This window comes from Pyxidicoccus sp. M15 (assembly GCF_056858435.1).
In genome coordinates this window covers 402,314-517,383 of record NZ_CM166495.1, presented here as the reverse complement: position 1 = coordinate 517,383, position 115,070 = coordinate 402,314, and the positions used below count along the sequence as shown (strand labels likewise).

Below are 115,070 nucleotides of genomic sequence, written 5' to 3'. Positions count from 1 at the left end.
CCGCCCATCACCCACACCAGCCACACCGTGGTGGCCAGCAGCGCGAAGCCCAGCACCTGCTTGAAGCGCTCCATCCACGCGCCCGGCTTCGGCAGCTTCTTCGCCAGCCCCGGCACCAGCACCAGCACGCAGAAGGGCAGCGCCAGGCCCAGCCCCAGCGCGGTGAAGACGGCCAGCACCGTGAGCGGCCCCGCCGCGAAGGCGAAGCCCACCGCCGTGCCCAACAGCGGCGCCGAGCAGGGCGTGGCCAGCACCACCGCGAGCACACCCTCACCCGCGCTGTGCATCAGCCCGTGGCTGCTGTCCACCTTGCCCGCGAGCGCCGTGCCGTCCATGCCCACGTTGAAGACGCCGAAGAGGTTGAGCGCGAAGGCCACCAGCACCGCGCTCACCGCCGCGACGAACAGCGGCTCCTGGAACTGGAAGCCCCAGCCCACGCTGGTGCCGCCCGCGCGCACCGCGAGCACCGCGCCGGCCAAGAGCAGCATGCTGCCAATGATGCCGCCCGCGTACGCCGCCGCGTGCGAGGCCACGCGCCCCTGCTCCTGCTGCACCATGCGCGTGAAGCCGTACGCCTTGAGCGCCAGCACCGGGAACACGCACGGCATCAGGTTGAGCAGCGCGCCTCCGAGGAACGCGAACAGCAGCGCCAGCCCCAGGCCCACCGGGGAATCCGCCGCGGCGGCGGCCGGCGACACCGCGGCCACCGGCTGCACGGCGGCGATGCTGTCCTTCACGGAGGGCAGCCTCGCGACGCCAGGCGCGGCGGGCACGGCCCCGGCGGCGGCCACCATGGGCGCCATCGGCACGTCCACCGCGAGCGGCTGGTAGCCCGACGCCGCCGTGCCCAGGCGCAGCACGCCCGTGAGGCGCGGCTCGGCGGCCGGCGCGTCCGGCTCCGCCTTGCCCTTCAGCGTGAAGCGGCCCGCGCCCGCCGGGGTGAGCGTCACGCTCGCCACGCCGCCGATGCGCTCGGGGGTGAAGAAGTCCGCTTCCGTCGCGGGCAGGGGCGCGCCGCCCGGGCCCGTCACGGTGAGGGTGCCGGTGAAGTCCTGCCCGGCGGTGAGCTGCTTCGCGTCCAGCGCGAGCTGCACGGTGTGGCCGGTGTCCGCCGTCGGGCGGGGCACCTTCGCCTGCGCCGCGTCGAAGGCGCGCATGGCCTCCGCGTCGCGCACCGTCTCGGGGCCCAGGGGCACGCTGCGCGTCAGCATCAGCTCGGCGGGGATGCAGTGCACCTCGCACACCAGCGCGTTGGCGGCGGCGGACAGCTGGAGCTGACCCGTGGCGTCCTGCGCGGCGCGCGCCTCGGCGAAGAGGAGCACCTCGCCGTCATAGCCGTGCGTGGTGATGAAGCCGTCCGGCGTGCGGAAGGTGTGCGGGTAGGGCCACCGCAGCGGCCCCACCGTGGAGCCCGGCGTGTCCCAGGAGACTTCCGTCTCCAGGCCCGAGTCGCCCGGGTTCTTCCAGTAGATGTGCCAGCCCGGGTCCATGCGGAAGCGCACGCCCACGCGGAACGTGTCGCCCGGCTTCACCTGGGTGGAGTCCACCAGCAGCGTCGCCTCGACGCGCGGGTCGCCCTCGTCGGGCGCCCCCGTGCCCACGGCGGACGCGGGCACTTGTGCCCATGCGGCCGCCGCCATGAGGAGCACTCCGACAACCCCGGCCCGGCCGAGCCTCTTCGACTGCTGACGCTTCATGCGCCTCCCGTTAACCCACCGGAGGCCGGGCCGCCAGCGAAGGGCACGGGTCTCCAACGTGAATGAACCATCCGGGCAGGCGGGCATTCCCCGCCGCCTCCCCGCCCGCCCTTCTTCTACGGGCTGGAAGTCCGGGCGGTTACAGGCGGGTGACGCCTAGTCCTCTGATTTCCAGGGGACCAGCGCCGGGGCGGGCAGCGCCGGGCCCACGCGGCTCATGGTGATGCGGGAGACCTCGGAGTGGGCGCGGCGCATCACCAGCGCGGGCACCTGCTGGTTGGCGCGGCGCTCCAGGAACCGGCGCAGGTCCGCCAGCCGCTCCATGTGGCGCTGCGCGGGCACCTCGGGGGCACCCAGGCGGGCGAGCTTGTAGAGGGCCATGTCGGCGGCCTCGAGCGCGCGCTCGGCCGAGTCCTGGTGGCGACGGCCCAGGGCCTTCCACGCGGCGGACTCGGCGGCCACCAGCTCCAGCTCCGCGGACACCGCGCGCACGTAGCGGCCCTGGTCGCTGTCCGGGAGGATGCGCGTCACCGGCACGGTGACGCGGCGCGTGTCGCCGTGCTCGGTGAAGGACGAGGACACGCCCACGTTCCACTCCGCGCTGCCCAGCAGGCCGGAGAAGAGGACGCGGCGGGGGAAGGCCTGGGACACCGCGCCCAGGGTGGCGCTCATGGCGTCGCCCTCCACGCGCGCGGGGTAGCGGTGGCGGCAGCGCAGGTCGGCGAAGCCCGTGGGCAGCACGTACACGCGCGCGTCGGACACCACCTCGCCGAACAGCTCCGCGCCCAGCTGGCCCACCGCCATGGGCAGGCCCTCCGGGTCGTCCACGTGGACGAAGCCGGTGCCGGACGGGCTGGTGAGGGCCTCGAGGATGTCGGGCAGGTAGTGCCGGCCCAGGCCCAGCGCGTGGAGCATGACGCCGGACTCGGCGACGCGGGCGCCCAGCGTCTTGAACTCGGGGAGCTGCGAGGGGCCCACGGACGGCTCGCCGTCGGTGAGCATCAGCACCTGGGGCCGGGCGCCGGGGACGAGCACGCGGCGGGCGGCCTCGGCGGCGCGCTCCACGGCCTCGTGCAGGGCGGTGCCCTCGCCGGACTCCAGGCGCGAGAGCACCTTGAGGAAGATGGCCTTCGCGTTGGGCTCCATGGCGCGCATGGGGAGCACCTGCTCCGGCTCGGCGTCGAAGGTGAGCAGGCCCAGGTAGTCGCGCGGGCTGGCGCGCTCCACCAGCGTCTGCGCGGCCTGCACGGCGGCCAGCAGCGGCACGCCACGCATGGACGCGCTGCGGTCCAGGGCGAGGTTGATGGCCACCGGCGCGCGCGGCGCGTCGGAGTCCGCTTCCAGCGTCACGAGCAGGAGCACCTCACGGCCGTGCTCGGCGTCGCGCTCCACTGCCCAGGCCGTCTGCTTCATCCGAACTCCCCCGTGGTCTCACGAGGCATTGTGCCGCGAATCACTCTGCGAGGAACGACGACCCTCGCTGCCGGAAGTCTCATGGGCCACAACGCCCGGGAGCGGGGGCTCCCGCGGGAAGGCTTCAGGGCACGAGAATGTCGGGAGTCAGGCTTTCGGGCAAGGGGGGCGCCTCGACCCCAGACCTCGGGTTCCGGGGAAACGGACTGCACGTCCTTGTCCTGGAAACGATGACGGCCCGGAGGCCGCTTCAGGCCCGGGAGCTCACCGTGGAGGGAGCCGCCGCTCGGGCTTCGCGCTGCTCAGTCACAGGTACAACAGGAATGCCCCCGCGCATCCGTGGGCCGCGGGGGCTCCGAGCTACTCCGCCGCGTGCCAACCGCCCCACGCTTCCTCGCCGTAACCCCACCGGCCTCCCGCCGAGCCGTCCGCCTGAGGCACACCCTCGGACTCGCCCTCGTCCTTGCGGTCCGCGTAGGGCAGCCCCTCATCGTCCATGTACGTGGTGTCGTCGTGCTGAACCATGCCCGGCTCCTTCGGACGCTCCGCCTGGGTGGAGATGGTCGGCCTCGCGGCTCGCCTCTCCTCGGGCGCCCTTCCATTCGGTCGACTCGGGCCCACCCCATGCGGTACCCGACCGTTCAAGCGTTGACCGATTTACCGGTCAGATTGAACATGTCGCTCCGCGTTGTAAAGCCCTTGGGCCCTCAAAGTTCTCGGCTTGTCGGCCACCCCACGCCTGCCTGCCTGCCCAGCGCCAAGCAGGCATGTGAATCCGAGCACTTGCGTCATCATCAGCCGTCGGACATCGGGGCCGTCTATCGTACAGGGGATGACATACGCTTCACCGGGGGAGCCCCTACAGGATTGACGGCGCTCCCATTTTCAAGCGCGCTTCCGGAACGGGTGAACCGCTGTAAATGCGCGCAGCGGCTGGTTCCCCACCAGCGGGCCTCATCCGCGTGCTTCACTGGCGGACACGCGCCACCGCACGGCGCTTGATTCGCGAATCACCCCTGTTAGGGTTGAGCAGCACTCGAGATTTGCCGCGCCGCGGCATCCGGGCCTTCTCAAGCCGCGCGCGACCCCAGAGGTCCTCAAGAGTCCCATGAGCCCCATCATCACCGGCCTATTGCTCGCCGTCGCCGTTCCCATCTTCGTGATGACCATGTCTGGTCGCGTGGGCGTGCTGCTCGCGATGAAGAAGGAGAACCGGCTCGACAACATCCCCCTGCGCATCAAGCGGCTCGTGCTCTTCGGCCTCGGCCAGAAGCGCATGGTGGACCCGGAGGAGTTCACCCCGGGCCTGATGCACGTCTTCATCTACGCCGCCTTCATGGTGCTGGCGCTGCGCACCGTGATGCTCTTCGCCATGGGCTTCTCGTCCACGGCGCTGGAGGTGCTGACGGACCTGGGCCACCCCTTCTGGGCGGACGCGGGCCCGCTGCTCTTCCTCTACAAGGTCTACCTGCTGGCCAAGGACGTGGTGGCCGCGCTCGCACTGCTGGGCTGCGCCTACTTCGTCTGGACGCGCTGGAAGGTGAAGCCGGACCGCATGACGGTCTCCTGGGAGGCGTACCTCATCCTGGGCTTCATCTCCGGGCTGATGATTACGGAGTTCCTCTTCGGCGGCAGCCACATGGTGGCCGCGCACGCCGCGCAGGCGCAGATGGGCGCCACGCAGGTGCCCCAGACGGCGGCCTCGCTCGTGTGGTGGGAGCCCGTCACCAGCCTGGTGGGTCTGGCGATGATTCCCATGGGCGAGGTGCCCGCGCACGTGCTGGGCGTGGCCGGGTTCTGGACCCACCTCGTCATCATCCTCACGTTCCTGAACTTCCTGCCGCTCGGGAAGCACTTCCACATCATCACCGGCCTGCCCAACGTCTTCTTCCAGCGCACCCACTCCACCGGCAAGCTCCCCACGCCGAATCTGGAAAAGGAGGAGTTCGGCACCGCGACGGTGAAGGACCTCACCTGGAAGCAGGGCCTGGACCTCTACTCCTGCACCGAGTGCGGCCGCTGCCAGACGCACTGCCCCACGTACATCACCGGCAAGCCGCTCACGCACAAGGGCGTCAACCAGGACCTGAAGCATTGGATCTGGGAGCACGAGCAGTGGACGGAAGAGGGCTACGGCCCCAACAAGGTGAAGGAGCCGCTGCCCGAAATCGTCGGCTCGGCGCTGAAGGCGGAGACGGTGTGGGCGTGCACGAGCTGCGGCTGGTGCGAGCAGGCCTGCCCGGTGTTCATCGAGAACGTCCCGCGCCTCATCGACATGCGCCGCTACCAGGTGCAGGTGAAGGCGGAGTTCCCCCCCGAAATCCAGCGCGTGTTCGAGGGCATCGAGCGCCAGGGCAACCCCTGGGGCCTGGGCCAGGACCGGCGCGACGAGTGGGCCGAGGACCTGGCGCTGCCCACCTGGGGTGACGGCGGCGGCCCGTACGAGTACCTCTTCTTCGTGGGCTGCGCGGGCAGCTACGACGACAAGCAGAAGAAGGTCAGCCGCTCGCTGGTGAAGATCATGCGCGAGGCGGGCGTGTCCTTCGCCACGCTGTCGAAGCAGGAGATGTGCAACGGCGACTCCGCGCGCCGCATGGGCAACGAGTACCTGTTCCAGACGATGGCGAAGACGAACGTCGAGACGTGGAACTCGATGGGCGTGAAGGCCGTCATCACCCAGTGCCCGCACTGCTTCAACACCATCAAGAACGAGTACCCGGAGTTCGGCGGTGAGTACCGCGTCATCAACCACACGCAGCTCATCAACGAGCTGCTGAACGAGAAGCGCATCCGGCTCTCGGCGGTGATGAACACGAAGCTCACGTACCACGACCCCTGCTACCTGGGCCGGCACAACGGCGTGTACGACGCGCCCCGCGAGGTGCTCAACGCCATCCCCGGGCTCGAGGTCGTGGAGATGCAGCGCAGCAAGCGCGAGGGCTTCTGCTGCGGCGCCGGCGGCGGGCGCATGTGGATGGAGGAGCACATCGGCACGCGCATCAACCACAACCGCCTGAACGAGGCGGCGCTGACGCTGAAGCACGCCGAGGACCCGTCCACGCCGTACCCCGATGCCGCGGACAAGAAGAAGCCGGGCATGGTGGGCGACTACAAGGAGAAGGGCGGCACCGGCGTGGTGGCCGTGGCGTGCCCGTTCTGCTCGACGATGCTCAACGACGCGGTCAACGACACCGAGCGCGGCGAGAACATCAAGATCAAGGACATCACCGAGCTGGTGGCGGACGCGCTCGTCCAGACCAAGGGCGGCGCGGGCACCGTGACGCCCGGCGCGGTGGTGAGCGCCAAGCCGGAGTGAGGGAGGCCGGCTGACGGGCCCGCAAGCGCCCGTCACCGCGAGCGAGGGCCCGGAGGCTTCCACCGCGAAGCCCCGGGCCTTCGTCGTTCAGGGCGTGCTCACTCCTTCCACTCCACCAGGAAGGTGCACGCGGGGGCCTCCTGCCGGAGCACCGACACGCGCGGCTGGGACGCCCCCATCACCGCGAGCGCTCCCTCCAGGAGGCCCAGGTAGTAGGAGGGCCGGCCCGCGATGTCGTTGATCCACAGCTCGCAGGCCGTGGGCGACCGCTCCGTCACGCGCGAGGCCTGGAAGTTGTTCGACGCCCGGAAGCCTCGGTCCAGCTGACCGAGGGCCCGCCGTGGCCCCAGGGCCCGCGCGGCCGTCGCCATCACCCGGCCGAGCATCGTCGACAGCAGGCCCTCGAGGGCGGTGTGCCCCAGCCGCCGCTGGGCCTCTTCTCGCGACAGCCCCGGCCACACGTCCCGCAGCACGATGTCCTGCCACCGCAGCCACGAGGCAAAGGGGTAGGCCGGCAGCAGGTCCTCGTCCAGCTCCAGCCCCTCCGAGCGCAGCGACTCGCGCGCGGCGGCGGACAGGCGTCCGCGCAGGGCGATGAGGAACAGCCCCTGCACGGTGCCGCTGTAGATGAGGCGCGTGTCCGGCGTCTCCATGTCACGGCTCCGCGACGAACTCAAAAGCGCGCCAGCCCTGGCACCTCCCCCTGGCCCCCCTGCTGACACACGTCGGCCAGCCCGTCTCGAGCGGGGAGGCCATCCGTGAAATGCTGAAGAAACCCTGTTACTGACGTAACAGGGGATGCCCCGCGGTGCAGGAGTGTCCGGGAGCCGACGAAGGCTCAGCGCTTGCGGGTCTTCTCCGCGCGCAGGGCCCGCTCCAGCCGCTTCGTGGGGCCGTCATCCCCCAGCTTGCCGGCCACGTACGCGCCCGCGGAGGCGAGCCTGCGGTCCATCTTGTCCGGCTCGGGGATGGACGGCTCGGAGCGCAGGTCCGTGATTCCCACGCCGGACAGCAGCGTGCGCGCCAGGTCCCGCTCGTCGTCCTTCGCGTGCGGCAGCAGCAGCTTGCAGGCCTCCACGTGGCCATGGGCGGCGGCCATGATGAGCGCCGTTTCGCCGATGCTGTCCGTCAATTCGGGGTCCGCGCCCGCCTCCAGGAGCAGGCGCACGAGGTCGGCCCGGCCCGCGCGCGCGGCGGCCATCAGCGGCGTGCGGCCCTCGGCGTCGAACGGGTTGGGGTCCGCCCTGGCGGCGAGCTGGGACTTCACGGCCTCACGGTCGCCCGCGAGCACTGCATCGAACAGGGACATCACCCACCTCCAAGCCCCGGCAGCATCGCGCCTCGCGGCCCTGGACGCCAGCCGCCCCCGGCGCGAGTCAGTCCACCGGTGGCAGCGCGGCCAGCCGAAGCGTCACCTCCCCGGCCACCGAGGCAGCGGGGGCTGTCGCGTCACCCTGCTGGAGGCAGCGCGGCCAGCCAGGCGAGCACGGCGTCCCGCTCGGCGGGCTCCACCAGGAGCCACTCGTGTCCCCGTCCGGGCACCACGCGCGCCTGGAGCGGCACGCGCGCCGCGCTCCAGGTCTCCAGCGCCCGGCGCCACAGGGCGGGCCCGTCACCGTCCCCCTCCCCCACCAGGGACAGCAGGGGCACGCGCGTGTACGCGGCCCCGGTGGGCGGAGCGGACTCATTCCCGCGCGAGAAGCGCGGCGCCCCGGCCAGGAGCACCAGCCCGCCGAAGGCGTCTGGCCGCGCGGACCACAGCTCCAGCGCCATCTGCGCGCCCGCGCTGAAGCCCAGCAGCACCGGCCGCCGCGCCTCCACGCCCGGCACCCGCGCCGCGTCCGGCACCACGTTCAGCATCACCCGGTTGGCCTCCGCGCCCCGCCAGCCGGAGAAGTCCTTCCGGGACAGCGTCAGCAGCGCGAAGCCCCGCCTGGCGAAGTCCGCCGCGAGCGGCTCCACCAGCCCGAGGCCGGCGCCTCCCGAGGGATGCAGCCACACCAGGAGCCGGTGCGGGCGCGCGGCGGTGGCCTCCTCCGAGACGAAGAGGCGGTACGGCAGCCCTCCCTCCGGCGCACCGGTGTGCAGGCGCATTCCGGCGGGCGGCTGCGCGAGCATGGGGGGCTCTGACATCGGCCGCCCCGCTCCGCCCGGCCCGGACGCACACGCGGCGCACAGGGCCAGCGCGAGGAGGGCGATACGTACGCAAGCCACGCGTCTACAGCGGCCCGTACGACGGCTCCGCCGCGCTGGGAACCGCGAGCGACACCGAGCTCGGCGACCCCGTGCCCGTCGTCGCGCGGTAGATGCCCGGGTCACCGCCGCTGGCGTCGACGAAGAGGAACCCGAGCTGGTTGGCGCGCGTCCAGCTCGGCCAGGTCTCCTGCACGCTCGCGGCGGTGAGGTCCGTCACCCGCTGCGCGGCGCTCACCCCCGAGGCCCCGAGCGAGGCCACGTAGATGCGCACGCTGCCGGAGGACAGCCGCCCGTCGAAGGCCACCTGCGAGCCGTTGGGCGACACCGCCACGCGGTTCTCCACCGCGAGCACCTCGTTGCCCAACGTGTTGATGATGGGGCTGGAGCCGTCGAGCGGCACGCGCGCAATCTGGTTGAGCTGGCCCAGCCCGCTGCCCGCGGGCGCAATCACCGCGCTCCCGTTGGGCAGGAAGGACGGCGCTCCGTAGGCGATGGTGGTGTTCGGCGTGAGCTCCACGAAGCCGCTGCCGTCCGTGTTCACCCGGCCCAGCGACGTGAGGGAGCTATTGCCCGGGGTGAAGACGAAGACGACGCTGCGCCCGTCCGGGCTGAAGGTGGGCGTGCGGAAGTTGGTGCAGCCGCGCGTACACGCGGCGTCCCCCGCGCTGAACAGCGTGGCCGTGGCGCCACCCGCGGTGGGCACCGTCCGCAGCGAGGTGGCATTGCCGGTGCGCTGGACGAACACGATGCTGCGCCCGTCGCGCGACACGGAGGGCCAGTACACCCCGCCCGTCGTCGTCAGCTTCTGCGGGCTGTTGGGGTCGCCGTCGTCGTCCACCACGTAGACGTTGCGGTCGTCCTCGCGCACGAAGGCGAAGCCCTGGGTGAAGAGGACGTCGCCGGTGGTGCCGCCACCGCCCTCGTCGATGGGCTCGCACGCCCCCAGCAATCCAACCGCCAGCACTCCGCCGATGAAACGCCGCATGCCCGTCATCGCAGTCACTCCGCTTTCCGGCCGCTTCCGAGTGCCCCGTACTACAGGGCGCACCGGGACGGACGTCAACGCGGCACGGGAGATTCAACGGCCTCCCGTGGATTGTCAGCGGTTGAGCTTCTGCAGCTCGTTGCGACACATGTTGCACAGCGACAACTGCTTGCGGTCGCAGTCCTGGGGCGTCTGGGCGAAGAACATCACGCACCGGGGGTCCTCGCAGTAGGACAGCCCCAGCAGGTGCCCGGCCTGGTGCACCACCTCCCCCTGGATGCGGCGGCGCAGCGGGTCGCCGTCCGCGCCCTGGCGCAGGCGGAAGAGGCTCACCACCGCCGTGCGGGACTCGCGGTCCGCCTCGCCGAAGACGAAGGGCGAGTCGGGGACGAAGAGGTCCACGTCGGTGATGCCCATGACGGCGGCCTGACCGGGCTCCAGCATCGGCGAGAGCCGCCGCATGATGGCGTTGCAGTGGTACTGCGCCCGGTCCTTGTTGAAGGCGTAGGCCGGAGAGGGAAGCGCCGTCTTCGCCACCACCGCCTGGACGCCCATGTGCGTCGCCAGCGGGTCCTGCAAGTCCCTCAACAGGGAGGCCGGTGGGCTACCCACGGAGACCAGCAGGAGCGTCTTCTGCGGCATCGGGCCACCGTCCTTCATGCACGCGGACGGACGCGCTTGCTACCGCGTCCCCCCGGAGCGGAGTGGCTGGGGCGCAAGGATTCGAACCTTGATAATCAGAGTCAAAGTCTGATGTCCTGCCATTAGACGACGCCCCAGCAGGTTCGCACGTGTGAGTCTGGTGCCCGATTCTACGGCACTTCGACGGGCTCGGGAACCCATCCTGACATGGTTCCCGGCCGTGTCCGCCATCTGACCCGACCGGGGCAGCGGCGCCAATGAGGATCTGCCGGGAGCCCTAGAATCCGGGCCCGGCGTCACTGCCCGCCTGGACTTCGAGTGAAGCCGAGCGCCCCCAGGGCCGCCTGGCCCCCGGGCGGGGGGCCCCTTGTCCGAGCCGGGGTGCCCGGGCCCGGGGCGCATGGGACGGCCCGGGCCTGGAGCGACGCGTCGCCGCGGGCCGTGGGCTCAGCCCTTGAGGACGGCCAGGGGCGTCAGGCGCAGGAGGGGGGTGACGAGGTCGGCCTCGTCCTCCAGCACCTCGGTGATGTCGCGGTAGGCGGCGGGGGCCTCCTCGACGAGGGCGGCGGCGCGCCCCCGGTCGTACACCACCCGACGCAGCGCGTGCTCCAGCGCGGCCGGGCGGATGCGGGCGCGGGCCTCGGTCCGGGTGAGGACGCGGCCGGCCCCGTGCGAGCAGGAGCGGAAGGCGCGCGGCTCGCCCCGGCCCTCCACCACGTAGGAGGCCGTGCCCATGGAGCCGGGGATGAGCCCCCGCTGCCCGGCCTCCAGCCCCACCGCGCCCTTGCGGTGGATGAGCAGCACGCGGCCCCCGTGCTCCTCCGCGGCGACGTGGTTGTGGTGCACGTCCACGGTGGACTCCGCGTCGGGGGACACGCCGAGCGCCTCGGCCACCAAGGGCACCGCGCGCGCGGCGATGGCGTCCCGGTTGGCGCGGGCGAAGAGGCAGGCTTGTTGGGTGTCCGCGAGGCACGCGACGCCCTCGGGGATGTGCGTGTCCAGCGCGGGCAGGGCGCCCTGGCCGAGCGCCCGCGCCACGCGCAGGTGGTGGTCGGCAATGGCGGCCCCCACGCCTCGCGAGCCGGTGTGCAGCAGCAGCCACACGTCCCCGTCCGCGTCCCGGTCCAGCTCGAGGAAGTGGTTGCCTCCGCCGAGCGTGCCCAGGTGTCGCGGCGCCAGCCGCTCCCACGCGTGCCGCAGCTTCTGGGTGGACAGCGGCGGGGACTCCAGCTCGGGCGGCAGCGCCACGCCGCGGCCCCGGTGGACGGCGTCGCCCACCGGGACCTCGCGGGCCAGCCGGGCCAGGAGCGGCTCCAGCACGTCACGGCCCGGGAGTAAGGCGGGCTGGGGGAAGCGCCAGGCACTCACGCCGCAGCCCAGGTCTCCGCCCAGCGCGCCGGGCACGACGTGGCGCTCGGTGGCGAAGACGGTGCCCACGGCCACCCCCGAGGCCACGTGGATGTCGGGCATGGCGGCGACGTGGTCGACGACGTAGGGCTGGGCGGCGATGTGGCGGAGCTGCTTCTGTGCTCCCGGTGGCAACGCGCGGGCCCAGACGAGGATGGGCACGGCGCCGGGCTCCGCGGGGAGGACGCGGGGCATCATGGCTCACCTCCCTCATCGTCGGAGTCAGCGTCCGGGGGGTGCATCCCGGACCGACGCTCGGGTTCCAGTGCCTCGGAGTCGGCGAGGGAGTCGGGGGGCGCCGGTTCATCGGTGCCGGGAGGAAGGCCCGGCGCGGACTCACGCGCCGGGCGGTCCGCGACGCCGATGTAGATGAAGCGCAGCTGCGGCACCCGCTTCATGTCGAGGTGGAGCGCGAGCTGCGAGCGCACGTAGCCGCTCGCGCGCTCGAGCGCCTCCTGCACGGCGCGGGTGCCGGAGGCCGCGGACCCGGGCGTCAGGGTGTAGCCGATGCGGACGAGGCGGCCATCCGGGGACAGCTCGAACGACGACAGCGAGACACCTTCGAGCCGTGGGTCGGACAGGCCGCCACGGAAGAGGAGTGACACCTCCTGGGACAGGGTGGACTGCACGCGCAGGTGGCGCGCGGACGGGTTTTCGGACGGTGACTGCGAGAACGACGACAGCGAAGAGCCCTCGCGTCGGCGAGACGCGCGGGGACGGCGATTCCTGGAAGAAGACATGAGTGGACGAACGGTTCCCAGCGGGCCGCGCGTGCGCCTCGCGCCTTCCGGGCTTCACGCCACGGAGGACACGGCAGGGCACACGTCGGCCGGTTGCACGGCGGTTACAGCTCCGCGCGCAGGCGTCCTGGGAGGGCGGAAGCCCGCTCCATCCAGCTCAGCACTTCGGCTCAGCGGGGGAGGAGGTCAGACCCGGACAGGCACGCACAGCGAGGAGCGACCCGAGACACCGTTCAATGCAGTCCCCATGGCACACCTCCCGCCGCGCTCTCGCTTCCGGCACGGCCTGACCTTTGTTCCGGAGCAAGGCGCCTTGCGCCCCCGGGAAATCGGCCATGGACGCGCTGCCCACAGGTTCCTGACATCCGTCGCGCAACCCAGAAACAGAAGAGGCGCTGCCCCATACAGGAGCAGCGCCTCGAAGAATCACCAGCTAGGGTCTTAACTCCTGCGCTTAGAAGGTAACCTTGCAAGACCAGAGCGGCCACGTGTCCGACTTGTGGCGGTTGTTCTCCCATTGGAGCGGCTGCAGATTGCTCAGCCTGTCCGTACCGCCCTTCGCAACGGGCACTTCGTGATCAATCTCCCAGCCGAACCTCGTGGTCTTCCCGTAGTCGGTACGGAAAATCCATGCTCCGCATGAGTCCTTCCGCACGGAACGGGGGTCGACGCCGAGAATCTTCTGGGCCTTTTCCCAGACGGCATCAACGACCGCTTCATTGAAGCTACCTTCCAACAACGTCACTCCGAACTTCCGCTGCACGTCCTACCTCCTGCGGCAAAGCCGCGGTAATCCCCCCTCCCCCAGAGACGCAAAACCGCCGTCATTTCTGACATCGCGAGAAGGCGGTTCCAGGACCTGTCACGTGGAGCCGCCTGCATCTCCGGCCCTGAATGGGTGGCTTGGGCAAAGCCCCCATGCCGCCCGAAGCCCAGGAGCAGGTGTCATCTGGCTACCAGCCACTCCTTCCACAATCCGACGGCAGACCGTTGCTGGATTGGCCTTCCTGCCCGCTCCGCATAGGCCGTACCGCACACGGGGTGCATGCATATGGCGGAAGCCTTTGACGTGGTGGTGATTGGCGCGGGGCCCACGGGTGAGAACGCGGGTGCACGCGCCGCGGCGGCGGGGCTGTCGGTGGCGCTGGTGGAGCACGAGCTGCTCGGCGGCGAGTGCTCGTACTGGGCCTGCGTCCCCAGCAAGGCGCTGCTGCGACCGGCGGAGGCCTTGTGGCTGGCGAAGCACGCGCCCGGCGCTCGCGAGGCCATCAAGGGCCCGCTCGTGGCGAGCGCGGTGCTGGAGCACCGCGACTCCATGGTGGGCAACTACAACGACGACTCGCAGGTGAAGTGGGCGGAGGGCGCGAAGCTGACGGTGGTGCGCGGCAACGGCAAGCTCACCGGCCCGCGCAAGGTGCGCGTGGAAGGCAAGGACGGCTCGGTGCGCGAACTGGAGGCCCGGCGCGCGGTGGTGCTGGCCACGGGCAGCCGGCCGCGCCTGCCGGACATCCCGGGGCTGAAGGAGGCGAAGCCGTGGGACAACCGCGAAGGCACCGGGGCGAAGGAGGTGCCGAAGCGGCTCGTGGTGCTGGGCGGCGGCGCGGTGGCAGTGGAATTGGCGCAGGCGTGGCGCTCGCTGGGCTCGGAGGTGACGCTGGCCCAGCGCGGAAAGAGCCTGCTGTCGCGCTTCGAGCCCTTCGTCGGTGAGCAGGTCGCCGAGGGGCTGCGCGAGTCGGGCGTGCGGGTGCTGCTGGGCACCACGGCAGCGCGCGTGCAGCGCACCGGGGAGAAGGGCGAGGTGACGGTGACGCTCACGAACGGCGAGGAGGTCCGAGCGGACGCGCTGCTGGCGGCGATGGGGCGCGTGGCGCGCACGGAGGGAATCGGGCTGGAGACGGTGGGCCTCCAGGCCGGGAAGTCCGTGGAGGTGGACGACCAGCTCCGCGCGAAGGGCGTGGAGGGCGGGTGGCTCTACGCGTGCGGCGACGTGAATGGCCGCAACCTGCTCACGCACATGGGCAAGTACCAGGCGCGGCTGGTGGGAGACATCATCGCGGGGAAGAAGGCGCAGGCGTGGGCGGACGCGAAGGCGACGCCGCAGGTCATCTTCACGCACCCACAGGCGGCGAGTGTGGGCCTCACCGAGGCGAAGGCGCGGGAGGCGAAGTTGCCGGTGCGCACGGTGCAGTACGAGATGCAGAACGTGACCGGCACGGGGCTCTTCGGCAAGGGGCTCAAGGGCACCGCGAAGCTGGTGGTGGACGAGAAGCGCCGCATCATCCTCGGCGCCACCTTCACCGGGCCGGAGGTGGGCGAGATGCTCCATGCCGCGACGATTGCCGTGGCCGGCGAGGTGCCACTCGACACGCTCTGGCACGCGGTGCCGTCGTTCCCCACCATGAGCGAGGTGTGGCTGCGACTGCTGGAGGCCTACGGCCTGTAGCGGACGAGAACGCGGTGGCTCACGTCAGGGCCATGTAGGGCTGATGGAACCGGCGCACCATCTGCCGGGCAATCATGGCGTGCAACTGGGCATCGTGCGGCAGCTCGCGCACGACCATGGCCAACGCCTCATCCAGCCGATGGAGTGCCTGGGCCGCGCGAAGCACGTCCACGAACCCATGGGGTGGAGCGTTGAACCGCAGCTCCAGCCCGGAGGCCAGACGCCTGACGTAGTCCCCGCGCTCCTCCGCGAAGCTCGAGTCCAGGTACTCCCCCAGCACCTGCACTTCCGAGTCGGCCGGGAGGCCCACGGCGCGGAGCCCGATGAGGAGCACGTCCGTGCGCTCTCGGCCCAGCTCGGCCACGACGCGGCGGCAGACCGCCTGCCCGGACTTGAGTATCGACTCGGGAGTGCCGGTAAAGAGCCGGGCCAGCTCCGCGCGCAGCAGGCCCTCCTCCGGGACACTCACCAGAGGAGTCTGGATGACCTCGAGGAGGGCCGCCATATGGGAGATGACATCCCCCCTCCTGAGCGAGAGCTCTGCCGCCTCGGTCAGCCGGGCATGGGCCTTCTCCAGACTCCGCTCTGAAAGCCGCAGCCGACCTCCGAGGAGCAGGAGCTGCAGCAGCACTCGAGTATCCCGAGCACGCCGGGCCCTCGGGATGGCCTCTTCCAGCAGGTCCTCCGCTTCATCGAGGCGTTCCACCAAGGAAAGCGCCTCCACCTCCAGAGGATGGAGCGGGCTGCCATCGGAGCGCTCCTTCCGCTCACGGAGCAGGGCCATGCAGAACTCCACCACACTGTTGCGCCCGTGTTCCCCATTGTCCGGGCCAGGCAGCGTCACCCGCGCGACCTCACGGTGCAGCCTCGCCGAAAGCGTTCCAGGATATCCCAACAGGACCAGCCGGAAGCGCTCCCGCGCGGGACTGGTGACCATCCGCTGCGCCAGGTTCTCGATGAACGCCTCGACGCCGGGGGGCAGCGGAGACCCGTCGAATCCATCGAACACCAACCACCAACAGTCGTGAGAGCCCACGTCATGTTCCAGGACCCACGTCGCGAGCTCTTGTGCCCACCGATACATCGGAGCCCGCAGGACAGGCATGGGCCCGGGAGGAGGGCGCCCCATCATGAGGGACAGTTCCTGTGCCAGCTTGGAGGCGTTCAGGAAGTCACCCGGGCCCTCACATTGGACAGCCGCCAGCTTGAAGGCGTGATGTTTTTCCGCGAGCCGCCGGATGAGGCCTTGCGTGTACGAGCGACCGCTTTTTGGGGGGCCATCCACCACGAGAATGGCGGGCCCGCTCTGGGTGAGCATCCGGCTCAGCTCCGCGCTCACGCGGATCCGCGCCGCAATGGCCTCACCATCGGGCGTTCCCTGCTCCAGCGTCTTGCGAACCGTTTCGGCGGTGAGCCGCTCCCACGACTCGAGGTCCGCGCGACCTCGGACGTCATCCGGCAGGAAGATGCCGAGCCGAGCCGCGAGGAACGCCTGACTGGACGGAGGCATCTCCTGAAGAGAGCCGGAGAGGAACTCGCCCACCCCGTCCATCCACCGCTCGTCCAGGACAGAGGACGCCGCCTCCATCATCAGCCGGTGATACAGCTCCTCCGCACGGTTCTCGACGCCAGGAAGCCGCGCATAGAAGGTCACGGCCGCACGGTGGATTTCCTCCACCTGGGCCGGCCGGTCCCGCATGAGCAGGTCCAGCATCACCGCGCGCACGTCCGGCCGGTGCTTCACCTGCTCCGGCCCGGCGCTGCTGACCAGTGAGACCTCCTTCCGCAGCTCCTCGAACAGCACCCGCTCCGAATCATCCTCCAGGAGCTGGATGTCACACGGACCCGCCAGCACCTCGCGGATGAGCGCGGGGGTCACCTGCCGCAGCACGAGCCCGGGATGCGCCAGCTTGCGCACGTCCGGGTCGTGGATGTGCCCCAGGATGCGTTGGTAGAGCTGGCCCTGGACGACGGTCTCCTTCGCGGTGAAGAACAGGAGGTGTCGCGTCTTGAGGTCGCGGATGGGCCCCTTCTGGAGCCCCTCCTGCCTCGCCACCGTCGCGGCCAGCTTCAGGCTCAACGGATTGCAGCCCACCTGCTTCATCAGCGCCGTGCCCAGCTCCGGACTCTCCACGCCATGTGAGCGGAGCAGTCCCAGCGCCGCGGGCTCGTCCAGCTCCGTCAGCGCCAGACTTCTTCCAGCACGGCCATTCACCTTCAAGGATGGAAGCGGTGCGCGCCCGGAGATGACCACGCGAACGTCGGGATGCGTTGACCACAAGCCCTTCAGGAAGGCTCCAACCCGGAAGAGCATCGGCGAGCTGCGGTACTGAACCTCCTCGAAAGTATCGAGCACCAGAAGGAAAGGGAGCCTGGGCTTCGAACCGTCTTCCTGTGCCTGACCTTCACTGCTCCTCAACTGATTGAGCAGTGCCCCCACAGACTTGGGAATCAGCAGGTCGGGAGAACGCGCGACGTCCGGCTCAATCGTCTGGCCATAGCGGTGAATGCTACGAGCCGTTGCCTCGACGGCCTCCCTGTGCTCCGGGTACTGAATCCCCAGCTGCCTGACGATTTCCGACAACAGCCCCAGCGGGTCATCGAAGCTGAAACGCGGGTTGTCGAAATCCAGGTAGGCGAAGGCGAACCGTTGTTCCGTTGGCAGCCTCGCATGCTCCAGGAGGAACTTCGCCAGGAGCGTGGACTTCCCCACGCCTCCGGGACCGTGGAGGACCAGCACCGCGGGGTCACCGTTCCAGAAGGTGTCCGCCAGGTGCTTCATGCGGTTGAGCATCGACTCGGGAGGAATGAGCCCCACGAAGGTGCGCAGTGCGTCCAGCTCGTCCCGCCGCCCCTGGAAGTGCTCTCCCACCAGGTAGTCGAAGGGGGACAGCAGCCGCTTCTGCTCCAGCAACCTCTGCAATGGCTCCTTGCCCGGGAGCTCCTTCAGCACGTCCTCCAGCCAGAAGACCGCGTCCAGCAGCTCGGCCAGCTCCCGCTCGGAGCAGCCCTCCAGTGGCGGCACCCGGTCCTGGATGCAGGCGGTCAGCATGCGCTGCCCAGCCGCATCCATCTCATGCGGGTTTGCCTCCACCGCACGCAGCAGCGACCCCCTGCTCCCCATGGACTTCAGCGCCGCGCGGCGGACGTCCGCCTTCAAGGTCCAGCGCGCGGGCTGACTCGCATCCGACGATGCGACGACGGAGCAGTCCTCCATCAGGAGCTGAACCGCGCTCTCAGCTGCCCGCGCCTCACCATCCGGCCGGAGCCGCTCGGGGTCGAACGACACGAGGACCGCGGCAGCACGGCGGAAGGCCTTGCGCACGGCGGAGACCCTTCCTGGGCGCGCCCGCCGTCCCCTGCTCCCGGGAGCGTCCGTGTCCAGCCGCTCGCGGACGGCATCCAGGGTCCAGCGCTTCTTCAGCAGATTGAGACTCATGCCTCCCCCAGGAGACGGTCCGTCACGTCTTCCACCGCGACACAGAGCTGCTGGAGGCGGTCACTGCTGGAGGGCACCTGCGCCATCACATCGTCCACGAGCGCCTGGAGGGCCCGCGGCTCGAAGTCCTCGTTACGCGAGCGGAACAGCCACTGGAAATACTCGCTCACGTCGTCGGCGCCGAGCGTATCCGGAGCCTGGAGGCTCTCCCGGACGACCTCCCTGCGCAGCGGGGAGGGCAGCGCATGGGGGTACTGCAGCAGGACCAGCCGGAAGCGCTTGCGCGCGGGCCCCGTGGCGATACGGCTCGCGAGGCTCTCGATGAACGCCTGCGCATCCGGAGCGAGCGCCGTGCCGTCGAAGCCATCGAACACGAGCCACCAGCGACTGCCCGCTTCCGCATCATGGCCCAGCACCCACTGCGCGAGCTGCTGAGCCCACCTGGGCGCCTGGGCATCCTGCTCGGGCATGGAGCCTGGCGGCCGCATCAGCGTCAGGGAGAAGGTGCTCGCGAGGTTCGGCGCCTTCAGGGTCGCTGCGGGCCCTCCGCACTCGTTCCACGCCACCTGGAAATGACCTCGCTGCTCGGCGATGTGCTGGATGAGGGTGCGCGTATAGGAACGGCCGCTGCGGGCCGGGCCCTCCACGACCAGGATGCTCGGCCCCTCATCCGTGGCCAGCCTCTTCAGCGACTCACGCAGCCGCCGCCGGTCCAGGAAGGCGTTGCGCCGGCACACCAACATGTCGGAGAAAGGGTCCTTCGCCGCCTGCTCCTGGCGCAGCTGGTCCTCCTGCTCGAGCAGCGCGCGGTGGACCTTGAAGATGGCGTCGACGTCCGGAATCACCGTCAGCGGCTTGTACCCCCAGAGCATCAGGCACCAGCGGCGCTCGCCCTGACGCCACCGCTCCTCGCAGACGCGCAGCGCCTCCAACGCATAGGCATGAGGGGTGCTCTGGAAGCGGATGTACTGATTCACCTCCGGACCGAAGATCGTCTCGAGGCCCGCATGGGGATGGCTCCCCAACTGGCCTGCCAGATACCGGGCCACCACGTCCCGCTGAATGTCCGTGAGTCGCATGCCCCCTCGACCGCGCCGCCATGGAGCGGCACCTCTTGGAAGCGAAGGCTAGAGCCTCTGCCGGCCCGCCATCAATTCACGCCTTCCAACCCCCGTTGCCCCGCGCCGCCAGGAGGTCCCGGCGGCGCGAGGTGAGCACAGGGTCCGTGCTCAGGGGCAGGGGCGGTTGATGGGGTAGCAGAAGTCCATGCCGCAGCGGCACGCATACCCGGTGTTGCACGGGCCGCACGTCGTGGCGGCGGCAACGCCCTGGTAGCCGTAGCCATTCACCGTGACGCTGGCGAGCAGGTTGCTGTGGGCCGAGCCCTCATACAGGTTGAAGCTGTAGCTGTGCCCCACCTGAATCCAGTCCGCTGCCTGGCAGCCACTCGCACCGCCGGCGAAGAGCACCTCGGGCAGGCCGTCCATGCTCAGCCACACCTCACCGTTGGGGTCGAAGTTGACGTCCCAGCAGATCTGCGTCGAGCCGACGGTCGTGACGTTCGTGTTGACCCACACGTCCGTCGGGTCCGCGGAGATGGTCCCCGTCGCAGGGACCATGCAGTACTGGCTGTTGTACCAGGGCTGGCACCAGCCCGTCTGCCAGTTGTACCCGGGACACGAGGACCTGCAGCCGAAGGTGTTGGGGACCGTCTGCGTGCCCTCGGGACAGACACTGCCACAGGAGAGGAAGTAGGTCGCGAACTGGGAGACCGAGCCCGATTCGTCAGGCGGCTGCTCCGCGGAGGACTCATCCGGCTGCGACACGACGTCTTCCACGGGAGTCGACGCAGGCGGATTCGCCTCGCCGGAGTCCTGGGCTTCGGGACCCGCGCAGCCCACGGTGAGGGTGACAAGAAGGAGGCCAACCAGATTGCGCTTCAGGTTCATCGATTCCTCGGGGTGTGAGCGACACAACGCGAGACATGCGCCGCTGTCGCGAATGCCAGCGTATTCAGATTGCAAATACAGGGTCTACCGAGGAAGCGAGGTGTTACACGCTTCCGTGGACGCACCAGAATTACGCGCCCACCACCGCGTTGCCGTGCGAGGACGGGCATGAAATGGTGCCGCCTCCCCCCTTCCCCGCCTCCTCGATGAACGTCGCCGCAACGGGGCCCTCGCGCAACGAAAGTCCCTCTGACACCTGGGCCCGCTGGTTCTGGTGGCTCGTGCTCGCCGTGCTCGTGGTGGCCGCGGTGGCCGTGGGCCAGCACCCGCGGCGCGGCGTGGACTTCCGCGTCTACCTCGTCGCCGCCGAGCGCTTCCTCGAGGGCACCGACCTCTACCGCGTCTCCGACGGCACCATGCCGTTCAAGTACGCGCCCGTCACCGCACCCCTCTTCATCCCCTTCACCCTCTTCCCCGCGCGCGTCGCCGTCGCGCTGTGGAACCTGGGCTCCATCCTCGCGCTCGCCGCGGTGGCCCGCCTCACCACGCGCGTGCCCGCCGGCCCCTCCGAGGCCGCTCCCTGGGCCTGGGGCCCTGCCCTCGCCACCGTCGCGCTTCTCCCCGCCTTCACCTTCGAGCTGTTCTACGGGCAGGTCGACGCGGTGCTGCTGCTCCTGCTCGTGCTCTCGACGCTCGGCGCCGAGCGCGGCCACGTGTGGCGCCCCGCCGCCGCCTTCGCGCTCGCCTTCCTGCTCAAGCCGCCCGCGGCGCTCGTCGGCCTCTTCTTCCTCTGGCGCCGTCACTGGCGCGTCATCGGCGCCACCGCCGCCATCGGTGTCCTGCTCGCGCTTCCCACCCTGGCCCGCTATGGCTGGGACGGCACGCTCACGCAGCTGCAGCTGTGGAGCGAGACGCTCGCGCGCACCACGCCGCCGTGGGCGCTGGGTGCCAACCCGCAGGGCCTGCCCACGCTGCTGCTCTCGCTGGTGCTGCCCTCCGAGTCGATTCCTCCTCCCGGGAGCATGACCCTCGCGCAGGGGCTCGCCATCGCGCTCTTCCTCGCGGCCGTCGTCTGGGCACGGCCCGGCCCCGCGGACCTGCTCACCATGTGCTGCCTGGGCGTGACGCTCCTGTCGCCGCTCGCGTGGCGCGCGAACTACGTGCTCGCATGGCCCCTGGTGCGCGCCGCGGCGGAGGGCCGCTACAAGCCGAACCTCGCGCTCGTGGCGCTCATCGCCCTCACCGGTGCGCTCGTCTCCGACTCCGGGCTCGGGTCGGCCCTGTCGCACGACGTGCTCCTGTGGCGCCCCTTCGCCGTCATCTACTCCGCGCTGCTCATCGCCCTGCTGTGGCAGGTGCGCCGCGCGGGGGCTCCGCGCGCCGTGACGGCGGGAGGAGCGCTGTCACGGCTGCCTCGCGTGTTCCCCGGCATGCGCGTGCCGTGACGGCTTCGTCCTCGACTTGAAGGCACCGTCACGTCCGTGTCGCGAGCCGCGTGGCCCGCGCTTCGTGTCACCACCGTGACGAGGAAGCGCGGTTCGTCACAGGCGTGTCTCACGCGAGCGAGCAGGCGCGCGGCGTGACGCTGCCGTCACCCGCCTGCGGGTGAAGTGTCACCGTGCCTGGACATGCACGAGACATGGCGTCGCTATATGCGCTCCAGCCATGTTCGAAACGTTCGACAGCGCTACCGACGTCAGCTCCGCGCGCCGGTTCGCGCTCTCCACCACGGCCTCCATCGGCGTCTTCGTGCTGATCGGCGTCGCCGCCGTGTCGGCCGCCAGCAAGGTGCGCGAGGTCATCCAGGAGAAGAAGGGCGTGGACGTGGTCTTCCGTCCGCCCCCGCCTCCCGTCGTCGAGGTGAAGCCGCCTCCGCCGCCGCCTCCTCCTCCCAAGCCGAAGCTGGCCCCCAAGCCCGCGCCCCCTGCCGTCGCCAAGGCGCCCCCTCCCGCCGCGCCCACCGTGGCGCCCGCGCCGATTGTCACCCCCACCGCCGTGCCGCTGACGAAGCCTCCCGAGGCAGAGAAGGAAGTCGTCGCCGCGGCCCCCATCGCCGTGGGCGGCACCGGCGCGCTCGTGCCGGGCGGCATCGTGGGCGGCACCGGTGCCGGCACCGGACTCGCCGGCGGTGGTGGCCGCACCGCGCCCATCAACCTCCCGGAGTCCGCGACGCCTCCGGAGCCGCTCGAGTCCAACCTCATTCCCGAGTACCCCTCCGACGCCCGCTCCAAGGGGCTCGAAGGAATGGTCATCCTCAAGGGCGTCGTCGAGGTCGACGGCCGCGTCACCCAGCTCAAGGTGATGCGCGGTGACGAGCCCTTCGCCAGCGCCGCGCTCGCCGCCGTGAAGACGTGGCGCTTCCGGCCCGCCGTCGTCTCCGGCCAGCCCACCGCCGTCTACCGCATCTTCAAGGTCCCCTTCCGTCTCAAGTCGTAGGCCTCAACTGCCCTGCCCCCAGGAGCACACCGTCATGAATTTCAATCTCAGGGACATCTACAACCACATGGGCGTGTTCGCCCTGGGTATCGCCTGGACTCTCATCCTGTTCGCCATCGCGTCCCTCGCGGTGTTCTTCGAGCGCCTCTTCGTCTTCTTCCGCTCCCGCTCCATCTCCAAGCGCTTCGCGGCCCGCGCCGGCCAGTTCCTCGCCCAGCACCAGCATGAGGCCCTCGTGAAGGAGGCCGAGGCCACCAAGGGCAGCCACCTCGCCATGCTGCTCGGCGGCGGCATGAAGACGTTCCTCGCCAAGTGCCGCCTCCCCGCCGGCAAGCTGGGCCCCGTCGAGCTCACCCGCCGCGACCTGGTCCGCCTCAACGAGCGCGTCAGCGCCGACGTGCGCCGTGGCATGTCCGTGCTCGCCACCGTCGGCTCGGTGGCCCCGTTCGTGGGTCTGCTCGGCACGGTGGTGGGCATCATCGAGGCCTTCGCCGGCATCGCCAAGGAGGGCTCCGGCGGCCTGGGCGCGGTGTCCGCCGGCATCGCCGAGGCGCTCGTCGTCACCGCGCTCGGCCTGCTCGTCGCCATCCCCGCGGTGCTGATGTTCAACTTCCTGTCCACCCGCGCGGACGCGCTCCAGCTCTCCCTGGACACCGCCCGCGGCGAGTTCATGGACTACCTGGAGGACCTGGGCCCGCAGAAGCCCGCCCCGGCCAACGGCGCCGCGGTGGCCACCGGTCCCGAGCTCGCCGCCCGCAGGGAGTCGCGTGATGTCCACCCGGCGTAGGGCCATCGTCCCGGAGATGAACGTGACGCCCCTGGTGGACGTGGTGCTCGTCCTCCTCATCATCTTCATGGTCGTCACGCCCCAGATTGAAGCCGGCGCCTCGGTGGAGCTGCCCGTGGCGTCGAATCCGGACAAGGAGAACAAGGAGCTCAAGCCCACCACGGTGAGCATGGCCGCCAACGGCTCCATCTTCCTCGACCGCAAGGAGCTGAAGCGCGACGCACTCCTCACGGAGTTGAAGGCGATTCACGCGAAGGACCCGGACTCGCCCGTCGTCCTCAAGGCCGACCGTGGCGTGCGCTACTCCGAGGTGCGCGGCGTCTTCAAGGCCATGCAGGACCTCGGCTTCCCCGGAATCAACCTGCAGGTCGTCGACAAGCAGAAGCACTAGGAGCGCGCGCCATGGCATTCGACGTCGGAGGCGGAAAGGGCGGGCTGCGCCCGACCATGAACGTGACGCCGCTGGTGGACGTGGTGCTCGTCCTCCTCATCATCTTCATGGTCGTCACCCCGCTGCTCACGAAGCAGATGTGGATGACGGTGCCCGCGAAGAACGACAAGCAGGCGGAGCAGCCGCCGCCCCCGCCCGACGCACTGCCTCCGGTGGTGCTCACGGTGGACCGGGCCGGCGTGCTGCGCATCAACCGCGAGGAGGTGCCCCGCGAGCAGGTGGTGGCACGACTCCAGCGCATGCTCAACGCGCGCCCGGACAAGATTGTCTTCTTCGACGCTGGCGACGACGTGCCGTACGGCGCCGCCATGGACGTGCTGGACCTGGCGCGCGGCGGGAACATCACCGTCGGCGTGCTGCCGGACAAGCTCGCGGATTGAAGCTGCCCCGCGGCGGACCGTGACGCGGAGTTTTCGGTCCGCCGCCTGAATCGTCACAAGCCATCCATTCAGCTGCCATGCGTGTCGCGTTCTTTACGCGCGCTGACCGCCGGCAAGGAGAGTCGTGTTGTCTCGCAACGCCCTTCCACGCGCCCTCGTGGCCGCGCTCACCTTCTTCGCCATGTCCGCGCACGCACAGGCGGGCGGCTCGGACGCCACGGCGCCGGCTCCTACCGTGACGTCGCCCTCCACCGCGCAGCCCTCCGATATCTCGGAGACAGGCGCCGCCCCCAGGCCCGAGGCCGGAACGAACGTTCCTTCCGGCCAGTCCGCCGCGCCCGCCTCCGGAACGAACATTCCTTCCGGCCAGGCCGCCGCGCCCACCCCCGGAATGAACGTTCCTTCCGGCCAACCCGCCACGCCTGCCCCCGGAATGAACGTTCCTTCCGGCCAGCCCACCGCGACCGGAGCTAGAACGAACGTTCCTTCCGACGCGCCCACCGCCGCGCCCGCCCCCGGAATGAACGTTCCTTCCGGTGAGATGGCGCAGCAGCCGGCTCCCTCCACCGAAGGCGCCACCGCCGAGCAGCCCACCGCCCCGGCCGACGGCGCCACCGCCGAGCAGCCCACGGCTCCGGCCGAGGCCACGGCCGAGGACGAAGCCATGCTCGCGGAGTCCGCCGAGCCGCCCGCCGGCTTCACCGGCATCTACGGCCGGTTGACGGACGAGGCCAACGGCGAGGGCCTCATCGAGGCCACCGTGAAGGTGGTGACGGGCGGGCAGAAGCAGGCCCTCACCGACCTCGACGGCAACTACCGCCTGGCGCTGCCGCCCGGAAAGTACGACCTGCGCGTCTTCTATGACGTGTACCAGGGCCGCCGCATCACCGGCGTGGTGGTGACGCAGGGCAAGGCCACGAAGCTGGACGTCGCGCTCGGCGCGGACATCGGCGCCGTGCAGGAAGTCGTCGTCGAGGCCCGGGCCGACCGCCGCGCCGAGGGCGCCCTCCTCCAGGAGCGCAAGAAGGCCGCCGCCGTCTCGGACGCCATCAGCGCCCAGGAGATTGCCCGCACCCCGGACTCCAGCGCCTCCGACGCCGTGAAGCGCGTGGTCAGCGCCACCGTGGTGGATGGCCGCTACGTCCTCCTGCGCGGCCTCGGCGGCCGCTACAGCACCACGCTGCTCAACGGCGCGCTGCTGCCCAGCCCCGAGCCCGACGAGCCCAGCGTCCCGCTGGACCTGTTCCCCACCTCGCTGCTCGCCAACCTCAACGTGGTGAAGAGCTACACCGCCGACCTGCCCGGCACCTTCGGCGGCGGCACGCTCCTCATCGAGACCAACACCTACCCCGGCCAGTTCGAGTTCAAGCCGCGCATCACCCTCGGCGGCGACACCGTGACGACGGGCCAGGAGCGCAACACCCAGCCGGCCAGCGGCATGGAGTGGCTCGGCTTCGCGGGCAGCCAGCGCAGGCTGCCCGAGGCCATCCCCACCGACCACGAGCTGGGCGCCAACGGCGAGTCCGCCGAGGCCCTGGAGCAGCAGTGGGAGAGCTTCCCCAACGTGTGGCGCGCGCAGCGCAAGACGGCCCTGCCCAACCTGGGCCTCAGCGCGTCCGTCGGTGACACGCTGCGCTTCGGCAACAGCCGCCTGGGCTACCTGGCCACCGCCAACTACGGCCACAAGGAGTCCACGCAGGTCAGCAGCTTCGGCCGCGCCAGCTACAACGAGAACGGCGAGTTCCTCCGCAACGACGACGCCCGCGTCACGCAGGGCATCGAGACGGCCAACCTGAGCGGCCTCGCCAGCGTGGGCTACCAGCTGGACCGCGACAACGAGCTGACCGCCTTCAGCCTCTACACGCGCGGCACCGACACCCGCACCGTCACCAGCGCGGGCGTGGACTCGCTCAAGGGCGACCGCTTCGAGGGCAGCCGCCTCCAGTTCATCGTCCGCCAGCTCTCCTTCAACCAGCTCCGCGGCTTCCACCGCCTGGGCCTCTTCGGCGACGCCGAGGTGGACTGGCAGGCCAACCTGTCCCGCGTGGACCGCGACGAGCCGGACACCCGCGACTCGCTCTACAGCGACAGCCTCAGCACCCCCACCGGCTCGCTGTCCTTCCCCAACCAGGCCAACAGCGGCGAGCGCTTCTTCGCCGACCTGGGCGAGACGTCCGGCGGCGGCAGCGTCAACCTCACCGTGCCCTTCAGCGACGTGCGTCTCAAGCTTGGCGGCCTCGCGCAGCTGTCCGGCCGCGACTTCCGCGCCCGCCGCTTCCGCTACAGCATTGCCCCCAACGCGGAGACGGAGGTGGACCGCGCCCTCCCGCCCGAGCAGCTCTTCGGGGCCGAGCAGCTCGGCAACGGCATGCGCCTGCGCGAGAGCACCCGCCCGGACAGCGACGCCTACGACGCGTCCCTCGCCATCTTCGCCGGCTACGTGACGGCGGACGTCACGCCCACCGAGAAGCTGCGCCTGGTGGGCGGCGTGCGCCTGGAGACGTCCCGCCAGGAGCTGACCGCGCTGGACCAGTTCACCGGCGTGGAGGCCAGCACCAACGACGTCAACTACCTGGACTGGCTGCCCACCTTCAACGCCATCTACGCGCTCACCCCCACGGTGAATCTGCGCGCGGGCTACAGCTACACGCTGGCCCGCCCCACCTTCCGCGAGCTGGCGCCCTTCGCCTTCTACGACTTCATCCGCCGCCGCAACGTGTCCGGCAACCCCGCGCTGGAGCAGACGCGCATCCACAACGTGGACACCCGCGTGGAGTGGTTCGTGGGCGACAACGAGGTGCTCGCCGCCAGCGCCTTCTACAAGCGCTTCGAGAACCCCATCGAGCGCGTCATCAACTCCGAGGGCGCCGGTGACTTGAGCTTCGAGAACGCCGCGGGCGCCGACACCTACGGCCTGGAGCTGGAGGGCCGCACCTCGCTGGCCCGCATCACCGACACGCTGCGCGCCTTCCGCCTGGGCGCCAACCTCACCCTCATCCGCTCGGAAATCGACCTGGGCTCGCTCCAGGGCCTGCAGACGAGCGCGAAGCGGCCGCTGCAGGGCCAGTCGCCGTACGTGGTCAACGTCAACCTCGGCTACGAGCGCCCGGAGAGCGGCACCGAGGTCGCCCTCCTCTACAACGTCTACGGCCGGCGCATCAGCGAGGTGGGCATCAACACCCTGCCGGACGTCTACGAGCAGCCCTTCCACCGCGTGGACCTGGCGCTCACGCAGCGGCTCTCCGCCGCCACGCAGCTGAAGCTCACCGCCGCCAACCTCTTCGACTCGAAGGTCACCCTCAAGCAGGGCGACGTCACCATCTTCCAATACCGACCGGGCATCGCGTTCTCCGCTTCGCTCGGCCTCTCCCTGTAGTGCCTCTCCTGAAAGGAAGTCCTCCCATGAAGCGGCTCCTTGCCTCCCTCCTGACCCTCTCCAGCCTGACGCTCGCCGCTGGCTGCGGTGACGACGACGAGAAGACGCCCGTCGAGCAGCCCCCCGAAGAGCAGCCCGAGGTGGCGGACGTCTCCAACAACATCACCCAGGACACCACCTGGAAGGCGGGCGGCACCTACACCCTGAAGAAGTACATCTTCGTGGAGAGCGGCACGCTCACCATCGAGGCGGGTGCCACCATCAAGGGCGACGAGGGCAGCGCGCTCATCATCACCCGCAACGCGAAGCTCAACGCGGAGGGCACTGTCGAGAAGCCCATCGTCTTCACCTCCTCGAAGCCCGTGGGCCAGCGCGAGGGCGGCGACTGGGGCGGCGTGGTGCTGCTGGGCAAGGCGAAGCTCAACGTCACCGGTGGCGAGACGACCATCGAGGGCTTCTTCTCCACCAGCGGCAACGACCTGGTGAAGTACGGCGGCCAGGACGACGCGCACAACTGCGGCACCCTGAAGTACGCCCGCATCGAGTTCGCCGGCTACGAGCTGGCGCCCAACAACGAGCTGAACGGCCTGTCCGTGGGCGGCTGCGGCAGCGCCACCACCATCGACTACGTGCAGGTCCACCTGGGCCTGGACGACGGCATCGAGATGTTCGGCGGCACCGCGCCCCTCAAGCACATCGTGATTACGCAGGCGGACGACGACTCGCTGGACTACGACCTGGGCTACACCGGCAAGGTGCAGTTCCTGGTGGTGCAGCAGAGCGCCGCCCGCGGTGACCGCGGCATCGAGGCCTCCAGCAACAAGTCCGCCCCGGCGCAGGAGCCCATCTCCATGCCGGAAATCTGGAACGCGACGTTCATCGGCTCGGGCACGTCCACGGCCGCCAACCCCACGCAGGAGGCCCTCGTCTTCAACACCGGCGCCGGCGTGCGCATGCGCAACTCCATCATCGCGCACTGGAAGAACCAGGCGGTGGACATCGACGGCACCGCGTCCGCGGGGCTCTTCAACGAGGCGGGCGACGCGCGCCTGTCCTTCAAGAACACCTTCTTCTGGGACATCGCGGGCAGCAACACCGCCCTCCCCTTCGCGCCGAACCCGGTGGTGAGCAACGGCACCACCACGGACCCGGACGCGACGAAGCTCGACGAGTCCAAGGTCATCCTGTCCGCGACCCACAACGTGAAGATGCAGGACCCGCAGCTCGAGGCCGTGCTGAGCCTCACCGCGCCGAACTTCGCGCCCAAGGCGGGCTCCGCTTCGCTCAACGCGGACGCCTCGCTCACGCCGCCGTCCGGCTTCGACACCAGCGCCCGCTTCATCGGCGCCATCGGCTCCACGGACTGGACGAAGGGCTGGACGGCCTACCCGGAGAAGTGACGCACTCCTGTCGTTGACCCGAGCCCCGCCGAGCACCGCGGGGGCACGGTCCCATGGCCCGGTTGCGTGTCACTCGCGGAGGGGGCTCCGGGGGTGCACGCGGCCGGGCCGTGGTTTTTCGAGTGGGGCTGCGCCGTCATCCGCCGCCTCGTCGTGCCACGGGCCGCTTCAGCGCCCGGGCCGCCCCCTGGCGCTGGCCGCCGGGGTTGTCCCCGGCCCCACCTCCCCCAAGCTTCACGGTGACGCCGGGCCCGCATCCGCTGGCCGGGTCCCCGTCCCGGCGCGCGAGGAGGCTGTGCCCATGGCCGAAAAACCGCAGGAGCCCTCGGCTCCACGCCCGCGGAGCACGACGGGGGTCGTCCCCTCCTCCGGGTCCCCCAGCAACGGGGAGTGGCAGGGCGTCGAGGCAGAGGGACGCAAGGCGGAGGACGCGGACCGGGCGAAGCAGGTGGCCAGCGCCTTCCTGGGCGGGGCGCTCCTGAGCATGGGCCTCCAGCGCCGCTCGCTCGGAGGCGTGGCGCTGGTGCTCGCGGGCGGTGAGCTCATCTCCCGTGGCGCCCGGGGACGCTCGCTCATCGGCGGAGTCCCGAACGTCCGCATGCGGCGCCTCACCGGGCGCGCGGGCCGCGAAGAGGGCGTGGTGACGGGAGGGACGGTGATGGAGCGCTCCGTCACCATCCAGAAGGCTGGACACGTGCTGTACCGCGCATGGCGCGACGTCGGAACCCTGTCCACGGTCATGGCCCACTTCGCGGAAGTCACCTCCGTGGGCCCGGACGTCCGGCACTGGAAGATGCAGGGGCCGTTCGGGAAGACGCTCGAGTGGGACTCGCACGTGGTGGAGGAACACCCCGGGGAGCTGCTGCGCTGGGAGTCCCTGAGGGGCGCACCGCTGCCCAACTCGGGCGAGGTGCGCTTCCGCCCCGCACCGGGCGACTGGGGCACGGTGGTGACGCTGCGCTTCCGCTTCAGCCCGCCGGGCGGCGCGCTCGGGGAGGCCATGCTGAAGCTCTTCAGCGGGGGGCCCACCGCGCTCGCGCACAAGGCGCTCACGCGGTTCAAGAGCCTGGTCGAGACGGGCGAAATCGCGACGACGGACCGCAACCCCGCCGCTCGCGAGGGCGGCTTCTCCTCCTTCTGAGGGACACGTCGATGCGAGCACTCTGCTGGAATGGAATCAACGACCTGCGCGTGGAGACGGTGGGCGACCCCGGCATCGTCAATCCGCGCGACGTCATCCTGAAGGTGACGATGTCCACCACGTGCGGCTCGGACCTGCACTTCATCGACGGGTACATCCCGACGATGCGCGAGGGGGACGTCATCGGCCACGAGTTCATGGGCGAAGTCGTCGACGTGGGCCGCGACGTGAAGAAGGTGGTGAAGGGGGACCGCGTCGTGGTGCCGTCCTTCATCTGCTGCGGCAACTGCTGGTACTGCCAGCACGACCTCTACTCCCTCTGCGACAACACCAACCCGAAGGGGGAGCTGCAGGAGCCGGTGTTCGGCTACCCGACGGCCGGCATCTACGGCTACACGCATGCCTTCGGCGGCTACGCGGGCGCGCATGCGCAGTACGTCCGGGTGCCGCACGCGGACACCGACTGCTTCCGGGTGCCGGAGGGCGTGAGGGACGAGCAGGCCCTGTTCCTCTCCGACGCCGCGCCCACCGGCTACATGGGCGCGGACTTCTGCGGCATCCAGCCGGGACAGACGGTGGCCGTCTGGGGCTGCGGCGGCGTGGGGCTGATGGCGATGAAGAGCGCCTTCCTCCTCGGGGCCGAGCGGGTGATTGGCATCGACCGCTTCCCCGAGCGACTGACGCTGGCGCGCGAGAAGGTGGGCGCGGAGACCATCAACTACGCGGAGGTGAACAGCGTCCTGGACTTGCTCAAGGAGCTGACCGGCGGGCGCGGGCCGGATGCGTGCATCGACGCGGTGGGCATGGAGGCGCACGGCACGGGCGTGGAGTACGCGTATGACCGGGCGAAGCAGGCGCTGCACCTGCACTCGGACCGGGGCGAGGCGCTGCGGCAGGCCATCCTCGCGTGCCGCAAGGGCGGGACGCTGTCGATACTTGGCGTCTATGGGGTGATGGACAAGTTCCCCATCGGCGCCATCATGAACAAGGGGCTCACCGTGCGCACCGCGCAGCAGCACGGGCAGAAGTACCTGCCGCGCCTGCTGGAGCACGCGGCGAAGGGCGAGCTGGACCCGTCCTTCCTCGCCACTCACCGCTTCCCGCTGGAGGACGCACCGCGCGGGTACGAGCTGTTCAAGAAGAAGCAGGACGGGTGCGTGCGAGCGGTGTTCCTGCCCAACTGACGGCGCCTACTCCTCCTGCTTGACGAGTCCCTGGCGGACCAGCTCCCGCGCCAGGAAGGGGAAGTGTTTCTGGAGGAAGCGGAAGCTCAGGTCCTTTTCCAGATACCCGTCGTAGTACTCGCTTCGCTGCAGGACGAACTCGTCGCTGTTGAGGTCCAGCCGATGGATGGTCTCCTGGACACGCTTGCGCACCTCCTCTGAAATGCCCGGGCCAGGGACGACCTGCAGCGTCGAGAGGTCGAGAGCAAACCAGCCGTCCCGAACCTCGAATGGGTCGAGCACGTCCTCCAGGTCGTTCTTCCGCGCATTCATCCGGGTGCACGCAAGCCGGTAGTTGGCCCACTCGTACGTCAGCTCCCGGCGCTTCGACTTGGGCAGCATGTGGTCGACGGAGATGCCACCCGTGCCACGCGGGATATGGAGGCACGAGTAGGCGCAGATACCTCCATACGCCGTCCAGAGCTGGGTGGCGCAGTGACGCCAATGCGGCCGAAGCTCGCCTTCCGCGTCGGCCAGGTCCTTGCGGCCCGGCTGGCGGACCCGCGCGTCGAAGTCCAGCGGCTCCGGCTGGGGCTGGACGGGAATCATGGCTCGACGCCCGCGGCCTCCGCCCGGGCGAGCCAGCGAGGCCAGAAGGGGTCCGTGTCCTTGAGCAGGCGGTGCAACTCGTTGTGGATGCGGCGGACCTCTTCGACAGGGAGCTTCGGGTCCTTGAGCGCGGCCTTCGCCTGGGTGATGGCCTGCTCGGCCTCCACGGAGCGCGGCTCCTTGAGGTCGAAGACCTCCGAGGTGAGCCATGCGTTGGCATCGCCTCGGGGACGCCACTCCGCCTGAGCGACCTTCACCTCATTACCCACGAGGTCGAACATGAAGAGTGCGTCCTGGGACTCTTCGAAGCGCGACTCGATGGAGGCCAGCACCAACGGAGAGTGCGTGACTGCGATGACCTGGACCGGAACGTCTTCCTGAAGTGCTCGGACCACATCGAGCAAGGACGGGAGGATGAGGCGCTGCCAGCGGGGATGGAGGTGAGCTTCCACTTCGTCGAAGAGCAGCACGATGTGGTCGGCCTTGGATACCCGTAGCAGCTTGGCTGCTCGGACATGCTCCTCCCAAGCCCAGACCAGCAGGTACGCCAGCCCAACGATGCGCCGCACAGCAGCGGATGCGTGCGTCAACGGAACAAGTCCATAGGGCATCTGCAGCGTCGGGATGTCCCGAACGTCTTCGATGCTGACGCGCGTTGGCTCTCCTGGCGTCAGCGGCTCGCCGGCACCCGGCGATAGAACCTTGAGGACATTTTTCAGCCGCTGGAAGGACTCGGCCCCGCGAATCTGCCACGAGACCCAGTCTCGGATGAGGCCGTTGCACAGGACGCGACCGTCGTCGCTCTCGAGACCGTTCCAGAGTGCATCGCGAGAGAACTCGTAGGATGACAAGTTGGAGTGCTCACCGTCCCAGTTGTTCCGGGCCGCATCCCACACGGAGAAACTTCCATCCACGCGGGCATACAGCGTCAGCCCGGAGTTCACGGGGAAGAGAATCGATGGATGCGGCCCCCGAATATCCAGCTGTCGAGTGAATTGTGCGCTCCCCCCGTCCCGGCCCTTGATGGACACCGCAATCCGGGGAGTCCCAGGCCAGTCCTCCCTGGGAAGTGCTGGCACATGGTCGAGCCTCTGCGTGAGTGCCCACCACGCGAGGTCGAGCACGAACGTCTTTCCGAGACCGTTGTCACCCGTCAGGAGATTCAGCCGCGGCTTGAAGGCGAGCGAGAGGCTCGGGCTCGGCCCGACACCTTCCAGGTCCAGACGTTCAAGCATCGCGGGCCTCCTCGGCTGACCGAGTCGTCCCAACGTGGTGACCTGCCCGCATCGCGCCTCCGGTCCTCGTTGAAGCCGGCGGGAGCTACCAGCCAGCCAGGGCCCTCCTTACTCCAAGAACGGGCCCATTCTTAGAACAAGGCCGTGTCCAGGCCCCCACCTGCCGCGCTCCAGACACGACGGCCCGGCACCTCCACGAGGCACCGGGCCGCGAGCACTTCACCGCGAGGCCGTGAGACTCAGGCCGTGGGCAGCACGCCGTTGCCGGACTCGTGCGCGTGGGCGGCGAGCGCCTCGGGCGTGGCGCCGTCCGCGAACAGCGACGCGCCGGTGGCCGGACGGGCCTTCGGCGGACGGCCGCGGCGCTTGGGGGCGTTGTCGTCGTTGCCCTGCGCGGCCGCGACGGGCTCGGCCGCCGTGCCTTCCGCGCGCGGGCCCTTGCGCGTCGAGCGCGGCAGGTTGATGCCCTCCAGCTTCGCGCTCAGCTCCGCGTTGTCCTCGGAGAACACGCGCGCGTACGCCAGCGCCCGCTGGCCCTTCTGCAGGAGCGCGTCCTGGCTCTCGTGCAGTGCCAGGCGCGCGGCGTCCAGCGCGGCCTGCGCCTTCGCCACCAGCTCCGCCTTCTCCCGCACCACCGCCGCCGCGTCGTCCAGCACCTCGGCGTCCACGTCCGGGAAGCGCACCTCCGTCAATTCCGTGGCGAACAGCTCGAGCAGCGCGCGCAGCGCCGGGGAAATAGGGTCGTTCTCGTTCGAATCGAACATGGGCGGGCCTCCGGGTTTCGTGCGGGAAGGTCCACCCATCTGCACATAGGTTCAGTGTCAGATCAAGGGGGTACGCTGCCAAGCCGGAAAGTCGGCCCCGCGCGCGTTTTCAAGCCCACGGTGCCTGGTGCCCTTTCGTTCAGTGGCAGCGCACGGGCTTCAGTCCACGCGGATCAGCGACGCCTCGCGCAGCCCCTCGTCCGCGCCCACGTCCACCGCGAGGTAGTGGCGGCCCACGCCGTCGAACGTCTCCGGAATCGCGCCGCCGCCTCCGGAGATGAAGGCCGGGATGCCCGCATTGGTGAACGAGTAGTACGAGTGGATGTGGCCGTAGAGCGTGAGGTCCACGCGCTCGCGCGCGAGCTTCCCGACGAGCCCCGCCGCTTCACCCTTGCTCGCGAAGCCTCCGCCTCGCAGTCCCACCGGGTCCTGCGGCGGCACGTGCATGGCCACCACGTGCACGCCGTCTCGAGAGGCCGCGAGCCACGTCTCCAGCTGCTCCTCCACCGCCGGGTCCAGCGTGCCGTTGCTGGAGTCCACCACCGAGAAGCGCACGCCCCGGAAGGTGAAGCTCTGGCTGCCCCGGCCCACCAGCGCGGTGTACTCCTCCGCGTCCTTCGCGAAGGTCTCGTGGTTGCCCAGCGTGGCGTACAGCGGAATCCGCGAGCTGGCCTCCAGGCGCTCCTGGAACTCCAGCAACTCCTCGCGGCTACCGCCCTCCGTCAAATCTCCCGCGAAGAGGATGAAGCGCAGCGAGTCGTCCTTGCGCATCCGCTCGTAGATGTCGCCCACGCGCGGCAGCGCTTCCTGCACGTCCGCCAGCGCGGCGAAGCGGAAGGGCTCGCGCGCCTGCCAGTCCGGCGGCGCCACGGTGAGCCGCGCCGTCGCTCCCGGGCGCAGGGACACGCGCCACATCTTCACGGTGGGCAGGGCCTGGGGCAGGGCTTCCACCGTGAGCGCCTCACCGCCGTCCACCTCCGCGAGCAGCTCCGCGTCCGGCATGGCGTTGCGCACCGTGAGCACCCAGTCGGACGGCGCATCCGCCGCGAGCGTGGCGCGCGCGGTGAATGCTGGCGCGTTGCCCCAGAGCATCAGCGCTCCCGGCGCCAGGCTGCGCACGGCGGCCAGCCCGTCCCCGACCTCCAGCGACATGCCGCCGCTCTCGGCGCGGCCCACCCTGGAGTCGCGCACCGCGCGGTTCTCCGCCGGCCGCATGCAGCCGGACAGGAGCAGCGCGCCCATCGTGCCCAGGTAGAGCGCTCGCCTCACGGTTCACCATCCACGGGTGCCGTCCGCACCACGTTCTCACGCGCTTCGGTGACTCCGTCGCGCTGGCGCCGCGCATTCCTCGCGGCCAGGTAGCCCCAGCGCCGGCCGAGCTGGGCCCACTCGTCGGCGGAGGTGTGGTGCTGACCACTCGCGTGCCGCGTACCCGCGTAGCGGGGAGAGGGACCGATGCCAACCCAGACGTTCGCGCCATTCATGACCCACCTCCCACGGCATAGATGAGGGACAGCCGTCCCACGATGGCCCCGCCCGCCTGCACCTCCGCGGCGACGCCCCAGTCATTCGTCAGCAGCGCGCGGCCTCGCAGGCCGAAGCTGCCCACCACTCCGCCTCCGCGCGTGCGCATGCCTCCCGCGAAGCCGTCCTTGCGGTGGTCGTAGTAGAGGAGCGCGTCGCCCCGCACCGGACCGCCGCGCCCCAGCCACACGCCGTAGCCGAAGGTGAAGAGGAGCTGCTCGTCCAGGTTCCCGTCGCTCACCGCGCCCGGGTAGCTGTACCCCTGCAGCGACGTGCCGATGCTCGCCTCCGCGAAGGAGCCCGCCAGCGAGGGGCTCACCCGCGCCATGGCGTAGCGGCCTCGCAGGCCCAGCTCCGCGCCCGCCATGGTGAAGCCCTCCGTCGGGTAGCGGTGGAAGAGGCCATACAGCTCCGCGTCCAGCGAGGTGCCATCCGAGCCAAGACGCGCGCCCTCGGGCTCGCCCAGCAGCCGGTACGCGCCGCCCAGGCGCACCTGCGTGTTGCCCTCGCCCGGAGACAGCCGCGCGGTGGCTCCCAGCTTCACCGCGTCCAGACGCGCCAGCGCGCCCAGTGTGACGAAGTGGCCGTAGTCGAAGGACGGGTCATTCACGTACTGGTAGCCCATCTCCAGCTCCAGCGGCGGCAGCGACGACGCGGGCACTCCCGGGTCGAAGGCCGGCGACGTCACCGCGTAGAGGTTGGCGAGCGCGGAGATGCCGAACACGCTGAAGCCCGCCAGCGTCACCGCGTACAGCGGAGCGATGGTGCGCCGTGAAGCCCCCGTGAAGGCGATGGGCACACCGCCCAGCGCGATGAGCCCCAGGCCCGTGCCCTCCAGCGCGAAGAGCCGCTTCGCCGTCTGCCCATCCCCCGCGAGCCACGGGCCGAACCCGTGGAAGACGAGCCCCGGCAGCACCGACGCCGCCATCGGAATCACCTTGAAGGGGCGATCATCCATTGGCGAGAGCGGAGCAAGGCCCGGCGACAGGGGCCCCGGCTTCACCTGCGGAGAGAGCGGGCCGGAGTGCGCGCTCCCGGGCACCACCTCGGCGCCGTCGCCCACGGCGAGCACCGTTGAAACAGTGGCGGCACTGTCTTCCGCGAGCACCGTCGAAGCACCGGCCGTGGCACCGTCGCCCGCAGGCACCGTCGAAGCTCCGGCCGTGGCACCGCCGCCCGCAAGCACCGTCGAAGCTCCGACCGTGGCACCGTCGCCCGCCCGCACCATCGAAGTCCGGGTCGCGGCGTCATCCCCCGCGAGCACCGTCGAGGCTCCGGCGGCGGCACCGTCGCCCGCGAGCGCCGCGTGGGCGCGCACCTCGGACTCGGGGGCAGCGCGCGCGGCTCCGTCCGCCGCAGCCCCATACGACACCGCCGTGGCACCCTCCCGCACCGTCCCCATCCCACCCACCGGCGACGAGCGGGCCGCGAGCCCCTGCTCGACACCGACGCGGATGGGCGGAACGGACGCGGGCAGACGCACCGGCACGTCCCTCGGCACGTCCAGTCCGCCCAGCTCCGGCCCCGACGATAGCAGGTCGAACGCGGACTGCGCCCGCGCCGCCGACGGCAGCGCCACCAGCAGTCCCATCAAGGCCAGGCAAGCCCACCGCGAGCGCAGGGGGAGCTCGGACACCATCGGCTTCGCCTCTTTCTCCCGCGAGGAGCCGGCCGCTCCCCGCGCGCCGGCGCCGCCGGTCGTGCCGACCTAGATAACCGGCAACGGACCGCGCGCCCCAGAGACCGTCTTTAAGAAGTGTGAAGCCAGCTGACAGCCCCGCTCACGCCCCGGTCTCCACCGCCCCCCTCGCCACCCCGAATCCCTTCGGATTCCAGCGGCTTGCCCACCCAGTCAGATACTTCACCCGCCTCAACCAATCATTCTGAGATTCAACAGGACTCACTCCGAGAGTCCGACCCCGCCCGCACCCGCCCCTGGCGGGGTCCCCGGACACCCGGCTTCCCCCGCCCACACCGGAATCCGGATGCCTTCCGTCTGATCCAAGCACTCCCAGCGAAAACTTCGCGTGCCGCGCGAGCGGGAACCAGGACTTTCTCCGGAACGGGAGTATGCTCCACCTCCCTCTTCATCTTCCCTGGCCCAGCACCCGTGGCGGAACCCAGCCCTCAGCAATTCGGCAAATACGTCCTGCTATCGAAGATTGCCGCGGGCGGCATGGCCGTCACCTATCGCGCCCGGATGACGGGGGCGGCGGGTGTCACCAAGCCGTGCGTCATCAAGCAGATCCTCCCGCACTTCGTCGATGACACCGACTTCGTCGAGATGTTCATCGGCGAGGCGCGGCTGGTCGCGAGCATGAGCCACAGCAACATCGCCCAGGTCTTCGACTTCGGCGAGGTGGGCGGCCAGTACTTCATCGCCATGGAGCTGGTGCAGGGGCAGCCCCTGTCCAAGGTGCTCCGCCGCGCGCAGAAGGCCGGCATGGGCTTCTTCCCGGAGCCGCTCGCGCTGCACATCGTCAGCAAGCTGTGTGACGGCCTGGACTACGCGCACCGCCACGTGGGCGAGGACGGCGTGGAGATGGGGCTCGTCCACCGCGACGTGTCCCCTGACAACGTCCTCATCTCCTACGAGGGCGAGGTCAAGGTCATCGACTTCGGCATCGCCAAGGCCACCAGCGCCGTCGAGGCGAAGACGTCCCCCGGCACCCTCAAGGGCAAGTACCCGTACTTCTCCCCCGAGCAGGCCCAGGGCCGGCAAGATTTGGACGCCCGCACGGACGTGTACGCGGCCGGCGTCGTCCTCTACGAGATGGTCTGCGGCAAGCGGCCCTACGAGGGCGAGTTCGTCGCCGTGCTGCCCCGCATCATCAGCGGCGACTGCCTGCCGCCGTCGTCGCTCAACCCGTCGGTGAGCGCGGAGCTGGAGAACATCGTCTCCGGCGCGATGGCTATCGACCGCGACACCCGCTACCAGACGGCGAAGGAGATGAGCGAGTCGCTGGTGGAGCTGCTCTACCGCGACAACCCGCGCTTCACGCCGACGATGCTGTCGCAGCTCATGGCCTTCCTCTTCGCCGAGGAGCTGGCCGCCGAGGGCCGCAAGGCACCGGAGATTTCCCCCGCCTTCAAGGAGCAGCTGGCCTCGTGGCAGACGGGCACCGCGGAGGCCTCGCAGGGCCGCGCCCGTCCCCTCTCCAGCAACTCGCAGCGCTCCACGCCCGGCAGCCCCGGCGTGCGCAAGCCCCCGAGCGATGGCGGCGGCCGCCCCACCAGCGAGCGCCGCCCCACCACCAGCAACCCGGCCATGCGCCGCGTCACCAGCGCGGGCGGCCTGCGCCGGGTGACGAACCCCAACATGCCCCGCTCGGAGGGCGGCACGCGCCGGCCTGTCACGGACCGCACCGCGCCTCCGGTGCCGGAGCTGCCCGACGAGCCGAGCACCGACGCCGGCGGCGTGCCCGCCATCGTCCCCACGCTCGCCGCGCCGCGCGACACCCCGGTGGAGGTGCCCGCCGTCGACGATGCGGCGGACCTGCCGACGGGCGCCGCGCGCACCGCGCCCGCGCGCGGGCCTGGCGGGTTCCGCACCGCCGCCGACGAGGCCCGCGAGAAGCTGGCCCTCGAGGAGGCCGAGCGCGCCGCGAAGCGGCAGCAGCAGGTGCGCACGCTGAGCATCTACATCTTCGGCATCGCCAGCGTGCTGCTCGTCCTCGGGCTGCTCTACAACTTCGTCTTCAAGGCGGACTACGCCCCCGGCGAGAGCGTGGAGACCACCACGCTGTGGGTGACCTCCAAGCCCTCGGGCGCCCAGGTGAAGCTCAACGGCCGGGACATTCCCGGCCGCTCACCCCTCATGGTGGAGGGCGTCATCGTGGGCGAGGCCAACACCCTGGTGCTGACCCTGCCCGGGCACCTGGCCTGGACGCGGCGCTTCACCCCCTCCTCGAAGATGGTGGAGCCCATCAACGCGGAGCTGCAGGCCCTCGCCGCGCCCGTGCCGCCGCTGCCCGTCGCGGGGGCCACCGTGGACGCGGGAGTCGTGGCCCTGGCCACCGCCACGGCGGACGCCGGTGCCGTGGTGGCCAGCGAGACGGCGGACGCGGGGACCGAGGCCGGCGAGGGCGCGCCGGGCGACCCGGAGCTGCGCGCCATGCACGAGGTGGACTACCCCACGCGAGTGGTGGTGCTGCGGCCCATGTACAACGCCGTGCCCATCCCCGAGTACCCCACCGCCTCCATCGACCTGAACCCGGGCGCCGCGTACTCGGTGTGGACGGAGGGCACCGCCTCGCTCACCGAGGGCCGGGGCGCCGCGTCCAACGCGCTGGCCTACTTCGCCGAGGGAGACCTGCCCGCGGACGCCAGCTTCGGCATGCTCGGTGCGTCCATGCGCACCATCAAGGGCGCAAAGCGGCTCTACGTCTTCGCCCTGGACGACAACGGGCCGGAGGACAACAGCGGCACCATCCGCGTCAACCTCCGCCAGTCCGCGTACGTGCCGCCGCGCTCCTTCACCTTCGACGCGAAGCAGAACGCGGTGCAGCTCAAGCCGGAGCACCAGATGGTGCTGCGCGGCCTCAACCCGCGCTCCACCTACCTGTTCACCGTGCGCGACGACTTCGCGGAGCTGCGCGCCAGCAACGGCCGCGTGCGCCAGGTCCTGTGCGTGGAGCGTGGCCCCAACGCCGGCTCGGTGCGCTCCACCCACCGCATGCTGGAGACGGGCAAGCGCTACCAGGTCACCGGGGCCGAGGACCTGCGCTGCACCTTCCCCGATTCCAAGGTGACGGACAACGCGGGCGCCATCGAGGTGGACGTCGTCGACGTGACGGTGATGTCCCGCAAGGAGCGCGCGGAGGCCCTCAAGGGCTCGCGCCGCTCCGAGCGCTAGCAGCACTCCCCAGGGCTGGCGACCGGGCGAGCGGCGAGCACGCTCCCCCGGTGGGCGGGCCTGCGCCTGCACGCCGCCCCCGGTGTCCGGCGGCTCACGCTCCCGCGGTGGGGGGGATGCCTACCCTCATGGCGTCCACCCACTACGCGGAGTGTTTCGATGGTGCCTGTGCTCTCGTCGGCTGCCCTGGTGCTCCACAACCTCGGGCTTGCCACCGGTTTTGGCGGCTCGCTGTTCGGCAAGATTGCCCTCAACCCGGCGGTGAAGGTGATTGACCGGACGGAGGAGCGCGGACAGGTGGTGAATGCCGCCTGGAATGGCTTCAACATCGTCAACGCCGTGTCGGTGGGGACGGCGGCCATCACCTGGCTCATTGGCCGCTCGAAGCTGACGGGGCGCGAAATCGACGCCGAGACGCGCGGGCTGGTCATCGCCAAGGACGTGCTGCTCGGCGCCACGCTGGCCCTGGGGGCGGCCAACATCATCAGCGGCGCCAGCCTGGCGGCGCAGGCCCCGGAAGGCGCGGTGCCCTCCGAGACGGGGCTCACGCCCACGGACGAGACGCCGTCCAAGGCCCGCGCGCTGATGAAGACCATCGACGTGATGGGCATCGTCAATCTGGCGGCCATGGCGGGCGTCATCGGCATCACCGCGCTGCTGAACATGCGCGCGGGGGCGTCTTCGAAGTGGGCAGCGGTTGCCCGGTTCCTGCCGTAAGGGCCAGCGTGGGCCGCGGAGCACGGCGGCCCGGTTCGACAAGGACGGGAAAGGCGCGTGGGCGCGGGGCCGAGGCGGGCACCGGGCCCACGGGTCTTTTGGCCGCCTGCATCCGCGCCCGTCCCCCCTCCCACGCGGGGAGAGGGGACAGGGACAGCCTCAGATGTCCAGGTTCTGCACGTCGAGCGCGTTGCGCTCGATGAACTCACGCCGCGGCTCCACCGCCTCGCCCATCAGCAGCGAGAAGATTTCGTCGCTCTCCACCGCGTCCTCCACCCGCACCTGGAGGAGCGTGCGCGTGGCCGGGTTCATGGTGGTGTCCCAGAGCTGCTCCGGGTTCATCTCGCCCAGACCCTTGTAGCGCTGCAGGCCCAGTCCCTTCTGCGCGTCCTTGCGGACCGCGGCGAGGACTTCCTGCACCGTGAAGGCATTCAGCTCGCCGGCCTCCACCTTCACCTTGTACGGCGCCTTGCCCAGCGCCGCGAAGGCGTCGCGCAGCCCCGCCAGCTCCACGTACTCAGGCGACGACAGGAAGGCGTGGTCGAACACCGTCTCGCGCATGGCGCCATTCACGTCGGTGCGGAACACCAGCTTCTTCGTGTGGTGCTCCGGGTCCTGCACCACGTCGTGCTTCACGCGGCCCAGCACGTCCGGCATCCGCCGCTCGAAGTAGGCGTAGACGTCCTTCACCACCGCCTGCATCGCCGCGTCGTCCGCCAGCGTCTCCGCCGTCACCCGCGTCGCCTGCACCAGCGCGTCCACCACCCGCGCGTCGCGCCGCTTCGCCTGCTTCTCCAGGCGCTCCTCGTACGTAATCACCTTCTCCAGCAGCGCCTTCAGCTCCGCGCCGCCCAGCTCGCCCTCGGGCGTCAGCACCCGCGAGTGCTCCGAGGCGGACTTGAGCAGGTACTCGTTCAGCGCGCGCTCGTCCTTGACGTACAGGTCCTTCTTGTTGCGCGTCACTTTGTAGAGAGGCGGCTGCGCGATGTAGAGGTACCCCTTCTGGAGCAGCTCCGGCATCTGGCGGAAGAAGAACGTGAGCAGCAGCGTGCGGATGTGGCTGCCGTCCACGTCTGCGTCCGTCATCAGGATGATGCGGTGGTAGCGCGCCTTCTCCGGGTCGTAGTCCTCGGCGCCGATGCCCGTGCCCAGCGCGGTAATCAGCGTCACGATTTCGGCGCTGGTCAGCATCTTCTCGAAGCGCGCCTTCTCGACGTTCAGAATCTTGCCGCGCAGCGGGAGGATGGCCTGGTTGCGCCTGTCACGGCCCTGCTTCGCGGAGCCGCCTGCGGAGTCACCCTCGACGATGTAGAGCTCGCTCTCGTGGGGGTCCTTGCTCTGGCAGTCCGCGAGCTTGCCGGGCAGGCCGCCGCCGTCCAGCACGCCCTTGCGGCGCACCGTCTCACGCGCCTTGCGCGCGGCGATGCGGGCGCGGCAGGCGTCGCCAATCTTCGCCACGACCTTCTTGGCGACCATGGGCGTCTCTTCGAGGAAGGTGGCGAGCTGGTCATTCACCATCTGCTCGACCAGGCCCTTCACCTCGCTGTTGCCCAGCTTCGTCTTCGTCTGCCCCTCGAACTGGGGGTTGGGAATCTTGACGGAGATGACCGCGGACAGGCCCTCGCGGGCGTCCTCGCCGGTGGGCGTCTCCTTCAGGTCCTTCCACTGGCCACCCTTCTCCGCGTAGCTGTTCAGCGTGCGCGTGAGGGCCGCCTTGAAGCCGGACAGGTGGCTGCCACCCTCGTGGGTGTTGATGTTGTTGGCGAAGGTGTAGATGCGCTCGTCGTAGCCGTCATTCCACTGCATCGCGATGTCGAGCGTGACGCCCTCTCGCTCCGTGGAGAAGGCAATCGGCGGGACGTGCAGCACCTCCTTCGACTTGTTGAGGTACTCCACGAAGGAGGCGATGCCGCCGTCGAACTTGAAGTCGTGCTCCTTGTTGGAGCGCTCGTCGCGGACGGTGATGTGCAGGCCCGCGTTGAGGAAGGCCAGCTCGCGCAGGCGCTGGCTGAGCGTCTCGAAGTTGAAGTCGGTCGTCTCCATCACCGTGGTGTCCGGCTTGAAGGCGATGTACGTGCCGCGCTTGTCGGTGGTGCCGACCTCCTGCACGGGGCTCTGGGGGATGCCGCGCTCGTAGGCGTGCTCGTACACCTTGCCGTTGCGCTGGACGCGGACCTTGAACCACTCGGAGAGGAAGTTCACGCAGGTGACGCCCACGCCGTGCAGGCCGCCGGAGACCTTGTAGGCCCCGTTGCCGAACTTGCTGCCGGCGTGCAGCTCCGTGAGCACGACTTCCAGCGTGTCCTTGCCCTTGAACTTCGGGTCCGGGTGAGGACCCACGGGAATGCCGCGGCCGTTGTCCTGCACGCTCAGGGAGCCATCCACGTGGATGACCACCTCGATGTCCGTGCAGTGCCCGGCCAGGGCCTCGTCCACCGAGTTGTCCACGACCTCGTACACGAGCTTGTGGAGCCCGTAGGTCATGGTGTCGCCGATGTACATGCCGGGGCGCTTCCGGACCGCTTCGCGGCCCTCGAGCTTGGTGATGCTTTCAGTCCCATACTCCACGGGCGGCGGGGCGACCGCTGCGCCGGTAGCGGGGGTCTTTTCCATGTGAAGCTGTCCTTGGGAAAAGGAGCCTTGCAACAGGCTTTGTGCCTACCACTTCGGGCCCCACTGAACAAGGTCGGCGAGGCGCTGCAAGGCTTCGTAAACACTCATGAAATTCGCTTGGCCGCCCCCTCGGACGGCCGCCCCCGGAAAGCAGGGGTTCAGGCGTCGAAACGCGGCGGCGGAAGTCGCTCCTCCAGCGCGGCGATCAACTCTTCGAAAACAGCCCTGCGGGCGAAGAGATGCCGCGTCACGAGCACCCTTCCCTCTTCCTTCAGGAACAGCCCGAGCACGTTCCCCCTCCGGCCGAGCCGGCGCACGGAATCAATCTGGCCCCAGTGCAAATCCAGCTCGCTCTTGCTGAAGGGCCGGGCCACGCGCACGCCGCGCGCGTCCACGGTGACGCCCCAGCCGGAGCGCGGCCGGAGCCGCTGGAAGGCCACGAGGAAGGCGAGCATCAGGCCCGCGGAGACACCGGCGCGGGCCATGGCCTGGGTGCCTCCGCCGGAGCGGAAGTCGGCCACGGCCCAGGCGGTGAGCACCGCCAGCACGCAGGCCCCGAGGAACAGGCTGATGCGGGTGACACGAGGGTCGAAGGCGTAGAAGCGCGGGCTGCTCATGAGCGTTGCGCGCACCCTACCCGCCCTGGCCCTCCAGTGCGCGCTTTTGCGAGCCCGGATGTTCTACGTTTCACCGCTCCCAAATGACGAATGCCGAACTGACCGCGCGCCTGCTCTCCAACGTCATCGCCTTCCGTCACCTCCAGAAGGAGCGCGGCCAACTGCGCCACCTGGAGCTGCCGGGCGTGGACGCCTTCTGCCTGCCAGGTTTCGTGAAGGAACTGCACTTCCAGCAGGTGTACTTCACGGACGGGGAGGCGCTGGCCGCCGCGCTGCCCGCGATTGAGGACTTCTTCCGGGCGCAGGGCGTACCGGCGTGGCGCGTGGTGGTGACGCCCGGGAGTGACGCGGGCGGGCGGGTGCTGGGCGCCGCCGGCTACCGGCCCGATGAGCACGGCGCGGACTCGATGGGGCTGGTGCTGGCGGAGACACCGGACGTCCCGCCCTCGATTCCGCTCGAGGTCCCCGAGACGCAGCGGGAATTGGTGGCGCTCAACGTCGCCACCTGGGGCTCGTGGGGCGGGATGCTGGAGGCGTGGAACCAGGGCCCCCCGCTGCCCGTCCACACGCTGCTGGCGCGCGAGGCGGACCGCCCCCTGGCCTGCGGCTTCGCCCTGGACGTGGGGGACACCGCCGGCGTCTACATGGTGGCCACGGCGCCGGAGGCCCGGGGGCGCGGGCTGGCGACGGAGCTCATGCGCGGGCTGCTCTCCGGGGCGCGCTCGCGGGGCCTGAAGGTGTCCGTGCTCCAGGCCACGCCGCAGGCGAAGGGCATCTACCAGCGACTGGGCTACCGGGAGCTGGGCGGCTGGGTGAACTGGGTGTACCGCGCCGGCTGAGCATCAGCGCAGCGACTCCAGCTCCTCCAACACGGCGAGCACCTCGCGGGGCTGGCGCGCGTCCAGCAGGCGCTCCGCGAGCCCATGGGCGGCCAGCCTCGCCACGTGGGCCAGGCGCACGAGCCGGGCGCTGACGCGGCCGCCGTCCACCGTCGCCACCACCAGCCGCAGGGGCTGCCCGTCCGGCGTGTCCACCTTCAGCGGCTTCGCCAGCGTCACCAGGGCGGCCACCGGCGTGGCGCCCGGCAGGACGGCGTGAGGCACCGCCACGCCGCCGCCCACCGCGCACGAGGACTCCGCGTCGCGGCGCCGCAGCTCCTCCACCAGGCGGGCGGCGTCGGTGCCCGGCAGCGCCGCGCCCAGGCGCCCGGCCACCACGTCCAGCACGTCGTCCCAGCCCGCGCAGGACAGCTGCACCACCACGCGCTCCGGGGCCAGCAGCGGGGCCAGCGGCGGCACGGGCGCGTCGTCACGCTCGGCGCGCACCGGGAACTCCGCGTCCAGGAAGGCGCGCACCTTCGCCAGCTGCGCGCCCGACAGCCGCCGCCGCGCGATTTCGAGGAAGAGCGTCCCGGCGCCCGGGACTTCCTCCAGGTAGCCCGCCACGTACGGGCTCACCCGCTGGGCCACGTCCATCAGCAGCGCGGGAGGCACGTCCAGCTCGCGGGCGATGGCCGCCAGTCGCTCGGCCGTGGGTGGCGCGTCCAGGCCGTGCTCCACGCGGCTGAGGTACGCGCTCGACACGCCGATGCGCCGGGCCATGTCCCGCAGGGACACGCCCGCGTCCACGCGCAACAGCCGCAAGGTGGCGCCCAGGTGCATGACTTCTCTTTAGCCCCTTCCGAGCAGCGCGAGGAACAGCCGCGGAGTGGCGCCCAGGCGCATGCGTCCCATTCAGCCCCGCGCCGGCATCGCGCGCTCCGCGTCACGTGCGTCCCCGGTGACTTCCGCGGCCGGGGCGGGCTCCGGGTGGCGGACCACGAGCAGCGAGCCCGGCGCGTCCCGGATGATGCGCTCGCGGTGCAGGCCGAAGAGCCGGTCCTCCAGGCCCCACTGCGCGCCCACGCCCACCACCACCAGGTCATACCCGTGGCGCGCCTCCTCCAGCGCGGCCTCGTCCGGCGCGTCGTGACGCACCACCTTCAGCCGCACGCCGCCCTCCTCGGAGGGGAACAGCTCCTCCACCTGCGCCCGCGCGCCGCTGCCGCCCAGGTCCGACGTCACGTGCAGCACCGTCACCTCCGCCCCCACCTGCCGCATCATCCGCCGCGCCAGCCCCAGCGCCGCCCGGTCATGCCGGGTGCCGATGAAGGGCACCAGCACCCGCTTCACGTCCGACAGTCCCCGGTCCACCAGCACCGCCACCGTGCCGGACGCCGCATCCATCACCTCGTGCACCGTGCCGCCCAGCACCGTCTGGCTGAAGAGCGGCTTGTGCCACCCGAGCAGCACCAGGTCCGCGCGCCGCGCCTGCGCCGTGCGCAAGATGTCCGCGGCGGGCTCCGCGGACACGAAGGACAGGGGCCGCACCGCCAGCCCCAGCTTCTCCGCCCGGCCCAGCAGCGGCACCAGCGCGCCCTCCGAGGGCGCACTCCGCTCCGCCTCCGGCAACAGCGGCGCGCGCTCGGGCGGCACCAGGTGCAGCGCGTGCAGCTGCGCCTGCTCCCCGCCCACCAGCGCCCGCGCCAGGGACGCCATGCCCGGCCCCGCCTGCCCGTGCGACACGCACATCAGCACGCTGTAGGGCACCGGGCCCGGCTCCAGCGCCAGCTGGGGGGTGAGCCTGTCCCGCGCGAGCTCCTCCGTCGGGTAGAACCAGCGCAAGAGCGGCGTGGTCATGAAGGTCGTCACCAGCGCCATCAGCACCATCATCGTGAACAGCTGCGGCGAGATGACGCCCAGGTCCAGGCCGATGTTGAGCACGATGAGCTCCATCAGCCCGCGCGTGTTCATCAGCACGCCCACCGCGCCCGCCTCGCGCCAGCGCATCCCCGTCAGCCGCGCCGCCACCGCGCTGCCGCCGAACTTGCCCACGCACGCCAGCAGGATGATGACGCCGCAAGTGGCCCAGGCCTCCACGCTGTTCAGCAGGCCAATCTGCGTGCGCAGCCCGCTGAAGGCGAAGAAGACGGGCAGGAGCAGCACCACCGCCACGTCCTCCAGCCGCTCCACCAGCGCCTCCGCCAGCCCACCCTCCTTGGGGATGACGGCGCCGAAGAGGAACGCCCCGAAGAGGGCGTGGATGCCGATGAGCTCCGTTGCCCACGCGGACGCCAGCAGCAGCACCAGCGTGCCCGCCACCACGTTCTGCGTCAGCCCCTCGCGGCTGGCCACCCGCGCGCCCAGCCGCGCCAGGAAGGGGCGCACCACCACCAGCACGAAGCCGATGTAGAGCAGCGCGAAGACGGTGGTGAGCGCCGCGTGCGCCATGTCCGACGCCCGGACGATGGAGACGACGAAGGCCAGCAGGCACCACGCCGTCACGTCGTCCACGGCCGCGCACGCAATGGCCACCGTGCCCACCTTCGACTGGAGCAGCCCCCGCTCCGTGAGGATGCGCGCCAGCACCGGGAAGGCGGTGATGCTCATCGCCACGCCCATGAAGAGCACGAAGGACGAGAACGGCACCGCCGGGTCCGACAGGCTCCGGTACAGCCACAGCGCCGCCGCGGCCGCCCCCAGCGCGAAGGGGACGATGATGCTCGTGTGGCTGATGGCCACCGACGCATGCCCCCGCCCCTTCAACATCCGCGGGTCCAGCTCCAGGCCGATGAGGAACATGAACAGCACCAGCCCCACCTGGCTGAGCATCGTCAGCACCGGCATCGACGACGCGGGGAACAGCGCCCCCATCACCTCCGGCGCCACCCACCCCAGCAGCGACGGACCCAGGACGATTCCCGCCACCACCTCCGCGATGACCAGCGGCTGCCCCAGCCACCGGGCCCCCCGGCCGATGAGCCGCGACAGGCCGATGATGACGATGAGCTGCACCAGGAGCAGCGTCAGCGCGTTGAAGTGCATCCATCCCTCCGGGAGGTGGGTGTTAAGGAACTCCTTATCAACCCCCTCACCGGAGCGTCAATTCACGCGGACTGTCCGTGCGGGCCCGGGCCTCACTCCATCTTGTACCGGCCCACGGCCTGCACGAGCGTGTCCACGTCCACGGGCTTGCGCAGGTGGCCACACGCGCCAATCTCCTCCGCCACCTGACGGGCGTTGGCGGACGCGGAGAAGACGAGCACGGGGATGTCGCGCCACTGGGGCACCTGGCGCATGGCGCGGGCGAAGCCGCCCCCGTCCAGCACGGGCATCATCATGTCCAGCAGCACCAGCCCCGGCAGCACGGGCATGGTGCCCAGCACCTCCAGGGCGTGCTTGCCATTGCTCGCCCCCAGCACCTCGTGGCCCGCGTCGCGCAGCACTTCTTCCAGCGCCTCGCGCAGGTCCGCGTCGTCGTCCACCACCAGCAACGGCCGGCTCACGTACGCTCCTCCTTCTCCAACGGCAGCTCCAGGATGAACCGCGCTCCGCCACCCTCCCGCGTCTCCGCCCAGGCACGGCCCCCATGGGCCTCCGCGGCACGCCTCGCCAGGTACAGCCCCAGCCCCAGCCCTCCGTAGGAGCGCGAGCTTACCGCGCGCCCGAAGCGCTCGAAGATGCGCTCCAGCTGGTCTTCCGGAATCCCGATTCCCCGGTCCATCACCCGCACCAGGCCCATGGGCCCCTCCCGCACCACCTCCACGTCCACCGGCCGGCCCGGGCCGAACTTCAGCGCATTGGCCACCAGCGCCTCCACCGACTGCTCCAGCCGAGCCCGGTCCCACCGGCCCCACAGGCCGGGCCCCGCCGACAGGCACAGCTGGCTGCCCACCCCTTCGGCCTCCGCGCCGTAGCGCTCCACCACCGCGCGCACCGCGTCCGACAGCTCGAAGCGCTCCGGGGCCAGGCTCAGCTCGCCGGTGGTGAGCCGGGACACGTCCAGCAGCGACTCCACCAGCGTCCCCAGCCGCCGCACCTGGCGCATGCTGCGCTCCAGCCGCGTCTGCAGCTCCAGGGCCCTGGGCGCATCACCGGCGTGCTGCTGCAGCGAGCCGAGCTGCAGGCGCAGCGTGGTCAGCGGCGTGCGCAGCTCGTGCGCCGCCACGACGAGGAAGTCGTCGCGCAGCCGCACCGCGTCCTGCACCTCGCGGAACAGGCGCGCGTTCTCCAGCACCAGCCCGGCGCGCCGGGCCAGCTCCTGCGCCAGCGACAGGTCCTCCGGCCCCAGGCGCCGGCCGCCGCGGTCCAACGCCAGCGACAGCACGCCCAGCACGCCGGCACGGCCTCGCATGGGCACGTGCAGCGCCGAGCGGAAGCCCAGCTCGCGCAGGACTTCCTGATACTCCGAGACGTTCGTGATGGGCCGGGGCCGCGCCGCCACCTCCTCGACCAGCTCCGGCTCGCCGGTGGCCAGCACGTGCGCCGGCCCGAAGTCCATGTCCACCGTGAGGGGGTGGCGCTGGTCCACCTCCCACATGCGCGCCGAGCGCGTCGGGTCCGGGTGCGCCAGCGCCACGAGCCGCAGGCCACCGCGCCCCTTGTCGTACAGGCGCAGGGTGCACCAGTCCGCCACCGTCGGCACCGGCAGCCGCACCAGCCGGCGCAGCCGCTCGTCCAGGTCTTCCGGCTCCGCGAGCACCTCGCTGGCGAGCGCCAGCATCTGCCGGTCCAGCTCCGTGCGCGCCCGCTCGCGCCGGGCGCGGGCCTCCACGAGCTCGCGCTCCACCGCGGCGCCCAGCCGCACCAGCCGGTCCTTGGCGAAGTAGTCGCGCGCCCCGGCGCGCATCGCCTCCACCGCCTCGTCCTCGCCGATGCTGCCGGCCACGACGATGAAGGGGATGTCCCGCCCCGTGTCCTGGAGCACCTTCAGCGCGTCCCGCGCGGTGAAGCCCGGCATGGAGTAGTCGGCGAGGACGATGTCGTATTCCGCGTGCGCGAGCGCCTGCCGCATCGCCTCCGCCGTCTGCACGCGGAGGGCCTCCGGGCGGAAGCCGTTGCGCTTGAGCTCCAGGAGAACCAGCGCCACGTCGTCCGGGTTGTCCTCCACCATCAGCAGCCGCAACGGCTTCATCCCGTCGTCCCGGGAGGAGGCACGGAGGGCGGCTCATGGTTGAGCACCAACCAGTACAGGCCGAGCTGGCGCGCCGCCTCCACGAATTCCGTGTAGCTCACCGGCTTGCGCACGTAGCTGTTGGCCCCGCCGCCATAGCCGCGCATCAGGTCCACCTCTTCCACGGACGAGGTGAGGATGACCACCGGCAACAGCCGAGTGAGCGCTTCCGCGCGGATACGACGCAGCACCTCGTGCCCGTCCAGCCGCGGCAGCTTCAGGTCCAGCAGCACCACCACCGGCAGCGGCTGTCCGGCACGCGACGCGAAGGCGCCGCGGGCATGGAGGTAGTCGAGCGCCTCCACCCCGTCGCGCGCCACGTCCACCGGGGTGGTGATGCCCGCGCGCTTGAAGGCCCGGAGGGTCAGGTCGACGTCATCCGGGTTGTCCTCCACCAGGAGGATGGGGCGCTCGGAGCCATTCATGGGTGCGACTCCTCCAGGGTGAAGCGGAAGGTGGCTCCACCGTCGGGCACGGCCTCCGCGGTGATGTCTCCGCCATGGCGGTGGATGATGCGCTGCACGGTCGCCAGGCCAATGCCCGTGCCGGGGAACTCGGTGGGCCGGTGCAGCCGCTGGAAGGGGGAGAAGAGCTTGCTCGCGTACGCCATGTCGAAACCCACGCCGTTGTCGCGGACACAGTAACGGGGGTGCCCGTCCGGGGACTCAGCGAAAAGTTCGATGCGGGCCCCGGAGCGCTGGCTGGTGAACTTCCAGGCGTTGCCCAGCAGATTCTCCAGGACGACCCGGAGCAGCCGGGCATCCCCGCGCGTCGCGAGGCCGGGGGCGATGTCGAACGCCGTGTCGCGGCCGGGCTCGCTCCGCTTCAGCCCCTCCGCCACGTCCCGGGCCAGGGCGCTCAGGTCCACCGGCTCCTGGCGCAGCTCGGTGCGGGACAGGCGGGACAGGCGCAGGAGGTCGTCGATGAGCTGCCCCATGCGGGTGGCCGCCGCGCGCAGCCGCTTCAGGTGCTCATGGCCCTCCGCGGAGATGTGCTCGCCCTCGTCCTCCAGCAGCGCCTGGCTGAAGCCGTCCACCGCGCGCAGGGGGGCGCGTAAATCGTGGGAGACGGAATAGCTGAAGGACTCCAGCTCGCGGTTGGCCGCCGTCAGCTCCTGGGTGCGCTGGGCCACGCGCTGCTCCAGGCGCGCCTCGCTGGCGCGCAGGGCGTCAGCCTGCGACCGGGCCTGCGTGAGCAGGGACTCGTAGTCGTCCGACATGGCGACGAGCTGGCGCCGGCCCATCCAGGCCAGCAGGGCCCCGAGCACGAGCAGCCAGGCGGCGCCGCCCCAGAGCACCAGCCGCGCCTGGCGCTCGGCGAGGACGCCGCGCTGGTTGGCCCGCTCGCGCTCCACGGAGGTGAGCTCGTCGAGCAGCCGCCGCAGGCCGTCCATGCGACGCTTGCCCTCTCCCTCGACAACCAGCTTCAGCCAGTTCCCGCCGCTCTTGAAGCGCCGCAGCTCCTCGTCGGAGAAGGCCTCCCAGTCCGCCCGGCGCCGGCGCAGCTCTTCCAGGCGGGCCTGCTGGTCCGGCGAGTCCGCCACGAGCGAGTCCAGCTGGTCCAGGACCTTCGGAAGGCGCTCTCCCGCGACGTGGTAGGGCTCCAGGAACCTGTCGTCTCCCGTGAGGAGGAAGCCGCGAAGGCCTGTCTCCCGGTCGATGAGGAGCTGGCGCACGTGGACGGCCTGCGCGAGCACCGCGTCGGAGCGGTCCGCCGACTCGTCCGCATGGAGGAGCTGGCGCACCTCCCAGAAGAGCAGCCCCGCCAGCAGCGTCCCCAGCACCGCGGGCAACATCACGGAGCGCAACAACAGGTGACGGAAGCGGTTCGGGTCGAGGTAGGCCAAGTGGGGACGTCCGGACGGCGCACGGTTGCGGTCACCGCAAGATGCGCATGTGTCCGGTGCGGATGCGTCCAGAAGCTGGAGGCTGGCGCGGGGGCGGGCACGGGCCCGCCCACCGTGTCGCAAGGCGAGCGGCCTGGCGGGCCCTCCCCGTGCGGCTTCACTTCCAGGACAGCTCGTACTCGCTGTCCAGCAGCGCCACCTGACGTCCGTACACCCGCACGTCCTGCGCGCCGACGGCCTCGAGCACGCCCTGGAGCACGCCCTCGTGGTACGCGGCGGGCATGAAGTCGCGCCGCATGATGAAGCGCGCGCTCCTGTCGCCCGTCCACAGCGGGTAGCGGTCGCCGTAGCTCACCGCCGCGCGGTACGCATCGCCCAGCGACTGCAGCAGCTTGCGCGGGCTGCCGCCCGCCGTCTGCATCAAGTCCCGGCCGAACATGGAGGACAGGAAGTCCACCGTGGCCTGCGTGCCCATGCGCTTGAGCACGCCCTCGAAGCCGTCCAGCTGGGGCGCCAGCAGCCGCGCCGCCGTGGACGTCATCCGCAGGAAGCGGCTGATGGGGTACATGTGCACGGGGTTGATTTCCCAGAGGCCCGCCACGCCCTTGCACCGGGCCACCGCGCCGTCTCCGCCCAGGAAGCCGACCACGTCCAACGTGCCCTGGAAGAACATCCCGCGAGCCGAGTCCTCCTCGCTCGCGGCAAGGCGTCGCAGCTCCAGCTCCCAGGCTGCTCCACTTCCGCTCGCGTCCGTGCCCACGTGCATGCTCTCTCCACCGTGGGGACATCCCGGGTCTTTCCAGGAAACACACTACCGGCGAACCCAGCAGGTACTTCTGGAATGGCCCGATTCCCCCCACTTCCGGGATGGCAACCTTCTCATATTTTTACGTTGCTGTCGAATCAATATTCCGCGCCGGTGGAATCCTGGAGTGTCATGGCTCCTGGGCGAGGAGCCACCGTCCAGGTTGGGCGGGTACGGAGGTTTTCCGGGGCTCAGCCCGCGACGAGGCTGGCCTGGGCGGCGGCCACGGCGGCGCCGGGCTCGGAGCGGTGGCCGGCGGCGAGCAGCGCCCGCTCCACCGCGCCCACCGCGGCCAGCACGTCCGTGGGGCCCACGCGGTTCATGTGGCCCACGCGGAAGTAGCGCGTCTTCAACTCCGGGTGGAGGCCCCCGGCGATGACGATGCCCTGGCCCTTGACCCGCCCCACCAGCGCCGCGTCCACGCCGTCCGGGTAGTAGACGGCGCTCAGGGTGTTGGCGGTGACGGCCTCGGACGTGGGCAGCATGCGCAGGCCCAGCGCCTTCCACGCCGCGCGGAAGGCGCGCGCCATGCGCTGGTGCCGGGCGAAGCGCGCCTCCATGCCCTCGGCGAGAATCTGCCCGAGGCTCACGTCCAGCGCGCAGACGAGGTTGACGGGCGGCGTGGCGAAGTAGGCCGGCTTGCCCGCCTCGTACGCCTCCATGATGGGCAGCCACTCCGCCCAGTCCGAGTAGACGCTGGCCACCGGCGCCTTGCGCTTGCGCCACGCCTCCAGCGCCCGGGGCCCCACGGTGAGCAGCGCCAGCCCCGGCGGCACGCCGACCGCCTTCTGGCTGGCGGTGAGGTACACGTCCGCGCCCCACGCGTCCTGGTGGAAGGCCTCGCCCGCGGTGGCGCACACGCCGTCCACCACCACCAGCACCCCGTGCTTGCGCCCGGCGCGCACCAGCGCCTCCACGGGCGCCAGGACTCCGGTGGACGTGTCCACGTGGGTAATGGTCATCACCTTGAAGCCGCCGCGCGCCAGGTGCGTCTCCACCTCGTCCGCGGAAGGCGACTCGCCCGGGGCGGCGCGCGCGTGCGTCACCTGCGCGCCGTGGCGCTCCAGGATTTTCGCCATCCGGTCACTGAAGTAGCCGGTGTTCACCACGAGCGCGTGGTCGCCCGGCTCCACCAGGTTGGCGCCCGCCAGCTCCATGGCCAGGGTGCCGGAGCCGGCCACCACGAAGGGCTGCGCGCCGGGGGCCAGGCACACCTCGCGCAGCCGCTTCAGCGCCCGGCCGAACAGGGAGATGAAGGCCGGGTCCGTGTGGCCGAGCGTGGGCGCCGCCAGCGCCTGGAGCACCTCCGGCTCGAACTCCACCGGCCCCGGAATCATCAGCAGGTCTCTCACGGTGTCACCGCTCCTGGCGCGCCCGGAGCCCGCGAGGGCCCCTGAGGGATGCCGCGAAGGCGCGGCCCCGAATCTGGCCAGCCGCCGGGCCGCTGTCCACGACCATGTGGGCGCGATGTGGCGGGAGCGACGCGCGTCCCGGCTCGCGGGGCAGGTGGAGCCCCGGAGCCTGGGCGAATCACAGCCGCACGAGCAGCTCGCGCAGGATGGTGAAGCCCTGCCGGAAGTCCTCCAGCCGGGCCTGCTCGTTGGGGGCGTGGTAGTACGCCATGTCCCCGAAGCCCGTTATCTGCACGTCGCAGCCCTGGCGCTGCAAGTCACGCACGAGCGGCAGCGAGCCGGTGAGGGAGAACGGCGTCGGCGCCACGCCGCGCACGTGCTGAATCGCGTCCTTCAGCGCCTGGAGCCCCGGCGAGTCCAGCCGGCAGGCGATGCCCTCCGTGCCGCCGCCCTGGAAGCGGAACGCCAGCGAGCCGCGCTTGCCGGCCGCGGTGCGCGTGCGCGGGAAGCCGGGGAGGACTTCGTCGCGCTCCAGGCGCGCATCCAGGTCCCGCACGAAGGCCTCCACCGACTGCATCACCTCCTTCAAGTCGTAGAAGGGCGTCACGCGGATGTCGCCGCGCAGGGTGATGTCGGCGGGAATCTTCGTCTCCTTGGTGTTGGCGCCCTCCACCACGGTGGCCTTGAGGCTGGACGAGGCGAGGAAGCCCCACTTCTTCTCGTCCTCGGTGGCGGGGTAGCGCGCGTGGAACCAGCGGGCCAGCTCCAGCGACGTGGCCATGGCCAGCTCCAGCGCGTTGACGCAGTTCTGCGGCATGCCCGAGTGCCCGCCCACGCCCGTCACCTTCAGCTCCCAGATGGCATTGCCGCCGGTGCCCACGTTGGGGCCGAAGTTGGCGCTGTCCAGCCAGTACACCGGCTGTCCGAGGAGGTCCTTCAGCCGTCCCTGCTGCGCCACGTAGCCCAGGCCCAGGCCCGGCAGGTCCGTGGACTCCTCGTTGGAGATGAACACCACCTTCAGCGTCCGGCTCGGGCGCACGTCGCGCTCGGCGAGCTGCGCGAGCAAGTCCGTAATCACCGCCACGTGGCCGAGGCAGTCGGTGACGCCGCGCCCGTAGAGCACGCCGCCGGGCCCCTCCCACAGCGCGAAGGGGTTGTGCTCCCAGCCCTCGCCCTTCTCGTCCGCGGGGACGACGTCGAAGTGTGCCCCCACGAAGCCCAGCGTGCCCTCGCCCGTGCCCTTCACGGTGAGCACCAGGCAGGGCCGCGCCTCGTTGCCGGGGCCCGCGAGCGACTCGACCTGGATGAAGCCGCTCTTCAGGTGCGGCGCGAGCACGTCCAGCACCACCTGCGCGGCGAGCCGCTCCTCGGGCACCAGGCCCCCACTGGGGTTGTTCTGCAGCTTCGGCGTCAGGGCGATGAGCCGCCGGAGCACATCCAGGAAACGGTCCTCACGAAGGGCGAGCGCTTGCATGGCGGCGGATTGGACCGCACGCCCCCGGCGAAGTCACCGGAAACGACGACGCCGGAGCGCCCCGGCGCCGGTGCCGAGTACGAAGCCGGACGAAGCGCCCGCGACGGGCGTGGCGCTGGCACCCCGCCGGACGAAGCGCCCGCGTCAGGGCGTGGCGCTGGCCAGTCTCGACGGACGACCTGCCGCTGGCGCCCCGCCGGACGAAGCGCCCGCGTCAGGGCGTGGCGGTGGCCGAGCCGGGCGGCTCGAGCTGCTCCACCTTCTGCTTCACCGCCGCGTCATCCGCCACCGCCAGACCCAGCGTGAGGTAGGAGAGCTGGTGCGCGCGCCCGCCGGCGGGCGCCTTCACGTCCACCTCCGTCTCCAGCTGCCGCATGCGGCCCTCCAGCTCGACGATGGTGCGGGTGAGGTCGGCGCGCGTCGGCTCGTCGCGCGTGGCGGCCAGCCGCTCGTGCGCCTTCAGGAGGTTGCCCTCCACCACGACCAGCTGCTGGCGCGCCCGCGTCCCCGAGCCCAGGTCCACGGAAGGGCCCGGCCCGTCCACGTTCAGCTCCAGCCGCGTCAGCTGCCGCCCGAGCTCCCCCGCGGGGAACACCGCGGCGTGGCTGCCCACCAGCTCGCCGATGCCAATGCCCTTGTTCTCGTGCGACTCCACCACGAAGTCCACCGCGTCCCCGGCGGTGAGCGCCAGCTTCACGGCCTCCTGGTACGGCATCGCCGCGAGCACCACCACCACGTCCACCTTGCTCTTCTGGCGCAGCTTGCGCGCCTCGGCCAGGGCCGCCTCCAGCGGCGGGCGCCCCTTCAGCGTCGGCTCTCCGGGCGGCGGGCCCTCGGGCGACACCCCCACCACCCCCACCTTCAGGCCTCCGGCCTCCACCACCGTGGACGCCGCGAAGGGCGCCTTGCCGGCCTTGTCCACCAGGTTCGCGGACAGGAGCTTCAGCTTCTTCTTCGGCCCCTGCGCCGCCTTGCGCAGCCACGACAGCCCCTGGGACAGGTCGCGGTGTCCCACCGCCATGGCCGTGGTCCCCAGCGCCTCCATCTGCTCCAGCACCAGCTCCGCGCGCTGTGTCACCAGCGGCTCGTCTTGACGCACCGGCTTGCGGAACAGCGCGTTACCCGCGTCCAGCAACACCACCGGCAGGCCGCGCCCCCTCTCCGCATCCACTGCAGTCTTCCGCCGCGCCAGTCCGCCCTGCGGCTCCTTCTTGCAGCCACATGGTGCAATCTCACCCTGGTTGTCCCCGGTGAACAGCAACACCAGACGCCGCGGCGCAGCAGAAGCTTGCACCGCAAACAACAACGCAACGCACAGCATCAGTAGTGGGATTGAGGCCTTCACGTCGTCTCCTCGAAGGGGGGCGAGCCTAGACGCTCGCGCTCGATTCGCCAGCTGGGTGGAAGCCGCCCCATATCGAGTCAACCCCGACTTCTGGTGAACCCAATATTAGCGATTATTGCGTGTATTGTTTTGATTCACGGAATCGTATACAACGCGCCGTCGCTCCCAACCCCCAGAGGATGCACGCATGCGTACGATTTTCGGTAAGGCCGCTGTGACGTTCGGTGCCGTTGCTGCGATGGTCGGCTGTGGTCCCGTGGACGAGTCGCAGATGGAGCAGGCTCCGGGGGAGACGGAGGCGGCCCTGCTCGACCGCTGCGGCAACCCTGACTTCGACGCGGAGACCGTGGCGGAGATCGAGGCGCGCTTCGAGGCGCTCAAGGCCCGTCAGGCGATGAAGGGCGAAGTGCAGGCGATGGCGGTGTCCATCCCCGTGTACTTCCACGTCATCCGCTCTTCCACTGGCTCCGGCGGCGTGACCACGACGCAGATCAACAACCAGATTGCCGTCCTCAACTCCGCCTACGCGGCCGCCGGCTTCAGCTTCTACCTGGCGGGCACGGACTACACGAACAACGGCACCTGGTACACCTGTACGGGCGGCACCTGCGAGTCGCAGATGAAGAACGCCCTGCGCAAGGGCACCGCGACCGCCCTCAACTTCTACACCAACAACATGGGCGGCGGCCTGCTGGGCTGGGCGACCTTCCCCTGGAGCGGCGCCACCTCGAAGATGGACGGCGTCGTCGTCCTCCAGGGCTCGCTGCCCGGCGGCTCCACCAGCAACTACAACCAGGGCGACACGGGCACCCACGAGGTCGGTCACTGGATGGGCCTGTACCACACGTTCCAGGGCGGCTGCGCCAGCCCCGGCGACAGCGTGAGCGACACGCCGCCCGAGGCCTCGCCGGCTTCCGGCTGCCCCACCGGCCGTGACACCTGCTCCACCGCCGGCCTGGACCCCATCACCAACTTCATGGACTACAGCTACGACTCCTGCATGAACACGTTCAGCGCGGGCCAGAACGCCCGCATGAACAGCATGTGGACCTCGTACCGCGCGGGCCGCTAATCCCGGCGCGGGACAGCTTTCGTCCCTGACATGAACGGCGGGCTCCCACCTGGGGGCTCGCCGTTTTGTCTTTGCGGGGGTGGCACTGACGCATGCGAGGGATTGCCTCCCTGCCTGCCCCGCCCCGGGCCCGGCCCCTGGCGCCGGGTGCTCGCCAGTCCCACCTTGCGGGGTGGAACCATGAGCGAACCCCAACCCCAGAAACGGCCCCGGGCGCTGTTCATCCGGGACCTCGTTCCCGTCCGGAGCCCGGCCCCGCCCGCCGCGCCGCCCCGCGACTCCCAGGTCACCACGATGATGGTGGGCGAGGAGAAGGACACGGGGGGCGAGGCCTGACGCACCGCTGGCACGGCGGCGGGCCGCGAGGTACGCACCCGGGCTGACCCGTCAGGCCTCCCGCGTCCGTATGGGAGGTGCGGCGTGGGACAACCCGCGGTGAGAGGGTACACAGGCACCATGAAGACAGAGACTGGGACGGTGGTGCTCGTGGGCTCCCGCGAGGACATCCACATCAAGGATGTGGCGCGCCGGCTGGGCGAGGAGGGCGTGGACGCGGTCATCGTGGACACGCTGGCCTTCCCGGACGAGACGAAGGTGTCCCTCACGGACGACCTGTCGGGCATCACCGTGGACGGGCGCACCGTGGGCCGGCCCGCCGCCGTCTACCTGCGCGGCCTGCACAGCAGCCCCCTGGCCTACCTGGTGGACGCGCAGGAGGCCATGGACGAGGACTGGCGCACCACGCTCACCGCCTTCCGCGAGAAGGGCACCCTGCTCAACGGGCTCGTGGCGCGGTGGGAGCAGCTGGGCGTGCCGCTCTACAACCCCGTCTCCAGCGACTGGACGATGAACAAGCCGGTGCAGCTCGCCGCGCTCAAGGCCGCGGGCCTGCCGGTGCCCCGGACGCTGTGGACCAACGACGCGGAGGCCGTGCGCCGCTTCGCCGCGGGAGGGCGCGTGGCCTACAAGCCCGTCACCGGCGGCGCCGCCACGCGCGAGCTGCTGCCCGAGGACCTCACCGACGAGCGGCTCGCCGCGCTGTCCGCCGCCCCCGTCACCTTCCAGGAGCTGCTGCCCGGAGAGGACCTCCGCGTGTACGTGCTGGACGGGGAGGTCATCGCCAGCCTGCGCATCGTCACCTCCGCGCTCGACTTCCGGCAGAACGAGGAGCGCGTGGAGCCGGTGGAGTTGCCGCCCGAGGTGGCCCGTGACTGCGTGAAGGCGTGCGAGGTGCTCGGCCTGCGGTGGACGGGGTTGGACCTGAAGCGCGGGCAGGACGGCGTGCTCAAGTTCCTGGAGCTGAACGGCTCCGCCATGTTCCTCGGCTTCGACGCGAGCGGCGGCACGGACATCGCCGGCCACTTCACCCGCGCGCTCGCGAAGCACGCGCGGCGGGCTTGAGCCACTACTTCCAGAGCACGGCGAGCACGGTGCGCGAGGCCAGCCACGCCAGCGCGCCGAGCACCACCACCAGCGCCACGGTGAAGGCCAGGGCGCGGTACGGGCGCGGGTGCATCACCGAGCGCAGCTCGTCGGTGAGGGCGGGGTCGGCGTCCAGCTCGTCGGGAGGCAGGGGCTTGGGAGACGTCATGGCTCAGCTCTGCTCCATCTGGTTCTCGACGAGCGCGCGGTAGCGCCCGCCCGGAATGGCCACCAGCTCCTCGTGGGTGCCCTCCTCCACCACGCGGCCTTTGTCGAGGACGACAATCTTGTCCGCGCGGCGCACGGTGGACAGGCGGTGCGCCACCACCACGAGGGTGCGGCCCGCGGCCTCGCGCTGGAGCGCCTCGGTAATCGCGCGCTCCAGCTCCGCGTCCAGGTGGCTGGTGGCCTCGTCGAGGAAGAGCACGCGCGGGTTGCGGTAGATGGCGCGCGCCAGCTGCAGGCGCTGCTCCTCGCCGCCGGACAGCCGCATGCCGGCCTCGCCAATCTTCGTCTTCAGCCCGTTGGGCAGCGCGAGCAGCGCGTCCAGGCACGCGGTGCGCGCGGCATGCTCCAGGCGCTCCGCGTCCGGCGCGTCGTCCCCCAGGGCGATGTTCTCCGCGAGCGTGCCGTCGAAGACGTCCGTCTTCTGGAACACGAAGGACACCGAGCGGCGCAGGGCCGTGGCGTCGTAGGACTCGATGGGCCTGCCGTCGTAGAGGACGCGGCCCCGCTCCGCGCGGTAGAGGCCGTAGAGCACCTGGGTGAGCGTCGTCTTGCCCGCGCCGGAGCGGCCGACAATCGCCGTCATCTTCCCGGCGGGAATCGTGAAGCTCACGTCGTCCAGGACGGGCGGGTCATTGGGCGAGCCGTAGCGGAAGGTGACGCCCTCCAGCTTCAGCTCCGGCGCCTGGGTGAGCGCGCCCGCCGTGGGCACGGTGTCGTCGCGCAGCTCGGGCTCGGCGTCGTAGACGATGTCCACGCGGCGCAGGGAGATGAACACGTCCTGCAGCTGGTGGATGAACATGACCAGGTTCTGCATCGGCGCCAGCACCAGGCCGAGGATGGCGAGCGTGGCCACCATCTGCCCCAGCGTGAGCTGGCCCGCGAGCACCAGGTGCGCCTCGTAGACGAGGATGCCCGCGTACACGCCCTGGTTGACGAACTGCGCACCGGAGTTGTGGATGGTGTCGTGCAGCCAGATGCGGCGCGCGGCCTCCACCTCGCGCGCCTGGATTTTCTCCCAGCGGGCGCGGGCCTGACGCTCGGCGCCGCACGCCTTGAGCGTCTGGATGCCGCCGAGCATCTGCATCTCCAGGCGGCTGGCGTCCGCGGCGGCGCGGAAGCGCTGGTGGTCCAGCACCGTGCGCCGGGGCATCAGCAGCAGCGTCCACACCGTGTACACCGCGGCGCCCGTGAGGAAGATGCCGAACACGGTGGCGTCGTACAGGAAGAGCACCACGCCGTAGCCCACCAGCATCACCAGGTCGAGCAGCACGGACACCGACGCGCCCTGGAGGATGCGGCGGATGCGCTGGTGGTCCTCGATGCGCTGGAGCAAGTCCCCCCGGTGGCGCCGCGCGAAGAAGGACACGGGCAGCGACAGCAGGCGCTTCCAGAACTGCGCCAGCAGCAGCACCGAGTAGCCGCTGGACAGGAGGAACAGGCCCGCGCCGCGCGCCACCGACACCAGCACCTGTGCCACGAGCAGCACGGCGAGGCCCACGCCCACGGCGGCGAGCAGCGTCACGTCGCGGCCGCCCACCGCCTTGTCGACGAGCCCCTGGATGAGGAAGGGCTGCGCGAGCGCGAGGGCCTGGAGGAGCACCGTGGTGAGGAGCACCTGGAAGAGCAGCACGCGGTAGCGCAGCAGGCCGCGGCCGAAGCGCCGCAGGCCGCCGAGGCGACGGGAGGCTTCCGGCGCATTGGGGACTTCCAGCGGGCGGAAGATGGCGTCGGTGGGCTGGAGCGACAGGAGGATGCCGTTCCAGTGGTCGCCGAGCCGCGCGCGGGGGATGCGGCGCAGGCCCAGGGCGGGGTCGCCGATGATGGCCTCCTTCGGCGTCAGCTTGTAGAGGACGACGTAGTGGTTCTCCTCCCAGTGGATGATGCCGGGGAGCAGGGCCTGGCCCTCCTCGTCGTCGAGGTCGGAGAAGTCCTCCACGTGGAAGCCGCGGGCCTGGAACCCCACCTTCTGGGCGGTGGTGAGCAGGTCCACCATGGAGGTGCCGCTCGTCTGGACGTGGGCCAGCTCCTTCAGCGAGGACAGCTCGTGCCGGGCGCCGTGGTACGCGGAAATCATCTCCAGGCAGGCGGGGCCGCAGTCCGCCTCCTCGAGCTGGCGGCGGAGCGGATACGGCTGGAGGGCGACGGCGAGCCGGGAGCGAGGCACGGTCAGTTCGGTATCACGGGAAGGGTGGCGCGTTCATCCCTGATACGGAACGGGCGGCCCATCGTGGCAACGGCGCCTCGCGGAGCGTGCGCCTGCTCCGCTGGCTGTTAGCCTCCCTCCGATGCAGCGGCACCCGCGACGGATACGGACTTCGATGACATCCAGGCTCGCTTGCGTGGCGGGACTGCTGGGCGCCCTGCTGGTGGGATGCGCTTCCACACCGCGCTCCAGCCCGCGCCTACCCTCGGGGCCGGGCTGGGTGCGGCATCACCTCTTCCCCCAGGCGGACAGCCTCGCGAAGTGGTTCTCCAGGGCTCCCCGCAGCATGAACGTGCACGACTTCACCCTGGTCATCGAGCAGGCCACCCACCAGCGCATCCACAATAATGGGCCGCGCGGGGGCGCGTGGAATCAGGAGTGAAACCAGTTCGCCAGGCAGTACCCGGGAGCAACGCAGCAGCAGGTCTGGGAGCATCTCGGGAAGCTCATCCAGAAGTATGACCTGATGGGCCCTATCGTCCCGTACTACTACCTGCGGTGATGGACGGGAGCGGCGCATGAAGCTCTTCGAAGTGCTCGAGGATGCGAGCACATCCCAGACGGGCAACATCGACGGCGTGAGCCCGTGGTGCATCCCCAGCATCGAGTGCACGATGTGCGGTGGGTATGGCGGCCTCGGAGAGTCGTACCCGACGGTGGACCTCGGCGACCTCCCGGAGCGGGCGCTGCTGGAGGAGCCCCGGAGCCTTCAAGCGGTGTCACTGGAGGAGTACCGGCGACTGTGCGAGCTGCTGCGGCCTCGCGTTCCCGCCGGGGCCCCGCTGGAGCCAGGGACACAGCTCGGCCCTTCCAGGGGGAAGTCCTCGGGCCGCTTCGGTGACTTCTTCTTCCAGGCCCCCTGGACGTTATGGGCGGCACGAGAAGCGGTGGTGAAGCTCCAGGACGCGGGCGTACCGGGCTTGCGAGGCGCCCCGGGTGAATTACGCCATCGAGGCAAGGCCGCGCCCGAGCTGCTCGAGCTCGAGCTTCAGGTGCGAGGACACCTGCACCCCTCCTGCCTGCCCTCTGACTGGCAGAAGCCGTGCGCCCGATGCGGCAGCAACCGCAACGGCTACCCGGCGGAGGCCGCTGCCCTGAAAGCCGTGACGCTGCCGCAGGACGTGGACCTCTTCCGCCTCCACGACTTCAAGACCGTCATCCTCGCGAATGAGCGCTTCGTCGATGCGGTGAAGCGGCTCCAGCTCGCGGGCATCGCCTTCCGCGAGCTACCGGTTCGCTAACACCCAGCCGGCTCGAACTCAGGCCTCGCGCCCTCAACCAGGGTGCGCGTCAACAGCTGGAACGGAAGCCGGAACCACCGTCGATTCTGGCACCACCCCACCTGATGAGCCAGGCACCGCCGCCGGCTGCTGCGTCACGGGCTTCTCCTCCTTCCGCGGCTCGCCAATCTGCTCCAGGTCCTCGCGGTTGTTCAGCGAGAAGCGCACCAGCGCGCGGAGGATGCGGTTGCGCTTCACGTTGCCCAGCACCTCGCGCAGGTCCTCGTAGACGGTCGGGTCGCTGATGAGCCCGCCCACCGTGCCATCCCCCTTCGCCACCGTCGCCGTAATCTTCTTGAGGTTCGCCGCCGCGCTGCCCAGGTCCGCGAACATCTCCCTCGAATCCCCGTACACCAGCTGGTGCACCGCCCCGTTCGGACTCTTCTTCGCGTCCTCGATGAGCCCCGCGAGCTGCCCCGCCGCCTCACCCATCTCACGCAGCGCCGTCACGCCCTCCTCACCGTAGATGAGCTGGTGCGCCGTGCCGTCTCCCGAGCGCACCTCGCGCAGGAGCGCCTCCACGTGCCCCATCGCCCCGTCCATCCGCTGCGCCGCCTGGGACGCATTCGCCATCAGCGTGCGCACCTCGCGCCCCGCGCTCTTGTCGTAGATGAGCGCATGCAGCACGCCGTCCCCCTTCTCCACCTCCTCCAGCAGCGCCCGCAGCGACGCCATGCCGCGCGCCACGTCCTTCGCCAGCGCCGGGTCCGCGTACGCGTCCACCGCCTCGCGCAGCGACTTGCTGATGGCAATGGAGTTCTCCATCACCTGCCCCGCCCCGTTCAGCAGCGTGGAGATGTCCCCTCCCGCCGACGACTTCAGCACCCCGCCCGACTCCACCGGCGGCGCCGTGGGGCTGCCCAGCGAGATGTCCACCGCCTTGTCGCCCAGCACGCCCATGCTCGACAGCACCGCCACCGAGTCCTCGCGGATGCGGTCCGTGTACTTCCGCGACACCTGGAGGTGCACCTCCAGCCGCGCGTCGTCCGGGTCCTGGGAGAAGGTGATGCCCGTCACCTTCCCCACCTTCAGGCCGCCAATCCACACCGGCGACTCGTCGCTCAACCCCTGCACGTTGCTGAAGTAGGCGCGGTACGTGGCCTGCCGCTCGAAGAGGCGCGACTCCTGGCCGATGAAGAACACCACCACGCCCGCCACCGCCAGGCCCATGGCCACGAAGAGCCCCGCGCGCAGCGCCAGCCGGCGCTCGCCCGAGGCGGAAGGAAACAGGCTCATGACGCGCCTCCGGGGACGAGCTCGGCGCGGCGCGCGTCCAGGAAGGCCCGCACCTCCGGCACCTTCGAGTGCCGTATCTCCTCGCGCGTGCCCACCTGCACGATGCGCCGGTTGGCCAGCATCGCCAGCCGGTCTCCCACCGAGAAGGCACTCACCATGTCATGCGTCACGACGATGGAGGTACAGCCGAGCTTCGTCTTCATCGAGTTGATCAATTCGTTGATGGACTGCGTCGTCACCGGGTCCAGTCCCGTGGTGGGCTCGTCCCACAGGATGACCTCCGCGTCCGTGGCGATGGCCCGCGCCAGCCCCACCCGCTTCTTCATGCCGCCCGACAAATCCGACGGCATCAGGTGCTCCGTGTTCGGCAGATTCACCAGCGCCAGCTTCTGGGCCACGCGCTCGCGCAGCTCGCTCTCGGGCATCTCCGGGAAGTGCTCGCGCAGCGGGTACGCCACGTTCTCCCCCACCGTCAGCGAGTCGAAGAGCGCCGCCCCCTGGAACACCATGGCCACGTGCCGGCGCACCGGGATGAACTGGTCCTCCGTGAAGTGCGTCAGCTCATGCCCCTGGAACAGGATGCGCCCCGTGTCCGGCCGCAAGAGGCCGATGAGGCACTTGAGCAGCACGCTCTTGCCCGTGCCCGAGCCGCCCATCACCACCAGCGTCTCCCCCGCGCGCACGTCCAGCTCCACGTCGTCGTAGACGTGCTTGGGGCCGAACGCCTTCGTCAGGTGCTCGAAGTGGATGAGCCGCTCGCCCGGCGTGGGCTTGCGGAACTCGAAGGTGGAGGGCTCCTGGCGGCGGGCGAGACGCATGGGGCCTCAGAAGTACAGCGTCAGCTTGGTGATGAAGAAGTCCGCCAGGCACACCGAGACGGAGGTCACCGCCACCGTCTGCGTGGTGGCGCGGCCCACGCCCTCCGTGCCGCCCTCCACGGTGAGCCCCTTGAAGCAGCCCACCAGCCCGATGATGACGCCGAACACCGCGCCCTTGAACACGCCGGAGACGAAGTCCTCCAGCAGCACCGCGTCCAGCGCTCCCTGGAAGAACTGCTCCAGCGGCAGCGCGTACTGCAGCTTCACCACCAGCGCGCCGCCCACCAGACCGATGACGTCCGCGAAGATGGTGAGCACCGGCATCACCAGCAGGCACGCCAGCACGCGCGGCACCACCAGCTTGCGCAGCGGGTCCGCGCCCAGCGCGCGAATGGCGTCCACCTGCTCCGTCACCGTCATGGCGCCCAGCTCCGCCGCCATGCCACTGCCGATGCGAGCGCCCACCGTGAGCGCGGTGAGCACCGGCGCCAGCTCGCGGAACAGCGTGAGCACCACCACGCGCCCCACCGTGTACTGCACGCCGAAGCGCGCCAGGAAGTAACCGAATTGCAACGAGATGACGAGCCCGGCGAACGTCGCCGTGAGCAGCGCAATCGGCAGCGAGCGCACCCCGAGCGACTCGGTGTGGTAGACGAGCGTCTTCCAGTCGTACGGCGGGCGCACCGCGCGGCTGAAGACCTGGCCCGACATCAGCGCCAGCGCGCCCAGCGACTCCAGGCGCACCTTCGTGCGTGCGACGAGCCCCTCCTTCTCCGGCGGTGCGGCGGCGCTGGCCTCCACTTCCGGCGTCATTTCGAACGCTCCGACTCGAAGCCGGCCAGCAGCGTCTCGAAGTCCGCCAGCCGCTCCTCCGCCAGTCCCGGCGGGGACACGTAGGAGAAGTCGAACACGCAGTTGTCCTTCTTCAGCACCACCAGTTCCAGCTGCACTGGCACCCCGTCCAGCTTCGCCAGGTAGCGGCTGCGCAGGGCCTCGCGCTCCGCCATGGGGACGAGCTTCGAGGACACCTCCTGGCGCTCCGTGAAGCCCGCGAGCAGGTGGCGGGTGAGCACCGGCAGGGGCGGGTCGTCATGCCCCTCGCAGGTGGCGTTGACGGAGAGCGCGCGGCCGGTGCCCTCCTCGGCGAAGGCCAGGTCATTGCCCTCCAGCCACACCCGGTGCCACGCTTCCGGCAGCCTGCCCACGCGGTAGCGCACGGCGGGCTTGGTGAGCACCTGGTCCTCGAAGCTCACGCGGCGGCAGCCCACCAGGGGCGCGACCAGCACGAGTAGCAACATCCACCGCATGGCACCGTTCTTCGTCACGTGCTCCCGGCCCTGTGCGCGGTGAGTCATGCGTCAGCAGGGGCCTGCCTGCAAGGTTTTCCGCAGGGCCAAACGTCCACTGTCACACCTCGTTCGCATTCCCGCGCGCGCGCCGTCCGCCCGGCCCCCGGTCGGTCTCGGCGTCTGACGGGCCCAGGGGAGTCCCCCGCGCCCATGCCGGTTCGCATCTTCCCTCCAGCACCGGACTGAGAATGCGGAGGCGTGCGAGGGGACGAACCGTCTCCCGCCCTCTCCCTCCTGGGGGAATGCTCCGGGCAAGGAGGACACGATGGATGGCGGACTCGCGGTATTCGGCTTTGGTCTCTTCCTCCTCGGAATCGCCAATCTCTACGCGCGCACGTCGTACTGGTTGGCGTGGGTGATGCTCGCCCTCTCGCTGGTGTCCATGGGCCTGGCCTTCAGCGAGTCGAAGAAGCTGCGCGAGGTGTCGCTGGGCATGTCCGTGGTCCTGCTCGTGCTGAGCGGCGTGGCCATGGCCACGGGGGTGCCCTGGTGGCTGGCGCTGGGCGCGTTCCTCTTCGCCGTGGCCTACGGCGTGCTGTGGGCGGAGTTCCGCTTCTCCTACTTCGAGCACGTGGGGCCCGACGAGGCCCGGGCCCACGCCCACTCCCGGCGCTTCCACATGCACTGGCCCTGGCAGCGGCGGCGCGTGGCGCCTTGAGGCGTTGATGCGTCAGCCGGCGGGAGGCTCGGCGGTGGCGTGCACCGCCACCTGCCCGCCGTGGACGGAGAGCCAGAGCGTGTCCTCCGCCGCGGCGGCGCGCACCAGCGAGCCGTCCGTGGTGGTGAGGAACACCTGCGCGCCGCTCTTCGCCAGGTAGTTCATCAGGTACGCGTTGCGCTCCGGGTCCAGCTCGCTCGACACGTCGTCGAGCAGCAGCAGCGGCAGGAAGCCCATCGCGGCCTCCAGGTTCTCGATTTCGGCAATCTTCCAGCCGAGCACCAGCGCGCGCTGCTGCCCCTGGCTCGCGTACGCCCGCGCGCTGCGCCCGCCCAGCGTCACCGACACGTCGTCCGAGTGCGGGCCCACCGACGTGAAGCCCCGGTCCAGGTCCCGGCGGAGGCGCTCGTTGAGCGACTCGCGCAGGGCCACCGCGAGGGCGGCCTCGTCCGCCGTGGGGAAGTCGCCGCCCAGGTGCGCGGGGTGGTAGCCGTACGTGGCCGGGTCCACCGTGCGGCCGATGGAGGCGAACGTCGCCTGCGCGCGCGGCGCCAGCTCCGCCATCAGCGCCCGCCGCCGCGCGTAGATGCGCGCGCCGGCCTTGGCCAGCGTCTCGTCGTAGGCCTCCAGGTAGGCGGCCTCCACCGAGTGCCCCTCGCGCAGCAGGCGGTTGCGGTTCTTCAGCGCTCGCGCGTACTCGCGGCTCTCGCGGAGGAAGGCCGGGAAGCGGTTGAACACCGCGCGGTCCAGGAAGGCGCGGCGCGCGTCCGGGCCACCCTTCACCACTTCGAGGTCGTCCGGGGTGAAGGCCACCACGGAGACGCCGCCGAAGTACTCCTCCAGGCTGGCCGCCTTCTTCCCATCCACGAAGGCCTGGCGCGTGCCGCCGCCCACCTCGACGGAGATTTCGCGCTCCGCTCCCTTGAGGAGGAAGCGGCCTGTCACGCGCGCGCCCTGCGAGCCCCAGCGCACCAACTCCGACAGGCGGCCCGCGCGCAGCGGCTTCAAGGTGGCCAGGAAATAGAGCGCCTCCAGCAGGTTCGTCTTGCCCTGCCCGTTCTGCCCCACCGCAATCGTGGCGTGGGGGCTGGGCGAGAGCTGGACCTGGGGGAGGTTTCGGAAGTCCTGGACTTGGAGCGCGAGGAGGCGCACGGCCCCCTCCGTATAACCTCCCGCGCGCCCCGGCGGGGACCTATCTCGCCGGTGTCGCGAGCCGGTAGACGAAGCCTGTCCGGGTGAAGAGGAGGAGGGCTTGCGTGCCCGCCTCGGCCACCACCTCGATGCGCGCGCCCCGCAGGCCGTCCTCGGCCTGCAGGCCCGGGGGCAGCCCCAGCTCCTTCCAACGCAGGAGCCCTTCCTGGTTGTTGGCGCGCGTGGTGGTCTCGGTGAGGTAGACGCCCTTCTCGCCCAGGGCCATCGGCCAGCCGGCGAGCGACGCGTAGTCCACCACGATGTCCTGGAAACGCTCGGGGAGCGGCTGTGTCAGCGGGACGCCCGAGGGCAGCCGCAGCACCTGTCCGTCGCGCAGGCCCACGCGCCCGTAGGTGGTGGCGTTCTCCGCCTGCCGGCCCCACACCTCCACCGGCTCGCCGTCGCCCAGCGGCAGCGGGATGACGCTCCACTGCCCTTCCGCGGACTGCTGGTACTCGAAGAGGCTGCGTCCGGTGGACAGCCAGCCGCGCACCTTCGGCCCCGTGCTGCTGGTGGGGCTCACCGTCCTGTCGCGCGCCAGCGAGCGGATGGGGAAGCCCGGGTCCGGCGTGAGGCGCGGCAGCAGGCCGGGTTGCGCGCCCGGCTCGGCCTCCAGCTTCGCGCTGTCCAGCACGTAGAGCTGGTCGTTCGCGGTGAGCACCAGCGACGCGCCCTCCGTCCCCGCGGCGGGGACGCCCTGCCCCAGGAAGGGCCCGGAGGCCGGCGCACCGTTGGGTGCCAGGAGCTGCGGCCCGTAGCTGTTGCCGAGCGCGCCGTCCGCCGGGCTGACCTTCACGAGCTGGCCCGACTCCAGCAGCAGCCAGCCCGGAGCCCCGCGCACCAGCGCCGCCAGCCGGGCCTGCTCCGCGGAGCCGCCCTCTCCCTGCCGGCGGTCCACCGCCTTCAGCCCCTCCGACTCGTCGGCGCCCAGCCTGAAGCGCAGCGCGAGGAAGTCCGGGGTGAGCGCGAGGAGCGTCTCACCCAGGATGGGCACGTCCAGGCTGCCCACCTCCAGGGGCGCACGGTCCAGGAAGACGGGACGCAGGGTGCTCAGGGAGCGGCCCCTCCAGAGCTGCCCGTGCATACCGCCCACGGCCAGCCCGCTCCCGAGCGCCTCGTCCACCGCCCCGGGTGTCACCCGTCGTTCCTGGGCCTCGGTGGTGGTGGCGATTTCAGACAGGTCCACCGGTGCGTCCAGCGGCTGACGCAGGCAGGTGCCGGCGGGAGACGCCACCGACGCGCCCACCACGCGGAAGAGGGAGCGGAGGCCATTCTTCGACTCGCACAGCACCTCCACGCCCAACGCCCCGTCCGACACCGGGGTGAAGGTGACGAGGCGGCCGTCGGCGCACGGCGCGCAGTCATCCCAGGCGCGCTCCATGCCTGGCCCCTGCGGGGTGCGCCGCAGCGTCCAGGTGCTCAGCACGTCCACCAGCTCCGTGCGTTCGGCGGACGGGCGCACGAAGCGCCGCAGGCCCCACACCGTGGCGCCCTCGCCATGACGCAGCAGCGGCGTGCCCGGGGCCGCCAGCCCCTCGCGCGACACCGGGTCGTCCGGGTTGAGCACCTGCCACGTGTCACCGCCGGGCGTGCTTCCCGGCTTGCGCCAGAAGAAGAAGTCGCGCGTCGCCACCACCGGCACCAGCACGTCCCCGTCCTGACTGCTGCGGCCGAGGGTCAGGGCGCTGGCGGGAACGGGCCTCGCGTCCAGGATGGGCAGCACCGTGGCGCTCCCCGGGCAGCCGGGCAGGGCGATTCCCGCCACGCACACGCCGCCGTCCAGCTGGACGCCGAAGCCACCGGGGAGGTCCGTGTACGTGCCGCTGGCAACGTCCACCTCGCCCGCCTGGCCTCCCGTGCGCAGCACCAGCAGATTGGAGCCTCCATCCGCCAGCGTCGCGGCCCGCAGCGCCTGGAGGTCCTTCACCGGGGGCTGCACCGTGCTCGTGACGGGGCCGCCTCCGGCCTCGGTCTCCAGCGTGCTCAGCAGGAGCGCTTCGCTCCGCTGGCCCTCGAGCCCCACCGACACCCGGTGGAGCGCCACCTTTCCACCCACGAAGGCGGCACGCACCACCGGGAGGGAGCCCAGCTCGCGCGCGGAGCCGCCGTCGGTGGAGAAGAGGAGGTCATTCTGATAGCCCACGAGGACGCGGCCCCCGTGCACGTCCGCGGCGACGAACCGGGCCTCACCGGTGAGCTGCTTCGGGTAGAGGAGCACGAGAGCGGACGTGTCGGGCGCGGCGCCCAGCGTGGCCGCTTCCGGCGCGTCCTCGTGGCAGCGACTGTCGATGCCGCAGCGCCAGCCGGGCGCGCACGCGGTGTCACGCACCTCCTCCGCCTGCGCGTAGTCACATGGGAAGGCGTTGCCCTCCTCCACCTTCAAGCCGCCCGAGCACGCTCCCGCCACGGTGAGCGCGCCCACTGCGATGAGCGCACCCACGAATCCCCGGAGCAGGGCCGTACCCGTCCTTCCGTTGCCGTGAGCGCGTTCAGCTCGTGCACGCTCTTCGGCGATTCCTGGCGCGCTCATGGCAGCACCCCCGCCACCGCGAGCCCATTCGTGGAGGGCACCAGCGCCACGCGCGGTCCGCCCTCGGGCGGCGGCATCAGCCACAGCCCCGCGCCCACCAGCAGCGCGCCCGCGGCCATGGCTCCCACCGCCACCGTCTTTTCGCGGCCCAGCTTGCGGTCCTGCTCCTGGTAGTACGCCAGCGGGCGCAGCCCCTGCCCCGCGCACTGCCCGCCGCCACCGGGGCACAACTCATCATTGAGCACCTTCTGCCGAGACAGGGCGATGAGGCCGTATACGCCTCCACCCAGCAGCGCCGCGCCGCCCCCCGCCAACAGCGAGTACGGCAGCACGCGCGAGGCCGGCGGTGGCAGCGGAGAGCCGCTCGCCTCCGCCACCGCCCAGGGCACCACCTGCCGCAGCGTTTCCACGTCACGCGCCAGCCGCGTGCTGCGCCCCACCGTGCGGCTCTTCACCGTGTCGAGCACCTGGAGCGACAGCTCATACGTGGCGCCCAGCTTCGACAGCGAGCCCGTCATCACGTAGCGCGCCCCCAGCACGCCGCCCAGGTCCGTGGCGCACGCGGATGCGTCCGCGTCACAGGCGCCCAGCAACTGGCGCTGCCGCTCCGTGGTCAGCATCGTCTGCACGTCGCGGCGGGAGAGCACCTGGAAGAGGCTGCGCTCCGTGAGCGTCTGCACCACCGCGTCCGTGAGCGCCGCCGCGTCGCTGGCCTCCGCGCCCTGCGACACCAGGTCGGACACCAGCAACCGGGGCTTGTCGCCCTGCGTGGCCACCGGAGCACCCGCTCCGGCCGGAGGTGGCGGCATCGGTAGACTGCCACCCGCCTGCGCGAGGGCGGTCAGCCCCCACAGTCCCACGAGGACTCCCACTGTCGCGCGCACGGCCCCTCCCTCTCGCGCCGCCACCGGAAGGACTTCCGGCCGCGGGCATGCTGGAGCCGCGCATGTTAGCGGGAAGTCCCGGGGGGCGCTGGCCAGCGCTTCAGCGGACCTCTTCGATGACGGGCTCCATCAGCACCTCGGAGGTGATGCTCTGGCCGATGAAGCAATACTTGTGGGCCTTCTCGAACATCTCCCGCACCTTCGCCGCGTCCGTGCCCGGAGCGACGCGGATGGTGGGCGCCAGGCGGATTTTCGTGATGCGCGTCACCTTCTCCACCGTGTCGAGCGACACCGTCACGTGGTCCTCGTAGCCGCGCACGTCCAGGCGCACCTTCTTCGCCAGCGCCAGGAAGGTGAGCATGTGGCACGTACCCAGCGAAGCGCCGAACAGGTCCTCCGGGTTCCAGCGCGAGTCGTTGCCGGAGTACGCCGACGCGGCGCTCACCGCGATGTCCTGTTTGCCCGCGGTGCTGACCACGGCGTCCCGGGAGAACTCGGAGGCCGTGGAGCCCTCCCAGCGAAGCTGCAGCGGAAACTCGTGCAAGGTCCACCTCCGTGAAGCGAAGGAAACGTCGCGGGCAGCTTATGCCGCACAACGTCCCTACACTCACGAGGTTCCCGGGGACCTCGCGCCGCGCGGGCAGCGGAGGTCCCCGAGGCCTGGGCCGCTAGAAGTGCGTCACCTCCGCGGACAGCTCATACGCGGTGGCCTTCTTGGCGCCCACGGGCAGCGGCGTCACCTCCGTGCACCGTCCGTCCGGGGTGGAGTTGCCCGGTGGGTCGGCATCGCAGTTGGGGATGGGCTCGAAGGTGCCGCTGTCGCGCTCGGCGAGGACCAGGGTGTCCTTCTTGTACGCGGAGATGACCGGCCCCTCCGAGGGGAGCACCACCTGGACGGTCGCCGCCAGTCCCGCGGGGAACGGGGCACCGGCCGAGAGGTCCAGTTGGAGCTGATAGTAGTAGGGCAGCAGGCGCAGGTCCTGCTTCTTGCCGTTCCGCGTCCCTGCGGCGACGAAGTTCGCGATGTCGGCGATGGCGACCCCGTCCTGCTGCTGAATGAGGGTCAGGACGCTCGGTGACGTCACGGCGCCCGCGGGCAGGACGACGGTGGCGGTTCCATCCGGCGTCGTGAGGCGGGTCTCCCGCGCCGGGTCGATGAGGATGGCCGCGTTGTTCCCCTGGCCGGGAGCGTTGACCGCGATGATGACCGGTCCCGCCGCCGGGCCGGTGACGGCATTGGCGGTCTGGGAGAAGGTCAGCCCGTGCGCGCCGGCCCCGAGCACCAGGGTGCCCGTGTACACACCCGCCGCGTCCGCGGTCAGGGTGCCCACCGGGACGCCGCGGTTGAACATGTTGAGCGTGGCCCCGGGGACGCCCAGGGCACGCACGGTGATGTTCGGGCCCTGCAACGTGGCGCCGTGGACCGGCTCGATGATGAGCGGCGCCGCCGGACGCAGGGTGACGCCGATGGGCGCCGTCGCGGCGCTGGTCCCACCCGAGTTGGTCTGGGTGAAGGTCAGCGAGTGCGCGCCGTAACCCAGGGTGACGGTGCCGGAGATGTTTCCCGAAGCGTCCACCGCGAGCGTGCCCACCGGAACGCCGCCGTTGAACACGTTGACGACAGCCCCCGGAACACCCGTACCGGCGACCGCTACGGAGGTGATGCCCACGTGGTCATCGCCATCCACCGGCGCGGTGATGAGCGGCGCGGAGGGGATGGTGAACACGGTGATGGAAGCGGTCCGCGCACTCGTGAGCCCATTCCGCGTCTGCTGGAAGGTGAGCACGTGGGCTGCTGGCGCGAGGGTGAGGGCCCCCGCGAAGGCGCCCGACGCATCGGCGACGAACGTCCCGACCCGGGTCTCACCATCGAACGCCTCGACGGTGGCGAAGGGCACGCCGAGCCCCTGGACCTGGAACACCGGGTCCACCGAGGCCTGGCCGTCCGTGGGCGCGGTGACGACGGGGACCGGCGGGCGGACGTAGACCGTGACGCTGTTGCTCGGCGCGCTGGTGAGCCCCCCGTTGCGCTGGGTGGCCACCAGCACGTGGATGCCGTAGTCGAGCACCAGCGTGCCGCTGAAGCGACCGGCGGCATCCACGTCCACCGAGGCGCTCACGGTGCCGCTGGTGACGGTGACCAGCGAGCCCGGCACGCCCGTGCCGGCGAAGGCCACCGTCGTCTCCGTGGTGTCGAAGCCGTTGACAGGCAGGGTGAGCACCGGGGCCGCCGGGCGGACGCTCACCGTGACGCTGTTGCTGACGGCGCTGGTGAGTCCACCGTTGGTCTGCGTGGCGGACAACACGTGCACGCCGTAGTCGAGCACCAGCGAGCCGCTGAAGGTGCCCAGGGCATCCACGAAGACGGTGGTGCTGACCGTGCCGTCGGTGATGACCACCAGCGAGCCGGGCACGCCCGTACCGGCGAAGGCCACCGTCGTGTCCGTGGTGTCGAAGCCATTCCCGGGGACGGTGATGACCGGGGCCGCAGGGCGCACGCTCACCGTAACGCTATTGCTGACGGCGCTGGTGAGGCCCCCATTGACCTGCGTGGCCGACAGCACGTGCACGCCGTAGTCGAGCACCAGCGTGCCACTGAACGAGCCCCCAGCGTCCACCGGCACGGTGGCGCTGACGGTGCCATTCGTGACGGTGACGAGCGAGCCGGGCACGCCCGTACCCGCGAAGGCCACCGTCGTGTCCGTGGTGTCGAAGCCATTCCCGGGGACGGTGAGGACCGGGGCCGCCGGACGCACACGGATGGTGACGCTGTTGCTGACGGCGCTGGTCAGCCCGCCATTCGACTGCGTGGCCGACAGCGTGCGCACGCCGTAGCTCACCGTGAGATTGCCGCTGAAGTGGCCCGCGCCATCCACCTCCACCGAGGCACTCACGGTGCCGTCGGTGACGGTGACGAGCGAACCCGGGATGCCCGTGCCGGCGAAGGCCACCGTGGTGTCCGTGGTGTCGAAGCCCTCGGTGGGCAGGGTGAGCACCGGGGCGACCGGGCGCACGCTCACGGTGACGGCATTGCTCGGCGCGCTGGTGAGGCCCCCGTTGGACTGGGTCGCCGACAGCACGTGCACGCCGTAGCTCAGCGTCAGCGAGCCACTGAAGGCACCACTGGCGTCCACCGGGACGGTGGTGCTCACAGCACCGTCCGTGACGGTGACGAGCGAGCCCGGCACACCCGTACCGGAGAACGCCACCGTGGTGCTCGTGGTGTCGAAGCCCGCCTCGGGGACGATGATGACCGGGGCCGCCGGGCGGACGCTCACGGTGACGCTGTTGCTGGTGGCGCTGGTCAGCCCGCCGTTGGTCTGCGTGGCGGACAGCACGTGCACGCCGTAGTCGAGCACCAGCGAGCCGCTGAAGGTGCCCAGGGCATCCACGAAGACGGTGGTGCTGACCGTGCCGTCGGTGATGACCACCAGCGAGCCGGGCACGCCCGTACCGGCGAAGGCCACCGTCGTGTCCGTGGTGTCGAAGCCATTCCCGGGGACGGTGATGACCGGGGCCGCAGGGCGCACGCTCACCGTAACGCTATTGCTGACGGCGCTGGTGAGGCCCCCATTGACCTGCGTGGCCGACAGCACGTGCACGCCGTAGTCGAGCACCAGCGTGCCACTGAACGAGCCCCCAGCGTCCACCGGCACGGTGGCGCTGACGGTGCCATTCGTGACGGTGACGAGCGAGCCGGGCACGCCCGTACCCGCGAAGGCCACCGTCGTGTCCGTGGTGTCGAAGCCATTCCCGGGGACGGTGAGGACCGGGGCCGCCGGACGCACACGGATGGTGACGCTGTTGCTGACGGCGCTGGTCAGCCCGCCATTCGACTGCGTGGCCGACAGCGTGCGCACGCCGTAGCTCACCGTGAGATTGCCGCTGAAGTGGCCCGCGCCATCCACCTCCACCGAGGCACTCACGGTGCCGTCGGTGACGGTGACGAGCGAACCCGGGATGCCCGTGCCGGCGAAGGCCACCGTGGTGTCCGTGGTGTCGAAGCCCTCGGTGGGCAGGGTGAGCACCGGGGCGACCGGGCGCACGCTCACGGTGACGGCATTGCTCGGCGCGCTGGTGAGGCCCCCGTTGGACTGGGTCGCCGACAGCACGTGCACGCCGTAGCTCAGCGTCAGCGAGCCACTGAAGGCCCCACCGGCTCCCACCGGGACGGTGGCACTCACGGTTCCATCGGTGACGGTGACGAGCGAGCCCGGGATGCCAGTGCCGGCGAACGCCACCGTGGTGCTCGTGGTATCGAAGCCGTTGGCGGGCAGGGTGAGCACGGGCGCCGCCGGACGGACTCGCACGGTGACACTGTTACTCGGAGTGCTCGTGAGGCCACCGTTGGACTGAGTGGCCGACAGCACGTGCACGCCATGGCCCAGCGTCAGGGTACCGCTGAAGCCACCCAGGGCATCCACCAGGGCCGTGGCGCTGACGGCCCCCGCCGTGACGGTGACGAGCGAGCCGGGCACACCCGTGCCCGTGAAGGCGACGGTGGTCTGCGTGGTATCGAAGCCACTGACCGGCGTGACGAGCACCGGAGCCGCCGGCCGCACGTGGACGACATGCTGAGCCGTCGCCGGACCGGTGGCGCCCCGGATGGACTGCGTGAAGGTCAGCACGTGCGTGCCGTAGCCGAGCGTGAGGCCGCCACTCAGGCTTCCATTCGCGGCGACGGTGAAGGTGCCCACCAGCGTGCCGAGGTCATACGCGCGCACGGTGGCGCCGGGCAGGCCACTGCCGGTGATGGGGACGGACGTCTGGGTGGTGGTGGAGCCATCCGCCGGCGAGGTGATGGAGGGGGCCGGAGGCAGGATGGACAGCGACACGGCCGCGCTGGAGGCGCTCGTCTGCCCACCCCGCGTCTGCCGGGCGGTGAGCGAGTGGGTGCCCGGCACCAGGGTGACCGTCGTGCGGAACGTCCCATCCGTGCCGACCTGCACGACTGCGGTCTGCGTGCCGTTGTCGTAGAGCGCGAGGCTCGCCCCGGGCACGCCCGTGCCAGTGACCACCACCGACGTGTCGAGCGAGCTGTAGCCGCTGGCGGGAGAGGTGATGACGGGCGCCGGGGGTACCAACGTCACCCGGATGGCGCCCGTTGCCGGCCCGGTGATGCCCGAGCAGGTCTGCGAGAACGTGAAGGCATGGGCGCCGAAGTCGAGCAACAGGGTGGTGCCGAAGCGGCCGGCACCGTCCACCGCGAGCGGGCTCAGGGCGGCACCGTTGTCGAAGACGTTCACCGTCACGCCCGGCACTCCCGCGCCGCTCAACACGACCGCCGGCGAAGTGGAAGTGTCCCCGTCGCGAGGAGCGAAGAGGGTCGGCGCCGGCGGAAGCACCGCGCCACTCACCGTGCCGGACCTGACGCTGACCTGACCGGCGACCTCCTGGGTGGCGGAGAGCGCATGCGGGCCGCAGCCCAGCGGGAGCTGGACCGAGCCATTCCCATTGCCACCAATGGACACCTGGGCGACCGGAACGCCCTGGTCATAGATGACGGCGGCCGCGCCCGGAAGACCGGCGACGCTGACCGCCACCGTGGGGCCCGGCAGGCTGAAGCCCTGGGCCGGTGCGGTGATGACCGGTGCGGGCGGGATGATGCTGACGGTAATGGGCCCGGCCGGGTCGCTGGTGCCGGTGGCGTTGGTCTGCGTGAAGGTCAGCGTGTGCTGCCCGTAGCCGAGGTTGAGCGAGCCGCTGAAGCTGCCATCCGCGCCGATGCCGAGCGAGCCCACCACGCGGCCCCCCTCGATGATGTCGAGCGTGGCCCCGGGAACGCCGCTGCCGGTCACCGTCACCACGGTGCTCGTCGACACCTGGCCATTCACTGGCGAGGTGATGGAGGGAGGGGGCGGCGGGACGGTGTAGAGGTAGCCGCCCACGAGCGTGGTGCTCCCACTCGCGGCGGAGACCACGACGTCGGCCGGGCCCTGGGTGCCGGGCGGGGTGCTGAAACGCAGCGTCGCGCTGTCCACCACCACGAGGTTGCTCACCGCCCGCCCGTCGAGACTCACGCTGACGTTGCCGGTGAAGCCGCCGCCACGCAGCAGTACCTCGGTGCCACCCCTGGCAGGGCCACGGTTCGGCGTCAGGCTGAAGATGGAGGGCGGCGCCGGCGTGAGCGGGGCCACGTGGATGACCGTGGTGACGGGCTGGTCGATGATGGGCGAGCCGTTATCGAAGGCCGTGAAGGTCAGCGTGAAGGTACCCGCCACGGAGGGTATCCAGGAGAAGGTCGCTGACACCGGGTTGCCGGTGACGCTTGGCGGGAACGAGGAGTCGCCCGGGAGCCCTTTGGTGCCGCGCAGGGTGACGAGCTGCCCCGCGTCGTCGTCGTACGCCGACATGGTGAACGACACCTGCTCGCCCACCTTCACGAACACGTCCTGCGGCGGCCTCACGGAGAACATGGGCGACTGGTTGGGGAAGGTGCCCACGGAGATGACCACCACCTGCTGGTCACTGCCTCCCTGACCGTCATCGACGCGCACGGTGGCCTGCCACACGCCGATGGCGCTCGCCGTCGGCGTCCACGTGTATCTGCCCACGCGCCTGCCGTCGGGCGTGGTCGCAGTGGTGGCGGTGAAGCCGAGGCTCGCGGCGTCCGGCGCGCGATTCACGCCATTCGGGTCGACGAGGATGGGGAGGCTGTAGGTGAGCGTGTCCCCGGGGTTGGGGTCGGAGGCCACCGCCTCGAACTGGAGCGTCTGACTGACGAAGGCCTCCACGCGCAGCGGGTCCACGCCGACGCGCTTGTTGGCGATGAGCTCCAGCCGGGGCGAGCGATTGGTCGCGGCCTGGACGGTGACGATGGCCTGCCGGCTGTCGAAGAGCCGGTCCTGCCCACCCAGCGGGACCGTGCCGGTGTCATACGCCTCGAAGTTGATGCCGAAGTTGCCCACCTGGCCGGCGGTCGGCGTCCATGTGAAGGTGCCCACCGCCGGATTGCCCGCCGTGGGAGTGAAGGTGGCGCCGGGGGGAAGCCCGGTCGCCGACAGCGTCACCCGCTGTCCATCCGGGTCCGTGGCCCGGACCGTGAAGGTGAGGGTCTCCCCCACCTGCACCGTCGGACTGGCGATGGAGTCCAGCACCGGTGGCCGGTTGGTCGTCGTCATGGGCGCGAGCAGGCCGTCCCGCTTGGAAATCCAGCCCGCCGAGTCCTCCACCTCGACGGACAGCACGTAGGCCCCACCGGGTTCACCGAAGGCGTTGTCGAGCAGCGCCGCCGTCTGGCTGGCGGGAATGCGGATCTGGCCCGTCTGGTCCACCGCGAGGCCGGGGACCTGGGTGGCCGGGCCGAAGACGGGATAGCGCGGGGTGAGCGGAGACAGGCGGTAGAGCAGCGAGCGCCCCACGTTCGACCGGGCGTTCAGGTTCTGCGAGTACTCGAAGCCACGGGGCACTGCAGCCTGGAAGCTGGCGGACAGGTCCGGACCGCCGCTGGCGGTGCCATTCCAGATGACGCGCACCCGGCCACCGAAGCCGCTGTTGGGCCCGCCGCAGACCTCCCCCGGCTCGACGTTCTGGATGCCCCGGATGCGGGACCAGTCGTTCCAGATGATGTCGTAGGCGCCGAAGCCGAGCTGCCGAGGGGTGTTGATCTGCCCCGCCGCGCTGACGAAGCCCAGCGGAATGGTGAGGACCTGGGTCCGCTCGTCAAAGCCGGCCGGGGACATGTCCACCGCCGTGGTGGTGCCCGTCATGCTGAAGGTGTTCGGGTTCCAGGTGTGGACCGTGACGCCGTCGGACACCCGGACGATGCGCATGCCCGATGCCGGAGTCAGGAAGACCGCCCCACCCTCCGGGCAGTTGAACTGCTGCAGGCCGAAGCGCGAGCTGTCGATGCCAGCGAAGGGGAAGGGGGCGGTCCCCTCGCGCCAGCGGGTGCGCGCCGTCAGCTTCACCACGCCGTTGCCATCAATGGTTGCCCACATGTCCACGCCGCGGAAATGTGAGGCTTCAGCGCGGGTCGCCAGGCTCACACAAGCAAGCAGCACCAACGCCAGCCAGCGGCGGATTCCAAACCCTCTCAACATGGATGTCCCCCTCCAGGGAGCCGCGACGGCGGGAAACGCCAGGGCGCGCAGTAGGCGTTTCCGCCCGTGCCGCGACCCGAATTCTCAGCCATCGGGATTCTATTTCTAAGAATACAAGGTAGCGGACGGATTCCAGTGCTGTCCACTCCATGTCAGTGAAAATCTCTCCAACCGCCGTATGCGGAAGAGGGAACGGCAGGCTTTGCGCGGTGCGCAAAGGCTTTCACGCGGCGCCCGGGCCGCGGCGAAAGCCCTTACCCGACCAGGACCTGGACCGCGGCGGGCTGGAGCGGCAGGTCCACGATGAAGGTGGCGCCCTCGCCCGGCTGGCTCTCCACGCGGATGGTGCCTTCCATGGCCTCGACGAGCGTGCGCACCACGTACAGCCCCAGGCCCAGGCCGCCGTAGTGCCGCTCGGACACGGCGCGCTCGAACTTCTGGAAGATGCGCGCGTGCGCGGCCGCGTCGATGCCGATGCCCTCGTCGCGCACGAACAGCCGCGCGCGCCCGTCCGCCTCCTCCACGTGGACGTGCACGGGCCGGCCCGCGCCGTACTTGAGCGCGTTGGACAGGAGGTTGGACACCACCTGCTCCATCCGCAGCCGGTCCCAGCTCCCCACGCACGGGTCCGACGACCGCATGTCCAGCTCGCTGCCGGAGCGCTCCGCCTCCGGGACGAAGCGCGCCACCATCTCCTGCACCAGCGCCGTCAGGTCCACCGGCTCGCGGTGGATGCGCAGCCGCCCGGTGCTGATGCGCGACACGTCCAGCAGGCCGTCGATGAGCTCCGCCAGCCGCGTCACCTGCCGCTTCATCGCCGCCACCTCGCGGCCGTGCCGCCGCGACACCGCGGAGTCCGGGTCCGCGTCGATGGCGCGCGACAGCGCATGGAGTCTCAGCCCCAGCGACGTCAGCGGCGTCTTCAGCTCATGGCTGGCCACGGACAGGAACTCGTCGCGCGCGCGGATGGCTTCCTGGAGGTGCCGCTCCACCGTCTTCAGGCGGGTGATGTCCTGGAAGGGCATCACCACCGAGGCGGGGTGGCCGTGCATGGCGGGCAGCAGCTCCGAGGAGATGCTGAGCACGAACTCGCCCTCCTGCGTGTGCCAGATGACCTCCATTCCCTCCAGCTTCTCGCCCCGGGCCGCGCGCGCGGCGGGCAGCTCCGCGTTGTCGAGCCTGCGCCCCTTCAGGTCGGTGACGTGGAAGACCTCCCCCTGCTCCGACGCGGGCAGGCCCCTGGGGATGAGGCGGCCGTGCAGCCGCGCCGCCGCCGCGTTGGAGGAGAGGAGCTCTCCCGTGCGCGGGTCCACCATCACCACCGGCAGCGGCATCAGGTCCAGCACCGCCTCCAGCCACATGTGCTGGCTCTCCACCGCCTGCCGCGCCAGCACCTGCTCCGTCACCTCGAAGGCGAACGTCACCAGCCCGTCCACCCGGCCCCGCTCGTCCCGGAGCGGCTCGTAGATGATGTTCCAGAACTTCGTCTCCACGCGGCCCTCGCCCGCGTAGTCGACCGTCACCGGCAGCTCGTTGGCGATGGCCCGCTCACCGGACTCCAGCACGGTGCGGTGGAGTGACAGGACGTCGGGCGACAGGTCCGGGATGGCCTCCGTCAGCGCACGGCCCACCATCTCCCGTCCGCCCATGAGCCGCCGCTGGAGGGGATTGACGAACTCGTAGCGCAGCTCCGTGCCCTGCAGGACGCAGATGGCCACGGGCGCCTGGGTGAACAGCTGGTGCAGCTTGTTGCGCTCCGCCTTCTCCGCCTCGCGCGCCGCCAGCTCCGCCGTCACGTCCTTGTAGGCAATCGCGATGTGGGTGACGTCGCCGCCATTGGGCGCCAGCGGGAAGCAATGGCAGGAGATGGCGATGCGGTTGGCCGCCTCCACGTGGATGTGCTCCAGCTCCCGCACGTCGTACCAGAAGACCGGCGTCTGGACCGTCTCGCCCGCGAAGGCGCGCCGGATGTACGCGAGCAGCCCGAGCCGCTCGAGCAGCTCGTCACGGAAGAGGTCGTACTCGGGCGGTGGCTCCGCGCCGAACATCTTCCGGTAGGCGGGGTTGATGAGCAGGCAGTGGCCGTCCGCCGTGAAGATGGAGTACGGCACGGGCGAGTGGGTGAAGAGGCCCTCCAGCAGCGCGAGCGGGTCCGGCACGGAGGCGAGCTGCTCGCGCAGCGGCCGCGTCCCGGAGGACGCGCGCGCGGGACGCCCCGGGCTGGCCCGGCTCCGGCCCGTGCCCTGCTTCTGCCCCCGACCGTTGTGCGTCTTCGCCACCAGGCATGGCGTACCAGAGCGGGAGGGCCCCTGCCCAGCCCGGGTAGACCGGGACACGGGCGCCGGCCCGCTGCTCGCAGGCTCCTGGAACGGGCGGCCCTTCCACCCCGGGCGCATGGATTTCACAACGCCGTGCGTCGCGGGAGGGTGTCGTCAGGGCTTCCGTCCAGGGGAGCGCATGACAGGATGCGCGGGCCATGGCGGAGCCCCTCAAGACCTTCTTCAACGCCCGGCTCGTCGAGCGCCTCGCGGCGGCGCTGCACGGAGCCCTCCCGTCCTTCCCCCGCGCGGCCTTCGTCCGCGAGGCCACCACGGGCCTGGAAGGGCACGAGCTGCTCGGTCGCGCGCGACACCTCTCCGGCGCGATGCGGCGCGCGCTGCCCGGGGACTACGCCCGCGCGGTGGACGTGCTGGTGCGCTCGCTGGGGCCGGAGCTGGAGCGGACGGAGGGCTCGGGCATGGAGGTGTTCTTCTACCTGCCCCACGTGCTGTTCGTGGCCGAGCACGGCCTGGAGCACTTCGAGGAGTCCATGCGCGCGCAGTACGCGCTCACCCGGCGCTTCACCGCGGAGTTCTCCATCCGCGCGTACCTGGAGCGCCACCCGGAGCGGACGCTGGCGCGCCTGCGCGAGTGGGCGGCGGATGAGAACGTGCACGTGCGGCGGCTCGTGTCGGAGGGCACGCGGCCCCGGCTGCCGTGGGCGCCCCGGCTGCGCGCCTTCCAGAAGGACCCGCGGCCGGTGCTGGCGCTGCTGGAGCTGCTGAAGGACGACCCGGAGCTGTACGTGCGCCGCTCGGTGGCCAACAACCTCAACGACATCGGCAAGGACCACCCGGACGTGCTGGTGCGGGTGGCGAAGGCGTGGATGAGGGACGCGCCGCCGGAGCGCGAGTGGCTCGTCCGTCACGCGCTGCGCTCCGCCATCAAGCGCGGAGAGCCCGCGGCGCTGGAGGTGCTCGGCGCGCGCAAGCCGTCCGGCATCGAGGTGCGCGCGACGGCGCTGCCGAAGCGCGCCTCGGTGGGCGGCAAGGTGGACGTCCGCTTCGAGGTCGCCAACCGCTCACGGAAGAGTCAGACGCTGGTGGTGGACCTCGCGGTGTACTTCCAGAAGGCGAGCGGCGAGGCACGGCCCAAGGTGTTCAAGGTCCGCGCGCTCACGCTGGAGCCCGGCCAGGTGGAGGAGGTCGGCAAGCGCGTGTCCTTCCAGCAGCTCACCACGCGCAAGCACTACCCGGGCCCGCACCGGTTCGAGGCCTTCGTGAATGGCCAGGGCCTGCCGCTGGGCACGGTGGACGTCACCGGGTAGAGCACGCCCACGCGGGGCGCATTCGGGCTTTCGCGCGGGCACCCACGTGGTTACAAGCAGTGCCACGGATGCACGTCCAGGTCGTCAGGCTCGAGCAGGGAGAAGTGGGTCCGCGCGTCGCGCTGAAGACGCCGGGCGGGGTCATCTGGGCCTACTGGCGCGGAGACCCGCCCTCGCGCGGGCAGTTCACCGACGTGGAGCTCGCCGTCACCCGGGTGCTCACCTGGGGCGAGGAGCTGGAGCCGGTGTCCGAGGCCGAGGCCGGTGAGCCCACGCTGGGCGTCCTCGACGGGACGCTCGAGACGGCGGACGCGGAGGGCACCGTGACACTGCGCGTGGGCCCCTCGCTCGTCATCCTCTCCGCGAAGGGCCCTCCGCCCGCGCCCGGCACCCGCGTCCGCCTGCGCAACTGCGAGATTGCCGCGTACCCGACGCACCTGTAGCCGCGAGCGCTCAGCGCGGGCCCAGCGTCTTCACCAGCTTGTTGTAGACGCCCATCACCAGCAGCGGCGTCACCCACAGGCCCACGAAGCGGGCCGAGCGCTCGCGGCGGCTCAGCTCCAGGCCGAGCGACACCGCCATCGAGCAGAAGCTCGCGAAGAGGAACACGTGTGACGGCACCTTGGCCGTCTGCTGCTCCAGCAGGCGGGTGAACGAGTCCTCGACATGCTCGGCCCGCACCACCGGGGGCGCCACGTACTCCTTCTCCGAAGCCTCACTCGCCGGATTCACGTCCATCCCCATGCTCCCTCCCTGAGCGGGCAGGCAGGCCCGCGTCGAAATGAAGACCCCCTGTCCTGAGCGCGGCTACGCCATGCAGCCGGGCAGAGCGGTCCCCATCATGGTGGGACCGACCACGGGAAAGGGCGAGATGGAGAGCGAGTCGACGGACACCGAGAGCAACCAGGCAGCCGACCTCCTGCTCCCTGAGGATGGCGCGGGGCCGCTGCTCCAGCGCGACTACTGGGCGGTCATCAAGGGCTGCCAGCACCCGCCTTCAACGGTCATGGACTGGGTCGCCCGCCGCTTCCCGGAGTTCGCCCCCGCGGAGCTGTGCGTCTTCGAGCACAAGGATGAAGCCCGCAAGGGCGAGCCGCTGGAGCTGGGCGACGAGCTGACGGTGAAAATCCAGGGCGCGGGGACGTTCGGCGTGCGCGTCATCCACAAGGACGCGCAGAGCCTCACGCTCGCCACCCTGCCGGGCCACCCGGAGGCGGGCCGCATCACCTTCGGGGCGTACCGCAACGAGCACGACGACGTCATCTTCCACATCCGCAGCCGGGCGCGTTCCGGCTCGACGTTCCACTACGTGGGGTTCGTCACCGCGGGCGAGGCCATGCAGACCAACACCTGGACGGAGTTCGTGCTGCGCGCCGCCGTCACCGCCGGAGAGGGCGTGGTGGGCGTCATCCACGCCGACACCACCGAGCTGGAGGACGAGCCCGACGGTGCGGACCCGGAGCACGACCCGACGTTCATCGCAAAGGGAGATTAGGCGCATGATTGAATGGCGGTGGCTCTCCGGTTGGACGGAGGAAGAACTGGTGCCCAGGCTGGATGAGGCCCGCACGCAGGGCCGCAACTACGCCGCGGGCGCGGGGGAGATGACGCTGGAGGCGGGCTGGAGCCAGGTGCACTCCGTGGGCCTGCTGGGCCACGAGCTGCCCGGGGCGCCCCAGGCCGACGGCATCTTCGAGCGCGCACGCAAGGTGCTGGAGACGTTCGACTTCTCCGACCCGCGCATCGTCCGCTGGCACTTCTCCGCCGACGAGCCGATGCGGGGCCGCACCGTGCTGCTGGAGCTGAAGTCGCTGGGACAGAAGCTGCGCTACCTGTGCGCGGTGCGCGTGGGCGGCACGCGCCTGGAGTACGGAGAGAAGTGCAGCGTCTACGGCTTCAGCTTCGAGACGCTGGAGGGCCACATCGAGGCGGGACGCGAGTGGTTCCTGCTCAAGAAGGACCACCAGACGGGCGAGGTGCGCTTCCACATCGAGGCGGCCTGGCGCCCGGGAGAGTTCCCCAACTGGTGGAGCCGCCTGGGCTTCACCATGGTGGGGCGGCGCTACCAGCGCGCGTGGCACCGGCTGACGCACGTGCGCCTGCGCGAGCTGACGCGGCGGCGTCCGGACCTGGTGGGGCAGCCGGCGAGCTCGGGGCAGATAGAACACTCCGGCCACGAGCTGGAGCTGGGGCCCGTGCAGTTCTTCGCGCAAATCGCGCCCGGGCGACAGAAGACGCAGATGGACGAGGAGGTGGAAGCCGTGCATCGAGGACAATGGTTGACCCCCCTGGGGTTGGGTGTGCTGGCGGGGATGCGGAGCATGAGCGCGCCCACCTTGGTGAGCCGGCGGCTGTCGCAGGCGCCGGGGCCGAGGACGGACCCGCTGGCCGAAGCGCTGTCGAAGCCGTGGGTGCCGAAGGTGCTGGGCGTGCTCGCGCTGGGGGAACTGGTGGCGGACAAGCTGCCGAAGACGCCGGCGCGCGTGAAGTTCGTCCCCCTGGCGGGCCGGGTGCTCACGGGCGTGCTGGCCGGGGTCTCGTCCGTGTCGGGCCAGAAGCGGGGCGTGATGGCGCTGGCGGGCGTGCTGGGCGGCGCGGCGGCGGTGGCGTCAGCCTGGGCGTTCTACTCGCTGCGCACGGTGGCCACGAAGCGCTTCAAGGTGCCTGCCGTGGCGGCGGCGTTCACCGAGGATGCCCTGGTGGCGGCGCTCGCCTCGCGGCTGATGCCGGCGGTGGAGACGCGCGCGGAGTGACGCGGGCCGCGGGTGTTCCCGACGAGGGAGGCGTGACGGAGGGCCGGCGTGCATCTGTTAGCGTCGGCGCTCCCATGCCTCCTCTCGTCGTGCCATGCCCATGAGCACTCCTCCCGCTGGCTGGCCGAGCCTGACCTCGTGGAGCCGTGCGCTTTCGCTCGTCGAGCGCGCCCGCGCCCGGCAGCGCCTGCCGCCCGCCTCCGCGCCACCTCCCGAAGCGCGAGCGCGGGCCGACCGTCTCGCGGCGCGCTGGCACGGACAGCGGCCCTTCGAAGACCCCGCGCTCTGGCACGCGCGACTCGCCGCGGACGGACTCGACGAGCCTGGCTGGCGGGAGCTCCTCGTGGCCCGGGAGGACTGGCTCGCGGCGCGGGAGACACCACCGTCCTGGCTGGAGCTGCTGCGACACGCCCATACGGAAGCTGGGACTGCGGCGGCCCCCACGCCGGCCGGGCTGCTGGCCCCCGTGGCGCCGCTGATGCGCTGGGGCCTCCATCAGCTCAGGGACGGACTGCGGCGGCTCGCGCCCGCCGACGCGCCGCCGCGCTTCGTGCCGGAGTCGGTGGAAGCCTCGCTGCTCCGGCTGCTCGAACGTCGATTGAAGGGCCGGCTGGCCCGCACCCTCGCGCTCGAGCTGCACATCGCCGGCCTCGAGGAACGGCTCATGGGGAGCACTCCCGAGGAGCGCTTCGCCAGCTTCGCCGCCAGTCTCGGTACGCCTCCGGCGGCGCTCGAGCTGCTCGGGCGCTACCCCGTCCTCGCGCGGCAGCTCTCCGTCTGTGTCGAACACTGGGTGGCCTTCAGCCTCGAGGTCCTGGGCAACCTGCGGCGCGATTGGAGCGCGCTGTGCGAGCGGTTCATGCGCGAGGAAGCTCCAGGCCCACTGCTCGAGGTCGAGGGCACCGCGGGAGACTCCCATGGAGGTGGCCGCAGCGTGCTCCTATTGCGCTTCCAGGGTGGACCAAGGCTCGTCTACAAGCCGCGCTCGCTGGCGCTCGAAGCGGGCTTCCACGACCTGGTGCGCTGGCTGGGCCCGGACCTGGAGCCCTCGCTTCGCCCCCTCGCCGTGCTGGACCGCGGCGACCACGGCTGGGTGGAGTTCGTACGGGACGCGCCCTGCGACTCCTCCGCCGGGCTGGAGGCCTTCTACCTGCGCCAGGGCATGCTGCTGGGACTCTTCCACTTCCTGTCGGCCACGGACTTCCACTACGAAAACCTCATCGCGGCCGGAGAGCACCCGGTCCCCGTCGACCTGGAGACGCTGTTCCACCCGGCCGTGCCACGTGCTCGCGCGCTCCCTCCCGGCGATGACGGTATCGAGGAGAGCGTGCTGCGCCTGGGACTGCTGCCCCAGCGCATCCTTCCCCTGGATGGGAGCGCCGGAATCGACATCAGCGGGCTCGGCGCGACCGCGGGCCAGAAGACGCCCATGGACGTGCTCCAGCTCGTCGACGCGGGCACCGAGCGGATGCGCTTCGTCGCCGCGCCCCACCACCTGGGCACGCCGCGCAGCCGGCCGACACTGCAAGGCGCGCCCGTGGAGCTCGCCGACCATGTCGACGCCATCACCCAGGGCTTCACCCGCATCTGGCGACTCCTCCAGCAGCGGCGGGACGCCCTGCTCGCGCCGGGTGGCCCGCTGGCCACGCTGTCGGACGCCGAGGTCCGCCTGGTGGCGCGGCCCACGCGCGTCTACGCCAACCTCCTCTCGGAGAGCGCGCACCCGCACCACCTGCAGGATGCGCTGGAGCGCGACTGCCTCTTCGACAGGCTGTGGCTGGGGGCCGCCGACTCCCCCTTCCTCCAGGCGCTGATTCGTCCGGAGAAGGAGGACCTGGAGCGCGCCGACATCCCGCGCTTCTCCACGCGCGTGGGCTCGCGCACCGTCTGGGACAGCCAGGGCCGCCCGCTGCCGGTGTCCCTGGAGGAGAGCGGCCTGGAGCGCGTGCGCCGCCGGCTGGAGAGCGCGGACGAGGCCGACCTGGAGCGGCAGCTCCACCTCATCCGACAGACCGTCCACCTGGATGCGCTGGCGCGGCGGCCCACACCGCGAACGCGCTCCAGCGGAGTGCCCGGCGCGGCGCCCGCCAGCCGGGACGCGCTCCTGGCCGCCAGCTCGGCCGTGGCGGAGCGGCTCGCGGCGCTGTGTTTCCGGGGACAGCGGCGGGCGCGCTGGCTCGTGCCGCGCCGTCTGGAGGGACGCCACTGGACGCTCGCGGAGGCCGGGCCGGACCTCTACTTCGGACTGCCGGGCATCGCCCTGTTCCTCGGTCAGCTCGGCGCGGTGGGGGGTGAGCCACGGCATCGCGCGCTCGCCGAGGCCGCCACCGCCGCCTTGCACGACCAGCTCCGCGCCGCACCGGGACGACGGACGGCCAGCGCCCTGGACAAGGTGGGTGCCTTCGACGGCTGGGGCGGCGTCCTCTACGCCTGCACGCACCTGGCGGCCCTGTGGCGCGAGCCGGAGCTCTGGACGCTGGCGGAGTCCGTGCTCGTTCACCTGCCCGAGGCCATCGAAGCCGACGGGTACCATGACCTCGTCAGCGGCAACGCGGGCTGTCTGCTCGGCCTGCTGCGGCTCGCGGAGCAACGCCCCGCGTCCGAGGCCATGTCCCTGGCACGCAGGTGCGGCGAGCGGCTCCTGGCGGCGGCGCGGCCCGCGGGCGAGGGGCTCGGCTGGCTTCCGCTCCGGGGCGCTTCACGGCCGCTCCTGGGGCTGTCGCACGGCACGGCGGGCATCGCCTGGGCGCTGCTGGAGCTGGGCGCCGTCACGGGCGAGCCCCGCTACTTCGAAGCCGCCCGGGGCGCACTGGCCTACGAGCGCGGAGGCTTCTCCCGTGAACACGGCAACTGGCCCGACCTGCGCGACGGCGCGCCAGAGGACGAGGCCTCCGAGAGCGCGGGCGGCGGGCGCTTCCTCACGGCCTGGTGTCACGGCGCGCCCGGCATCGGCCTGTCGCGGCTGGGCATGCGCGAGCACCTGGAAGATGAGGCCCTGGAGCGCGAGCTCGACGAGGCCGTGGCCACCACGCTTCGCACCGGCTTTGGCCTCAACCACAGCCTGTGTCATGGAGACCTGGGCAACCTCGACTTCCTCCTGCAGGCCGCGCGGGCGCGAGGAGACGAAGCGCTGGAAGCGCGGGTGTATCTCCAGGCGGCGGGGGTGCTCGAAGACATCCAACAGCGGGGGTGGCTGTACGGCACGCCTGGAGGAACCCAGCCGCCGGGGCTGATGGTGGGCCTCGCGGGCATCGGTCATGGGCTGCTGCGGCTGGCGGCGCCAGACGAGGTGCCTTCGGTGCTGCGCCTGGAGGCTCCGGGCAGGGCCGGTTTACGCCCTTGAAGCACAACGGCTAGCATGCCGGGGCGGTACCACCTGCACGGAGGACACAATGAAGAAACTCTCCAGGGAAGACATCGTTCGCGCCTGGCGTGACCCGGACTTCTACCGCTCTCTCGACGAGGCGCAGCGCGCCGCGCTCCCAGCGCATCCCGCGGGCCTGGTCGAGCTCCCGGATGCCGTGCTCGACGCCGTCCACGGCGGCTACAGGAGCGCCGAGGGCACGCACTACTCGTTCTGTGACCCCACGGCCGACTGGTGCGACGACTGCAAGGGTGACGTCCTCACCCGGTCGGTGTGACGCAGCGGGCGGCGGACCTCAGCTCCCGCGTGAGGCGGCGTTGCGAGCGGCGTGAACCAGCGCGGCCAGGTCCCTGACGTCCGCGCCCACGTCCGCCGCCGGCGGCCTCGCCCGGTCCGGTGAGAACAGACGCGCGGGCGTCTGTGATTGACCGCGCAGCAGGATGAACAGCCGCAGCGCGTCCCGCAGTCGCTCCACGTCCGGGCCCTCCTCACGGCGGGCCCGTTGCGCCGCGCTCCACAGCCGCACCCACGCGGCCTCTTCATTCCAGGCTCCCGAAGGCCGCTCACGAGACAGCGCCGCCAGCTCCGCGGCCAGCTCGAACAGGGCCGCGCGTCCCTCGCCGAAGGCCTCGCACGGCTCGAGCCGCGCAGCGCGCGTCGCGCCCGAAGCGGTGCCCTCGCGAAGCTCGAGGGCAGCGCCCTCACGCGGCTCCAGCTTCGCCGCCTGCCCTGCGCCTGTGGACAGGCCGCCCTCGCGAGCCGCCAGCCACACGAGCAGCTCCGGCACCTCCGCGTCGCCGGGCACCACCGGCGCCAGCCGCGCCTCCAGCAGCGCGCGCAGCCGGGCCCGGGCGACCCCCGTCCAGAACGCCGCGTGCAGCAGCAACTCCGGCCCGCTGCGCGGCACCTGCAAGGGCACGCGCGACGCGCGCTTCTCCAGGAACTCCTTCACCCGGCCACTGGTGTCGAAGTGCTCCAGCCGCTGCCACAGCGTGGCCAGCGCCGTCCCGGCCAGCGGGAGCGCGCGCCGCAACTCCTCCGCCTCTTCCACGGTGAAGGGCAGCGGCCCCTCCGGCGCGGGGCGCTTGAAGACACGCTCGAACACCTCGGCGGCGGCGCACGCGGCGCGCAGCTCCGGCAGGTTGCGCGGCAGCAGCTCCACGGCCCGGGCCCAGGTGCGCCGGCCCAGCAACGGGCCCGCCTCCAACACCACCTCCTCCAGCTGGAGCAGCGCCTCACCGAGCGTCTCCGGGCACTCCTCGTCGGGCAGCCGACGGAAGGCCGCGTGCTCCACGGCGTCTCGCAGCCGCTCCACCTCGGCCATCAGCTTCATGGGCGCGGCGTGGGCCGGCCACCCCTCCGCGGCGGCGCGGCGCTTCAGCGCGGCGAGCGCGGCGTCCACCTCCGGCTGGGCCTGGGCCACCTCGCGCAGCAGCTCGAACTGCGCACGCACCCGGTCCTTCCAGAAGAAGGCGTCCAGCATGCCGCGCAGCGCCCGGTAGCGAAGCCGCGTGGCCTCCAGGAGGTCCGCGCGGTCCTCCAGCCGAGCCCGCAGGTTGTCCGGGTGGGTGGCCACGCCCTCACTATACGAAGGCGGCTCGCGGCCGGCAGGCCCCCGGCCCCCGGGGCCCCGCACGAGTGAACGGTGCGCGGCCTGCTTCCGTTGGCTTGGAGGCGCGCGGGGGACGGGCGGCGCCTCCAGGTCCGGCAGTCACGTTCAGGATGCGACCGCGCGGATCCGACAGCGCCTTACGGCGACCGGCAGCGGCAAAAAGGAACGCTCATTCCGCGAGACCGCCGGCCGGAGGAAGGGCGGGACGCCTTGCCTGCCCCGGCTCACACGCGCATGGGCATGACGACGGCGGTGAAGCTGCGGTCGCCGGGGGCGTGGAGGACGCCCGGGCTGTGCTCGTCGCCCAGCTCGAAGGAGACCTCGTCCGTCTCCGTCACGGTGAGCACGTCCATGAGGTAGCGCGCGTTGAAGCCGATGGTGATGTCGTTGCCGCGGTAGGCCAACTCCAGCACGTCCTTGGCCTCGCCCAGGTCCGGGTTGCTCGCGGTGATGACGAGCTTGTTGTCCTCCAGGCCGATGCGCACCGCGTTGCTCTTGTCCGCCGACAGCAGGGCGATGCGCTTGAGGCCTTCGAGGAAGCGCGTCTTCGGCACGAGGACGACCTTCTCGCCCTGCTTGGGGATGACGCGCTGGTACTCGGGGAACTGGCCGTCGATGAGGCGCATCACCATGGTGAGGCCGGGCTTCTTGAACAGGGCGGAGTTCTCCGCGAAGCCCAGGTGGCACTCGGCGTCGGGGGCCTCGTCGAGCAGGCGCTTGAGCTCCATCAGGCCCTTGCGGGGGATGATGACGCCGCTCTTGAGCTTGAAGTCGCCCGGCACCTCGCGCTCGATGAGCGACAGGCGGTGGCCGTCGGTGGCCACCATGCGGACCTTGCCGTCGTCCTGGGGCTCGAAGAAGACGCCGTTGAGGATGTAGCGCGTCTCGTCGCTGGAGATGGCGAACTGGGTCTTCTTGATCATCTCCAGGAGGGTGTTGCCGCCCACCTGGACCAGGGGCGCGTTCTCCTCCTTGGGCAGCTTGGGGTACTCCTCGGCGGCCATGCCGACGATCTTGAAGTGGGCCGAGCCACTGGAGATGTCGACGTAGTTGTTGGCCAGCTTCTTGAGGGTGACCTGGGCGTCCGGGAGGTTCTGGACGATGTCGAAGACGTACTTGGCGCTGAGGGTGACGGCGCCCTGCTTGATGACCTCGGCGGGGTGCTCGGAGACGATTCCGATGTCCAGGTCGAACGCGGTGACGGTGATGCCGCCCTTGTTCGCGGTGACGAGCACGTTGGCGAGGATGGGCATCGTCGTCTTGCGCTCGACGATTCCCTGCGCGCGGTAGAGGGCCTTCTTCAGCTCGTCAGCGGCGATGCGGAATTCCATCGGAAGGTGTCCTTACGGGTCACGCCCCGGAGGGGCGATCAACGAGGCCGGATGTAGCCCCTGCCCGGGGGGACGTCAATGAAGGGAAATCCCCTTGGATGCGCCAGTGTCCAGGCGAAGTCGGGCAGGACCGTGACTCTGTGACTCCCTGGCCAGGAGTTCAGGTCATACCCACGTTCTGACCACGGGTCACACGCAGGCGTTCCCCTGATGGACTGGCCCCGCTCGCACAACCAGAGGACACTGCGCCTCCCTTCCCTTCCGGAGCCCCTCATGAACGTCCGCCCGCTGCTGCTCGCCGCCCTGGCCCTTGGCTTCGCCGCCGGCTGCACCACGCCCTCCTCCTCCCCCAGCACCCCGCCGAGCGAGCCCGGAACCCCGTCCGCGGAGGCCGCCCGCCCCGTCGCCGAGTCCCCGCCCAAGGGCAACGAGCCCGGCACCGAGGCCGCCCCCACGCCCCCGCCCCCCGCCGCTGGCGAGCCGAAGCAGGGTGAGAGCACCGTCTACCTCGTCAAGAACAGCGGCATCCGCTGCATCGCCCCGCCCTGCCCCACCTTCAACGCCTACCGCGCGGACAAGCCGGACTCGGAGCCCATCCCCGTCCACGAGCTGGACCTGAGCGCCCTGTCCGGCGGCTCCGAGGAGCGCGCGAACGAGCTGGAGCTGCAGACCTTCAAGGAGGGCCTGCGCGTGGAGGCCACCCTGGAGACCCGGCAGAACGCCGGCCCCGCGGGCGCCGCCACCGTCCTGCGCGCCAGCCGCATGGCGAAGTGACGCCGGGCGCCGGGCCGCCTAGATGTGCAGCCCCAGCTGGAGCCCGGGCCAGTGCTGCAGGCGCTGGTCCGGCTTCGGCTGGCTCTCACTCGCGGAGAAGCGGGTGATGGAGTCGAAGTCCGGCTGCCCCCAGACGAACCACAGGTTGTAGGTGGGCCCGGCGAACACCGCCAGCCGCGGCAGCACCTGGAAGCCCAGCATCAGCCGCGCCTGCCCCAGCACGTTGCCGCCGTCACCCTCCAGCGGCTTCTGCACCGGCTGCACCGCGCCGCCCGTCACGTCCCCGTCCAGCCAGAGCCGCTGGCTCAGCGTCAGGTGGCCGCCCAGCCCCGCGCCGAAGCTGAAGCGCGCGTCCCGCCCCGGCTCGAAGCCCGACAGCAGCGTGAAGTAGAACGGCCCGCCGCCGAACTTCACGGCCAGGTTGGCGAACTGGATGTCGCTCGCCCACAGCTCCACGTGCACCTTGCCCTTGCGCAGCCCCCGCGAGGGCGCGGGCGCCTCACCCGCCGACTGCGCGAGCGCAGGCCCACCCGCTTCCGCCACCAGACGGGAAGCCTCCGGAAACTGCCCGGCGACCGCCGCCCCTGCCCACAGCCATGATGCAAGGAGCGCCAAGGATTTCATCACCTACGCTTTTCCAGCCTGAACGATACCTGCGTCAAGTCCTCGGGCAGCGACAGGGGCGCCGTCCGGGCGTCCGGGCCCTCCGCCAGGGCCCTGGCCGCGGCCAGCACCGGCTCCAGGGAGAACGGCGACTCCGAGGAAATGAAGAAGAAGCGCTCGAAGTCCGGCGCGTCGTCCAGCTCGTACGCCCGGGGGAGCATGTGGGTGCCGGAAGGAGACAGCACGGCGGAGCCCGGGCCCCCGTCCGGCGCGTGCAGGGTGACGGCGCCGCGCCCGTCCACGGAGAGGATGACGCCGTGCCTGCGGCCCGCGGCCACGTACGCCAGTTGCACCACGTCACCCGCGGCGGCGGGAGCTCCGTCGGTGAGGCGCTCGGGGCCTGCGGCGGCCTGGCGGTGGACGAGCAGCTGGGGCGCCAGGCCCTTGATGCGCGTCGTCTCGGCGGAGCCGCCCGACGCCGTCAGGTCCGGCCCGGCCGCTCCCGGGCCGTCGGGCGAGGTGTCGGGGCGTGCCAGGACGAAGAGGGCCACGGTGGCGAGCGCCGGCACCAGGAGGCCCCACGCCGGTGCCAGGCGCCGCGAAGGGGAGGGCGCCTCCTTCCGGGACGCGCGGGCCGCCACCTCGCGCACCACGCGCGAAGGGGGCAGCCGCTCCAGCGTGGCGCGCGTGTCGGCCTCCAGGGCGGCCAGGCGCGTCAGGCCGTCGGGCTCGGCGGCGAGCCGGGCGCGCGCGGCGGCCAGCTCCTCGGGGGACAGCTCCCCCAGGGCGATTCGCTCCAGCAGCCAGTCGGGGGTGCGAGGGGGGGCGTTCATGCGGCCTCCAGCTCCAGCTCCTGCAGCACGGCGGACAGCGCACGCAGGCGCTTGCGCACGCCGGACACGGACAGGCCCACCTCCCGGGCCGTCTCCTCCAGCGTCATGCCATCCACCAGGTGCAGCACGGCGATGTCGCGGCTGGACGCGGGCACCCGGCCGAACAGCCGGTCCAACACCCCGCGCGCCGCCGCGCGTGACTCGTTGTCCTCCGCGGAGGCAATCTGCAGCACCAGCTCGTCCTCGCGGTCCTCCGGCCGCCGCTTCGCCCCGCGCAGCTTGTTGAGGCACACGGTGGTGGCAATGCGGTGCAGCAGGCTGGACGGCGCCACGTCCTTCAGCGCGCCCTGGTAGCGCAAGAGCTGGACGAACACGTCGTGCATGGCGTCCACGGCCTTCTCCTCGTCACGCAGGAGGAAGCGGCAGCGCCGGAGCACCTGGGGGCCGTAGCGGCGGTAGTAGGCCTCCACATCGATTGACACCGGCGTCGCGCCTCCCTCGTTCGCGGAAGGGAACACCGGCCCCGCGAAGAACTGTCACCGCACTCGCGGTGCGTATCCCTTTTTCCCTGGCCGGGCCACCTCCCGCTCTGCTGCACGCCGGGTGCGCGGCCCACCGGCCCCTCCCCTCCACGCCCGGCGCGCCGGGCCCGTTCGGCCCGCACGTGTGCGCCTTCCCGCGACAAGGTCCGCCCGCGAGCAGTCCGCGGCATCATGGAGGCTCTCGCGGAAGAAAGCCGAAGTAGCGTGGGTAATTCTTCCCAGCGATGGTCACCGACCTCCCCCGCAAGCCCGCGCGGTCCGCGCCCGTGATTCTCGTGGTGGATGACCACGAGGCCAGTCGCTACCTGCTCTGCGTCATCCTGCGGCGCGCGGGCTTCGTCACGGTGGAGGCGACCACGGGCGAGGGCGCGCTCCGGCTCGCCCTGGAGCAGCCGGACGCCATCCTGCTCGACGTGAAGCTGCCGGACATGCTCGGTTTCGAGGTGTGCCAGCGGCTCAAGCGCGACGTGGCCACGGCCGCCATCCCCGTCATCCAGCTCTCCTCGGCCTTCACCTCCACCACGGACAGGGTGGAGGGCCTGCAGGGCGGCGCGGACAGCTACCTCGTCGCGCCCGTGGACCCGGCGGAGCTGCTGGCCACGCTCCAGGCGCTGCTGCGCACGAGGGCTTCCGCGCGCAGGCAGTCCAACCTGCTGGATGAAGAGCGGGCCATGCGCGCCGAGCTGGAGCGGGCCAACGCGCTCTTGCGCGAGCAGACCATCATCCTCGGCAACGTCCGCGACAGCATCGTGGTGACGGACCTGCACGGCCTCATCACCCACTGGAACCACGGCGCCGAGCACCTCTTCGGCTTCACCGCCGGGGAGATGCTGGGGCAGACCACCGCGCGCCTCTACCCGGAGCTGGACCTCACCGGAGCGGCGAAGGACCTCTCCCGCATCCGCGAGGGCACGGACTACCGGGGCGAGTGGAAGGGGCGGCGCAAGGACGGCGTCACCGTCTGGGTGGACATCCACACCACCCTGCTGCGCAGCGAGCGCGGCGAGGCGCTGGGCTTCATCGGCGTGGCCAAGGACGTCACCGAGCGCAAGCTCGTGGAAGACGAGCTGCGCAGGCGCGTGGGCTTCGAGCAGCAGCTCATCGGCATCGTCTCGCATGACCTGCGCAACCCGCTGTCGGTGATGCTGCTGTCGGCCGCCACGCTGCTGCGCCGGGAGGACTTCGACGAGCGCACCACGAAGCACCTCATGCGCATCGTCTCCAACGGCGAGCGCGCGAGCCGGATGATTCGCGACCTGCTGGACTTCACCCAGGCGCGGCTGCGCGGGAGCATCTCCCTGGAGCGCACGCCGTCGGACCTGCACCCCGTGGTGCGCGGCGTGGTGGAGGACATGCGCGTGGCCCGGGCGGAGCGCGACGTGCGGCTGGAGCTGTCGGGCGACGGGCACGGCCAATGGGACATGGACCGCATGGCCCAGGTGATGACCAACCTCTTGTCCAACGCGCTCACCCACGGCACCGCCGACACGCCCGTCACCGTGCGGGCCTGGAGCACGGACGCCGCATGGCACTTCTCCGTCCACAACGAAGGCGAGCCCATTCCCCCTGAAATCCAGGCGAGCCTCTTCGCGCCCATGCGCCGCGGTCCCCGGGCGGGAGACACGACCAGCCGCTCGATTGGGCTGGGGCTCTACATCGTCCAGCACCTGGTGAGCGCGCACGGCGGCACGGTGGACCTGGACTCCGCCCCCGGCCGCGGCACCACCTTCACCGTGCGGCTGCCGCGACGGGACGTGCCGGCCGGTCCGTAGTCCCCGGTGGCCGTACCAGGAGCCGCCGCACCCCTCTGTCTGCTTTCGCGGCATCCAACCCAGGCATCGTGGCGGGGCTCAAATACCGCGTGCTACTGAACCCTCGTGCACGCTCCACCCACCGAGCCTCCGGCAGGTCCACGACCTGGCAGGCCCGGCGAGCCCGGGTCAGGAGACGTCACCGTCTTCGAGGTCTCCGACACCCTGGGTGACGCCTTCATCGCGCTCGACAGGGACTGGCGCATCCGCTTCGTCGGCTCCAGCGGGGCGCAGCTCTCCCCCACCCGCTGCCAGGAACTGGCGGGCCACCCCTTCTGGGAGCTGTGGCCGGAGCGCGGCGGGCCCGGGCAGCGGGCGCTGTACCACCGCTGCATGGAGGCACGCCTGCCGGTGGGCTTCCTCGAGCACCTCGCGCGCCTGGATGTGTGGACGGAGGTCCACGCGTACCCCACGGCCGACGGGGGCATCTCCGTCTTCTTCCGGGATGTGAGCGCGCAGAAGCGGGCCGAAGCCGAGTGTGCGGAAGCGGTGGTGGCCGGGACGGAGGAGAAGAAGCGCGCCGACCTCGAGCAACGGCTCATCGGCATCGTCAGCCATGACCTGCGCAACCCGCTGCAGGCCATCCGCCTCTCCGCGGGGCTCGGCCTCCGGGGCGCCAGCCAGGACCCGCGGCAGCGCAGGCAGTTCGAGCGCATCATCACGTCCTCGGACCGCGCCCTCCGGATGATCAACGACCTGCTCGACTTCACCCGGGTCCGCCTGGGTGGAGGCCTCACGATGGAGCCGAGGCCAGTCGACCTGCACGCGCTCACCGCCCAGGCGGTGGACGAGGTCCTCATCACCCGGCCGGAGCGCCACGTCGCGCTGGAGACACAGGGAGACGGACAGGGCCTCTGGGACGCGGACCGCCTCGCGCAGGTGGTGCAGAACCTCGTGGGAAACGCGCTGCAGCACACCACCGAGGACACGGCGGTGCGCGTGAGCACCCGGGGCGAGGCGCGGCACGTCGTGCTCGCGGTGCACAACACCGGGCCCGCCATCTCCGCCGAGGACCTGCCACGGCTGTTCGAGCCCTTCCAGCGTGGCCGGGACGCGCGGGCCGGCAGCGGGCGCAGCATGGGCCTGGGACTGCACATCACCTCCCACATCGTCCAGGCCCATGGCGGCACCGTCGAGGTGCGCTCGAGCGAGGAGGAGGGGACCACCTTCACCGTGCGGCTGCCCCGGCGCACGCCCACCGAGCCAGGACCGGAGAGATGACCGACACAGTGACGGAGCGGACACGAGACAGAATCCCCACCGGGGTCCCCGGCCTGGACACCATCCTCCACGGCGGCCTGCTGCGCCGGGGGGTGTACCTGCTCCAGGGCAATCCGGGGGCCGGGAAGACCATCCTCGCCAACCAGCTCTGCTTCCACCACACGGACGGGGGCGGGCGCGCCATCTACGCCACGCTGCTCGCCGAGACGCACGAGCGGATGCTCTTCAACCTCGAGCAGCTCACCTTCTTCGAGGCCTCTCGCATCCCGGAGCAACTGACGTACCTGAGCGCCTTCTCGGCCCTGGAAGCCGAGGGCTTGAAAGGCGTGACGGAGCTGCTCCGGCGGGAAGCGCGCTCGCGCAAGGCCACACTGCTCGTGGTGGACGGCTTCGTCGCGGCGGAGGAGACCTCCGGCACGAAGCAGGACTTCAAGAAGTTCGTCCACGAGCTGCAGGTCCACGCCAACCTCCTCGGCTGCACCATCCTGCTCATCGCCAGTGGAACCCCCGACGCCATGGGACCCGAGCACACCATGGTGGATGGCGTGCTCGAGCTGTCCGACAACCGCGTCGGCCGGCATGCCGAGCGTGAGCTGGAGGTGAAGAAGTTCCGGGGCAGCGGCTACATCCGCGGAGGCCACGCCTTTCAAATCACCCGCGAGGGCGTCACGGTCTACCCGAGGCTCGAGGCGCTGTTGCAGGACCCCTCTCCGGAGGACCCGTGCAAGGCGGAGCGCATCTCCACTGGCATCTCCAGCCTGGACAGCATGCTCCAGGGCGGCCTGGCCTGCGCCAGCTCCACCGTCATCTTCGGCCCCACGGGCGTGGGCAAGACGACGCTCGGGATGCATTTCCTCAATGAGTCGAGCGAAGCCGAGCCGGGACTGCACTTCGGCTTCTACGAGACGCCTCCGCGCCTGCTGCACAAGGCCCGCTCCCTGGGGCTCGACTGGGAGTCGAAGCTGAAGCAGGGCGTGCTCGACATCCAGTGGTATCCCCCCACCGAGCGCGTGCTGGATGTCCTGGGCCACAAGCTGGTCTCAGCGGTGCGCGAGCGCGGGGTGAAGCGCCTGTTCGTGGACGGCGTGGACGGCCTCATCAAGGCGGCGGACACCCCCGCGCGCATCACCCACTTCCTGTCTGCGCTCACCAACGAGCTGCGCATCCGGGGGGTCACCTCCATGTACACCTCGGAGCTGTTCGACCTCTTCAGCACCCATGTGGGACTGCCGCTCCAGGGAATCTCGGGCCTGGTTGAGAACGTCTTCCTCCTGCGCTTCCTCGAGGCGGACGCTCAGACGTACCGGATGTTCTCGGTGGTGAAGGTGCGCGACAGCGGCTACGACGGCACGCTGCGGGAGCTGCGCATCTCGGCCCATGGCGCGAGGCTCGGCTCCCCCTTGCGGAGCGGCACGTCCGGCGGCAAGGGCGGCAAGTCACCCGCCGCGCGGGTGAAGGGCTCGGCCGCGAAGCTCAAGAACCTGCTCAAGCGGCGGGGCCGCAAGCCGTGAAGACCGTCCTGGTGGTGGACGACGAGTTCGGCATCACCGACGCGCTCGGCGACGTGCTGGGCGAGGAGGGCTTTCACGTCGTCGTCGCGCGCAACGGGAAGGATGGGCTCCGGCGGGTGGCCGAGCAGCGCCCGGACATCATCCTGCTCGACTACATGATGCCGGTGATGGATGGGCGCGACATGCTGCTGACGCTCCAGGCCGACCCCGCGTCCCGGGATATTCCCGTGGTGATGATGAGCGCCCTGACCCGGGCGCAGCTCCCCGCGGACTTCACGCCGTCGGCCTTCCTCCGCAAGCCCTTCGACATCGACGTGCTCCTGGCCGAGCTCCGGCGCCTGCTGGGTGAAGCACCGGCGTGAAGCCGGGCGCTGGCGCGCCATGCCTGGAGCGGCCTCCCAGGCGTCCAGTCGTCGGACCGGTCCCCGTCCGGCGACGCGGATGGACTCGGAACAGCGCACGGCAATCGCGGCTCAATGACCGGGGACGGAAGCTCAATTCGCCATGTGCTCCTTGAAACCGCTCCAGGGCAGCTATTGATATTACATCAACTATTGATGCATGAAAACCGCTGGGTGCCAACGCGGCCCGCAAACGAATCTCCACCATCCTGAAGGGTGGTCGGGTGGGGCAGGTGGACTGGGCCTACCGGGTGCACACCCAGCTTCAATGTGTCGTCGTGGCATTTCGGGACGACCTGGAGCTCGTCGTGGTCACGGCATGGAGGAAGAAGCGATGAAGTGCATGCAGTGCGGTGGGAGCATGACGTCCCGACAGGAAACGCGGAGGGCCTACGCCGGCCTGGAGGGCGTCATCGTGGAGGGCGTCCAGGTCCGCCACTGCCCGGACTGCGGGGAGGAGGAGATCAGCTACTCGAACGTCGAGCAACTCCACACGCAGCTCGCGCTGCAGCTCGCGCGAAAGGAGGCGGGGCTCACGCCGCGGGAGATCCGCTTCCTGCGCACATACCTGGGGATGTCAGGCACCGACCTGGCCCGGCGCATGGGGGTGACGAAGGAAACGGTGTCCCGCTGGGAGCGCGTCGACAAGCCCCTGTCCATGGGCCCCATGGCGGAGCGACTGTTGAGGCTGATGGCCGTGCGCGGGCAGCCCGTGACGGAGTACCCGCTGGAGCGGCTCGAGCATGTCGCGACCACCGAGGCCGCCCCGCTGCGCGTGCGCCTCAAGCCGAAGAAGCAGGGCTGGACGGTGGAGCTGTCCGCGTGAGGCCAGAGTCTGGAGTGCCCTCAAGGGTATGCGGTGCGCGAAACGCCCTGTTGGGTTGTGCGCACCATGCAAGCCCTCATGCCCTGTCGAGCAACCCTTCTGCTCGTCCTGTTGACCTCAGCGGCCCCTGGCCCGAGACAGAGAGGATCTCGCGGTACGGCCCATCCTCCTCTCGGAGAACCCGGACGACAGCACCCACCGCGTCTACGTGAAGGGACAGGTCGCCACCGTTCTCCGGTTCGAGCAGCCCGTGTCCCGGGACAGAACGAAGATGGTGGGATGGGAAGGCCGGTTCGAGCCGCTGTACGAGGCCATGCACTCCGCCTTGATGCGCGCGCTCAAGGACAATCAGGTCCTGGGCGAAGAGAACGCACGCCTCCGCAAGGAGGAAACGTCCCCGGACCATGCTCTTGCCGCGCTGCTGGCGTCCGGCACCGCCAGGCAGACGCCTTTTGTCGTGAAGCGCCGCTGGGTCTTCAAGGAAGCAGATGCGGATATCGAAGTCGTTGTCTTTTCCGGCAGGTCCAAGGCCGCTGTCGTCTTCAACATCGTCAACCACGATTCCGAGCAGTCCTGGCGGCTGACGCGGCCCCGCGCATGGAGCGCCGCGAGTGGCCAACTCCGACAGGTGGCCGTGAAGGCGGGAAGACCCTCGATTCCTCCTGGTGAGTCCGGCTCCCTGGCCATTGTCGCGGACAGAAGCGCCTTCATGGACGCGGGAGGACCGGGGCAGCTGGCGCTGATCTTCCGGCACGATGGCCAGAGTCAGGCCTACGTCGTGCTGGCCCCCCGTCTGACCCGGGAGTAGGTGCGGCACATGCGACACAAGCCCTTCGCATTGCGCTGCTGCGCTGCGCTCCTCATGACCACCTCGGGCTGTCCCGGTACCGCCACGGGCGGGGTGGCACTGCGTCCTGATGGAAGCCCGGGACCGGAGAAGTGCTCTGAGAAGGCGCTGGAGACCATGCGCATTCTCAGGCTGTATGTGGGCGACTCCGCGCGCGTCGAGCTGGACGTGAACCAGCACGACACCAGCCCCATCACGCTGTACGACGGCCCCATCGAGAGCATGGTGGAGGAGGAGCTCGGTCCTTTCGAATCGCCCACCCGGCTCTATGGCGGGGTCTGGACGGATGGCCCCCAGGTGGTCATCCGCTACTACGAGGCACACCCGCCCCGGGCGGACAAGGTGCCCATCTGCGCGGTCGCCCGACTCTCCAAGGGGCAGCTCAGGAAACGTCCCGGGTCCAAGCCGGGAACGGCCATCCTCGAGTTCTCCTCGGCCGGCGTCTACATCGTGAACGAGTTCCGCTGACCCGTCACACCTGGAAGCCTGCCTGGCCTGTGCGCCATTCTCCGTTCATTGCATGCGTCCGAGTGCCGGGGTGGGTGGAGGTCGAAGCTTCTGGACCACCTCAGGGCACCCGCGCGGGCTCGCTCAAGAAGAGCGCATGGAACAGGGTGGTCTCCGGAGGCTCCCGGGGCTCCACGATGAGGGGAACGGGCGTATCGGCGACCTCGCGTGGAAGCAGGGTGGCCTCATACCGTGTCTCGATGTTCCGGGCGATGACCTGCGCGGGGCCCTGCATCTCTTCCGGGAGCGGCTCGAAGAACACCTCTTCACGGATACGCCCCTTGCCGCGGTACTCATACCGCGCGCCATAGACGGTGTAGACGGGCGCCAGGATGCTGAGGCAGCCGACCACGACCCAGCTGGAGGTAGAGTCCTGGCGGTTGGTTTCCGGGTAGGCGCCACAGCGGAGGCAGGCGTCACACGTGGACGTGATGTTCCCAATCGTGAATCCAGTCAGCTCCGCCCTGACAACGCCTAGCAGGGCGCTCCATCGGTCCATCTCTTCATCCGCCCGCTCCCAGCGCTGGTCGAGTCGCTGCGTCTCCGGGCTCCTGTGGAGCCGAAATTGATAGTCCTTGTCCGGACGCCAGTAGTCCCGGGCAATCGCCGTCAGCTTCTCGACCGAGAGAATCATGCGCTAGAACCAGCCGCGCTCGCGGTCCCCCGGTGGCACGACTCCACCCGGACTAACCGCCGGACTCCGCACCCCTGACGTCGCGCGGCAGCCGCACCGTGAAGACGGTGCCCTGCGCGGAGTCCGAGTGCACGTCCACGTGCCCACCGTGCGCACGCACCACCTGCTCCACGATGTAGAGGCCCAGCCCCACGCTGCGGCGGGTGCTGTCCGTGGGGACGCCGCGCTGCATGGGCCGGAACAGGCGCGGCAGGACGTCGGCGGGGATGGTGGAACCCCTGTTGCGCACTTCAATCACCACCCGCTCCGCCTCGCCTCGCGTGGTCACCGTCACGGGCGTGTCCGCGGGGCTGTAGTCGAGTGCGTTGGAGAGCAGGTTGCTCACCACCTGCGCGACGCGGTCCGCGTCCCACGTGCCAAGGCCTTCCCCCTGTTGCTCCACGCGCACGGTGCGCTCCGGGCGGGACACCTGCACCTCGTCCACCACCTGGCGGACCAGGGCATGCAGGTCCATGGGCGCGGGCCTCACCGGAAGCCCACCCGCCAGGCGCGCCTGGGTGAAGTCGAGCAGGTCGCGAATCAGCCGCACCGCGCGCTCGGCCGAGGTCTGGATGCGCAGCGTGTTGCGCAGCTGCCGGTCGCGCAGCTCTTCCCCGCGCAGCATGGCCTGCGCACCCAGGAGGATGGAGCTCAGGGGATTGCGCAAATCATGGCTGACGATGCCGATGAGCTGCTGCTCGAACTCGGCGTTCCGGCGCGTCTGCTGCTCGACCTCCTTGCGCGCGGTGATGTCCATGGCCGTGCCCAGGAAGCGCTCGGGGTGGCCTTCGGCGTCGAAGTACGCGCGCCCCCGTCCCTCCAGCCAGCGCACCATGCCCTGGGGCGTGACGACGCGGTACTCGATGGCGAACGCACCCGCGCGCTCGCCCCGCAGCGCGGCCTCCACCGCCTCACGCACCTGCGCCCGGTCCTCGGGAAGGAGGACGGCGAGGACGTCGTCGAGTGTCGGGTCGCCTTCACCCGGCATCCCGAGGAGCTCATACGTGATGGCATCCATCCGGAGCCTCCGGGTAGGCAGGTCGAGCTCCCAGGTGCCGACGCCCGCCGCCTGCTCCACCATGCGGCTGCGCTCATCGCTCCGCCGCAAGGCGTCCGCGACGGCCTCCACACGTCGCCGGGCCTGGACCTGCTCCGTCACCTCGAAAGCGAAGACGTCGATGCCCTCTACCACCCCTCCGGCCCCACGCCGCGCCTGGTAGATGAAGGTCATGAACGCTTCCTCGAGGCGCCCCGTCCCCCTTCGGTCCAGTTCGATGCGCACCTCCTGCCCGACGAAGGGCCTGCCCGTGCGGTACACGTCATCCAGCAACTGGATGAAGCCCTGCTCCACGACCTCCGGCAGGGCCTCGGCGACGGTGCGGCCAATCAGGGGGCGCTTGCCGCCGATCAACGCCTGGTAGAGCGGGTTGGCCAGCTCGAAGACGTGCTCGGGGCCCCGCAGCGTGCAGATGACCGCCGGCGCCGCCTCGAGCAGGTTGTGCAGGCGCGTGCGCTCCGCCTCCGCCCGCGCGTGCGCCCGCGCCACCTCCACCAGCAGCCGCTCGCGCTCGGCGCCCGCGTCCGCCCGCGCCAGCACCGCGCCCATCTGGCTGGCGAGCAGCGCGAAGAAGTCCTGGAGTCCGGACCCGAGCGACAGACGGGGGCTGCACCCCACCAGGAGCACGCCACGCACGCCCTTGCCCCCCGGCCCGGGCAGGGGCAACACGCACGCTGTCTGGATGGGCTCCGGCCAGGGGCCCGCGACCAGGCCCGGAACGCGCGCCTGCACGTCCGTCACCCACACCGGCTTGCCGGTGCGCACGGCCTGCCAGAGCGGCCATACGGAGGGAGCGGCGGTGGGTTCCGCACGAAGGGGCGCGGCGGGCGAGCGGGGCTCGAGTCCGGTGAGCCCCGCGCGCTGCAGGAAGGGGCTGTCGGGCCCTCCCAGGTACAAGGCGGAGAAGGGGACGTCGGCCGCGTTGCGAGCCAGCACCGCCACCACGGCCTCGCACGCGGTCGCCTCGTCGCCCGCTTCCAGCGCGCTTTCGGCCAGGTCCTTGAAGGTGCGCAGCCGGCGCTCGCCCAAGACCTTCTGCGTCGTCTCGCTACAGACCACCAGCACGCCCGCCACGGCGCCGTCGTCGTCGCGCGCCGGGCTGTAGCTGAAGGTCCAGAAGACCTCCTGGAAGCCGCCATCGCGCTGGATGGGAATGCGCTGGTCCTCGAACCAGACGGACTCGCCCGCCTGGACGCGGTGGATGAGCGGGCCGATGACGTCCCAGATGTCCGTCCAGAACTCACGCCCCCGCGCGCCGAGGGCCCGGGGGTGGCGGTCAACCCCGAGGCTCGGCCGGTACGCGTCGTTGTAGAACTGGACCAGGTCCGGCCCCCACCACAGGAACATCGGCTGGCGGCAGGTGAGCAGCGTGGAGAGCGTGATGCGCAGCGCGTGGGGCCAGGCCTCGCCGGGGCCCACGGAGGTCTTCGACCAGTCCAGCGCGCGGGTGAGCGACGCGAGCTCACCCTCTCCCGGAAGCCATGTCGTGGCTGGAATCCATACTTGCGGCTCCAAGGGTTGGGTCTCCACGCGCATCCGACGTCGAAGGACACCTGTAACGGCGGACCCTTGCTTGATGGACCGCTTCGCCCGTCCACCATTGCACGTTGGTCCAATGCCCTGGGGATGATCGGGAAGAAGTTACAGACCGGGCAGGCGAGCGGGCCTCCACCAGAAGGGTCGCACAGTGTCGGGTTGGCGATGAAATCGGCCTCTGTTCGCTGTAACTGAGAAACGGGTCGCCATTAACCTCTGTTCACCCCTAGCCTGCCGCGCCTGCTCGCGTCCTCCCTGCCCGTGCTCCCCCAGACCGAAACCTCCCTCACCGCCCTGCGTGAGCAGTACCTTGCCGCGCAGCTCGCCGGGAACCGGCGCGAAGCCCTGCGCCTGCTGGTGGACGAGGGGCTGCTGCGCGGCGTGCCCCTCCAGACGCTGCACCTGGAGGTCATCCAGCAGGCCCAGTACGAGATTGGCCGCCTGTGGCAGGAGAACGTCATCTCCGTGGCCCAGGAGCACCTGGCCACCTCCATCTCCCAGCTCGCGCTGGCCCACCTCTACCGCCACCTGCCCAGGGACCCGGAGAACGGCAAGGTCGTCATGGTGTCGTGCGTGCGGGACGAGCTGCACGAAGTCGGCGCGCGCATGGCCAGCGACTTCCTGGAGATGGCCGGCTTCGACGTCCGCTTCCTCGGCGCCAACGTGCCGCCCGAGCACCTGGCGCGCATGGTGCGCGACGTGCGCCCCGACCTGCTCGCCCTCTCCGTGACGATGACGTACCACCTGCCCCAACTGCGCGAGGCCGTGAACCACGCGCGCGAAGCGCTCCCGGGCCTTCCCATCGCCGTGGGGGGGCTCGCCTTCCGCTGGGCCCCGGACCTGGAACAGGACCTGGGCGTCAGCTTCTTCGGCAGGGACGCGCGCGAGCTCGTCGCCACCGCCTGCCGGACGCTTGGAGTCTGACCCCCGATGGAGCAGCCGCTGAGCAGACTCGTAGAAGCGAAGGCGAGCCGTCTGGCCCCCGCCTCCGTGGCCCCGCTGTACCAGGACCCCTTCTGGGAGGCGCGCTACGGCCAGGAGCGCGCGCGCCGCTTCGGTGACGAGGACGCCGCCTTCCACGTGCGCTACCTCGTCCAGGCCCTGGACGAGCAGCGCCCCTCCGTCATGGAGGGCTACGCTCGCTGGCTGCGCACCCTCCTCGTGTCGCGCGGCATGTGCAGCCGCCACCTCGACAGCCACTTCGCGGGCCTGGCCCAGGCGCTGGAAGCGGAAGGCTGGGGGCCCGGCACCCTGCCCCACGACTACGTGAAGGCCGCGCGCGAGGCGCTGCGCTACACCGAGGGGCCCGCCCAGCAGCTGGAGCAGGACGCTCCCGAGCTGGCCCACGCCGCGGCCGGCCGGCTGACGCTCTACATCCTCCCCGAGGACCGCCCGCGCCTCGAAGAGGAGCTGCAGCTGCACCTGTCCTACCTCGCGGACGCGCTCGCGTCGGGCCGCCACGAGCTGATGGGGGACCATGTGCGCTGGTACGTCGGCTTCTGGCCGCGGCGCGGCTTTGGATTGCTGGCATTTCCCAGCGTGCTCGGCATGTTGAAGTCCGTGCTGAATGCCCGGCACCCGGAGGCCCGGACCCTGCTCGCCACCGCGGGCGTGTCCTGGGAGGAGACCCGTTCATGAGGCACCCCGCAGCGCCCGACGGCCGCCTCTTCGATGACCTCAGCCGGGAAGTCGCCTTCGTGTGCGACACGCAGGGCACCCTCACCTGGGTGGACGCGCGCGCGCAGTCCCTCCTATCCGCGAAGCCGGGCCAGAGCCTGCGCAGCCTCGCGGCGAAGGGCGCCGAGGAGAAGGTGGACAAGCTGCTCGTCCAGGCCCGCGACGAGCGGGTCGAGGGCTGGGAGCTCATCCTCTGTCACGAGGACACCCCCACCACGTTCGCCTTCCGCGCCCGCCCCGACGGCGAGGGCAGCGTGCTGCTGGTGGGCAGCCTGGTGCCGCAGGACTACGGCAGCGCCCTGGACCAGGTGAGCAGCGCGCTCAGCGAGGTGTCCACGCTCCACCGCGAGACGGAGCGCCAGCAGCGTGAGCTCAAGCGCCGCGCGGACGAGCTGGCCCGCCTCAACCGCGAGCTGGAGGAGTCCAACCGCGGCGTGCGCAGCCTCCACGCCGCCCTGGACGAGAAGGCGGAGAGCCTGCAGCTCGTCGCCGAAATCAAGAGCCGGGTGGTGGCCAACGTCAGCCACGAGTTCCGCACCCCGCTGCACTCCATCCTCGGCCTCTCCAAGGTCCTGCTCAACCCCATCAACGGCTCACTCAGCGGCGAGCAGGAGAAGCAGGTCCAGTTCATCCGCAACTCCGCGGAGGCCCTCTTCGAGCTGGTGAACGACCTGCTGGACCTCTCCAAGATGGAGGCCGGCAAGACGACGCTGCGCCACAGCCGCTTCGTGGTGAGCGACTTGCTCAGCGCGCTGCGCGGCATGATGAAGCCGCTGCTGCCCCCGGGCGCGCCGGTGGAGCTGCGCCTGGTGGAACCGGAAGCGGCGCTGGAGCTGGAGACGGACGAGTCCCGCCTGAGCCAGATTTTGCGCAACCTGGTCTCCAACGCGCTGAAGTTCACCGAGTCCGGCCACGTGACGCTCTCGGTGTCGGCGGGCCCCCGCGACACCGTCATCTTCAGCGTGCAGGACACGGGCATCGGCATCGCCCCGGAGAACCACGAGCGCATCTTCGAGGAGTTCTCCCAGGTGGACAGCCCGCTGCAGCGCAAGGTGAAGGGCACCGGCCTGGGCCTGCCGCTGGCGCGCAAGCTGACGGAGGTGCTGGGCGGCACCCTCTCCGTGAAGAGCGCCCTGGGCCAGGGCGCCACCTTCACCGTCACCATCCCCCGCGTCCACACCGAGGTGGCGGAGATGACGGGCCTGGCCCAGCGCAGCGAGCAGCTGGACCCCAGCCGCGCCCCGGTGCTGGTGCTGGAGGACGACCGCCAGACGCTCTTCCTCTACGAGAAGTACCTCGCGCGCTCCGGCTTCCAGGTGCTGCCGGTGCGCAGCACGGAGGAGGCCCGGCGCGTCATGGAGCGCGTGCGCCCCGCCGCCATGGTGCTGGACGTCATGCTGGAGGGGGAGACGAGCTGGAACTTCCTCGCGGACATGAAGAACAACGAGGCCACGCGGGACATCCCCGTCCTCGTCGTCACGGTGACGGACCGCGAGCAGAAGGCGCGCGCGCTGGGCGCCGACGAGTTCTGGCTCAAGCCGGTGGATGAGGTCCGGCTGCAGAAGAAGCTCCAGACCATGGCCCGCAGCGGGCCGGTGGAGCGGCTGCTCCTCATCGACGACGACGACGTCCACCGCTACCTGCTCAAGCAGCTGCTCAAGGATTTGCCCTACGTGCTGCTGGAGGCGACCGGTGGCAAGGAAGGCGTGCGGCTGGCGCGCGAGCAGGCCCCGCACCTCATCTTCCTGGACTTCGTCCTCCCGGACATCACCGCCTTCGACGTGCTGGACGAGCTGAAGGCGGACCCGCGCACGCGTGAGATTCCCGTCATCCTCCACACCTCGCACGAGCTCCAGGATGACGAGCGCACGCGCCTGGCGAAGGAGACGGCCGCCATCCTCTCCAAGCACACGCTGAGCCGCGAGGTGGCCATCACGCGCATCCGCGACGCCCTGACCAAGGCGGGTCTCGGCTTCCACGCCCTGCAGGAGGGTAGCCGCCGTGGTTGACCCCAAGCTGGCCACCGTCCTCAACGTCAACGACGACGACGCCAACCGCTACCTCGTCAACCGCATCCTGGAGATGGCGGGCTTCCGGGTGCTGGAGGCCGCCACCGGCATGGGGGCGCTGCTCATGGCGGAGCAGCACCGCCCGGACGTCATCGTCCTGGACGTGAAGCTGCCGGACATCAGCGGCTACGAGGTCTGCGAGCGGCTGCGCGCCAACCCCCACACCGCCGCCATGGCGGTGCTGCATACCTCCGCCACCTTCGTCACCTCCGACAAGAAGGTGCGCGGCCTGGACGGCGGCGCGGACGCCTACCTCACCCAGCCCTTCGAGGCCTCGGAGCTCATCGCCACGGTGAAGTCGCTCTTGCGCCTGCGCCACGCGGAGCAGGTCGCGCGCCTGCGCGCCGAGGAGCTGGCGGAGATGGACCGGCGCAAGGACGAGTTCCTCGCCATGCTCGCGCACGAGCTGCGCAACCCGCTGGCCGCCATCATGACGGCCATCGGCATCCTGGAGCGCAAGCCCGCGGACGACCCCAAGGAGTCGCGCATGCGGGGCATCATCCAGCGCCAGACGCACCACCTGGCGCGGCTGGTGGATGACCTGCTCGACGTGAGCCGGATTACCCGCGACAAGGTGGAGCTGCGCCCCGCCCGGGTGGACCTGCTCGCCGTCCTGCAGCAGGTGCTCCAGGTGGCGCGCCCCATGGCCGAGTCGCGCGGGCTGGGGATGGAGGTGTCACTGCCCGCGGGGCCCCTGTGGGTGCACGCGGACGCCACCCGGCTGGAGCAGGTCTTCACCAACCTGCTGGACAACGCCGCCAAGTACACGGACGGCGGCCACGTCACCCTGCGCGTGGAGCGCGAGGGCGTGGACGGCTCGGCCAGGGCGGTGGTGCGGGTGCGGGACACCGGCATCGGCATCCCCGCGGACGTGCTGCCCTACATCTTCGAGCTGTTCGCCCAGGCGGACACGTCCCTGGAGCGCTCGCGCGGGGGCCTGGGCATCGGCCTGACGCTGGTGCGCAAGCTGGTGCGGATGCACGGCGGCGAGGTGCACGCCTTCAGCGACGGCCCGGGCCGGGGCAGCGAGTTCGTGGTGAAGCTGCCGCTGCTGCACGAGGTGGGCTTCCCCGCCGCCACCGAGAAGAGCCCGGACACGCGGCGCGGGCGGCGCATCCTCCTGGTGGAGGACAACTCGGACGCGCGCCAGGCCATGCGGGACTTGCTCGAGCTGTGGGGGCACCAGGTGGCGGTGGCGCCGGACGGCCTGCAAGGGGTGGCGCTGGCGCTGACGCAGGCACCGGAGCTGGCGCTGGTGGACATCGGCCTGCCGGGGCTGGACGGGTACCAGGTGGCGGAGGCGCTGCGCTCGCGGGTGGGGCGGAACATCCGCCTGGTGGCGATTACGGGCTACGGCGGTCCGGAGGGGCATGACCGCGCGCTGCGCGCGGGGTTCGACCTGCACCTCGTCAAGCCGGTGAAGCCAGACGAGTTGGATCGACTCATCTCGACGTTGTGAGGGATGACGGCGGGGGGCGCGTGCTTCAGCGCCGCCCCAGCGCGTTGGCGACGAGGCCCAGGAGCTTCACCTTCGAGGGGTCCAGCTGACGCACGGTGCGCAGCAGGCGCCGCACTTCGGGCCGCTCCTGCGGAGAGGGTGGCGCCTCGCTGGCGCGCGAGGCGTTGGATGCGCCGTGCGAGGCGGACAGGCCCAGCAGCTCGTCCGCGGAGACGTGCAGCTCGTGGCACAGCTTCAGCAGCGTCTGCACGCTGGGGAGCATGCCGCCGCGTTCCAGCCGTCCGTAGACCTCGGTGGCCACATCGATGCGCTCGGCCACGTCGGCCTGCGTGAGCTCCAGACGGGTCCGGGCGGCGCGCGCCGCTGCTCCGATGGTGGTTGCGAGTTTCTTGTCCATGCCTTACCAACCCGAAACGTTCGGCCGCTGGCATAGGACGTATGGAGGCAGACAGACAGAACTTGCCGGGTCAGCCTCAAGTTGTTCACCCGTAGGGTTGCTGCCCACGAGGTGGACTCTCGGGGTTCGGATGGGCGCTGTCGGAGCGGCCTTCCCTCGACGCCACGCCCCTCGGAGGAGGGGTTCCGAGGTCCCTCCCGCCCACTGGAAGGCCCCGGAACGTGGGTGACCTATAACGTTGGACGGGGACTTTCCTACGGCTCCGGCAAGTCCTGCGACCGGTTCCTCCCCCCAGGGTTGGACGCGCGCGAGCGGTTCCGGGGCCGGTGAAGCAGGCGGCAAGGCGGCCAGCCAGGGAGGCGGGCCCCCGAGCCTGTGGGGCGCGGGCCCGCAGGGGCTACGCTCGCGGGCCGATGTCGCTTGGAAGGCAAAGCCTGCTGGTGAAGCTCTGCGTGGCGATGGGGGTGGTGGCGCTGCCGCTGCTGCTCGCCATCCTCGGCTACGTGCTGCCGCAGCTGCGGGCGAAGCTCCACGAGGACCGGGTGCGGGGCCTGCGGCAGGCGGTGGAGACGGCCTGGGGCATCCTGGAGTCCTACGAGGCGCGGGAGCGCGCCGGGACGCTGACGCGGCAGGAGGCGCAGGCCCAGGCGGCGGCGCTGCTGCAGGGGCTTCGCTACTCGGGGGTGGAGTACTTCTGGGTCAATGATTTGGACACAAAGCTCGTCATGCACCCGCACCTGCCGGCGATGCTGGGCAAGGATTTGACGGGCTACCGGGACGTGCGCGGCCGGCCGGTGTTCGTGGACATCGTGAAGCTGGCGCGGGCGCGGGGTGAGGGCTCGGTGGCGTACGAGGCCACGCGGCCGGGCTCGCCGGACGCCATCCCCAAGGAGAGCTACGTGAAGCTCTTCCCGCCGTGGGGGTGGGTGCTGGGCACGGGCGTGTACGTGGAGGACATCGACCGGGAGGTGGCCGAGGTGCGCCAGCGCATCCTGGCGGCGGTGGGCGGCGCGCTGGTGCTGGCGCTGCTGGCGGGGGCGTACGTGTCGCGGCGGGTGGTGCGGCCGGTGCGGGCGCTGGCGGACGCGGCGCACCGGGTGTCCCGGGGAGCGCTGGACGTGCGGCTGGAGGTGCCCTCGGCGGACGAGGTGGGCCGGCTGACGGAGGCCTTCAACGGCATGGTGGCGGAGCTGCGCGAGGTGGTGGGGGCGCTGGTGGAGGCGGCGGGGGCCACGGCGGCGGACGCCGAGCGCATCCGGGTGTCGGCGGACGCGCTGTCGCTCACCACGCGGGAGCAGTCGGAGTCGCTGCAGCGCGCGGCGGAGGCGGTGCAGGGGATGAGCGCGCGGGTGTCGCAGGGGGCGCAAGCGGCGCGCACGGCGGCGGAGACGGCGGCGGACAACGGCGAGGTGGCGCGCGAGGGCGGCACGGCGGTGGGGCACGCGTCGAAGAAGATGGCGGAAATCGTGGAGGTGGTGGAGCGCTCGGCGCAGACGGTGGCGCGGCTGCAGGCGTCCGGGCGGGTGACGGGGGACATGCTGCGGCTCATCCAGCAGGTGGCGGACGAGACGCAGATGCTGGCGGTGAACACGGCGATTGAGGCGGCGCGAGCGGGCCAGCACGGCAAGGGCTTCTCGGTGGTGGCGGGCGAGGTGCGCAAGCTGGCGAACCGCACGCGCGACGCCGCGGCCCAGGTGCAGTCACTGCTGGGCCAGAGCGAGACGGACACGGCGGCGGCGGCGGACCTGATGCGGCAGGGCACGGCGAAGGTGCGCGAGGGCCTGGGCCTGTCCTCCGCGGCGGGCGACGCGCTCTCGCGACTGGTGGCCGGGGTGCGGGAGATTGAAGGGCACGTGGCGCGGATGGCGGAGGAGAACGCGCGCCAGTCCGCATCCGGGGAGAGCATCGCCGGGCGCATCCAGCAGCTCTCCGTGCGCTCCACGGAGTCGGTGGCGGGCGTGCAGCAGATTGCCCGCTCCGTGGAGGACCTGCACTCGCGAGCCTCGCGGCTGAAGGAGCTGGCCGCGCGCTTCACGACGCGGGGGGACGGGGGCAAGCCCCGGAGCTGAAGCCCGCGTCCCTGGCTCAGGGCGTCGCGGAGGTAGAGGGCGCAGCCTCCGCCGCGGGCGGCTCCGGGGGCACGGGCAGCAGCTTGCGCAGCGCGGTGAGCGCGGCCGGGTGGAAGATGGTGTGGTGGTACTCGTGGGGCATGGGCTCGTAGTGCCACTGCAGCCCCTCGGGCGTGTGCTCCTCGAGCGCGGCGACGAAGACGTCCAGGCCCTGCTGCATCTCCGGCATCTCGCCCCCCTCGTTGCCCATGGTCAGGAAGAGGGTGCGTGGACCGGCGGGATGCGTGCGCAGGAGCGTGGGCGCCTCCTTCGAGAGGGACTGGTTGCTCCACCAGAGGCTCGGGCTCACGGCGATGTAGCCGTTGAAGAGGTCCGGCTGGCGCAGGAAGGCCTCCACGATGAAGAGGCCCGCCAGGGACTCGCCGATGAGGAAGGTCTCACCGCTGGTGCGGTAGCGCGCCTCCACCCACGGCTTCAGCTCTCGGGCGAGGAACTCGCGGAAGGCCGCGGAGCCGCCGCTCGTCGGCAGCCTCTGCTTCTCCTCGGGCACCGCTGTCGGGTAGGTGAAGTCCCGCTTGCGGTCGACGCCCTCGATGCCCACGACAATCACGTCCCGGATGGTCTGACTGAGGTTCCCCAGCTGCGCGAGGCCGGCGATATGCGGGAAGTCCTCCTGCTCTCCGCCGTCCAGCAGATACACCACGGGCAGTCGGGCCTGCCCCTTCGTGTAGCCCGGCGGCAGGTACACGTTGATGCGCCGGGTCTCCTTCAGCACGCTCGACTCCAGCGTGTACGAGCGCGCGATGACGACGGGCCTCCCCTCCTCCGCGTTCGCCGTGGTGGCTCCTCCGGCCTCACGCGTGCCCGCGCACGCCGTCACCAGGCCCAACACCCCTGCCACGATTGCTGCCCGCATCTGCACCTCGCGTGTACTCCGTCCGGATGTCTCCACCCCGAGGATGCCACGCCGTCGTCTACGGAAATACGGCCGCAAGCTCCGGAGCCCGCTGCCTCAAGCCGCCTTCCGTCATGCGGAAGAGGCGCACCCGGACGGACTCACGGCGAAGGACAGGCCCAGGAGGAAGCGCGAGAGGACGGGCATCAGGGCTCCCAGCGGGAAGGGAAACGCCCCCTTGACGCCGGAACGCCTCCTGCATGGCGCCCCGCCCGCTCAGGGCGCCATGGCGACCACCGAGTGGGGCTGGGTCCCCAGCGCCCGGGCCAGCGTGGCGCGCGCGGTGGCCAGGTCGTACGTGGCCTGCACGCGCTGGGCGGCGGCGTTGGTGTACTCCACCTGCGCGTCGCTCAGCTCGATGATGTTGCCCACGCCCGCCTGGTAGCGCCCCTCGGCCAGCCGCAGCCGCTCGCGCGCATTCACCAGGGCCTCCTCCGCCGCGGAGAGCGCCTCGCGCGAGGCCGTCACCGCCAGCCGCGCCTGCTCCACCTCCAGCCGCACCTGCTGCCGGAGCACGTCCTGCTGGGCCTGCGTGTCCCGCAGCAGCGCGCGCTGCTCACGCACCTCCGCGCGGGTGCGGCCGCCCTCGAAGAGGGGCCAGCTCAGGGACAGCCCGCCGCTCACGTTCCATGTCG

94 protein-coding genes and 1 tRNA gene (2 of these 95 running past the window's edge) are annotated in these 115,070 nt (G+C 70.9%); 39 read left to right on the top strand and 56 right to left on the bottom strand.

Going from position 1 to position 115,070, the window contains the following annotated elements; all coding sequences use genetic code 11:
• The 3 genes from ACX9TP_RS01985 to ACX9TP_RS01975 form a co-directional block, all read right to left on the bottom strand.
• Positions 1 to 1,697, bottom strand: partial view of a protein-disulfide reductase DsbD family protein gene (locus ACX9TP_RS01985; RefSeq protein ID WP_482977995.1) — the 5' portion only. 625 nt of this gene lie to the left of the window's left edge; 1,697 of the gene's 2,322 nt are visible here — the first part of the coding sequence; its start codon is at positions 1,695 to 1,697; its stop codon lies off the left edge, out of view.
• 156 nt (positions 1,698 to 1,853) lie between these two features.
• A complete protein-coding gene (locus ACX9TP_RS01980) occupies positions 1,854 to 3,110 on the bottom strand; it encodes a vWA domain-containing protein (RefSeq protein ID WP_482977994.1) in 1,257 nt (418 codons plus the stop codon).
• Positions 3,111 to 3,470: 360 nt separating this feature from the next.
• Positions 3,471 to 3,635 carry a hypothetical protein gene (locus ACX9TP_RS01975; protein WP_267857476.1) on the bottom strand — a complete coding sequence of 55 codons (165 nt, stop codon included), beginning with the start codon at positions 3,633 to 3,635 and terminating at the stop codon, positions 3,471 to 3,473.
• Between the two features lie 583 nt (positions 3,636 to 4,218).
• Between ACX9TP_RS01975 and ACX9TP_RS01970 the strand changes: the two genes are divergently transcribed.
• Positions 4,219 to 6,426 (top strand): (Fe-S)-binding protein, encoded by a 2,208-nt coding sequence (locus ACX9TP_RS01970; RefSeq protein WP_482977993.1) that lies wholly within the window; start codon positions 4,219 to 4,221, stop codon positions 6,424 to 6,426.
• A 98-nt stretch (positions 6,427 to 6,524) separates the two neighbouring features.
• Here ACX9TP_RS01970 and ACX9TP_RS01965 read toward each other — a convergent pair whose 3' ends face one another.
• The 9 genes from ACX9TP_RS01965 to ACX9TP_RS01925 all read right to left on the bottom strand — a co-directional run bounded on the left by ACX9TP_RS01965 (position 6,525) and on the right by ACX9TP_RS01925 (position 13,159).
• Entirely contained in the window at positions 6,525 to 7,079 is a 555-nt protein-coding gene (locus tag ACX9TP_RS01965; RefSeq protein WP_482977992.1) for a DUF2378 family protein, read from the bottom strand.
• A gap of 185 nt (positions 7,080 to 7,264) precedes the next feature.
• Positions 7,265 to 7,735, bottom strand: coding sequence for an ankyrin repeat domain-containing protein (locus ACX9TP_RS01960; protein WP_482977991.1), 471 nt, complete (start codon positions 7,733 to 7,735; stop codon positions 7,265 to 7,267).
• Between the two features lie 140 nt (positions 7,736 to 7,875).
• Entirely contained in the window at positions 7,876 to 8,559 is a 684-nt protein-coding gene (locus ACX9TP_RS01955) for an alpha/beta hydrolase (protein WP_482977990.1), read from the bottom strand.
• Positions 8,560 to 8,644: 85 nt separating this feature from the next.
• The gene (locus ACX9TP_RS01950; protein ID WP_482977989.1) at positions 8,645 to 9,616 is read right to left on the bottom strand and encodes a hypothetical protein; all 972 of its coding nucleotides are present in this window, start codon (positions 9,614 to 9,616) and stop codon (positions 8,645 to 8,647) included.
• 105 nt (positions 9,617 to 9,721) lie between these two features.
• Positions 9,722 to 10,249 (bottom strand): non-proteolytic archaemetzincin-like protein, encoded by a 528-nt coding sequence (locus ACX9TP_RS01945; RefSeq protein ID WP_482977988.1) that lies wholly within the window; start codon positions 10,247 to 10,249, stop codon positions 9,722 to 9,724.
• Between the two features lie 63 nt (positions 10,250 to 10,312).
• Positions 10,313 to 10,386: transfer RNA gene (locus ACX9TP_RS01940), tRNA-Gln, on the bottom strand.
• Positions 10,387 to 10,696: 310 nt separating this feature from the next.
• Entirely contained in the window at positions 10,697 to 11,854 is a 1,158-nt protein-coding gene (locus ACX9TP_RS01935; RefSeq protein WP_482977987.1) for an RtcB family protein, read from the bottom strand.
• A complete protein-coding gene (locus ACX9TP_RS01930) occupies positions 11,851 to 12,396 on the bottom strand; it encodes a ribosome-binding factor A (protein WP_482977986.1) in 546 nt (181 codons plus the stop codon). The genes ACX9TP_RS01935 and ACX9TP_RS01930 overlap by 4 nt, the downstream gene beginning before the upstream one ends.
• A gap of 454 nt (positions 12,397 to 12,850) precedes the next feature.
• Positions 12,851 to 13,159, bottom strand: coding sequence for an HNH endonuclease signature motif containing protein (locus ACX9TP_RS01925; protein WP_482977985.1), 309 nt, complete (start codon positions 13,157 to 13,159; stop codon positions 12,851 to 12,853).
• 288 nt (positions 13,160 to 13,447) lie between these two features.
• On the opposite strand from ACX9TP_RS01925, the gene ACX9TP_RS01920 reads away from it, so the two are divergent.
• The gene (locus ACX9TP_RS01920) at positions 13,448 to 14,839 is read left to right on the top strand and encodes a dihydrolipoyl dehydrogenase family protein (protein ID WP_482977984.1); all 1,392 of its coding nucleotides are present in this window, start codon (positions 13,448 to 13,450) and stop codon (positions 14,837 to 14,839) included.
• 19 nt (positions 14,840 to 14,858) lie between these two features.
• Here ACX9TP_RS01920 and ACX9TP_RS01915 read toward each other — a convergent pair whose 3' ends face one another.
• From ACX9TP_RS01915 to ACX9TP_RS01905, 3 genes are all read right to left on the bottom strand, one after another.
• Positions 14,859 to 18,278 (bottom strand): P-loop domain-containing protein, encoded by a 3,420-nt coding sequence (locus ACX9TP_RS01915; RefSeq protein ID WP_482977983.1) that lies wholly within the window; start codon positions 18,276 to 18,278, stop codon positions 14,859 to 14,861.
• Positions 18,275 to 19,357: a hypothetical protein gene (locus ACX9TP_RS01910; RefSeq protein ID WP_482977982.1), complete on the bottom strand. Its 1,083-nt coding sequence runs from the start codon at positions 19,355 to 19,357 to the stop codon at positions 18,275 to 18,277. The genes ACX9TP_RS01915 and ACX9TP_RS01910 overlap by 4 nt, the downstream gene beginning before the upstream one ends.
• Before the next feature lie 150 nt (positions 19,358 to 19,507).
• Positions 19,508 to 20,227 carry a hypothetical protein gene (locus ACX9TP_RS01905; protein WP_482977981.1) on the bottom strand — a complete coding sequence of 240 codons (720 nt, stop codon included), beginning with the start codon at positions 20,225 to 20,227 and terminating at the stop codon, positions 19,508 to 19,510.
• Positions 20,228 to 20,400: 173 nt separating this feature from the next.
• Between ACX9TP_RS01905 and ACX9TP_RS01900 the strand changes: the two genes are divergently transcribed.
• From ACX9TP_RS01900 to ACX9TP_RS01860, 9 genes are all read left to right on the top strand, one after another.
• Positions 20,401 to 21,672 carry a glycosyltransferase family 87 protein gene (locus ACX9TP_RS01900; protein ID WP_482977980.1) on the top strand — a complete coding sequence of 424 codons (1,272 nt, stop codon included), beginning with the start codon at positions 20,401 to 20,403 and terminating at the stop codon, positions 21,670 to 21,672.
• Positions 21,673 to 21,892: 220 nt separating this feature from the next.
• Positions 21,893 to 22,663 carry an energy transducer TonB gene (locus ACX9TP_RS01895; protein ID WP_482977979.1) on the top strand — a complete coding sequence of 257 codons (771 nt, stop codon included), beginning with the start codon at positions 21,893 to 21,895 and terminating at the stop codon, positions 22,661 to 22,663.
• A gap of 34 nt (positions 22,664 to 22,697) precedes the next feature.
• Complete coding sequence (locus ACX9TP_RS01890; RefSeq protein WP_482977978.1) at positions 22,698 to 23,450, top strand: MotA/TolQ/ExbB proton channel family protein; 753 nt, start codon at positions 22,698 to 22,700, stop codon at positions 23,448 to 23,450.
• A complete protein-coding gene (locus ACX9TP_RS01885) occupies positions 23,434 to 23,841 on the top strand; it encodes an ExbD/TolR family protein (protein WP_482977977.1) in 408 nt (135 codons plus the stop codon). The genes ACX9TP_RS01890 and ACX9TP_RS01885 overlap by 17 nt, the downstream gene beginning before the upstream one ends.
• A gap of 11 nt (positions 23,842 to 23,852) precedes the next feature.
• On the top strand, positions 23,853 to 24,281 hold the full coding sequence (locus ACX9TP_RS01880) for an ExbD/TolR family protein (protein WP_482977976.1): 429 nt from the start codon (positions 23,853 to 23,855) through the stop codon (positions 24,279 to 24,281).
• Positions 24,282 to 24,801: 520 nt separating this feature from the next.
• Positions 24,802 to 27,657, top strand: a complete 2,856-nt coding sequence (locus ACX9TP_RS01875; protein WP_482977975.1) for a TonB-dependent receptor — start codon at positions 24,802 to 24,804, stop codon at positions 27,655 to 27,657.
• A 26-nt stretch (positions 27,658 to 27,683) separates the two neighbouring features.
• On the top strand, positions 27,684 to 29,057 hold the full coding sequence (locus ACX9TP_RS01870; protein WP_482977974.1) for a hypothetical protein: 1,374 nt from the start codon (positions 27,684 to 27,686) through the stop codon (positions 29,055 to 29,057).
• A gap of 301 nt (positions 29,058 to 29,358) precedes the next feature.
• The gene (locus tag ACX9TP_RS01865; RefSeq protein ID WP_482977973.1) at positions 29,359 to 30,198 is read left to right on the top strand and encodes an SRPBCC family protein; all 840 of its coding nucleotides are present in this window, start codon (positions 29,359 to 29,361) and stop codon (positions 30,196 to 30,198) included.
• Between the two features lie 11 nt (positions 30,199 to 30,209).
• Positions 30,210 to 31,382, top strand: coding sequence for a zinc-dependent alcohol dehydrogenase (locus ACX9TP_RS01860; RefSeq protein WP_482977972.1), 1,173 nt, complete (start codon positions 30,210 to 30,212; stop codon positions 31,380 to 31,382).
• Positions 31,383 to 31,388: 6 nt separating this feature from the next.
• On the opposite strand, the gene ACX9TP_RS01855 is transcribed toward ACX9TP_RS01860, so the two are convergent.
• The 6 genes from ACX9TP_RS01855 to ACX9TP_RS01830 form a co-directional block, all read right to left on the bottom strand.
• Positions 31,389 to 31,970 carry an HNH endonuclease family protein gene (locus ACX9TP_RS01855; RefSeq protein ID WP_482977971.1) on the bottom strand — a complete coding sequence of 194 codons (582 nt, stop codon included), beginning with the start codon at positions 31,968 to 31,970 and terminating at the stop codon, positions 31,389 to 31,391.
• Complete coding sequence (locus ACX9TP_RS01850) at positions 31,967 to 33,205, bottom strand: AAA family ATPase (RefSeq protein WP_482977970.1); 1,239 nt, start codon at positions 33,203 to 33,205, stop codon at positions 31,967 to 31,969. The genes ACX9TP_RS01855 and ACX9TP_RS01850 overlap by 4 nt, the downstream gene beginning before the upstream one ends.
• 239 nt (positions 33,206 to 33,444) lie before the next feature.
• Positions 33,445 to 33,969 (bottom strand): hypothetical protein, encoded by a 525-nt coding sequence (locus tag ACX9TP_RS01845; protein WP_482977969.1) that lies wholly within the window; start codon positions 33,967 to 33,969, stop codon positions 33,445 to 33,447.
• A 159-nt stretch (positions 33,970 to 34,128) separates the two neighbouring features.
• The gene (locus tag ACX9TP_RS01840; RefSeq protein ID WP_482982353.1) at positions 34,129 to 35,184 is read right to left on the bottom strand and encodes a metallophosphoesterase family protein; all 1,056 of its coding nucleotides are present in this window, start codon (positions 35,182 to 35,184) and stop codon (positions 34,129 to 34,131) included.
• 50 nt (positions 35,185 to 35,234) lie between these two features.
• A complete protein-coding gene (locus ACX9TP_RS01835) occupies positions 35,235 to 35,453 on the bottom strand; it encodes a hypothetical protein (protein ID WP_482977968.1) in 219 nt (72 codons plus the stop codon).
• The gene (locus ACX9TP_RS01830; protein ID WP_482977967.1) at positions 35,450 to 37,132 is read right to left on the bottom strand and encodes a hypothetical protein; all 1,683 of its coding nucleotides are present in this window, start codon (positions 37,130 to 37,132) and stop codon (positions 35,450 to 35,452) included. Before ACX9TP_RS01830 ends, ACX9TP_RS01835 begins: the two co-directional genes overlap by 4 nt.
• 471 nt (positions 37,133 to 37,603) lie before the next feature.
• On the opposite strand from ACX9TP_RS01830, the gene ACX9TP_RS01825 reads away from it, so the two are divergent.
• A complete protein-coding gene (locus ACX9TP_RS01825; protein WP_482977966.1) occupies positions 37,604 to 40,348 on the top strand; it encodes a protein kinase domain-containing protein in 2,745 nt (914 codons plus the stop codon).
• Positions 40,349 to 40,507: 159 nt separating this feature from the next.
• Positions 40,508 to 41,065, top strand: coding sequence for a hypothetical protein (locus tag ACX9TP_RS01820; RefSeq protein WP_482977965.1), 558 nt, complete (start codon positions 40,508 to 40,510; stop codon positions 41,063 to 41,065).
• A gap of 159 nt (positions 41,066 to 41,224) precedes the next feature.
• Here the strand turns inward: ACX9TP_RS01820 and gyrB are convergent, their stop codons facing one another.
• Positions 41,225 to 43,678, bottom strand: a complete 2,454-nt coding sequence (gene gyrB / locus ACX9TP_RS01815) for a DNA topoisomerase (ATP-hydrolyzing) subunit B (protein WP_482977964.1) — start codon at positions 43,676 to 43,678, stop codon at positions 41,225 to 41,227.
• Positions 43,679 to 43,836: 158 nt separating this feature from the next.
• Complete coding sequence (locus ACX9TP_RS01810; protein ID WP_482977963.1) at positions 43,837 to 44,295, bottom strand: hypothetical protein; 459 nt, start codon at positions 44,293 to 44,295, stop codon at positions 43,837 to 43,839.
• An 83-nt stretch (positions 44,296 to 44,378) separates the two neighbouring features.
• Between ACX9TP_RS01810 and ACX9TP_RS01805 the strand changes: the two genes are divergently transcribed.
• A complete protein-coding gene (locus ACX9TP_RS01805) occupies positions 44,379 to 45,134 on the top strand; it encodes a GNAT family N-acetyltransferase (protein WP_482977962.1) in 756 nt (251 codons plus the stop codon).
• Positions 45,135 to 45,137: 3 nt separating this feature from the next.
• Here the strand turns inward: ACX9TP_RS01805 and ACX9TP_RS01800 are convergent, their stop codons facing one another.
• From ACX9TP_RS01800 to ACX9TP_RS01755, 10 genes are all read right to left on the bottom strand, one after another.
• Positions 45,138 to 45,956 carry a helix-turn-helix domain-containing protein gene (locus ACX9TP_RS01800; RefSeq protein WP_482977961.1) on the bottom strand — a complete coding sequence of 273 codons (819 nt, stop codon included), beginning with the start codon at positions 45,954 to 45,956 and terminating at the stop codon, positions 45,138 to 45,140.
• Between the two features lie 72 nt (positions 45,957 to 46,028).
• Entirely contained in the window at positions 46,029 to 48,158 is a 2,130-nt protein-coding gene (locus ACX9TP_RS01795; RefSeq protein WP_482977960.1) for a cation:proton antiporter domain-containing protein, read from the bottom strand.
• 92 nt (positions 48,159 to 48,250) lie between these two features.
• The gene (locus tag ACX9TP_RS01790; RefSeq protein ID WP_482977959.1) at positions 48,251 to 48,619 is read right to left on the bottom strand and encodes a response regulator; all 369 of its coding nucleotides are present in this window, start codon (positions 48,617 to 48,619) and stop codon (positions 48,251 to 48,253) included.
• Positions 48,616 to 50,247, bottom strand: a complete 1,632-nt coding sequence (locus ACX9TP_RS01785; protein WP_482977958.1) for a sensor histidine kinase — start codon at positions 50,245 to 50,247, stop codon at positions 48,616 to 48,618. Before ACX9TP_RS01785 ends, ACX9TP_RS01790 begins: the two co-directional genes overlap by 4 nt.
• Positions 50,244 to 50,711 (bottom strand): response regulator, encoded by a 468-nt coding sequence (locus ACX9TP_RS01780; RefSeq protein ID WP_482977957.1) that lies wholly within the window; start codon positions 50,709 to 50,711, stop codon positions 50,244 to 50,246. The genes ACX9TP_RS01785 and ACX9TP_RS01780 overlap by 4 nt, the downstream gene beginning before the upstream one ends.
• Entirely contained in the window at positions 50,708 to 52,132 is a 1,425-nt protein-coding gene (locus tag ACX9TP_RS01775; RefSeq protein ID WP_482977956.1) for a sensor histidine kinase, read from the bottom strand. The genes ACX9TP_RS01780 and ACX9TP_RS01775 overlap by 4 nt, the downstream gene beginning before the upstream one ends.
• 157 nt (positions 52,133 to 52,289) lie before the next feature.
• Positions 52,290 to 52,898, bottom strand: coding sequence for a DUF2378 family protein (locus ACX9TP_RS01770; RefSeq protein WP_482977955.1), 609 nt, complete (start codon positions 52,896 to 52,898; stop codon positions 52,290 to 52,292).
• Positions 52,899 to 53,128: 230 nt separating this feature from the next.
• Positions 53,129 to 54,289 (bottom strand): pyridoxal-phosphate-dependent aminotransferase family protein, encoded by a 1,161-nt coding sequence (locus ACX9TP_RS01765; protein WP_482977954.1) that lies wholly within the window; start codon positions 54,287 to 54,289, stop codon positions 53,129 to 53,131.
• 178 nt (positions 54,290 to 54,467) lie between these two features.
• Positions 54,468 to 55,763, bottom strand: a complete 1,296-nt coding sequence (locus tag ACX9TP_RS01760) for a M20/M25/M40 family metallo-hydrolase (RefSeq protein ID WP_482977953.1) — start codon at positions 55,761 to 55,763, stop codon at positions 54,468 to 54,470.
• A gap of 214 nt (positions 55,764 to 55,977) precedes the next feature.
• Positions 55,978 to 56,934, bottom strand: coding sequence for a bifunctional UDP-sugar hydrolase/5'-nucleotidase (locus ACX9TP_RS01755; RefSeq protein ID WP_482977952.1), 957 nt, complete (start codon positions 56,932 to 56,934; stop codon positions 55,978 to 55,980).
• 361 nt (positions 56,935 to 57,295) lie between these two features.
• Between ACX9TP_RS01755 and ACX9TP_RS01750 the strand changes: the two genes are divergently transcribed.
• The 3 genes from ACX9TP_RS01750 (at position 57,296) to ACX9TP_RS01740 (ending at position 59,581) form a co-directional block, all read left to right on the top strand.
• Positions 57,296 to 58,180 carry a zinc metalloprotease gene (locus ACX9TP_RS01750; RefSeq protein WP_482977951.1) on the top strand — a complete coding sequence of 295 codons (885 nt, stop codon included), beginning with the start codon at positions 57,296 to 57,298 and terminating at the stop codon, positions 58,178 to 58,180.
• 180 nt (positions 58,181 to 58,360) lie between these two features.
• Positions 58,361 to 58,516 (top strand): hypothetical protein, encoded by a 156-nt coding sequence (locus ACX9TP_RS01745; protein WP_482977950.1) that lies wholly within the window; start codon positions 58,361 to 58,363, stop codon positions 58,514 to 58,516.
• Between the two features lie 120 nt (positions 58,517 to 58,636).
• Complete coding sequence (locus ACX9TP_RS01740) at positions 58,637 to 59,581, top strand: ATP-grasp domain-containing protein (RefSeq protein ID WP_482977949.1); 945 nt, start codon at positions 58,637 to 58,639, stop codon at positions 59,579 to 59,581.
• A 4-nt stretch (positions 59,582 to 59,585) separates the two neighbouring features.
• Here ACX9TP_RS01740 and ACX9TP_RS01735 read toward each other — a convergent pair whose 3' ends face one another.
• Positions 59,586 to 59,771: a hypothetical protein gene (locus ACX9TP_RS01735; protein ID WP_482977948.1), complete on the bottom strand. Its 186-nt coding sequence runs from the start codon at positions 59,769 to 59,771 to the stop codon at positions 59,586 to 59,588.
• 3 nt (positions 59,772 to 59,774) lie between these two features.
• Positions 59,775 to 61,994 (bottom strand): peptidase domain-containing ABC transporter, encoded by a 2,220-nt coding sequence (locus tag ACX9TP_RS01730; RefSeq protein ID WP_482977947.1) that lies wholly within the window; start codon positions 61,992 to 61,994, stop codon positions 59,775 to 59,777.
• 154 nt (positions 61,995 to 62,148) lie between these two features.
• Here ACX9TP_RS01730 and sitA6 point away from each other — a divergent pair, with 154 nt between their 5' ends.
• Together sitA6 and sitI6 are read left to right on the top strand one after the other, a co-directional pair.
• Positions 62,149 to 62,415, top strand: coding sequence for a SitA6 family polymorphic toxin lipoprotein (sitA6, locus tag ACX9TP_RS01725; protein ID WP_482977946.1), 267 nt, complete (start codon positions 62,149 to 62,151; stop codon positions 62,413 to 62,415).
• Between the two features lie 136 nt (positions 62,416 to 62,551).
• Complete coding sequence (gene sitI6 / locus ACX9TP_RS01720) at positions 62,552 to 63,274, top strand: SitI6 family double-CXXCG motif immunity protein (protein ID WP_482977945.1); 723 nt, start codon at positions 62,552 to 62,554, stop codon at positions 63,272 to 63,274.
• Between the two features lie 33 nt (positions 63,275 to 63,307).
• Here sitI6 and ACX9TP_RS01715 read toward each other — a convergent pair whose 3' ends face one another.
• The 4 genes from ACX9TP_RS01715 to ACX9TP_RS01700 are packed head-to-tail and all read right to left on the bottom strand — an operon-like array spanning position 63,308 to position 66,674.
• Entirely contained in the window at positions 63,308 to 64,549 is a 1,242-nt protein-coding gene (locus ACX9TP_RS01715) for an MlaD family protein (protein WP_482977944.1), read from the bottom strand.
• Complete coding sequence (locus tag ACX9TP_RS01710; RefSeq protein WP_482977943.1) at positions 64,546 to 65,367, bottom strand: ABC transporter ATP-binding protein; 822 nt, start codon at positions 65,365 to 65,367, stop codon at positions 64,546 to 64,548. Before ACX9TP_RS01710 ends, ACX9TP_RS01715 begins: the two co-directional genes overlap by 4 nt.
• 6 nt (positions 65,368 to 65,373) lie before the next feature.
• Positions 65,374 to 66,180, bottom strand: a complete 807-nt coding sequence (locus ACX9TP_RS01705) for an MlaE family ABC transporter permease (RefSeq protein WP_482977942.1) — start codon at positions 66,178 to 66,180, stop codon at positions 65,374 to 65,376.
• The gene (locus tag ACX9TP_RS01700; RefSeq protein ID WP_482982352.1) at positions 66,177 to 66,674 is read right to left on the bottom strand and encodes a hypothetical protein; all 498 of its coding nucleotides are present in this window, start codon (positions 66,672 to 66,674) and stop codon (positions 66,177 to 66,179) included. The genes ACX9TP_RS01705 and ACX9TP_RS01700 overlap by 4 nt, the downstream gene beginning before the upstream one ends.
• A 307-nt stretch (positions 66,675 to 66,981) precedes the next feature.
• On the opposite strand from ACX9TP_RS01700, the gene ACX9TP_RS01695 reads away from it, so the two are divergent.
• On the top strand, positions 66,982 to 67,374 hold the full coding sequence (locus ACX9TP_RS01695) for a hypothetical protein (protein WP_482977941.1): 393 nt from the start codon (positions 66,982 to 66,984) through the stop codon (positions 67,372 to 67,374).
• A gap of 12 nt (positions 67,375 to 67,386) precedes the next feature.
• Here the strand turns inward: ACX9TP_RS01695 and recF are convergent, their stop codons facing one another.
• The 6 genes from recF to ACX9TP_RS01665 form a co-directional block, all read right to left on the bottom strand.
• On the bottom strand, positions 67,387 to 68,526 hold the full coding sequence (recF, locus tag ACX9TP_RS01690) for a DNA replication/repair protein RecF (RefSeq protein WP_482977940.1): 1,140 nt from the start codon (positions 68,524 to 68,526) through the stop codon (positions 67,387 to 67,389).
• A gap of 40 nt (positions 68,527 to 68,566) precedes the next feature.
• Positions 68,567 to 71,005 (bottom strand): hypothetical protein, encoded by a 2,439-nt coding sequence (locus ACX9TP_RS01685; RefSeq protein ID WP_482977939.1) that lies wholly within the window; start codon positions 71,003 to 71,005, stop codon positions 68,567 to 68,569.
• 86 nt (positions 71,006 to 71,091) lie between these two features.
• Positions 71,092 to 71,979 carry a CsgG/HfaB family protein gene (locus ACX9TP_RS01680; RefSeq protein ID WP_482977938.1) on the bottom strand — a complete coding sequence of 296 codons (888 nt, stop codon included), beginning with the start codon at positions 71,977 to 71,979 and terminating at the stop codon, positions 71,092 to 71,094.
• Positions 71,980 to 72,079: 100 nt separating this feature from the next.
• A complete protein-coding gene (locus ACX9TP_RS01675) occupies positions 72,080 to 72,523 on the bottom strand; it encodes an OsmC family protein (protein WP_482977937.1) in 444 nt (147 codons plus the stop codon).
• Between the two features lie 124 nt (positions 72,524 to 72,647).
• Positions 72,648 to 79,919: a putative Ig domain-containing protein gene (locus ACX9TP_RS01670; protein ID WP_482977936.1), complete on the bottom strand. Its 7,272-nt coding sequence runs from the start codon at positions 79,917 to 79,919 to the stop codon at positions 72,648 to 72,650.
• 356 nt (positions 79,920 to 80,275) lie between these two features.
• Positions 80,276 to 82,300 (bottom strand): sensor histidine kinase, encoded by a 2,025-nt coding sequence (locus ACX9TP_RS01665; protein ID WP_482977935.1) that lies wholly within the window; start codon positions 82,298 to 82,300, stop codon positions 80,276 to 80,278.
• A 197-nt stretch (positions 82,301 to 82,497) separates the two neighbouring features.
• Here ACX9TP_RS01665 and ACX9TP_RS01660 point away from each other — a divergent pair, with 197 nt between their 5' ends.
• Positions 82,498 to 83,607 carry a DNA alkylation repair protein gene (locus tag ACX9TP_RS01660; RefSeq protein WP_482977934.1) on the top strand — a complete coding sequence of 370 codons (1,110 nt, stop codon included), beginning with the start codon at positions 82,498 to 82,500 and terminating at the stop codon, positions 83,605 to 83,607.
• 68 nt (positions 83,608 to 83,675) lie between these two features.
• Positions 83,676 to 84,050 (top strand): hypothetical protein, encoded by a 375-nt coding sequence (locus tag ACX9TP_RS01655; protein ID WP_482977933.1) that lies wholly within the window; start codon positions 83,676 to 83,678, stop codon positions 84,048 to 84,050.
• Between the two features lie 10 nt (positions 84,051 to 84,060).
• Here the strand turns inward: ACX9TP_RS01655 and ACX9TP_RS01650 are convergent, their stop codons facing one another.
• The gene (locus ACX9TP_RS01650; RefSeq protein WP_482977932.1) at positions 84,061 to 84,345 is read right to left on the bottom strand and encodes a hypothetical protein; all 285 of its coding nucleotides are present in this window, start codon (positions 84,343 to 84,345) and stop codon (positions 84,061 to 84,063) included.
• Positions 84,346 to 84,448: 103 nt separating this feature from the next.
• Between ACX9TP_RS01650 and ACX9TP_RS01645 the strand changes: the two genes are divergently transcribed.
• From ACX9TP_RS01645 to ACX9TP_RS01630, 4 genes are all read left to right on the top strand, one after another.
• Positions 84,449 to 85,102, top strand: a complete 654-nt coding sequence (locus tag ACX9TP_RS01645) for a DUF1990 family protein (protein WP_482977931.1) — start codon at positions 84,449 to 84,451, stop codon at positions 85,100 to 85,102.
• A 4-nt stretch (positions 85,103 to 85,106) separates the two neighbouring features.
• Entirely contained in the window at positions 85,107 to 86,360 is a 1,254-nt protein-coding gene (locus ACX9TP_RS01640) for a DUF1990 family protein (RefSeq protein WP_482977930.1), read from the top strand.
• A gap of 100 nt (positions 86,361 to 86,460) precedes the next feature.
• On the top strand, positions 86,461 to 89,703 hold the full coding sequence (locus ACX9TP_RS01635) for a type 2 lanthipeptide synthetase LanM family protein (RefSeq protein WP_482977929.1): 3,243 nt from the start codon (positions 86,461 to 86,463) through the stop codon (positions 89,701 to 89,703).
• A gap of 49 nt (positions 89,704 to 89,752) precedes the next feature.
• Positions 89,753 to 90,001: a mersacidin/lichenicidin family type 2 lantibiotic gene (locus ACX9TP_RS01630; RefSeq protein ID WP_482977928.1), complete on the top strand. Its 249-nt coding sequence runs from the start codon at positions 89,753 to 89,755 to the stop codon at positions 89,999 to 90,001.
• A gap of 18 nt (positions 90,002 to 90,019) precedes the next feature.
• Here ACX9TP_RS01630 and ACX9TP_RS01625 read toward each other — a convergent pair whose 3' ends face one another.
• Both ACX9TP_RS01625 and dnaN read right to left on the bottom strand, forming a co-directional pair.
• Positions 90,020 to 91,300: a hypothetical protein gene (locus ACX9TP_RS01625; protein WP_482977927.1), complete on the bottom strand. Its 1,281-nt coding sequence runs from the start codon at positions 91,298 to 91,300 to the stop codon at positions 90,020 to 90,022.
• Between the two features lie 260 nt (positions 91,301 to 91,560).
• Entirely contained in the window at positions 91,561 to 92,667 is a 1,107-nt protein-coding gene (gene dnaN / locus ACX9TP_RS01620) for a DNA polymerase III subunit beta (RefSeq protein WP_482977926.1), read from the bottom strand.
• Positions 92,668 to 92,940: 273 nt separating this feature from the next.
• On the opposite strand from dnaN, the gene ACX9TP_RS01615 reads away from it, so the two are divergent.
• On the top strand, positions 92,941 to 93,441 hold the full coding sequence (locus ACX9TP_RS01615; protein ID WP_482977925.1) for a DUF6748 domain-containing protein: 501 nt from the start codon (positions 92,941 to 92,943) through the stop codon (positions 93,439 to 93,441).
• An 18-nt stretch (positions 93,442 to 93,459) separates the two neighbouring features.
• Here ACX9TP_RS01615 and ACX9TP_RS01610 read toward each other — a convergent pair whose 3' ends face one another.
• From ACX9TP_RS01610 to ACX9TP_RS01600, 3 genes are all read right to left on the bottom strand, one after another.
• Positions 93,460 to 93,984 (bottom strand): peptidase, encoded by a 525-nt coding sequence (locus tag ACX9TP_RS01610; protein WP_482977924.1) that lies wholly within the window; start codon positions 93,982 to 93,984, stop codon positions 93,460 to 93,462.
• 80 nt (positions 93,985 to 94,064) lie between these two features.
• Positions 94,065 to 94,877: a serine/threonine-protein kinase gene (locus ACX9TP_RS01605; protein ID WP_482977923.1), complete on the bottom strand. Its 813-nt coding sequence runs from the start codon at positions 94,875 to 94,877 to the stop codon at positions 94,065 to 94,067.
• A complete protein-coding gene (locus ACX9TP_RS01600) occupies positions 94,874 to 95,359 on the bottom strand; it encodes an RNA polymerase sigma factor (RefSeq protein ID WP_482977922.1) in 486 nt (161 codons plus the stop codon). The genes ACX9TP_RS01605 and ACX9TP_RS01600 overlap by 4 nt, the downstream gene beginning before the upstream one ends.
• 284 nt (positions 95,360 to 95,643) lie before the next feature.
• Here ACX9TP_RS01600 and ACX9TP_RS01595 point away from each other — a divergent pair, with 284 nt between their 5' ends.
• From ACX9TP_RS01595 to ACX9TP_RS01565, 7 genes are all read left to right on the top strand, one after another.
• On the top strand, positions 95,644 to 97,191 hold the full coding sequence (locus ACX9TP_RS01595) for a sensor histidine kinase (protein ID WP_482977921.1): 1,548 nt from the start codon (positions 95,644 to 95,646) through the stop codon (positions 97,189 to 97,191).
• A 105-nt stretch (positions 97,192 to 97,296) separates the two neighbouring features.
• Positions 97,297 to 98,451 carry an ATP-binding protein gene (locus tag ACX9TP_RS01590; protein ID WP_482977920.1) on the top strand — a complete coding sequence of 385 codons (1,155 nt, stop codon included), beginning with the start codon at positions 97,297 to 97,299 and terminating at the stop codon, positions 98,449 to 98,451.
• A complete protein-coding gene (locus ACX9TP_RS01585) occupies positions 98,448 to 99,962 on the top strand; it encodes a DUF7125 family protein (RefSeq protein WP_482977919.1) in 1,515 nt (504 codons plus the stop codon). The genes ACX9TP_RS01590 and ACX9TP_RS01585 overlap by 4 nt, the downstream gene beginning before the upstream one ends.
• Positions 99,959 to 100,324: a response regulator gene (locus ACX9TP_RS01580; RefSeq protein WP_482977918.1), complete on the top strand. Its 366-nt coding sequence runs from the start codon at positions 99,959 to 99,961 to the stop codon at positions 100,322 to 100,324. The genes ACX9TP_RS01585 and ACX9TP_RS01580 overlap by 4 nt, the downstream gene beginning before the upstream one ends.
• A 400-nt stretch (positions 100,325 to 100,724) precedes the next feature.
• Positions 100,725 to 101,189 carry a type II TA system antitoxin MqsA family protein gene (locus tag ACX9TP_RS01575; RefSeq protein ID WP_482977917.1) on the top strand — a complete coding sequence of 155 codons (465 nt, stop codon included), beginning with the start codon at positions 100,725 to 100,727 and terminating at the stop codon, positions 101,187 to 101,189.
• A gap of 127 nt (positions 101,190 to 101,316) precedes the next feature.
• Complete coding sequence (locus ACX9TP_RS01570; RefSeq protein ID WP_482982351.1) at positions 101,317 to 101,997, top strand: DUF2381 family protein; 681 nt, start codon at positions 101,317 to 101,319, stop codon at positions 101,995 to 101,997.
• 9 nt (positions 101,998 to 102,006) lie between these two features.
• Complete coding sequence (locus ACX9TP_RS01565) at positions 102,007 to 102,504, top strand: serine/threonine protein kinase (protein WP_482977916.1); 498 nt, start codon at positions 102,007 to 102,009, stop codon at positions 102,502 to 102,504.
• Between the two features lie 100 nt (positions 102,505 to 102,604).
• On the opposite strand, the gene ACX9TP_RS01560 is transcribed toward ACX9TP_RS01565, so the two are convergent.
• Together ACX9TP_RS01560 and ACX9TP_RS01555 are read right to left on the bottom strand one after the other, a co-directional pair.
• Positions 102,605 to 103,177 carry a hypothetical protein gene (locus ACX9TP_RS01560; RefSeq protein WP_482977915.1) on the bottom strand — a complete coding sequence of 191 codons (573 nt, stop codon included), beginning with the start codon at positions 103,175 to 103,177 and terminating at the stop codon, positions 102,605 to 102,607.
• Between the two features lie 52 nt (positions 103,178 to 103,229).
• Entirely contained in the window at positions 103,230 to 105,788 is a 2,559-nt protein-coding gene (locus tag ACX9TP_RS01555) for an ATP-binding protein (protein ID WP_482977914.1), read from the bottom strand.
• 282 nt (positions 105,789 to 106,070) lie between these two features.
• Between ACX9TP_RS01555 and ACX9TP_RS01550 the strand changes: the two genes are divergently transcribed.
• From ACX9TP_RS01550 to ACX9TP_RS01535, 4 genes are read left to right on the top strand one after another with little or no spacing between them, the layout of a single operon-like run.
• On the top strand, positions 106,071 to 106,733 hold the full coding sequence (locus tag ACX9TP_RS01550) for a cobalamin B12-binding domain-containing protein (protein ID WP_482977913.1): 663 nt from the start codon (positions 106,071 to 106,073) through the stop codon (positions 106,731 to 106,733).
• Between the two features lie 6 nt (positions 106,734 to 106,739).
• Entirely contained in the window at positions 106,740 to 107,447 is a 708-nt protein-coding gene (locus ACX9TP_RS01545) for a hypothetical protein (protein WP_482977912.1), read from the top strand.
• A complete protein-coding gene (locus ACX9TP_RS01540; RefSeq protein ID WP_482977911.1) occupies positions 107,444 to 109,495 on the top strand; it encodes an ATP-binding protein in 2,052 nt (683 codons plus the stop codon). The genes ACX9TP_RS01545 and ACX9TP_RS01540 overlap by 4 nt, the downstream gene beginning before the upstream one ends.
• Positions 109,488 to 111,014, top strand: coding sequence for a response regulator (locus ACX9TP_RS01535; protein WP_482977910.1), 1,527 nt, complete (start codon positions 109,488 to 109,490; stop codon positions 111,012 to 111,014). Before ACX9TP_RS01540 ends, ACX9TP_RS01535 begins: the two co-directional genes overlap by 8 nt.
• A gap of 25 nt (positions 111,015 to 111,039) precedes the next feature.
• Here the strand turns inward: ACX9TP_RS01535 and ACX9TP_RS01530 are convergent, their stop codons facing one another.
• A complete protein-coding gene (locus ACX9TP_RS01530) occupies positions 111,040 to 111,411 on the bottom strand; it encodes a helix-turn-helix transcriptional regulator (protein ID WP_482977909.1) in 372 nt (123 codons plus the stop codon).
• 413 nt (positions 111,412 to 111,824) lie between these two features.
• Between ACX9TP_RS01530 and ACX9TP_RS01525 the strand changes: the two genes are divergently transcribed.
• Entirely contained in the window at positions 111,825 to 113,480 is a 1,656-nt protein-coding gene (locus ACX9TP_RS01525; protein WP_482977908.1) for a methyl-accepting chemotaxis protein, read from the top strand.
• A gap of 16 nt (positions 113,481 to 113,496) precedes the next feature.
• Here ACX9TP_RS01525 and ACX9TP_RS01520 read toward each other — a convergent pair whose 3' ends face one another.
• Positions 113,497 to 114,396, bottom strand: coding sequence for an alpha/beta hydrolase (locus ACX9TP_RS01520; RefSeq protein ID WP_482977907.1), 900 nt, complete (start codon positions 114,394 to 114,396; stop codon positions 113,497 to 113,499).
• A 255-nt stretch (positions 114,397 to 114,651) separates the two neighbouring features.
• Positions 114,652 to 115,070, bottom strand: the 3' portion of a protein-coding gene (locus ACX9TP_RS01515) for a TolC family protein (protein ID WP_482982350.1). The gene runs 889 nt beyond the window's last position; the window shows 419 of its 1,308 coding nt (coding positions 890–1,308); its start codon lies beyond the right edge, outside the window — the gene reads right to left on this strand; it ends in the stop codon at positions 114,652 to 114,654.

Coding starts and splice junctions, on each gene's coding strand:
- ACX9TP_RS01980 (WP_482977994.1), bottom strand. CDS start 3,110: ATGAAGCAGACGGCCTGGGCAGTGGAGCGCGACGCCGAGCACGGCCGT.
- ACX9TP_RS01975 (WP_267857476.1), bottom strand. CDS start 3,635: ATGGTTCAGCACGACGACACCACGTACATGGACGATGAGGGGCTGCCC.
- ACX9TP_RS01970 (WP_482977993.1), top strand. CDS start 4,219: ATGAGCCCCATCATCACCGGCCTATTGCTCGCCGTCGCCGTTCCCATC.
- ACX9TP_RS01965 (WP_482977992.1), bottom strand. CDS start 7,079: ATGGAGACGCCGGACACGCGCCTCATCTACAGCGGCACCGTGCAGGGG.
- ACX9TP_RS01960 (WP_482977991.1), bottom strand. CDS start 7,735: ATGTCCCTGTTCGATGCAGTGCTCGCGGGCGACCGTGAGGCCGTGAAG.
- ACX9TP_RS01955 (WP_482977990.1), bottom strand. CDS start 8,559: ATGTCAGAGCCCCCCATGCTCGCGCAGCCGCCCGCCGGAATGCGCCTG.
- ACX9TP_RS01950 (WP_482977989.1), bottom strand. CDS start 9,616: ATGACGGGCATGCGGCGTTTCATCGGCGGAGTGCTGGCGGTTGGATTG.
- ACX9TP_RS01945 (WP_482977988.1), bottom strand. CDS start 10,249: ATGCCGCAGAAGACGCTCCTGCTGGTCTCCGTGGGTAGCCCACCGGCC.
- ACX9TP_RS01935 (WP_482977987.1), bottom strand. CDS start 11,854: ATGATGCCCCGCGTCCTCCCCGCGGAGCCCGGCGCCGTGCCCATCCTC.
- ACX9TP_RS01930 (WP_482977986.1), bottom strand. CDS start 12,396: ATGTCTTCTTCCAGGAATCGCCGTCCCCGCGCGTCTCGCCGACGCGAG.
- ACX9TP_RS01920 (WP_482977984.1), top strand. CDS start 13,448: ATGGCGGAAGCCTTTGACGTGGTGGTGATTGGCGCGGGGCCCACGGGT.
- ACX9TP_RS01915 (WP_482977983.1), bottom strand. CDS start 18,278: ATGAGTCTCAATCTGCTGAAGAAGCGCTGGACCCTGGATGCCGTCCGC.
- ACX9TP_RS01910 (WP_482977982.1), bottom strand. CDS start 19,357: ATGCGACTCACGGACATTCAGCGGGACGTGGTGGCCCGGTATCTGGCA.
- ACX9TP_RS01905 (WP_482977981.1), bottom strand. CDS start 20,227: ATGAACCTGAAGCGCAATCTGGTTGGCCTCCTTCTTGTCACCCTCACC.
- ACX9TP_RS01900 (WP_482977980.1), top strand. CDS start 20,401: ATGGTGCCGCCTCCCCCCTTCCCCGCCTCCTCGATGAACGTCGCCGCA.
- ACX9TP_RS01895 (WP_482977979.1), top strand. CDS start 21,893: ATGTTCGAAACGTTCGACAGCGCTACCGACGTCAGCTCCGCGCGCCGG.
- ACX9TP_RS01890 (WP_482977978.1), top strand. CDS start 22,698: ATGAATTTCAATCTCAGGGACATCTACAACCACATGGGCGTGTTCGCC.
- ACX9TP_RS01885 (WP_482977977.1), top strand. CDS start 23,434: ATGTCCACCCGGCGTAGGGCCATCGTCCCGGAGATGAACGTGACGCCC.
- ACX9TP_RS01880 (WP_482977976.1), top strand. CDS start 23,853: ATGGCATTCGACGTCGGAGGCGGAAAGGGCGGGCTGCGCCCGACCATG.
- ACX9TP_RS01875 (WP_482977975.1), top strand. CDS start 24,802: ATGAACGTTCCTTCCGGTGAGATGGCGCAGCAGCCGGCTCCCTCCACC.
- ACX9TP_RS01870 (WP_482977974.1), top strand. CDS start 27,684: ATGAAGCGGCTCCTTGCCTCCCTCCTGACCCTCTCCAGCCTGACGCTC.
- ACX9TP_RS01865 (WP_482977973.1), top strand. CDS start 29,359: ATGGCCGAAAAACCGCAGGAGCCCTCGGCTCCACGCCCGCGGAGCACG.
- ACX9TP_RS01860 (WP_482977972.1), top strand. CDS start 30,210: ATGCGAGCACTCTGCTGGAATGGAATCAACGACCTGCGCGTGGAGACG.
- ACX9TP_RS01855 (WP_482977971.1), bottom strand. CDS start 31,970: ATGATTCCCGTCCAGCCCCAGCCGGAGCCGCTGGACTTCGACGCGCGG.
- ACX9TP_RS01850 (WP_482977970.1), bottom strand. CDS start 33,205: ATGCTTGAACGTCTGGACCTGGAAGGTGTCGGGCCGAGCCCGAGCCTC.
- ACX9TP_RS01845 (WP_482977969.1), bottom strand. CDS start 33,969: ATGTTCGATTCGAACGAGAACGACCCTATTTCCCCGGCGCTGCGCGCG.
- ACX9TP_RS01840 (WP_482982353.1), bottom strand. CDS start 35,184: ATGCGGCCGGCGGAGAACCGCGCGGTGCGCGACTCCAGGGTGGGCCGC.
- ACX9TP_RS01835 (WP_482977968.1), bottom strand. CDS start 35,453: ATGAATGGCGCGAACGTCTGGGTTGGCATCGGTCCCTCTCCCCGCTAC.
- ACX9TP_RS01830 (WP_482977967.1), bottom strand. CDS start 37,132: ATGGTGTCCGAGCTCCCCCTGCGCTCGCGGTGGGCTTGCCTGGCCTTG.
- ACX9TP_RS01820 (WP_482977965.1), top strand. CDS start 40,508: ATGGTGCCTGTGCTCTCGTCGGCTGCCCTGGTGCTCCACAACCTCGGG.
- gyrB (WP_482977964.1), bottom strand. CDS start 43,678: ATGGAAAAGACCCCCGCTACCGGCGCAGCGGTCGCCCCGCCGCCCGTG.
- ACX9TP_RS01810 (WP_482977963.1), bottom strand. CDS start 44,295: ATGAGCAGCCCGCGCTTCTACGCCTTCGACCCTCGTGTCACCCGCATC.
- ACX9TP_RS01805 (WP_482977962.1), top strand. CDS start 44,379: ATGACGAATGCCGAACTGACCGCGCGCCTGCTCTCCAACGTCATCGCC.
- ACX9TP_RS01800 (WP_482977961.1), bottom strand. CDS start 45,956: ATGCACCTGGGCGCCACCTTGCGGCTGTTGCGCGTGGACGCGGGCGTG.
- ACX9TP_RS01795 (WP_482977960.1), bottom strand. CDS start 48,158: ATGCACTTCAACGCGCTGACGCTGCTCCTGGTGCAGCTCATCGTCATC.
- ACX9TP_RS01785 (WP_482977958.1), bottom strand. CDS start 50,247: ATGAAGCCGTTGCGGCTGCTGATGGTGGAGGACAACCCGGACGACGTG.
- ACX9TP_RS01780 (WP_482977957.1), bottom strand. CDS start 50,711: ATGAATGGCTCCGAGCGCCCCATCCTCCTGGTGGAGGACAACCCGGAT.
- ACX9TP_RS01770 (WP_482977955.1), bottom strand. CDS start 52,898: ATGCACGTGGGCACGGACGCGAGCGGAAGTGGAGCAGCCTGGGAGCTG.
- ACX9TP_RS01760 (WP_482977953.1), bottom strand. CDS start 55,763: ATGCAAGCGCTCGCCCTTCGTGAGGACCGTTTCCTGGATGTGCTCCGG.
- ACX9TP_RS01750 (WP_482977951.1), top strand. CDS start 57,296: ATGCGTACGATTTTCGGTAAGGCCGCTGTGACGTTCGGTGCCGTTGCT.
- ACX9TP_RS01745 (WP_482977950.1), top strand. CDS start 58,361: ATGAGCGAACCCCAACCCCAGAAACGGCCCCGGGCGCTGTTCATCCGG.
- ACX9TP_RS01740 (WP_482977949.1), top strand. CDS start 58,637: ATGAAGACAGAGACTGGGACGGTGGTGCTCGTGGGCTCCCGCGAGGAC.
- ACX9TP_RS01735 (WP_482977948.1), bottom strand. CDS start 59,771: ATGACGTCTCCCAAGCCCCTGCCTCCCGACGAGCTGGACGCCGACCCC.
- sitA6 (WP_482977946.1), top strand. CDS start 62,149: ATGACATCCAGGCTCGCTTGCGTGGCGGGACTGCTGGGCGCCCTGCTG.
- sitI6 (WP_482977945.1), top strand. CDS start 62,552: ATGAAGCTCTTCGAAGTGCTCGAGGATGCGAGCACATCCCAGACGGGC.
- ACX9TP_RS01715 (WP_482977944.1), bottom strand. CDS start 64,549: ATGAGCCTGTTTCCTTCCGCCTCGGGCGAGCGCCGGCTGGCGCTGCGC.
- ACX9TP_RS01710 (WP_482977943.1), bottom strand. CDS start 65,367: ATGCGTCTCGCCCGCCGCCAGGAGCCCTCCACCTTCGAGTTCCGCAAG.
- ACX9TP_RS01705 (WP_482977942.1), bottom strand. CDS start 66,180: ATGACGCCGGAAGTGGAGGCCAGCGCCGCCGCACCGCCGGAGAAGGAG.
- ACX9TP_RS01700 (WP_482982352.1), bottom strand. CDS start 66,674: ATGCGGTGGATGTTGCTACTCGTGCTGGTCGCGCCCCTGGTGGGCTGC.
- ACX9TP_RS01695 (WP_482977941.1), top strand. CDS start 66,982: ATGGATGGCGGACTCGCGGTATTCGGCTTTGGTCTCTTCCTCCTCGGA.
- ACX9TP_RS01670 (WP_482977936.1), bottom strand. CDS start 79,919: ATGTGGGCAACCATTGATGGCAACGGCGTGGTGAAGCTGACGGCGCGC.
- ACX9TP_RS01660 (WP_482977934.1), top strand. CDS start 82,498: ATGGCGGAGCCCCTCAAGACCTTCTTCAACGCCCGGCTCGTCGAGCGC.
- ACX9TP_RS01655 (WP_482977933.1), top strand. CDS start 83,676: ATGCACGTCCAGGTCGTCAGGCTCGAGCAGGGAGAAGTGGGTCCGCGC.
- ACX9TP_RS01650 (WP_482977932.1), bottom strand. CDS start 84,345: ATGGACGTGAATCCGGCGAGTGAGGCTTCGGAGAAGGAGTACGTGGCG.
- ACX9TP_RS01645 (WP_482977931.1), top strand. CDS start 84,449: ATGGTGGGACCGACCACGGGAAAGGGCGAGATGGAGAGCGAGTCGACG.
- ACX9TP_RS01640 (WP_482977930.1), top strand. CDS start 85,107: ATGATTGAATGGCGGTGGCTCTCCGGTTGGACGGAGGAAGAACTGGTG.
- ACX9TP_RS01635 (WP_482977929.1), top strand. CDS start 86,461: ATGAGCACTCCTCCCGCTGGCTGGCCGAGCCTGACCTCGTGGAGCCGT.
- ACX9TP_RS01630 (WP_482977928.1), top strand. CDS start 89,753: ATGAAGAAACTCTCCAGGGAAGACATCGTTCGCGCCTGGCGTGACCCG.
- dnaN (WP_482977926.1), bottom strand. CDS start 92,667: ATGGAATTCCGCATCGCCGCTGACGAGCTGAAGAAGGCCCTCTACCGC.
- ACX9TP_RS01615 (WP_482977925.1), top strand. CDS start 92,941: ATGAACGTCCGCCCGCTGCTGCTCGCCGCCCTGGCCCTTGGCTTCGCC.
- ACX9TP_RS01605 (WP_482977923.1), bottom strand. CDS start 94,877: ATGAACGCCCCCCCTCGCACCCCCGACTGGCTGCTGGAGCGAATCGCC.
- ACX9TP_RS01595 (WP_482977921.1), top strand. CDS start 95,644: ATGGTCACCGACCTCCCCCGCAAGCCCGCGCGGTCCGCGCCCGTGATT.
- ACX9TP_RS01585 (WP_482977919.1), top strand. CDS start 98,448: ATGACCGACACAGTGACGGAGCGGACACGAGACAGAATCCCCACCGGG.
- ACX9TP_RS01575 (WP_482977917.1), top strand. CDS start 100,725: ATGACGTCCCGACAGGAAACGCGGAGGGCCTACGCCGGCCTGGAGGGC.
- ACX9TP_RS01565 (WP_482977916.1), top strand. CDS start 102,007: ATGCGACACAAGCCCTTCGCATTGCGCTGCTGCGCTGCGCTCCTCATG.
- ACX9TP_RS01560 (WP_482977915.1), bottom strand. CDS start 103,177: ATGATTCTCTCGGTCGAGAAGCTGACGGCGATTGCCCGGGACTACTGG.
- ACX9TP_RS01545 (WP_482977912.1), top strand. CDS start 106,740: ATGGAGCAGCCGCTGAGCAGACTCGTAGAAGCGAAGGCGAGCCGTCTG.
- ACX9TP_RS01540 (WP_482977911.1), top strand. CDS start 107,444: ATGAGGCACCCCGCAGCGCCCGACGGCCGCCTCTTCGATGACCTCAGC.
- ACX9TP_RS01530 (WP_482977909.1), bottom strand. CDS start 111,411: ATGGACAAGAAACTCGCAACCACCATCGGAGCAGCGGCGCGCGCCGCC.
- ACX9TP_RS01525 (WP_482977908.1), top strand. CDS start 111,825: ATGTCGCTTGGAAGGCAAAGCCTGCTGGTGAAGCTCTGCGTGGCGATG.
- ACX9TP_RS01520 (WP_482977907.1), bottom strand. CDS start 114,396: ATGCGGGCAGCAATCGTGGCAGGGGTGTTGGGCCTGGTGACGGCGTGC.